General features: G+C 68.7%; 112 protein-coding genes, 1 tRNA gene and 1 riboswitch (1 of these 114 only partly in view). Of the genes, 46 read left to right on the top strand and 67 right to left on the bottom strand.

Annotated features, from left to right (window positions below; genetic code table 11):
- From FAB82_RS04135 to FAB82_RS04110, 6 genes are all read left to right on the top strand, one after another.
- On the top strand, positions 1–908 hold the 3' portion of the coding sequence (locus tag FAB82_RS04135) for an ABC transporter substrate-binding protein (protein ID WP_136533273.1). 814 nt of this gene lie to the left of the window's left edge; only the last 908 of its 1,722 coding nucleotides appear in the window; its start codon lies off the left edge, out of view; its stop codon occupies positions 906–908.
- 71 nt (positions 909–979) lie between these two features.
- The gene (locus tag FAB82_RS04130; RefSeq protein WP_136533272.1) at positions 980–1,975 is read left to right on the top strand and encodes an ABC transporter permease; all 996 of its coding nucleotides are present in this window, start codon (positions 980–982) and stop codon (positions 1,973–1,975) included.
- The gene (locus FAB82_RS04125; RefSeq protein ID WP_136533271.1) at positions 1,972–2,853 is read left to right on the top strand and encodes an ABC transporter permease; all 882 of its coding nucleotides are present in this window, start codon (positions 1,972–1,974) and stop codon (positions 2,851–2,853) included. The genes FAB82_RS04130 and FAB82_RS04125 overlap by 4 nt, the downstream gene beginning before the upstream one ends.
- 2 nt (positions 2,854–2,855) lie before the next feature.
- A complete protein-coding gene (locus FAB82_RS04120; RefSeq protein WP_136533270.1) occupies positions 2,856–3,809 on the top strand; it encodes an ABC transporter ATP-binding protein in 954 nt (317 codons plus the stop codon).
- A gap of 53 nt (positions 3,810–3,862) precedes the next feature.
- On the top strand, positions 3,863–4,750 hold the full coding sequence (locus FAB82_RS04115; RefSeq protein ID WP_136533269.1) for an ABC transporter ATP-binding protein: 888 nt from the start codon (positions 3,863–3,865) through the stop codon (positions 4,748–4,750).
- Between the two features lie 114 nt (positions 4,751–4,864).
- Positions 4,865–5,938 (top strand): LacI family DNA-binding transcriptional regulator, encoded by a 1,074-nt coding sequence (locus FAB82_RS04110; protein WP_136533268.1) that lies wholly within the window; start codon positions 4,865–4,867, stop codon positions 5,936–5,938.
- A 46-nt stretch (positions 5,939–5,984) separates the two neighbouring features.
- Here FAB82_RS04110 and FAB82_RS04105 read toward each other — a convergent pair whose 3' ends face one another.
- Complete coding sequence (locus tag FAB82_RS04105; RefSeq protein WP_136533267.1) at positions 5,985–6,983, bottom strand: aldo/keto reductase; 999 nt, start codon at positions 6,981–6,983, stop codon at positions 5,985–5,987.
- 195 nt (positions 6,984–7,178) lie between these two features.
- On the opposite strand from FAB82_RS04105, the gene FAB82_RS04100 reads away from it, so the two are divergent.
- The gene (locus FAB82_RS04100) at positions 7,179–8,231 is read left to right on the top strand and encodes a LacI family DNA-binding transcriptional regulator (RefSeq protein ID WP_342799432.1); all 1,053 of its coding nucleotides are present in this window, start codon (positions 7,179–7,181) and stop codon (positions 8,229–8,231) included.
- A 139-nt stretch (positions 8,232–8,370) separates the two neighbouring features.
- A complete protein-coding gene (locus FAB82_RS28310; RefSeq protein WP_136533265.1) occupies positions 8,371–9,687 on the top strand; it encodes a cellulase family glycosylhydrolase in 1,317 nt (438 codons plus the stop codon).
- A 90-nt stretch (positions 9,688–9,777) separates the two neighbouring features.
- On the opposite strand, the gene FAB82_RS04090 is transcribed toward FAB82_RS28310, so the two are convergent.
- Positions 9,778–9,969, bottom strand: coding sequence for a hypothetical protein (locus FAB82_RS04090; RefSeq protein WP_136533264.1), 192 nt, complete (start codon positions 9,967–9,969; stop codon positions 9,778–9,780).
- A gap of 319 nt (positions 9,970–10,288) precedes the next feature.
- Between FAB82_RS04090 and FAB82_RS04085 the strand changes: the two genes are divergently transcribed.
- Positions 10,289–11,503, top strand: coding sequence for a transglutaminase-like domain-containing protein (locus tag FAB82_RS04085; protein WP_136533263.1), 1,215 nt, complete (start codon positions 10,289–10,291; stop codon positions 11,501–11,503).
- Between the two features lie 57 nt (positions 11,504–11,560).
- Positions 11,561–12,337 (top strand): cytochrome c biogenesis CcdA family protein, encoded by a 777-nt coding sequence (locus FAB82_RS04080; RefSeq protein ID WP_136533262.1) that lies wholly within the window; start codon positions 11,561–11,563, stop codon positions 12,335–12,337.
- Between the two features lie 313 nt (positions 12,338–12,650).
- Here FAB82_RS04080 and FAB82_RS04070 read toward each other — a convergent pair whose 3' ends face one another.
- The 6 genes from FAB82_RS04070 to FAB82_RS04045 form a co-directional block, all read right to left on the bottom strand.
- A complete protein-coding gene (locus tag FAB82_RS04070; protein ID WP_136533261.1) occupies positions 12,651–13,046 on the bottom strand; it encodes a hypothetical protein in 396 nt (131 codons plus the stop codon).
- Between the two features lie 166 nt (positions 13,047–13,212).
- Positions 13,213–13,812 carry a redoxin domain-containing protein gene (locus FAB82_RS04065; RefSeq protein WP_168801404.1) on the bottom strand — a complete coding sequence of 200 codons (600 nt, stop codon included), beginning with the start codon at positions 13,810–13,812 and terminating at the stop codon, positions 13,213–13,215.
- A gap of 542 nt (positions 13,813–14,354) precedes the next feature.
- The gene (locus tag FAB82_RS04060) at positions 14,355–15,143 is read right to left on the bottom strand and encodes a phosphotransferase (RefSeq protein ID WP_136533259.1); all 789 of its coding nucleotides are present in this window, start codon (positions 15,141–15,143) and stop codon (positions 14,355–14,357) included.
- 31 nt (positions 15,144–15,174) lie between these two features.
- Complete coding sequence (gene ftsY, locus FAB82_RS04055) at positions 15,175–16,326, bottom strand: signal recognition particle-docking protein FtsY (RefSeq protein ID WP_211116358.1); 1,152 nt, start codon at positions 16,324–16,326, stop codon at positions 15,175–15,177.
- A gap of 139 nt (positions 16,327–16,465) precedes the next feature.
- Complete coding sequence (gene smc / locus FAB82_RS04050; RefSeq protein WP_136533258.1) at positions 16,466–20,011, bottom strand: chromosome segregation protein SMC; 3,546 nt, start codon at positions 20,009–20,011, stop codon at positions 16,466–16,468.
- Positions 20,012–20,179: 168 nt separating this feature from the next.
- Complete coding sequence (locus FAB82_RS04045; protein WP_136533257.1) at positions 20,180–20,368, bottom strand: hypothetical protein; 189 nt, start codon at positions 20,366–20,368, stop codon at positions 20,180–20,182.
- A gap of 320 nt (positions 20,369–20,688) precedes the next feature.
- Between FAB82_RS04045 and FAB82_RS04040 the strand changes: the two genes are divergently transcribed.
- The 3 genes from FAB82_RS04040 (at position 20,689) to mutM (ending at position 23,224) form a co-directional block, all read left to right on the top strand.
- Positions 20,689–21,417: a CAP domain-containing protein gene (locus FAB82_RS04040; protein WP_136533256.1), complete on the top strand. Its 729-nt coding sequence runs from the start codon at positions 20,689–20,691 to the stop codon at positions 21,415–21,417.
- A 345-nt stretch (positions 21,418–21,762) separates the two neighbouring features.
- Positions 21,763–22,314 (top strand): response regulator transcription factor, encoded by a 552-nt coding sequence (locus tag FAB82_RS04035; RefSeq protein ID WP_168801403.1) that lies wholly within the window; start codon positions 21,763–21,765, stop codon positions 22,312–22,314.
- Positions 22,315–22,393: 79 nt separating this feature from the next.
- The gene (mutM, locus tag FAB82_RS04030) at positions 22,394–23,224 is read left to right on the top strand and encodes a bifunctional DNA-formamidopyrimidine glycosylase/DNA-(apurinic or apyrimidinic site) lyase (RefSeq protein ID WP_136533254.1); all 831 of its coding nucleotides are present in this window, start codon (positions 22,394–22,396) and stop codon (positions 23,222–23,224) included.
- A gap of 120 nt (positions 23,225–23,344) precedes the next feature.
- Here the strand turns inward: mutM and rnc are convergent, their stop codons facing one another.
- From rnc to FAB82_RS26865, 9 genes are all read right to left on the bottom strand, one after another.
- Positions 23,345–24,061 (bottom strand): ribonuclease III, encoded by a 717-nt coding sequence (gene rnc, locus FAB82_RS04025; RefSeq protein ID WP_136533253.1) that lies wholly within the window; start codon positions 24,059–24,061, stop codon positions 23,345–23,347.
- Between the two features lie 234 nt (positions 24,062–24,295).
- Positions 24,296–24,469, bottom strand: coding sequence for a 50S ribosomal protein L32 (gene rpmF, locus FAB82_RS04020; protein WP_136533252.1), 174 nt, complete (start codon positions 24,467–24,469; stop codon positions 24,296–24,298).
- Between the two features lie 27 nt (positions 24,470–24,496).
- A complete protein-coding gene (locus FAB82_RS04015; RefSeq protein WP_136533251.1) occupies positions 24,497–25,063 on the bottom strand; it encodes a YceD family protein in 567 nt (188 codons plus the stop codon).
- Between the two features lie 276 nt (positions 25,064–25,339).
- The gene (locus FAB82_RS04010; protein WP_136533294.1) at positions 25,340–25,849 is read right to left on the bottom strand and encodes a hypothetical protein; all 510 of its coding nucleotides are present in this window, start codon (positions 25,847–25,849) and stop codon (positions 25,340–25,342) included.
- Between the two features lie 62 nt (positions 25,850–25,911).
- Positions 25,912–26,403 carry a pantetheine-phosphate adenylyltransferase gene (gene coaD / locus FAB82_RS04005; RefSeq protein WP_211116356.1) on the bottom strand — a complete coding sequence of 164 codons (492 nt, stop codon included), beginning with the start codon at positions 26,401–26,403 and terminating at the stop codon, positions 25,912–25,914.
- A complete protein-coding gene (gene rsmD / locus FAB82_RS04000) occupies positions 26,400–26,957 on the bottom strand; it encodes a 16S rRNA (guanine(966)-N(2))-methyltransferase RsmD (protein WP_136533250.1) in 558 nt (185 codons plus the stop codon). Before rsmD ends, coaD begins: the two co-directional genes overlap by 4 nt.
- A 30-nt stretch (positions 26,958–26,987) precedes the next feature.
- Positions 26,988–29,180 carry an ATP-dependent DNA helicase RecG gene (recG, locus tag FAB82_RS03995; RefSeq protein ID WP_136533249.1) on the bottom strand — a complete coding sequence of 731 codons (2,193 nt, stop codon included), beginning with the start codon at positions 29,178–29,180 and terminating at the stop codon, positions 26,988–26,990.
- Positions 29,177–30,790, bottom strand: a complete 1,614-nt coding sequence (locus FAB82_RS03990) for a DAK2 domain-containing protein (protein WP_168801402.1) — start codon at positions 30,788–30,790, stop codon at positions 29,177–29,179. The genes recG and FAB82_RS03990 overlap by 4 nt, the downstream gene beginning before the upstream one ends.
- A gap of 116 nt (positions 30,791–30,906) precedes the next feature.
- Positions 30,907–32,058, bottom strand: a complete 1,152-nt coding sequence (locus FAB82_RS26865; RefSeq protein WP_168801401.1) for a hypothetical protein — start codon at positions 32,056–32,058, stop codon at positions 30,907–30,909.
- Positions 32,059–32,354: 296 nt separating this feature from the next.
- On the opposite strand from FAB82_RS26865, the gene rpmB reads away from it, so the two are divergent.
- The gene (gene rpmB / locus FAB82_RS03985; protein WP_026922383.1) at positions 32,355–32,546 is read left to right on the top strand and encodes a 50S ribosomal protein L28; all 192 of its coding nucleotides are present in this window, start codon (positions 32,355–32,357) and stop codon (positions 32,544–32,546) included.
- Positions 32,547–32,880: 334 nt separating this feature from the next.
- Here the strand turns inward: rpmB and FAB82_RS03980 are convergent, their stop codons facing one another.
- Complete coding sequence (locus tag FAB82_RS03980; RefSeq protein WP_246039440.1) at positions 32,881–33,834, bottom strand: thiamine-phosphate kinase; 954 nt, start codon at positions 33,832–33,834, stop codon at positions 32,881–32,883.
- A 193-nt stretch (positions 33,835–34,027) separates the two neighbouring features.
- On the opposite strand from FAB82_RS03980, the gene FAB82_RS03975 reads away from it, so the two are divergent.
- Genes FAB82_RS03975 through FAB82_RS03965 form a run of 3 tightly spaced genes read left to right on the top strand, consistent with a single transcriptional unit; the run spans position 34,028 to position 35,438 of the window.
- Entirely contained in the window at positions 34,028–34,261 is a 234-nt protein-coding gene (locus tag FAB82_RS03975) for an Lrp/AsnC ligand binding domain-containing protein (protein WP_136533246.1), read from the top strand.
- Positions 34,262–34,320: 59 nt separating this feature from the next.
- The gene (locus FAB82_RS03970) at positions 34,321–34,812 is read left to right on the top strand and encodes a DUF3515 family protein (RefSeq protein WP_168801400.1); all 492 of its coding nucleotides are present in this window, start codon (positions 34,321–34,323) and stop codon (positions 34,810–34,812) included.
- Complete coding sequence (locus tag FAB82_RS03965) at positions 34,809–35,438, top strand: DNA-3-methyladenine glycosylase (protein WP_136533244.1); 630 nt, start codon at positions 34,809–34,811, stop codon at positions 35,436–35,438. Before FAB82_RS03970 ends, FAB82_RS03965 begins: the two co-directional genes overlap by 4 nt.
- Here the strand turns inward: FAB82_RS03965 and FAB82_RS03960 are convergent.
- The gene (locus FAB82_RS03960; protein WP_136533243.1) at positions 35,409–37,178 is read right to left on the bottom strand and encodes a glycoside hydrolase family 26 protein; all 1,770 of its coding nucleotides are present in this window, start codon (positions 37,176–37,178) and stop codon (positions 35,409–35,411) included. The two genes, FAB82_RS03965 and FAB82_RS03960, sit on opposite strands and share 30 nt — an antisense overlap.
- Before the next feature lie 205 nt (positions 37,179–37,383).
- On the opposite strand from FAB82_RS03960, the gene FAB82_RS03955 reads away from it, so the two are divergent.
- The 6 genes from FAB82_RS03955 to FAB82_RS03930 all read left to right on the top strand — a co-directional run bounded on the left by FAB82_RS03955 (position 37,384) and on the right by FAB82_RS03930 (position 45,045).
- Positions 37,384–39,051 (top strand): Wzz/FepE/Etk N-terminal domain-containing protein, encoded by a 1,668-nt coding sequence (locus FAB82_RS03955; RefSeq protein ID WP_136533242.1) that lies wholly within the window; start codon positions 37,384–37,386, stop codon positions 39,049–39,051.
- The gene (locus FAB82_RS03950; RefSeq protein WP_136533241.1) at positions 39,048–40,421 is read left to right on the top strand and encodes a hypothetical protein; all 1,374 of its coding nucleotides are present in this window, start codon (positions 39,048–39,050) and stop codon (positions 40,419–40,421) included. Before FAB82_RS03955 ends, FAB82_RS03950 begins: the two co-directional genes overlap by 4 nt.
- Positions 40,418–41,683: a hypothetical protein gene (locus tag FAB82_RS03945; protein WP_136533240.1), complete on the top strand. Its 1,266-nt coding sequence runs from the start codon at positions 40,418–40,420 to the stop codon at positions 41,681–41,683. The genes FAB82_RS03950 and FAB82_RS03945 overlap by 4 nt, the downstream gene beginning before the upstream one ends.
- A gap of 194 nt (positions 41,684–41,877) precedes the next feature.
- On the top strand, positions 41,878–42,786 hold the full coding sequence (locus FAB82_RS03940; protein ID WP_246039439.1) for a sulfotransferase family protein: 909 nt from the start codon (positions 41,878–41,880) through the stop codon (positions 42,784–42,786).
- The gene (locus FAB82_RS03935; RefSeq protein ID WP_136533239.1) at positions 42,783–44,291 is read left to right on the top strand and encodes a lipopolysaccharide biosynthesis protein; all 1,509 of its coding nucleotides are present in this window, start codon (positions 42,783–42,785) and stop codon (positions 44,289–44,291) included. Before FAB82_RS03940 ends, FAB82_RS03935 begins: the two co-directional genes overlap by 4 nt.
- Before the next feature lie 22 nt (positions 44,292–44,313).
- A complete protein-coding gene (locus FAB82_RS03930; protein ID WP_136533238.1) occupies positions 44,314–45,045 on the top strand; it encodes a class I SAM-dependent methyltransferase in 732 nt (243 codons plus the stop codon).
- Here the strand turns inward: FAB82_RS03930 and FAB82_RS03925 are convergent.
- On the bottom strand, positions 45,042–45,794 hold the full coding sequence (locus FAB82_RS03925; protein ID WP_246039438.1) for a WecB/TagA/CpsF family glycosyltransferase: 753 nt from the start codon (positions 45,792–45,794) through the stop codon (positions 45,042–45,044). The genes FAB82_RS03930 and FAB82_RS03925 overlap by 4 nt on opposite strands.
- 191 nt (positions 45,795–45,985) lie before the next feature.
- Between FAB82_RS03925 and FAB82_RS03920 the strand changes: the two genes are divergently transcribed.
- The 6 genes from FAB82_RS03920 (at position 45,986) to FAB82_RS03895 (ending at position 50,372) form a co-directional block, all read left to right on the top strand.
- Complete coding sequence (locus FAB82_RS03920) at positions 45,986–47,011, top strand: sulfotransferase (RefSeq protein WP_246039437.1); 1,026 nt, start codon at positions 45,986–45,988, stop codon at positions 47,009–47,011.
- Entirely contained in the window at positions 47,004–47,909 is a 906-nt protein-coding gene (locus FAB82_RS03915) for a glycosyltransferase family 2 protein (RefSeq protein WP_211116355.1), read from the top strand. Before FAB82_RS03920 ends, FAB82_RS03915 begins: the two co-directional genes overlap by 8 nt.
- 126 nt (positions 47,910–48,035) lie before the next feature.
- Positions 48,036–48,362, top strand: a complete 327-nt coding sequence (locus FAB82_RS03910; protein ID WP_136533235.1) for a type II toxin-antitoxin system Phd/YefM family antitoxin — start codon at positions 48,036–48,038, stop codon at positions 48,360–48,362.
- A gap of 1 nt (position 48,363) precedes the next feature.
- Positions 48,364–48,759 carry a type II toxin-antitoxin system VapC family toxin gene (locus tag FAB82_RS03905; protein WP_136533234.1) on the top strand — a complete coding sequence of 132 codons (396 nt, stop codon included), beginning with the start codon at positions 48,364–48,366 and terminating at the stop codon, positions 48,757–48,759.
- 249 nt (positions 48,760–49,008) lie between these two features.
- Positions 49,009–49,608 (top strand): DUF4956 domain-containing protein, encoded by a 600-nt coding sequence (locus FAB82_RS03900; protein ID WP_211116354.1) that lies wholly within the window; start codon positions 49,009–49,011, stop codon positions 49,606–49,608.
- Positions 49,605–50,372 carry a polyphosphate polymerase domain-containing protein gene (locus tag FAB82_RS03895; protein ID WP_136533232.1) on the top strand — a complete coding sequence of 256 codons (768 nt, stop codon included), beginning with the start codon at positions 49,605–49,607 and terminating at the stop codon, positions 50,370–50,372. The genes FAB82_RS03900 and FAB82_RS03895 overlap by 4 nt, the downstream gene beginning before the upstream one ends.
- On the opposite strand, the gene FAB82_RS03890 is transcribed toward FAB82_RS03895, so the two are convergent.
- Together FAB82_RS03890 and FAB82_RS03885 are read right to left on the bottom strand one after the other, a co-directional pair.
- Complete coding sequence (locus tag FAB82_RS03890) at positions 50,369–51,628, bottom strand: HAMP domain-containing sensor histidine kinase (protein ID WP_136533231.1); 1,260 nt, start codon at positions 51,626–51,628, stop codon at positions 50,369–50,371. The two genes, FAB82_RS03895 and FAB82_RS03890, sit on opposite strands and share 4 nt — an antisense overlap.
- Positions 51,625–52,329, bottom strand: coding sequence for a response regulator transcription factor (locus FAB82_RS03885; RefSeq protein ID WP_136533230.1), 705 nt, complete (start codon positions 52,327–52,329; stop codon positions 51,625–51,627). The genes FAB82_RS03890 and FAB82_RS03885 overlap by 4 nt, the downstream gene beginning before the upstream one ends.
- A gap of 130 nt (positions 52,330–52,459) precedes the next feature.
- Between FAB82_RS03885 and FAB82_RS03880 the strand changes: the two genes are divergently transcribed.
- A complete protein-coding gene (locus FAB82_RS03880) occupies positions 52,460–52,945 on the top strand; it encodes a hypothetical protein (RefSeq protein ID WP_136533229.1) in 486 nt (161 codons plus the stop codon).
- Between the two features lie 69 nt (positions 52,946–53,014).
- Here FAB82_RS03880 and atpD read toward each other — a convergent pair whose 3' ends face one another.
- The 20 genes from atpD to argS all read right to left on the bottom strand — a co-directional run bounded on the left by atpD (position 53,015) and on the right by argS (position 73,034).
- Positions 53,015–54,442 (bottom strand): F0F1 ATP synthase subunit beta, encoded by a 1,428-nt coding sequence (gene atpD, locus FAB82_RS03875; RefSeq protein WP_136533228.1) that lies wholly within the window; start codon positions 54,440–54,442, stop codon positions 53,015–53,017.
- A gap of 2 nt (positions 54,443–54,444) precedes the next feature.
- Positions 54,445–55,383, bottom strand: a complete 939-nt coding sequence (locus FAB82_RS03870; RefSeq protein ID WP_136533227.1) for a F0F1 ATP synthase subunit gamma — start codon at positions 55,381–55,383, stop codon at positions 54,445–54,447.
- 2 nt (positions 55,384–55,385) lie between these two features.
- The gene (gene atpA / locus FAB82_RS03865; protein ID WP_136533226.1) at positions 55,386–57,020 is read right to left on the bottom strand and encodes a F0F1 ATP synthase subunit alpha; all 1,635 of its coding nucleotides are present in this window, start codon (positions 57,018–57,020) and stop codon (positions 55,386–55,388) included.
- Between the two features lie 37 nt (positions 57,021–57,057).
- On the bottom strand, positions 57,058–57,879 hold the full coding sequence (locus tag FAB82_RS03860) for a F0F1 ATP synthase subunit delta (protein ID WP_136533225.1): 822 nt from the start codon (positions 57,877–57,879) through the stop codon (positions 57,058–57,060).
- A complete protein-coding gene (locus FAB82_RS03855) occupies positions 57,879–58,412 on the bottom strand; it encodes a F0F1 ATP synthase subunit B (RefSeq protein WP_136533224.1) in 534 nt (177 codons plus the stop codon). The genes FAB82_RS03860 and FAB82_RS03855 overlap by 1 nt, the downstream gene beginning before the upstream one ends.
- Positions 58,413–58,430: 18 nt before the next feature.
- Complete coding sequence (locus FAB82_RS03850) at positions 58,431–58,643, bottom strand: ATP synthase subunit c family protein (protein WP_136533223.1); 213 nt, start codon at positions 58,641–58,643, stop codon at positions 58,431–58,433.
- Between the two features lie 109 nt (positions 58,644–58,752).
- A complete protein-coding gene (atpB, locus tag FAB82_RS03845; RefSeq protein WP_136533222.1) occupies positions 58,753–59,565 on the bottom strand; it encodes a F0F1 ATP synthase subunit A in 813 nt (270 codons plus the stop codon).
- Positions 59,566–59,596: 31 nt separating this feature from the next.
- Complete coding sequence (locus tag FAB82_RS03840) at positions 59,597–59,824, bottom strand: AtpZ/AtpI family protein (protein WP_136533221.1); 228 nt, start codon at positions 59,822–59,824, stop codon at positions 59,597–59,599.
- A gap of 111 nt (positions 59,825–59,935) precedes the next feature.
- A complete protein-coding gene (locus FAB82_RS03835; protein WP_136533220.1) occupies positions 59,936–60,337 on the bottom strand; it encodes a Cg1360 family ATP-synthase-associated protein in 402 nt (133 codons plus the stop codon).
- Positions 60,334–60,885, bottom strand: a complete 552-nt coding sequence (locus FAB82_RS03830) for an arsenate reductase/protein-tyrosine-phosphatase family protein (RefSeq protein ID WP_136533219.1) — start codon at positions 60,883–60,885, stop codon at positions 60,334–60,336. Before FAB82_RS03830 ends, FAB82_RS03835 begins: the two co-directional genes overlap by 4 nt.
- Positions 60,882–61,640, bottom strand: a complete 759-nt coding sequence (locus FAB82_RS03825; protein WP_136533218.1) for an L-threonylcarbamoyladenylate synthase — start codon at positions 61,638–61,640, stop codon at positions 60,882–60,884. Before FAB82_RS03825 ends, FAB82_RS03830 begins: the two co-directional genes overlap by 4 nt.
- Entirely contained in the window at positions 61,637–62,473 is an 837-nt protein-coding gene (prmC, locus tag FAB82_RS03820; protein WP_136533217.1) for a peptide chain release factor N(5)-glutamine methyltransferase, read from the bottom strand. Before prmC ends, FAB82_RS03825 begins: the two co-directional genes overlap by 4 nt.
- The gene (gene prfA / locus FAB82_RS03815; RefSeq protein ID WP_136533216.1) at positions 62,466–63,551 is read right to left on the bottom strand and encodes a peptide chain release factor 1; all 1,086 of its coding nucleotides are present in this window, start codon (positions 63,549–63,551) and stop codon (positions 62,466–62,468) included. Before prfA ends, prmC begins: the two co-directional genes overlap by 8 nt.
- A gap of 94 nt (positions 63,552–63,645) precedes the next feature.
- Positions 63,646–63,876 (bottom strand): 50S ribosomal protein L31, encoded by a 231-nt coding sequence (gene rpmE, locus FAB82_RS03810; RefSeq protein ID WP_136533215.1) that lies wholly within the window; start codon positions 63,874–63,876, stop codon positions 63,646–63,648.
- A gap of 175 nt (positions 63,877–64,051) precedes the next feature.
- On the bottom strand, positions 64,052–65,917 hold the full coding sequence (gene rho, locus FAB82_RS03805; protein ID WP_211116361.1) for a transcription termination factor Rho: 1,866 nt from the start codon (positions 65,915–65,917) through the stop codon (positions 64,052–64,054).
- A 798-nt stretch (positions 65,918–66,715) separates the two neighbouring features.
- Positions 66,716–67,594 carry a homoserine kinase gene (gene thrB, locus FAB82_RS03800; protein ID WP_136533213.1) on the bottom strand — a complete coding sequence of 293 codons (879 nt, stop codon included), beginning with the start codon at positions 67,592–67,594 and terminating at the stop codon, positions 66,716–66,718.
- Between the two features lie 3 nt (positions 67,595–67,597).
- On the bottom strand, positions 67,598–68,653 hold the full coding sequence (gene thrC / locus FAB82_RS03795) for a threonine synthase (RefSeq protein ID WP_136533290.1): 1,056 nt from the start codon (positions 68,651–68,653) through the stop codon (positions 67,598–67,600).
- Positions 68,654–68,674: 21 nt separating this feature from the next.
- Positions 68,675–69,952 (bottom strand): homoserine dehydrogenase, encoded by a 1,278-nt coding sequence (locus FAB82_RS03790; RefSeq protein WP_136533212.1) that lies wholly within the window; start codon positions 69,950–69,952, stop codon positions 68,675–68,677.
- A 26-nt stretch (positions 69,953–69,978) separates the two neighbouring features.
- Positions 69,979–71,385 carry a diaminopimelate decarboxylase gene (gene lysA, locus FAB82_RS03785; RefSeq protein ID WP_136533211.1) on the bottom strand — a complete coding sequence of 469 codons (1,407 nt, stop codon included), beginning with the start codon at positions 71,383–71,385 and terminating at the stop codon, positions 69,979–69,981.
- A complete protein-coding gene (gene argS / locus FAB82_RS03780; protein WP_136533210.1) occupies positions 71,385–73,034 on the bottom strand; it encodes an arginine--tRNA ligase in 1,650 nt (549 codons plus the stop codon). The genes lysA and argS overlap by 1 nt, the downstream gene beginning before the upstream one ends.
- Positions 73,035–73,142: 108 nt before the next feature.
- Here argS and FAB82_RS03775 point away from each other — a divergent pair, with 108 nt between their 5' ends.
- The 5 genes from FAB82_RS03775 to FAB82_RS03755 all read left to right on the top strand — a co-directional run bounded on the left by FAB82_RS03775 (position 73,143) and on the right by FAB82_RS03755 (position 76,839).
- On the top strand, positions 73,143–73,847 hold the full coding sequence (locus FAB82_RS03775; RefSeq protein WP_136533209.1) for a thioredoxin-like domain-containing protein: 705 nt from the start codon (positions 73,143–73,145) through the stop codon (positions 73,845–73,847).
- 199 nt (positions 73,848–74,046) lie between these two features.
- Positions 74,047–74,913: a thioredoxin-like domain-containing protein gene (locus FAB82_RS03770; RefSeq protein WP_136533208.1), complete on the top strand. Its 867-nt coding sequence runs from the start codon at positions 74,047–74,049 to the stop codon at positions 74,911–74,913.
- 5 nt (positions 74,914–74,918) lie between these two features.
- A complete protein-coding gene (locus FAB82_RS03765) occupies positions 74,919–75,542 on the top strand; it encodes a DUF305 domain-containing protein (protein ID WP_136533207.1) in 624 nt (207 codons plus the stop codon).
- A 9-nt stretch (positions 75,543–75,551) separates the two neighbouring features.
- Positions 75,552–76,349, top strand: a complete 798-nt coding sequence (locus FAB82_RS03760; protein WP_136533206.1) for a chromosomal replication initiator protein DnaA — start codon at positions 75,552–75,554, stop codon at positions 76,347–76,349.
- Between the two features lie 142 nt (positions 76,350–76,491).
- The gene (locus tag FAB82_RS03755; protein WP_136533205.1) at positions 76,492–76,839 is read left to right on the top strand and encodes an MmcQ/YjbR family DNA-binding protein; all 348 of its coding nucleotides are present in this window, start codon (positions 76,492–76,494) and stop codon (positions 76,837–76,839) included.
- A 136-nt stretch (positions 76,840–76,975) separates the two neighbouring features.
- Here the strand turns inward: FAB82_RS03755 and FAB82_RS03750 are convergent, their stop codons facing one another.
- From FAB82_RS03750 to glmU, 8 genes are all read right to left on the bottom strand, one after another.
- Entirely contained in the window at positions 76,976–78,265 is a 1,290-nt protein-coding gene (locus tag FAB82_RS03750) for a sulfate adenylyltransferase subunit 1 (RefSeq protein WP_136533204.1), read from the bottom strand.
- Positions 78,265–79,167, bottom strand: coding sequence for a sulfate adenylyltransferase subunit CysD (gene cysD, locus FAB82_RS03745; RefSeq protein WP_136533203.1), 903 nt, complete (start codon positions 79,165–79,167; stop codon positions 78,265–78,267). The genes FAB82_RS03750 and cysD overlap by 1 nt, the downstream gene beginning before the upstream one ends.
- Positions 79,168–79,243: 76 nt before the next feature.
- The gene (locus tag FAB82_RS03740; RefSeq protein ID WP_136533202.1) at positions 79,244–80,068 is read right to left on the bottom strand and encodes a 3'(2'),5'-bisphosphate nucleotidase CysQ; all 825 of its coding nucleotides are present in this window, start codon (positions 80,066–80,068) and stop codon (positions 79,244–79,246) included.
- A gap of 211 nt (positions 80,069–80,279) precedes the next feature.
- Positions 80,280–81,773 (bottom strand): sugar transferase, encoded by a 1,494-nt coding sequence (locus FAB82_RS03735; protein ID WP_246039435.1) that lies wholly within the window; start codon positions 81,771–81,773, stop codon positions 80,280–80,282.
- A 156-nt stretch (positions 81,774–81,929) separates the two neighbouring features.
- Entirely contained in the window at positions 81,930–82,517 is a 588-nt protein-coding gene (gene pth, locus FAB82_RS03730; protein WP_136533201.1) for an aminoacyl-tRNA hydrolase, read from the bottom strand.
- Positions 82,518–82,534: 17 nt separating this feature from the next.
- Positions 82,535–83,140, bottom strand: a complete 606-nt coding sequence (locus FAB82_RS03725; RefSeq protein WP_136533200.1) for a 50S ribosomal protein L25/general stress protein Ctc — start codon at positions 83,138–83,140, stop codon at positions 82,535–82,537.
- A gap of 202 nt (positions 83,141–83,342) precedes the next feature.
- Positions 83,343–84,326: a ribose-phosphate diphosphokinase gene (locus FAB82_RS03720; RefSeq protein WP_136533199.1), complete on the bottom strand. Its 984-nt coding sequence runs from the start codon at positions 84,324–84,326 to the stop codon at positions 83,343–83,345.
- A 99-nt stretch (positions 84,327–84,425) separates the two neighbouring features.
- Positions 84,426–85,865: a bifunctional UDP-N-acetylglucosamine diphosphorylase/glucosamine-1-phosphate N-acetyltransferase GlmU gene (glmU, locus tag FAB82_RS03715; RefSeq protein ID WP_136533198.1), complete on the bottom strand. Its 1,440-nt coding sequence runs from the start codon at positions 85,863–85,865 to the stop codon at positions 84,426–84,428.
- A gap of 165 nt (positions 85,866–86,030) precedes the next feature.
- On the opposite strand from glmU, the gene FAB82_RS03710 reads away from it, so the two are divergent.
- From FAB82_RS03710 to FAB82_RS03695, 4 genes are all read left to right on the top strand, one after another.
- Complete coding sequence (locus FAB82_RS03710; RefSeq protein ID WP_246039433.1) at positions 86,031–87,131, top strand: sugar ABC transporter substrate-binding protein; 1,101 nt, start codon at positions 86,031–86,033, stop codon at positions 87,129–87,131.
- An 8-nt stretch (positions 87,132–87,139) separates the two neighbouring features.
- Complete coding sequence (locus FAB82_RS03705; RefSeq protein WP_211116353.1) at positions 87,140–87,904, top strand: ATP-binding cassette domain-containing protein; 765 nt, start codon at positions 87,140–87,142, stop codon at positions 87,902–87,904.
- 74 nt (positions 87,905–87,978) lie between these two features.
- Complete coding sequence (locus FAB82_RS03700; RefSeq protein ID WP_136533286.1) at positions 87,979–89,190, top strand: sugar ABC transporter permease; 1,212 nt, start codon at positions 87,979–87,981, stop codon at positions 89,188–89,190.
- Positions 89,191–89,193: 3 nt separating this feature from the next.
- A complete protein-coding gene (locus tag FAB82_RS03695; RefSeq protein ID WP_136533197.1) occupies positions 89,194–90,285 on the top strand; it encodes an ROK family protein in 1,092 nt (363 codons plus the stop codon).
- 13 nt (positions 90,286–90,298) lie between these two features.
- On the opposite strand, the gene FAB82_RS03690 is transcribed toward FAB82_RS03695, so the two are convergent.
- From FAB82_RS03690 to rplM, 7 genes are all read right to left on the bottom strand, one after another.
- Positions 90,299–90,370, bottom strand: a tRNA-Gln gene (locus FAB82_RS03690).
- A 34-nt stretch (positions 90,371–90,404) separates the two neighbouring features.
- Positions 90,405–91,067 carry a hypothetical protein gene (locus tag FAB82_RS03685; RefSeq protein ID WP_136533196.1) on the bottom strand — a complete coding sequence of 221 codons (663 nt, stop codon included), beginning with the start codon at positions 91,065–91,067 and terminating at the stop codon, positions 90,405–90,407.
- 79 nt (positions 91,068–91,146) lie between these two features.
- Positions 91,147–91,794 (bottom strand): hypothetical protein, encoded by a 648-nt coding sequence (locus FAB82_RS03680; RefSeq protein WP_136533195.1) that lies wholly within the window; start codon positions 91,792–91,794, stop codon positions 91,147–91,149.
- Between the two features lie 85 nt (positions 91,795–91,879).
- Positions 91,880–92,773, bottom strand: coding sequence for a LemA family protein (locus tag FAB82_RS27410; protein WP_211116352.1), 894 nt, complete (start codon positions 92,771–92,773; stop codon positions 91,880–91,882).
- A 148-nt stretch (positions 92,774–92,921) separates the two neighbouring features.
- Positions 92,922–94,253, bottom strand: a complete 1,332-nt coding sequence (glmM, locus tag FAB82_RS03670; protein ID WP_136533194.1) for a phosphoglucosamine mutase — start codon at positions 94,251–94,253, stop codon at positions 92,922–92,924.
- A 178-nt stretch (positions 94,254–94,431) separates the two neighbouring features.
- Positions 94,432–95,091: a 30S ribosomal protein S9 gene (gene rpsI / locus FAB82_RS28520; RefSeq protein ID WP_136533193.1), complete on the bottom strand. Its 660-nt coding sequence runs from the start codon at positions 95,089–95,091 to the stop codon at positions 94,432–94,434.
- A gap of 27 nt (positions 95,092–95,118) precedes the next feature.
- A complete protein-coding gene (rplM, locus tag FAB82_RS03660) occupies positions 95,119–95,562 on the bottom strand; it encodes a 50S ribosomal protein L13 (protein WP_136533192.1) in 444 nt (147 codons plus the stop codon).
- A gap of 331 nt (positions 95,563–95,893) precedes the next feature.
- Between rplM and FAB82_RS03655 the strand changes: the two genes are divergently transcribed.
- Positions 95,894–98,551 (top strand): CHAT domain-containing protein, encoded by a 2,658-nt coding sequence (locus FAB82_RS03655; RefSeq protein WP_168801398.1) that lies wholly within the window; start codon positions 95,894–95,896, stop codon positions 98,549–98,551.
- Between the two features lie 54 nt (positions 98,552–98,605).
- On the opposite strand, the gene thiC is transcribed toward FAB82_RS03655, so the two are convergent.
- The 9 genes from thiC to FAB82_RS03610 form a co-directional block, all read right to left on the bottom strand.
- Complete coding sequence (thiC, locus tag FAB82_RS03650; protein ID WP_136533190.1) at positions 98,606–100,201, bottom strand: phosphomethylpyrimidine synthase ThiC; 1,596 nt, start codon at positions 100,199–100,201, stop codon at positions 98,606–98,608.
- A gap of 157 nt (positions 100,202–100,358) precedes the next feature.
- Entirely contained in the window at positions 100,359–101,183 is an 825-nt protein-coding gene (gene thiD, locus FAB82_RS03645) for a bifunctional hydroxymethylpyrimidine kinase/phosphomethylpyrimidine kinase (RefSeq protein ID WP_136533189.1), read from the bottom strand.
- On the bottom strand, positions 101,180–101,998 hold the full coding sequence (locus FAB82_RS03640; RefSeq protein ID WP_136533188.1) for a thiazole synthase: 819 nt from the start codon (positions 101,996–101,998) through the stop codon (positions 101,180–101,182). The genes thiD and FAB82_RS03640 overlap by 4 nt, the downstream gene beginning before the upstream one ends.
- Positions 101,999–102,001: 3 nt before the next feature.
- Entirely contained in the window at positions 102,002–102,193 is a 192-nt protein-coding gene (gene thiS / locus FAB82_RS03635; protein WP_136533187.1) for a sulfur carrier protein ThiS, read from the bottom strand.
- Positions 102,190–103,248, bottom strand: a complete 1,059-nt coding sequence (gene thiO / locus FAB82_RS03630) for a glycine oxidase ThiO (RefSeq protein WP_211116351.1) — start codon at positions 103,246–103,248, stop codon at positions 102,190–102,192. Before thiO ends, thiS begins: the two co-directional genes overlap by 4 nt.
- Positions 103,248–103,940, bottom strand: a complete 693-nt coding sequence (thiE, locus tag FAB82_RS03625) for a thiamine phosphate synthase (protein WP_136533186.1) — start codon at positions 103,938–103,940, stop codon at positions 103,248–103,250. Before thiE ends, thiO begins: the two co-directional genes overlap by 1 nt.
- Positions 103,931–104,041: riboswitch (TPP riboswitch) on the bottom strand. It overlaps the preceding gene by 10 nt.
- A gap of 139 nt (positions 104,042–104,180) precedes the next feature.
- The gene (locus FAB82_RS03620) at positions 104,181–104,783 is read right to left on the bottom strand and encodes a class I SAM-dependent methyltransferase (protein WP_211116350.1); all 603 of its coding nucleotides are present in this window, start codon (positions 104,781–104,783) and stop codon (positions 104,181–104,183) included.
- Between the two features lie 112 nt (positions 104,784–104,895).
- Positions 104,896–105,285 carry a VOC family protein gene (locus FAB82_RS03615; protein WP_136533184.1) on the bottom strand — a complete coding sequence of 130 codons (390 nt, stop codon included), beginning with the start codon at positions 105,283–105,285 and terminating at the stop codon, positions 104,896–104,898.
- A 42-nt stretch (positions 105,286–105,327) separates the two neighbouring features.
- Positions 105,328–106,527 carry an FAD-dependent monooxygenase gene (locus FAB82_RS03610; RefSeq protein ID WP_136533183.1) on the bottom strand — a complete coding sequence of 400 codons (1,200 nt, stop codon included), beginning with the start codon at positions 106,525–106,527 and terminating at the stop codon, positions 105,328–105,330.
- Between the two features lie 315 nt (positions 106,528–106,842).
- On the opposite strand from FAB82_RS03610, the gene FAB82_RS03605 reads away from it, so the two are divergent.
- The 5 genes from FAB82_RS03605 to FAB82_RS03585 all read left to right on the top strand — a co-directional run bounded on the left by FAB82_RS03605 (position 106,843) and on the right by FAB82_RS03585 (position 111,705).
- Complete coding sequence (locus FAB82_RS03605) at positions 106,843–108,153, top strand: hypothetical protein (protein WP_136533182.1); 1,311 nt, start codon at positions 106,843–106,845, stop codon at positions 108,151–108,153.
- A 114-nt stretch (positions 108,154–108,267) separates the two neighbouring features.
- Positions 108,268–108,666, top strand: coding sequence for a hypothetical protein (locus FAB82_RS03600; RefSeq protein ID WP_136533181.1), 399 nt, complete (start codon positions 108,268–108,270; stop codon positions 108,664–108,666).
- A gap of 327 nt (positions 108,667–108,993) precedes the next feature.
- A complete protein-coding gene (locus tag FAB82_RS03595) occupies positions 108,994–110,022 on the top strand; it encodes a proprotein convertase P-domain-containing protein (protein ID WP_136533180.1) in 1,029 nt (342 codons plus the stop codon).
- A 138-nt stretch (positions 110,023–110,160) separates the two neighbouring features.
- On the top strand, positions 110,161–110,817 hold the full coding sequence (locus FAB82_RS03590; protein ID WP_136533179.1) for an HNH endonuclease family protein: 657 nt from the start codon (positions 110,161–110,163) through the stop codon (positions 110,815–110,817).
- A gap of 102 nt (positions 110,818–110,919) precedes the next feature.
- Entirely contained in the window at positions 110,920–111,705 is a 786-nt protein-coding gene (locus FAB82_RS03585; RefSeq protein ID WP_136533178.1) for a hypothetical protein, read from the top strand.
- Between the two features lie 59 nt (positions 111,706–111,764).
- Here the strand turns inward: FAB82_RS03585 and FAB82_RS03580 are convergent, their stop codons facing one another.
- On the bottom strand, positions 111,765–112,412 hold the full coding sequence (locus FAB82_RS03580) for a hypothetical protein (protein WP_136533177.1): 648 nt from the start codon (positions 112,410–112,412) through the stop codon (positions 111,765–111,767).
- 80 nt (positions 112,413–112,492) lie between these two features.
- Between FAB82_RS03580 and FAB82_RS03575 the strand changes: the two genes are divergently transcribed.
- Positions 112,493–113,350 (top strand): TetR/AcrR family transcriptional regulator, encoded by an 858-nt coding sequence (locus FAB82_RS03575; RefSeq protein ID WP_136533176.1) that lies wholly within the window; start codon positions 112,493–112,495, stop codon positions 113,348–113,350.
- Positions 113,351–113,721 lie beyond the last annotated feature (371 nt).

Below are 113,721 nucleotides of genomic sequence, written 5' to 3'. Positions count from 1 at the left end.
TCCTCGAAGGCGACCCGACCCTGAGCACCTACTACTCCGAGGCCCCGTACATGGCCTCGGCCAACACGGCGATGCTCATCCCGAACACCACGATCAAGCCCCTGGACGACCCCGAGTTCCGCCGCGCCATGGCCTTCGCCATCAGCCCTGGCGAGATCGTGGACTCGGTCTACTCCGGCATCGTCTCCGAGGCCAGCCCGACCGGTCTGCTGCCGATCTGGCAGGACTTCTACGACCAGGGCGCCATCTCGGAGGCAGGCTTCCAGTTCGAGCCGTCCGACGCCCAGACCATCCTGGCCGACGCCGGCTACGAGGACTCGGACGGCGACGGCTTCGTCGAGAACCTCGACGGCGAGGCGGTCTCCATGACCCTCAACGTGCCCAGCGGCTGGACCGACTGGGAAGAGGCCTCGCGCTCCATCGCCGAGGACCTGCGCGACGTCGGCATCAACGTCACCGAGGAGTTCATCGACGCCGGCGCCGTGGACGACGCCCGCACCACCGGCGACTTCCAGCTGATGCTGAACAACTGGAGCGGCATCACCAACTCGCCGTGGGGCCACTACCGGTACCTCTACCAGCTGCCCGTCCAGGACAACCAGGGCACCGCCAACTTCTCCCGCATCGAGAACGAGGAGGCCTGGCAGCTGACCCAGGAACTGGCGGCCACCGCCACCGACGACCCGCACTACGCCGAGATCATTGCCGAACTCGAACGCATCTCCATGGAGGAGATGCCGGCGATCCCGATCTGGTACAACGGCGTCTGGGCCCAGTCCTCGAACCAGGTGTGGACGAACTGGCCGTCCGGTGACGGCGACACCCCCGGGGTCTACCCCTCGGTGTGGAACGAGATGTTCGGCATGGGCTCGATCTACATGCTCACGCAGCTCGAGAGCGCCGGATAAGTAGCAATGCGGCCGGGGCGCCTGCGAAGGCGCCCCGGCCCGACACACCCCCCTGATCGCAAGGAGATCCGATGGGCCGCTACTTCCGGCGCAAACTCCTCATCTACGGCGTCACCTTCTTCATCGCCGTCACCATCAACTTCGCCATCCCCCGGCTCATGCCCGGAGACCCGGTGGCGCGCATGCTCACCCGCAACAAGGTCGCGAACGTCGAATCCTCCGAGGCCATGCGGGTCTACTTCACCGACCTGTTCGGACTCGACGTCCCCCTGTGGCAGCAGTACCTCAACTACTGGGCCGCCCTCTTCAAGGGAGACCTGGGGGTCAGCGTCTTCGCGTTCCCCTCGCCGGTCACCTCGATCATCCTCGACGCGCTGCCCTACACGCTCGGGCTCCTGCTGCCGTCCATCCTGCTGTCGTGGTTCGTCGGCAACAGCCTCGGCGCCGTGGCCGCCCGCTCGAAGTGGCTCGACAACACCGCCCTCCCCGCCAGCTACCTCCTGACCGCCGTGCCCTACATGTGGCTGGCGATCCTGCTGGCCTGGGTCGGCGGCGTCATCCTCGGCTGGTTCCCCGTCGCCGGCGGCTACAGCTTCGCGCTGCGGCCGTCGTTCACCTGGGTCTTCATCGTCGACCTGTTCCACCACTGGGTCCTGCCGTTCCTGTCGCTGTTCCTCGTCGCCCTCGGCGGCTGGGCGATCGGCATGCGGAACCTGGTGATCTACGAACTGGAGTCGGACTACTCCAACTACCTCCAGGCGCTGGGCGCCCCGCGGAGGCTGGTGCGGCGCTATGCCTTCCGCAACGCCATGCTCCCCCAGATCTCCGGCCTCGCCCTCCAGCTCGGCGTCGTCGTCGGCGGGGCCCTGGTCACCGAGGTCGTCTTCGCCTATCCGGGCCTCGGGTCCCTCCTGCTCAACGCCATCCAGAACCAGGACTTCTTCCTGCTCCAAGGCATCCTGCTGTTCATCGTCATCGGGGTGCTCCTGTTCAACTTCCTGGCCGACGTGGTCTACGTCCTGGTCGACCCCCGCACCCGGCTCGGACTCGAAGGAGGCGTCTCATGACCACCGACGTCATGCTCACGGCCGACACCGTCGGCCAGCGCCGCGAGAACCTGTACTTCGCGCTGCGCAATCCGAAGGTGCTCATCGGGCTCACCATCGTGGTCGGCCTGGCGCTGCTCGGCGTCATCGGCCCGTTCTTCTTGAGCGCCACGCCGAACGAGTACATCGGGCCGAAGTCGGAGGCGCCATCGGCGGACCACTGGCTCGGCACCACCTACTTCGGGCAGGACGTGTTCACGCAGTTCGTGCACGGCCTGCGTTCGTCCTATCTGGTGGGTTCGCTGGGCGGGTTGATCGCGTTCGTCATCGGCATGTCCGTGGGCTTCACCGCCGGCTACCGGGGCGGTCTGGTGGACGAGTTCCTGAACATGCTGACCAACGTGGTGCTGGTACTCCCGGCGCTGGCGGTGCTCATCGTGATCTCCTCCTATCTGGAGGTTCGCGGCGTCATTTCGCAGGCGGTCATCATCGGGTTGTTCTCGTGGCCGTGGGTGGCGAGGGCCGTTCGCGCGCAGACGTTCACGCTCCGCAATAGGGACTATGTGGACCTGGCGAAGCTGACTGGCAAGCGCCCGGGGCAGATCATCATGCGGGAGATCATGCCGAACATGGCGTCGTACCTGCTGATGTCGGTGATCCTCCTGTTCGGCGGCGCGATCCTGTTCGCCGCGATGCTCGACTTCATCGGGATGGGGCCGTCGAATTCGGTGTCGCTGGGTTCGATGATGCAGCAGGCGATGGCCTGGAGCTCCCTCCACCTGGGCCTGTGGTGGTGGTTCGTGCCGCCGGGCGCGGCGATCACCTTGATCGTCGGCGGCCTGTACATCACCAATGTCGGCCTGGACGAGGTCTTCAACCCGAAACTCAGGGAGAAGTGATCATGGCCCTTGACGTGAATGATCTGCGGGTCCACTACCGGACCACGAAGGGCGACGTGCGCGCCCTGGACGGGGTCAGCTTCTCCATCGCGGACGGCGAGATCGTCGGGCTCGCGGGCGAATCCGGGTGCGGCAAGACCACGCTCGGCAAAAGCCTGATCCGCCTCGACGGGCGCATGCGGCACGTCGGCGGGAACGTCCTGCTCGACGGGGACGAGCTGCCCATCGGCAACGACCGCGCGATGAACAAGCACCGGTTCAAGGACGTGTCGATCATCCCGCAGTACTCGATGAGCGCGATGAACCCGACCCGGCGGATCGGCAAGATGATCGCGGACCTGCTGCGCTCGCGCGGACTGTCCTATCGCAACCTCAAGGACGAACTGGTGCACCGCCTGGAGCTGGTGGGCCTGCCCGAGCGGGTGCTCGACAACTACCCGATCGAGCTGTCCGGCGGCATGAAGCAGCGGATGGTCATGGTCCTGTCGACCCTGCTGGATCCGAGCCTGCTCATCGCCGACGAGATCACCTCGGCCCTGGACGTGTCGAACCAGAAGGCCGTGGCCGAGACCCTGGTGCGCTTCCGCGACATGGAGTTCGTCAAGAGCATGATCGTGGTGACCCACGACCTGTCGCTGGTCTACCAGATCGCCGACACCATCATGATCATGTACGCCGGGCGCATTGTGGAGAAGGCCCCGGCCGAGACGATCGTCAAGGCGCCCAAGCATCCCTACACCAAGGCGCTGATCTCGGCGCTGCCCGAGGTGGGCCTGGAGTACGGGGACAAGCGCCTCAAGAGCATCCCCGGCAAGCCGCCGCAGCTGCTCAATCCGCCGACCGGATGCCGGTTCCGGGCCAGGTGCCCGCTGGCCTCGGACGAGTGCGCCGAGCAGCCGCCGATGGTCGACGTCGACGGCGGCCACCAGGCCGCCTGCTGGAAGTTGGAGGACTGACATGCTCGAACTTGAGAACCCGCAGGCCGCCGGCTGGAAGTTGGGGAACCGACATGCTCGAACTTGAGAAAGTGTGGAAGTCCTACCGGGTCGGCTCGCTCGGCTCGAAGAAGCTCACCGCGGTGCGCGATGTCAGCTTCTCGATCGCGCCGGGCGAGGTGCTTTCGGTCGTCGGCGAGTCTGGCAGCGGCAAGACGACCGTCGGGAAGATGGTGCTGCAACTGATCTCGGTCTCCAAGGGCGCCATCCGCTTGGACGGCGAGGACATCACCAAGACCGGCAAGCGGGGCCTGAAGGAGTACTACCGCAACGTCCAGGGCGTCTTCCAGGACCCGTTCAGCAGCTACAACCCGATCTTCCGGGCGGACAGGGTGCTGGAGATGGTCAAGGAGTCCTACTTCCCGCGCGTGAAGCGCTCGGAGTGGGATTCGAAGGTCGAGGATTCGCTCCAGTCGGTCGGGCTCGAGGCGGGCGCCGTCCTGGGCAAGTACCCGCACCAGCTCTCGGGCGGCCAGTTGCAGCGAATGCTCATCGCGCGGGCGCTGCTGCTGGACATCAAGGTGCTGGTGGCCGACGAGATCATCTCGATGCTCGACGCCTCCACCCGCATCGACGTGCTCAACCTGTTGGGCAGCCTGAAGGAGCGGGGCCTGGCGGTCCTGTTCGTCACGCACGACCTGTCGCTCGCGAACTACATCTCCGAGCGCGTGATCATCATGCGGCACGGCGCGATCGTGGAGACCGGGGCGACCGGGAAGGTCTTCGGCGACCCCCGGCATCCCTACTCGCGCAACCTGCTCGCCTCGGTGCCGCAGCTGCACACCAAGTGGTCGGAGAATCCGATCCCGGTCGTGGAGCTGGAACCCGACGGCGACCGCTCGCGCCCGCCCGCACCGCTGACGAAGGTCGACGAGCGCCACTGGGTGGCGTCGGTCGGCTGAACCGGCAGTTCAGATGGGTGCCCGCCGATGGTGAATCGGCGAGCACCCCTCCAGGGCCGCCGCGCACAACTCGTCGCGGCGGCCCTTCCGATGTCCCTCCCACCAGGAGCCAGCATGTCCAGACGCCCGATCCTCGCCGACATCGCCGCGGTCGCCGGCGTGTCCAAGGGTGCGGTGTCGTATGCGCTGAACGGGCGGCCCGGCGTCTCTCCGGCCACCCGGGAGCGGATCCTGGCCATCGCCGCCGAGATGGGGTACGTCCCGAACCGGGCCGCCCGCTCGCTGTCGGTGTCCTCGGCGCAGGCGGTGGGGATCGCGCTGCGCCGCTCGGCCCGCACGCTCGGCATCGAGCCGTTCTACATGGAGCTCATCAGCGGCATCGAGGCGGCGCTGTCGACCGACGCGTACGGCCTGACGCTCCAGATCGTCGATTCGGTCGAGGAGGAGCTGGAGGTGTACCGGCGCTGGTGGGGTGAGCGGCGGGTCGACGGGGTGCTGCTGTGCGACGTCGGGGTCGAGGACCGCCGCATGGCGGTGGTCGCGCAGCTGGGGCTTCCGGCGGTGACGGTGGGCGGGCCGGTGGAGGGGTCGCCGGTCCCGACGGTGTGGCACGACGACGCCGAGCCGTGCCGGGAGGTCCTGGACTACCTGTACGTCTTGGGGCACCGGCGGATCGCGCGGGTCGGCGGGATGTCGCACCTGCTGCACACGGCGGTGCGGGACGCGGCGTTCGACCGGGCCGCGGCGGCGCTGGACTTCGAGGCCGTCGCGACCGTCCACGGGGACTACACCGGCGAGCAGGGCACGCGCCTGACCAGGCGGATGCTGACCGGGCCAGAGCGCCCGACCGCGATCGTCTACGACAACGACGTCATGGCCATAGCCGGGCTCGGGGTCGTGCACGAGCTGGGCTTCGCGGTGCCTCGCGATCTGTCGGTGGTGGCGTGGGACGACTCGCTGCTGTGCCGACTGACCCACCCGGCCCTGACGGCGCTGAGCCGGGACACGCACTCGTACGGGGCGACGGCGGCCGAGGTGCTGCTGCGGGTCATCGGGGACCGGTCGGCGCAGGCTGATCCGGCCGGGCTCTCGGTGCAGTGCCCGCGGCCGCAGCTGACGCCGCGGGCATCGACCGGGGCCGCGCCCCAGCCGATGCCCGCTCGTGCCCAACCCTCTAGGCCGCGTTGAGGCGGGCGAGGGTCGATCGCCAATGCTGTCTCGCGGCCGTTGATCACTATGCCGCGTTGAGGCGGGCGAGCGTCTCCTCGTCCAGCTCGATCTCCAGGGCGGCGAGCGCCATGTCGAGCTGATCGACCGAGCTGACTCCGAGGATGGGGATCACGGTGGTGCGGTGGGACATCATCCAGGCCAGGACGAGCTGCCCTGGCTTGACCCCGAGCTCGACGGCGACCTTGCGCAGCACCGCGATCCGCTCGGTCGACCCGGGATGGTCATAGTCGACCGGCGCGGGCGGCGCGCCGCGGTCGTCGCGGTCGAAGGCGCCGCCGGACAGCGGCGAGTAGGCGAAGAGCGCCAGGTTCTCGGACTCGATGTAGTCGAACATCTCGTCGGTGGCCGGGAGCTGGATCGCCTCGGGGACCGGGACGGGGTTCGGCCGGGGGTACAGATAGGTGTGGCGCAGCTGGACGGCCCGGTAGGTCGGCAGGCCGCGCGCGGCGGCGATGGACCTGGCCCGGTCGAGCCGCCAGGTGGCGTGGTTCGAGGCAGCCAGGGTCCCCACGGTGCCGTCGGCGACGAGGGCCGCGAAGGCCTCGACCGTCTCGGCCTGGTCGGTGGAGCGGTCGTCGCAGTGGGGGTAGTACAGGTCGATGGTCTCCACGCCGAGCCGTTCGCGGCTCCGGTCGGCCTGTTCGCGGATGCGGGCGGCGGACAGTCCCTCGCGATTGCGGCCGCTGTAGGGCTCGTCGGGACGTGCCAGGTGCGCGCCGACCTTGGAGGCCACCTTCATGCGTCCGGCCTGGCCGCGGTCGGCCAGCCAGGCGCCGATGAGGGTCTCGCTCTCGTCGCCGGTGCCGCCCTCGGCCCAGAAGGCGTAGCAGTTGGCGGTGTCGAGCAGATTGCCGCCGGCCTCGGCGTAGCGGTCGAGGATCCGGTAGGACTCGTCGCGGCCGGTCTTGGTGCCGAAGTCCATCGCGCCCAGGCACAGGCGCGAGACCTCCAGCTCGGCCTCTCCGGCGGCCCGGGGGGAGGGTGTCAGGGAGTGGGTACGCATAGCGCTCCTTGTAGGACTTTGGGGGGAATTTGGGCGAGCGTATCATCTGAACCGGTTCACCAGCGGTCGCCGCGCCCACCCATGGGAGCGCAACCTATTCTTCCGCCCGAGAGCAGTCGGCGACAATCACCATGTGGCGGTCGCGGCGACCTGGCCGCCCTGCCAGCGCCGCGTCGGCACGCAGACGAGGAGCCCATCATGTCCAGACGCCCGACCATTACCGACATCGCCATCGCCGCCGGCGTGTCCAAGGGCGCTGTCTCCTACGCGCTCAATGGAAGGCCGGGCGTCTCGGCCGCCACGCGGGAGCGGATCCTGGCCATCGCCGCCGAGATGGGCTTCGTGCCCAACCGGGCGGCGCGGTCGCTGTCGGTGTCCTCGGCGCAGGCGGTGGGCCTGGCACTGTGCCGCGACGCCCGCACGCTGGGCATCGAGCCGTATTTCATGGAGCTCATCAGCGGCATCGAGGCGACGCTCTCGGCGAATTCGTTCGGCCTGACACTCCAGATCGTCGGCTCCACCGAGGAGGAACTGGACGTCTATCGGCGCTGGTGGGCTGAGCGCCGGGTGGACGGGGTGCTGCTGTGCGACATCAAGCTGAGCGATCCGAGGCCGCAGGCCGTGGCGGCGATGGGACTGCCCGCCGTCGCCATCGGCGGGCCGCTCGCGGAGCCGGTGATCCCCTTCGTGTGGCACGACGACGTCGAGCCGGTCTGGCAGGTGCTGCGGTACCTGCACACGCTGGGGCACCGGCGCATTGCCCGGGTGGCGGGCATCGAGGGCCTGCTGCACACGTCGATCCGCGACGGCGCCTTCGATGAGCCGGTGGGCGAGTTGGGCTTCGAGAACGTCGAGATCGTCCACGGGGACTACACCGGCGAGGAGGGGGCGAGGCTGACCAGGCGGCTGCTGACGTCGCGTCCGATGCCGACGGCGATCCTCTACGACAATGACGTGACGGCGGTGGCCGGCCTCAATGTCGCCCATGAGCTGGGGCTCAAGGTCCCGCACGATGTGTCCATCGTGGCCTGGGACGACTCGCCGCTGTGCCGCTTGACGCACCCGTCACTGACCACCTTGACCCGCGATATCCCTTCGTACGGTTCGAAAGTCTCCGATCTGCTGCTCTCGGTCATCGGTCAGGAGCAGAGCATGGAGAGCCGGACGTTCTCGGTGCAGTGCGAGCCGGCGCAGCTCCTCCCCCGGGGCTCGACGGGCCCCGCCCCGGCGCGCACGGCTGTCGCGTAGCGATTACCCGCGAGCCCCGTCCCTGCGTACGCACGCGGGCAAAATGTCCGTGACGCCCCAAGGTTGAGTTTGGTCCGTATTTATGATTGTCTATCCGACAGGTTGGGATTAACCGATTCACCTAACGGAAGGGATAGACATGGATATCGGCAGCGCCGATGCCACCCCGGCACGGCAGCGACGTCCGATTCGTAAGTGGCTCATGGCAGCCGCGGCGACACTCACGATCGCGATCGGCGGCGCCTGGCAATTGGCGCCCGCCGGTGCGGAGACCGAGGAACCGCAGGACGACACCGGAGATGCACAGCAAGCGGGATTCTCGATCGACGGCACCCAGCTGATCGACGGCAACGGGAACCCCTTCATCATGCGCGGCTCGACCCACCCTCACGTTTGGTACCAGGGAGAGACCGACAGCATCGGCGAGATCTCGGAGCTCGGCGCGAACACGGTCCGGGTGGTGCTCGGCTCCGGCCAGCGCGACTGGGGCCTGACCACCGCCGAGGAGGTCGAGTCGATCGTCGCCGACTGCAAGGCGAACCAGGTCATCTGCGTCCTCGAGGTGCACGACACCACCGGTTACGGCGAGGAGGAGGGCGCGGCCAGTCTCGATGAGGCGGTCGACTTCTGGGAGGGCATGTACGACGTCCTCGCTGGCGAGGAGGCCTACACCCTCATCAATATCGGCAATGAGCCGATCGGCAACACCGACTCGGCGCAGTGGACCGACGCCACCGTCGGCGCCGTCGAGCGGATGCGCGAGATCGGCTTCGAGCACACGCTCGTCGTCGACGCCCCGAACTGGGGTCAGGACTGGGAGCAGGTGATGCTCGCCAACGCCGAGACCGTCGCCGCCGCCGACCCGAACGCGAACACGCTCTTCTCGATCCACATGTACGGCGTGTACGACAGCCCCGAGAAGGTCACCGAGTACTTCGACGCGTTCGAGGCGATGGGCCTGCCGCTCATCGTCGGCGAGTACGGCGACGACTGGGAGGGCACCCCGATCGCTTGGGAGACCGTCCAATCGGAGGCCCAGGCCCGCGGACTGGGGTGGATCTCGTGGTCCTACTCCGGTAACACCGGCGGCGTCTTCGACCAGTTCCTGGACTTCGACCCGGCACAGAAGACGACCTGGGGCGAGCGGGTCTTCGACTCCGAGTTCGGCATCACGGCCACCGCGGAGCGGTGCAGCGTGTTCGAGCCGGGCGAGCCGGGCGAGCCGGGCGAGCCGGGCGAGCCGACGGAGGACCCTACGGACGCTCCCACCGATGAGCCGACGGATGGTCCCACGGACGAGCCCACTGACGCTCCGACGGATGAGCCCACCGATGGCCCGACCGACGAGCCGACGGATGGTCCCACAGACGAACCCACCGATGGTCCGACCGACGAGCCCACGGACGCTCCGACTGACGAGCCGACCGACGCGCCCACCGAGGAACCGACCGCGTGATCCGGTTCGGGTGAGCAACAGATGAAAGCGGGCGGCGGGCTGTGAAAGCCCGCCGCCCGCTTCGCCGTATGTGGTTACCGGCTAGCTGGATCAGCCGTTCTTGGTGGGAAGCTGGTGCTTGCCCACGCCGCCGCCGGGAAGCTGCGAGCGACCCTTGGACTTCTTGGCGTCCATCGGGTTCTTGACAGGCTTGCCGGCCTTCTTGCCGCGAGCCAGGGCGCGGCGCTGCTCGCGGTTGAGCGGCTCTTCTGCCTCAGGCGTTTCGGGAGTCTTGTCAGTCATGTGGATACCTTCACGGTTAGAGAATGGAAGACGCTCGTGCCGGACGGAGCAGCCGACAGGCCGTAAGTCAGCCCAGCTCAACGTCATGGAACCGATCGCTCGGCCGCGCACCGGCCCGAACGACCTCGGGTGGGGGCGCGACGGGGCCGCATTGGAAGCGGCCTCTCTCTTCTAAAGGATCATGCCGCTACTCTAGCCGGTCCCCTCGGTGGAGCACAACGAGGTTTTCGAACGCGGCCCGCCGCCGCCACGCGCCCAGGTGGGGACGGCGGGCGCTCGACACTCGCGCTGACCGCCCCGACTGGCTACCCTCAGGTGCATGACCGCGCCGCGCCCCGCCAAGCTCGCCCGCGTCCGCACCGTCGCCCAGGACGCGATGCGCGGCGGGCGCTGGTGGACCCTCCTGGACCTGGAGCCGACCCTCCGCGCCGACACCGAGTACTGGCGCGACCTATGGGCGCCGAGCCTCGCCATCGCCGCCAGCAAGGTCGGACTCCCTGACGCGCGGTCCCGCCTGGATGAGGCCATCGCGGCCGGATTCCACCAGATCGACCTCTTTGAACCCGAACTCACGGCGGCGTTCGGCACCGACCCCGCCTGGCCCGGCCTCCTGGACAGCGCCCGAGCCAACGTCCCCGGGCCCCCGCTGCGACTCACCGTATGGCCCGAACCGGGCCCGACCGCGCCCCTGCGGCTGAACCGGATCGCCGCACCCCGCGAGACCCAGCTGCGCGCCCGCCTCCCGGCGCCATCGGCCAGCGCCTGGCAGACCGCGAAGGAGCTGCTCGCCTGGACCTGCGCCCGCTGGCGCCACGCCAACGCCCGCATCAACGCCGGCGATGCCCTGGACATCCTGGAACAGGTCGCGCTCGGTGCCCGCTACTCCTGCGTCGAGTACTCGATCGTCCTCGCCCAGGGCCTCAATGCGCTGCGCATCCCCGCCAGAAAGGCGGATCTGCGCCGCGGCGACTACCACGACGGGGTCGGCAAGGGCCACGCCGTGGCCGAAGCCTGGATAGACGACCTGGACCGGTGGGTGCTGCTGGACGGGCAGCACGGCACCTACTGGGTGGACGAGGAGTCCAGGCCGCTGAGCCTCCCCGAGCTCCAGGCCCGGGAACACCCGGCCCGCCCGGTGAGTGTCGGCCCCCGCGACGGCATCAAGGACGTCGAACTGTGGGCGGCGTACTTCCAATACGCGTCGGTCACCGGTTCCGCTTGGGCACCGAAGGGTTTCGTCCCGGTCTTTCAGGGCGGGACCGTCATCGAGACCGAGCGCCTGCTGCACGATTCGGCGGAGGCGTACCCGAGGCTGTCCGACCTCGCGATAGCGATAACGCAGGTGGAGGGGGCACCGGGCATTCGCCTGGTCCCCGAGCACCCGTACGCGGCGGGCGGAGTCATGGACGGCCGACCGAGCCCCTCGGCCGCCTGGCCGCTGGACCAGACCGAGGGCGACCATCGGGCCAACCTGGCGGCGAGCACCCCGTACGGAGTCCTGACCGAACGAGAACTCCGCTGGACCGCGACTTAAGCACTCTGTAAGCGCCTGGGCCCGCACCGGATCGCTGCGGGCGGGCAGACTCGAAGCATGCAAGAACTCCCCTTCGCGATCGCGCTCGTGGCCGGTGCCGTGGCCGCCGTGAACCCGTGCGGATTCGCGCTCCTCCCGGTCTACGCCGGCTTCCTCATCACCGGTGAGGCCGACGAGGAAGTCTCCAAGTGGCGAGCGCTGGGCCGCGCCGGCCTGTTCACCCTCGCCATGACCATCGGCTTCACCGCCGTATTCGGCGCCTTCGGACTTCTCGTATCGACTGCGGCAGTGGGCGTCACGACCTTCCTGCCGTGGGTGACCATCGTGGTCGGCATTGTCGTGGTGGCCGCGGGGGTATGGCTGCTGCTGGGCCGGGAGCTGCCGACGTTCATGCCGAAGCTCGCAGGCCGCGAGGTGAAGCGCTCGTTCGGCTCGATGACGGTGTTCGGCCTGTTCTTCGCGCTGGCCTCGCTGTCGTGCACGATCGCGCCGTTCCTGGCGCTGGTGGCGCAGACATTCCGCTCGACATCGATCCTGGGCGGCACGGCCATGTTCCTGGCCTACGCGCTGGGCATGACCCTGGTGATCGGGGCGGTTTCACTGGCGATCGCGCTGGCGAGGCAGGGGCTCATCACCTGGATCAAGCGGCAGTTCCCCAAGGTGATGCGGGCGGTGGGGGTGCTGTTGCTGCTGGCGGGCCTGTACGTCGCCTACTACGGCTGGTGGGACCTGCGGGTCTTGAGCGGCGGGGACCCGTCAGACCCGATCATCGAGGGGGCACTGGAAGTGCAGCGGGCGTTGGAAGAGTTCGTAAGAACCCTCTTCGGCAACTAAGCCGCCGCCGTCAGCACAACGAACCCGCCGGCGACCAGGACGTCTGGCACCTGCACGTCCACGTGTTCCCCCGCTACGAGGGAGACGAGCTCTACAGGTCGCGGCCTCGACCCGGCTGGGCCACTCCTGCCGAGCGCCAGGTCTACGCCAAGCGACTGCAGGCGTACTTCGCCCAATAGGGTCCGACCAGGGCGAAGCCATGATGCGAAGGCGGGCCACCGCCCAGCCGAACCACCCTGCGCTACCCCTGAAGAATGCCCCGTCATTCCCGGTGATGACGCCGAGTTCGGCGACTGAACCCGAGCATGAGCCGCTAGTCAGTCAGCCTGTCGCGCACCACTTTGCGGACTTCGTCCCAGGAATCCTGCTCAAGGAGCCGTAGCGTCTCCCTCGAGGCATTCCGATGGCGCGCGACGCGCATCCGTACTGACTCGTGCGAATCGTCGGCAAGGCGACGGAGGATCCGATCCGACACCTTCCGCTTACCGGCAACGCGCAGGCGAACGATCGCATCCTCGTCCCCGGCGAGGAGGTCGAGCACCTCGAGCGGGACCGTCTTGTTGTGCGCCACCCACTTTCGATACTCCGGATGGCCATCGATCACCGCCAACCAGACAGCGAGAGGCGCCTCCTCGTGAGCGGCCCGCCGGTACTCGGCCGGATCACCGCTCGATCGAAGCGTCACGAATTCGTCGGCGGAACCGATCATGACTCGCCTCCCGGGTATCGGCACATCAGCGCGAAGGGCCCCACCCACCCTTGGGGAACCACCTAAGGTATTCCCCACCCTCCCGGCCGGGTGTGACAGTTCCCGGCCCCGCACGCGGCGCACCGCCGGAGATTCACCCGGCCGTGGGAACGTTCGCGTCGGCCCCTCACATCGCCGATTCGACTGCGGCGTTCAGGTCGTCCTCGCTGAGCGAGCCGCTTTCGAGGACCGCGCCCTCGCTGTCGAGCACCACGTACGTGCTCTGGCTGACCACCTCGAACGCCGTCCGGATGGCGTAGTCCTGGTCCTCGATGTGGACCGCGTCGCCGGTGCCGGTCTGGTCCACGAAGCCGGCGCGGTCCTCAGCACCACTGGCGGCGTACAGGCCGGCGCCCGAGACGCCGACGACGTCGATCTCGTCCCCGTACTCCTCGACCAGCGCCGCGACAGCCGGGCCCTGGCTCTGGCAGACCGGGCAGTCGTGCTCCCAGAACCACAGGACCGTCGGGTCGCCGAGCGTCGAAGCGCCCTCGAAATCTTCGCCGTCGATGGTGGTGGCGGTGAAGTCGAGGAGCTCGGGAACGGCCATGTCCTCGGAGGGGCTCTCGGCCTCGTCGCCGGTCGCCTCCTGAGTCATCGCGTCTTCGGAGGTCATCTCCTCCTCGGCGGCGGGATCGTCATCGGAGCCGCAGGCGCCCAGGGCGAACAGCGCGGCGAGCGATGCGGCGGCAATGCCGGTGGCCTTAGCGGTAACGGTGCGTTTCAACGGATCGTTCCTTTCGAGGGGCGAAGCTGTTTCCACCATCATGCGGCGAATCTCGCGTGCAATACCCGCATCGCGTCCTTACGGATCGGTGAAATCGCCGGCCCTGGGAGTCGGTCTCGCCGGACGCGGCCTCGATCCGTCCCTGACGCGTCGAAGGAGGCCTTCCCGATCGCCGCTTCCGACCCCGCCCGACTCCTTGTCCTCACGCGAATTTCGTTGAAGCGCAATCGGATCAAAGCCCGCACGATGACCCTCACATTGATGTGCAACTATGTATTGACGGGCAAGCGCTCACACGGTACATTTACCTTCAAATCCCTCAAAATCCTTCGAGTCTCGACACCACTAGAACGCTCCAGTCTATCTGGGAGCGCTCCAGTTCCCCGGGCGTTCGATACCACCCCAAAGGATTCCATTGCAGCGGTGAGGTGCCCGCCGGCTCCCGGCTTGCCGGCGACACCTCGCCGCTTCGCGTTCACTCGCGCAAAGCGGCAATCGATCAGTCAGTGCCGGAGGCAAACCGGCGCCGTCTCGAACTTCCCCTAGCGCAGCGCCTCGTCCAGGATGTAGCGCTCGGCATCCAGCAGCCGCAGGTCCCTGGCGGGCCGCCGCAGGTGGCCCTTCTGCACGATTCGTTCGAACGTCGGATCACCGGCCTGCGCCATGCGCCTGATGCCCTCGATGTGGTCGACGATGCGCTTGCGGATCACCTTGATGAAGCGCTGGCGGTCCCGGTCCGAGAGCCCATAGGCGTCGGCGAACAGCCGCAGCCGCCTCGCCCGGTCGGGTTTCTTCCAGCCCAAGGTGATCGAGTCCCGGTCGGTGAAGACCGGCACCCATGTCCAGGCCGAGTACGCCACGTCGTAAATGCGCGCGCCCGGGCTGGCCAGGTCGAAGTCGATGAGGGAGAGCGTCCCGTCCGGCCGCCACACCACGTTGTGGGGCGCGGCGTCGTGGTGGCAGATGACCTCGGTGTCGGCGGGCGGAGGCCCGAACGACCGCCACACCGCGCCCGGCGAGGGCCGAAACCCGTACTGCGCGTCATGGAACATCCGCAGCATCTTCGCCACCGCGATCATGGTCTCGTCGGTCGTCCAGTGCGGGGCGAGCGGGTATTTCCCCGGCTCGCCCTCGACGAACGACAACACCTCGCGGGAGAGTTCATCGATGCCCAACGGCCTTGGCGCACCGGAGAAACCGGCCCCGTCCAGGTGCCGCAGCAGGGCGTGAACCGCAGGTGTCCAGGGTCCGGTATTGCGCCGGACCGTGTCCCCCAGTCGGGTCACCGTGCTCGTGTTGCCGCCAATAAGCGGAATCTCGTCTTGGCTCACCGGTCTCCGCTGTGCCCTGCCCGTGTATGAATCAGCTGTCGGCGCCGCCGACAATGGCGTCGACGAACGCTCCTACCTCGAAGGGAGCCAGGTCGTCCGGGCCCTCACCGAGTCCGACCAGCTTAACCGGTACTCCCAACTGTCGCTGAACCGCGATCACGATCCCGCCCTTGGCACTGCCGTCGAGCTTGGTCAGGACGATGCCAGAGATCTGGACGACCTCGCCGAAGACCTTCGCCTGCTGGAGACCATTCTGGCCGGTGGTCGCGTCGAGTACCAGCAGTGTCTCCGCCACCGGCCCCTGCTTCTCGACCACTCGCTTGACCTTGCCGAGCTCGTCCATCAGCCCGGCCTTGTTCTGGAGGCGCCCGGCGGTGTCGATGAGGACGACGTTCGCACCGGTGTCCGCGCCGGCCTTGACGGCGTCGAATGCGACGGACGCGGGGTCGGCGCCCTCACCGCGGCGAATCACCTCGGCGCCCACCCGGCTGCCCCAGGTCTCCAGCTGCTCGGCGGCGGCCGCACGGAACGTGTCGGCCGCGCCCATGATCACGGTATTGCCGTCGGCGATGAGGACGCGGGCGATCCTGCCGCAGGTCGTGGTCTTGCCGGAGCCGTTGACGCCCACCATCATGATCGTGGCCGGGCCCTCGCCCGTCGGCGATATGGTCGCGATGGACCGGTCCATCTCGGGTTCGAGCGCGGCGGTCAGCTCCTCGGTCAGGAGCCGGCGCAGCTCACCCGGGCTGCGGGTGCCGAGGACCTGGACGTGCTCGCGCAGCCGCGCGACGATCTCGGTGGTGTCGGCGATGCCGACGTCGGCGCCGAGGAGCGTGTCCTCGATTTCCTCCCACACCTCGTCGTCCAGCTTGTCGCTCGCCAGCAGCGAGAGCAGGCCCTTGCCGAGGGCGCTATTGGAGCGGGCCAGGCGCGAACGCAACCGCACCAGGCGCCCGGCCGTCGGCTCGGGGGTCTCGATGGCCGGAGCCGCGGGGACCGCAGGCTCGACGGCGGTCTCGGATTCGGGCGCCGCAGCCCCGGACTCGGGGCTCTCCACCTGCGGTTCGGCCCGCTCGGCCGAAGGCACCGACTTCGCCTTGCCCCGCCTAGCGACGACTACGCCGACGACGACGGCCACCACCACAGCGGCCGCCACGACCAGCCAGATCCACAGGTTGTCCACGAAAAATCCTCCAACGATTCCGAATGCACAACCACTGTACTGGCGGGTTCCGAGCCGGTGCCGGGAGCGGCCCGGAGGTGCCGCGGGCCTCGCAACCTCACCCCGGACCTCAAATCCTATAGGATATATCCTATAGGATTCAGTCCTCGTCCTTCGCGAACCTCTGGCTGATCACCTGCGTCACGCCGGAGCGCATCGTTACGCCGTACAGGGCGTCGGCGATCTCCATCGTCCGCTTCTGGTGCGTGATGACCAGCAGCTGCGATTGATCCTGGAGTGTGCGCAGCAGGTCCAGCAGGCGCCCCAGGTTGACATCGTCGAGTGCGGCCTCGACCTCGTCCATGAGGTAGAACGGGCTGGGGCGGGCGCGGAAGATCGCGCACAGCAGCGCCAGCGCCGTCAGCGACCGCTCGCCACCGGACAGCAGCGAGAGCCGCTTGACCTTCTTGCCGGGCGGGCGGGCCTCGACCTCGACGCCGGTGGTGAGCAGGTTGTCCGGGTCGGTCAGGAGCAGCCGCCCCTCGCCGCCGGGGAACACCGTCTGAAAGACATGCTCGAATTCGCGGGCGGTGTCGGCGTAGGCCTCGGCGAAGACGATCTGGATGCGGTCGTCGACCTCCTTGACGACCGTCAACAGGTCTCCGCGGGTCTGCTTGACGTCTTCGAGCTGCTCGTTGAGGAACTTGTAGCGCTCTTCGAGGGCCGCGAACTCCTCGAGCGCGAGCGGGTTGACCTTGCCGAGGAGCTTGAGTTCGCGCTCCCCGCGGGAGGCGCGCTTCTCCATGGTGGCCCGGTCGAACGGGAGCGGCTCCGGTTCGGGCTTGCCCTTCTCCTCCGCCGCCGCGATCTCCTCGGCGGTCGGCGGGACGGGCTGCTCGGGACCGTACTCGCCGAGCAGGGTCTCGATGTCGACGCCGAATTCGGCCCCGGCCTTCTCTTCGAGCTGTTCGATACGCAGGCGCTGTTCGGCGCGGGCGACCTCGTCGCGGTGGGCGGCGGAGGTGATGCGGTCGAGCTCTCCGGCGGTGGCGGTGGCTCGGGTGCGCAGGTCGGCGAGCTGGGCCTCGCGGCGGGTCTGCTCGGACGCGACCGCATCGCGTTCGATCGCGGCGGCCTCCAGCGACTCGGTGAGCTGGACGCCGGCGGTCTCGGCGGCCTCGGCGACGAGCGCGGCGACGGCGGCGCCGCGGGCTCGGGCGGCGCGGCGGGCCTCGGCGCGGGCTCGGGAGGCCCGCTCGGACTGGGCCTGGCGGGCCAGGGCGTCGGCGCGGCCGGCGAGAGCGGAGGCCCGCTCCTCGGCGGTCCGCACGGACAGGCGCGTCTCCATCTCGTTCTGGCGGGCGGCATCGAGTTCCCTGGTGAGGGCGTCGCGCTCGTCGGTGGAGGGCTCTTCGATCTCCGGTTCGGCCTCGAGGAGGTCCAGCTGGGCCTCCAACTCGACCAGTCCGGTGGTGTCGGCCTCGCGGGCGGTCTCGGCCCGTTCCTTGGCCTGGGCGAGGCGGGCGACTTCGGCCTCGGCCGAGCGGGCCGCGGCGCCGAGTTCGGCGAGGCGGCGGGCGACGACAGAGTGGGCGGCCTCGGCCTGGCGCTGCGCGGCACGGACTTCCTCGGACGCGGCCTCGGCCTCGGTGAGGGCCTCGCGGGCGATGTCGAGCTGCTCGCCGAGCTGCGCGGCAAGTGATTCGGCGGCGATCTTGGAGTCGCGCGCCTCGTCCACGGCGGCCTGGATCTCGATGTAGGACTGGGCCTTGGAGGAACCGCCGTGGGCGGTGGCGGCGCCGAGGACGTCGCCGTCGCGGGTGACGGCGGTGAGTTCGGGGTGTGCGGCGATGATGGCGCGGGCGGCGTCGAGGTCGTCGGCGACGACCATGCCCGCAAGGACGGCCCGGACGGTGCCGGCCAGTTCGCTTGGGGCCGAGACGGTGTCGGCGACGGCCTTGTACTCAGCAGGAATGGCGGCGTGGGCGGCGGCTCCTGCGATGAGAAATCCTGCCTGCCCGCCGTCCTCGTCGCGGAGGATGCGAAGGGCGGCCGCGGCGCTGGAGGCGTCGGTGACGGCGACTGCGTCGGCGAGGCGGCCGAGCGCGGCCGCCAGCACGGCCTCGTACCCGGCCTCGACGGTGAGCAGTGCCGCGACGGAGCCGAGCAGGCCCGGGACGGTCTCGTCGCGGGCGAGCAGCGCGGCCGCGCCGTCCTTGCGACGCAGGCCCATCGCGAGTGCTTCTTCGCGGGCGGCCCATTGGGAGGCCTCGCGGTCGGCGGCGCGTTCGGCCTGGCCGAGTCGGTCCACTTCGGCCTTGGCTGCGGCGACGCGGGCCCGGGCGGCCTCGACTTGCTCGTCGAATTCGGTGTCGGCCTCGACCGCTTCGCCTTCGGCCTCGGCTTCGGCGACGGCCTCGGCGGCGGCTTCGGCCCGCTCGCGGGCCTCGGCCAGTGCGATGGAGGCGCGTTCGAGTTCTTCTGCGGCGGCGGCGGTTCGGCTGCGCAGGGAGTCGACGCGGCCGGTGAGCCTGGCGAGGGATTCGCGGCGTTCGGCGGCGGCCTTGACGGCGGTGACGATCTGCTGTTCCGCCTCGGCGAGCGCGGCTTCGGTCTCCTCGCGAGCCTCCACAGCGGAGGCGAGGCGTTCGGAGTCCTCTGCGATGCCTTCGCGCAGTTCGATCTCCTGCTCGCGGATGCGCTGGGCCTCGGTCTCCAGGACCTCCGGGTCGCGGCCGGAGCGGTCGTCGGCGGTGTCCTCGGCGAGGTAGCGGCGGCGTTCGGCGGCGAGCTGGGCGGTGGAGCGCAGGCGCTCGGCGACGGCCTGGAGGCGGTACCAGGTCTCCTGGAGGCGGGCCAGGCGCGGCTTGTCGGCGGCGTGCGAGGCCTCGATCTGTTCGATCTGGGCGGAGAGCCGGTCGTGTTCCTCGGCGAGGACGTCGCGGCGTTCCTTCAGGGCCGCTTCGTCGGCGAGGTCCTTGGCGATATTGCCCCGCAGGCCGGTGAGGTCGTCGGCGAGGAGGCGCAGGCGGGCCTCGCGCAGGTCCATCTGGATTGTCTGGGCGCGGCGGGCCAGCTGGGCCTGGCGTCCGAGGGGTTTGAGCTGGCGGCGCAGTTCGGTGGTGAGGTCCGAGAGCCGGTCGAGGTTGCCCTGCATGCCTTCGAGCTTGCGCAGGGCCTTCTCTTTGCGCTTGCGGTGTTTGAGGACTCCGGCGGCCTCTTCGATGAAGGAGCGGCGGTCCTCGGGTCGGGCGTGGAGGTAGGAGTCGAGTTTGCCCTGGCCGACGAGGACGTGCATTTCGCGGCCGATGCCGGCGTCGGAGAGGAGGTCCTGGACGTCGAGGAGGCGGCAGCGGTCGCCGTTGATCTCGTATTCGCCTTCGCCGGAGCGGAACATGCGGCGGGTGATCGAGACTTCGGTGTAGTCGATGGGGATGGCGCCGTCGGAGTTGTCGATGGTGAGGGTGACTTCGGCGCGGCCGAGGGCGGGACGCCCGGAGGTGCCGGCGAAGATGACGTCCTCCATCTTGCCACCGCGCAGGGATTTCGCGCCCTGTTCGCCGAGGACCCAGGCGATCGCGTCGACCACGTTGGACTTACCGGATCCGTTGGGGCCGACGACGCAGGTGATGCCCGGCTCGAAGCGCAGGGTCGTGGCCGAGGCGAAGGACTTGAATCCCTTCAGCGTGAGGCTCTTGAGGTGCAACGGTCGCTCCGGACTGGGTTGGCGCGGGGTCGGCGGGTCTTGACGGCTCCGCCCTAGACTACAAGCCGGTGCCGAGTGAACCCGGCATATCGTCCGGTGCCGGGCACAGCAATGCGCGCCGGCTGTTCTCCAGCTGGCGCGCTGATGTTTCCGTGTCGCGGGTGACGGCTATGTCAACGCGGGCTCTGACAGCCGCATCAACTCCTCAGCATCATCGAGCTGCTGCTGATGCTCCTGAGCACGGAGCTCCGCAAGCTCGGATTCGAGGTTGCGCACGCGCGCACGTAGCTGGGCCACTTCTTCGAGCAGGCGCTTGTCAGGTACCTGGCCGATGTGACCGTAGAGGGCTTTCGCCATAGTGTCTCCTTGCGATCGCGGCGCATGGTGACGGTGGTGTACGCACCATAAATACGTCGCGTCTGACTGAGTGAATTATTGTTGCCGCTGGAGCCAATTGCCCCTCGCCGGACCAGTGGAGCACGGCTCGTGAACACCGGCCGTCTAGGAACATCATCCGCCTCTACGGCGCTCCCCGTCAAGGTTTGCACATGCTTTGTCCTTGGAATTCGACGGGGGTCACACCTGTGGGACGCCGCTCACTCTATTCACCTGATAGAGTGCCCGGCAAATCGGAAGAATTGTCATGTAACTCCCAGTAATGAGGTCGCTGCACCCCCATGACCGGACCGCAGGGCGGGCGCCACCGCGATCCCGCCGAACCGAAACGCCGGATGCTTCTCGCGATCCTCCTGGCATTCGGACTAGCGGCGGCGGGGACTTCACTTTGGGCACTCGATTCGCCACTCGACGGCACCGCCATATCGTCCGAATCCGGCGAATCACCCGATTCCCCTGCGACTTCCGAGTCGAACCGGGCCCAGGCCGATGCGCAGGGCGGCGACACCTCGGTCCACTCGCAGGAGCCCGAGCCGGCCCCGACCACCGAGGCCGCCACGACCGAAGCGGAACCGACCGAGCCCGAACCTGAGCCGGAGGAGAGCTCCGCCGACGACGCCGAGTCAGGGTCCGATAACGAGGTCGAGTCGGCCGTGGTCGATCTCGTCAACACCGCCCGCGACGAGGCCGGTTGCGGCGCGTTGGAGAGCGATCCCCTCCTGGACACGGCCGCGCGGCTCCACGCCGAGGACATGGCGACGAACGACTACTTCGACCACACCGGCCTGGACGGCAGCTCCCCCACCGACCGGGCCGAGGAGCAGGGCTTCGAGGGCGGCGTCGGCGAGAACATCGCGGCCGGGTACCCCGACGCGGAGTCGGTCATGGAGGGTTGGATGAACTCCGAGGGCCACCGCGCGAACATCCTGAACTGCGGCTACAACGTCATCGGCGTCGGCTTGGCCGACCGCGACGGGACTCTGTACTGGGTCCAGAACTTCGGGTCCTGACGCCGAGCGCTCACCGGTGACCACGAACCCCCTGGGCCCGTCCCGCGGGCCAGACCGGGTCGCCATGCCTCGGAACTCGCGGACCGATCGTCCGCGAACCCAAGGCTCAGCATTATTGCAGCTGAGACGGCACCTTACCTCTTATTGTCGGCCATCTGACTCAACGCTGGACGACGCGATTACAAACAGTCATTCTGAGATAGCCGCCTGAATGGGCGCGCGACTGGGGAGGCGTGCAAAAACCTGAAGGATGAGGTGCCAACCGTGCGTATCATGCTGTACGACCCCAATCAGGTCTTCTCCGCCAGCATCCGACCTCTGCTTCATCGACGCGGGGATTTCGCAGTGGAAGCCAAGAGCGCCAAGGCGCTCGCCGCTGCGGACACGCAGATCGACTGCTGTCTGGTCGCGCTGGAGGCGGTGTCCCGGAATCGGGTCCTGATGGAGTGCAAAAGACCGGTGTTCCTCATCACCGACCGCGATGACGGGTCGGTTCTGCGCAAGGCGGTCTCGGTATCGGCGGCCGGGATCATCAACACCTACATCATGGCTGACGACCTGCTCGACGCCGTGGATCGGAGCGTGGCCTGCCCGCCGTACTACGACCCGCAGCTGCTGCGGGCGGCGCTGGAACCATCGCCGCTGCTCGGCAACGACGATGCCCACGAGCTCGCACATCACCTGACGCCGCGGGAGGACGACGTCCTGCGCCGCATCGTCAGGGGGGAACCGACCGCACAGATGGCCGACCAGATGGGGGTGTCGGTCTCGACCGTCCGCTCGCACGTGCAGAACGTCCTCGGCAAGCTCGGCGTCAACTCCAGGCTGGCCGCGATCGCCTTCGCGCTCAACTACAACATCGAGAAGGTGCGGGAGACGCACCCGCAGCTGAGCTGAGATGGATCGCGGGCCGACCGGATTCACCGGTCGGCCGCCTGCGTCCAGCCCACGGAACGTGCACGCCCATACTTGAGAGGTGCCAGAACTTCCCGAAGTCGAGACGGTCCGCCGCGGGGTCGATGCGGCCTTCACCGGCGGGCGCATCAGCGCCGCCGAGATCTTCAATCCGAGGGCGGTGCGCCGTCACGCCCCCGGCGCCGACGATTTCGCGGCGAACCTGCGAGGGCTGGAGATCACCGGCTCGGGACGGCGCGGCAAGTTCATGTGGCTCGGCCTCGACGACGGCCGGGCCCTGGTGTGCCACTTGGGAATGAGCGGCCAGCTGCACGTGGTCACGGACGGGCGGGAGCCGCACCGGCACCTGCGGGCGCGGCTGCGCTTCACCGACGACCGCGAGCTGTGGTTCATTGACCAGCGGACCTTCGGCTTCTGGGAACTCGCCGACATGGACGGCGCGGTCCCCAAAACGCTCGGGCACATCGCCCCCGACGTGTTCGAGCCTGAATTCGATGCGGCCGCGAGCGCCGCGAAGCTGCGGACGCGGCGGATCGAAGTGAAGAAGGCCCTGCTCGACCAGGGCTGGATCAGCGGGGTCGGCAATATCTACGCCGACGAGGCCCTGTGGCGGGCCAAGCTGCCGGGCAAGCGCCTCGGCGAACGGGTATCGAAGGCCAAATCCCTGGAACTGCTCGGCCACGTCAAGGACGTGCTGACCGAGTCCCTCGCGGTCGGCGGAACCTCATTCGACGAGCTGTACGTGGACGCGCGCGGCGAGGCCGGATACTTCGCAAGGGAGTTGGCGGTCTACGGTCGCGCCGGACACCCGTGCAAAAACTGCGGCACCACGATCACCAAGACAGTGATCGGAGACAGGTCCCACCACTACTGCCCGCAGTGCCAACGCTAAGAACACCGCCAACCCTGACAGCGGCCCGCAAGGCCAAAAATCGTCACACCCGCAGGGCACCGTTGGTAAAGGGGGGACCCCACGGGTCCAGTTTATTGGCAAACGCCGGATTCACCCGCGTTAGCGGTGGTCGACGCCTAGGCGTTCTGACAGCACCTTCCATGCCAGCTTCGCGGCGATCTGCTCGGCGTCCTTCTTGGAACCGCCGGTTCCCTCGCCGAACTCCTCGTTCGCCACGACCGCCCAAGCGGTGAACTGCTTGGCGTGATCGGGCCCGGTCTCGGTGATCCGGTATTCCGGCACACCCAGACCCGAATCGGCCGTCAGCTCCTGGAGACTGGTCTTCCAGTCCAGGGCCGCGCCCTGGCCGGCGGCCTCTTCCATGAGCGGGTCGAAGAAGTCGTGCACCACGCGCTTGGCGGTGTCGATCCCGTACTGGAGGTAGACCGCGCCGAGCAGCGACTCCACCGCGTCGGCCAGGATCGAGTTCTTATTGCGCCCGCCCGAGGACTCCTCGCCCTTGCCGAGCAGCAGGTGCGGACCGATCCCGCCGGCGCCCATCCGGCGCGCGACGACGGCCAGCGCCTTCATGTTCACCACCGACGCACGCAACCGCGCCAGCTGTCCCTCGGGCAGCTGGGGGTGGTTGCGGTAAAGCGCGGTGGTGATGACCACGCTGAGCACCGAGTCCCCGAGGAACTCGAGGCGCTCGTTGGTGGGAAGCCCGCCGTGCTCGTAGGCGTAGGACCGGTGGGTCAGGGCAAGACGAAGCAGTTCGGGGTCGAAATCCTTGACCCCGAACACGGCTTCGAAATGTTGTACGGCCTGGTCGCCCATGAGTCTCCTAAACGCATTGAGCAGTCCGCTCCGCGTCCCGCCTTACCGCGACCCATGGGGCCGTTTCAGGGCGAATCTGACAAGGGTCCGTGAGGAGCTAGTACCTGTGCGGAACTTGCGGAGCGTACTTGCGACGAGCGGGCCGCAACTCGGCGAAGCTTGCGAGCCGAGCATGTGCACAGCGATTCGTGCTGAGGCGGTCCGCCCGGGGGTCCTGACGGACCCCGACCCCACTTAAGCTTCGAGGACCTGGCGGCCCTTGTAGGTGCCGCAGACTTCGCAGACCTGGTGGCCGCGCTTCTGGGCGTGGCACTGCGGGCACTCGACCAGACGCACCGGCGCAGCTTTCCACTGCGAACGGCGGTGCCGGGTGTTGCTACGCGACATACGACGCTTCGGAACAGCCACTTCAGAACTCCATACTTTTACGCTGTGCTAATTCGGTTCGACGTCTTCGCCGGCGAGCCGCAACTTGTCCAATGCCGCCCAACGCGGGTCCACGGTCTCGTGACTGTGGTCGTCGGGCAGTTCGTCCCAGGGAACACCGCATTCGGTGCACAACCCGGGGCAGTCAGGTCGGCACAGCGGGGTGACCGGCATTGCCAGCACCAGCGCGTCCCGAACCGCGGGCTCCAGATCGAGCAGGTCCCCCTGAAGCCGCAGAATCTCATCGGCGTCAGTGGTCTCTTCGGTAATGGAGCCTTCGTAAGCGTACAGCTCCTGCACCTGGACCCTGAGAGTGTCCCGCACGGGTGCGAGGCACCTCCCACATTCGCCTTCGGCGGAGGCCGTGACCTCGCCGCCGACGAGGACGCCTTCGCTCACCGCGGTGAGGAGGACGTCGATGTCGATGGCCGACGACTCCGGCACTTTGAACACGTCGGTACCGAGCGCCGGGGGCGCGGGTACCTCGCGGGCGACCGCGAGGGTCGTGCCCGAGCTGCGCCCCAGCGTCGCGGTGTCAATCACCAGCGGCGCGGCGGGGTCCAGGGTGTTCGTCATGGGAGAACGGCGGTCCTTCGTTCGGGAGATGCGCCTCGAATGAGGCCGACCGACAATGTTACATCAGCCTGAATGGCGCCATCCATCGAGGTACGGCGGGTGAAACGCGGGTCGCGCCCGCCGGGCGGCGGGGATGGAACGCACGCCTCGCGGGGGTGAATCCGGCCGCGTTTCGCTCGGGCGATCGCGGCTTGGGCAGGGGCCGACGCGATACCCCGGTCCCGCACTGTCGTCCGGGACGGCGCGGGCCGGCCTCGGCCTTCCCGCGCGGCCTCGTCAGATCTGCGGGAGGGGTTTCTCGTCCTCGTGCTCTTCCTGCTGCGGGGCGAAGGTGCCGATCTCCCGGAGGGTGTGCATCTTGTCGCGGCCGCGCTCGACGCCCGAGAGGGCGCGCTGCAGGAACTGCTCGAAGTTGGCGAGGGTGGTGTCGACGTACTCGTCGACCTCGTCGCGCAGGCGCTGCGCCTCGCCGCGGGCCTCGTTGATGATGCGGTTGCCCTCGTGCTCGGCGGAGACCGTGACCTCGTGGCGCGACACCAGCCGTGCGTGCTCGGACTCGCCCTCGGTGATGATCCGCTCGGCCTCGCGCTCGCCGGCCTCGATGATCTTGTCCCGTTCCTGGAGCATCGCCTCGGCCCGGCGGATGTCGCCGGGGAGCTCGCTTTGGAGCTCTTCGAGCATGGCGATCAGCTCGGCGCGGTCCACTTTGCACGCGCGGGACATGGGGACCGCCTTCGCGGCCTCCACATAGGCAATGATCTCTTCGATCCTGTCGAGCGCACCCACCGATTTGCTCCCGTCAATGTCTGTCATGGGACTATTGTCCCGTATTGGGGTTTGAAACGTGGTCAATCCTGCCGCAAACGCTCGATCAGTCGGGATTGGACGACGGGCGGCACGTGCGGCGAGACGTCGCCGCCCCATTTCGCCACGTCCTTGACCATCGAAGAGGACAGGAAGGAGTACAGGGGGTTGGTCGGGATGAACACCGTCTCGATGCCTCCCATTCCGTAGTTCATCTGGGCCATCTGCAGTTCGTAGTCGAAGTCCGAGGCGGCGCGGACGCCCCTGACGATCACGCCGGCACCGTGCTTCTGACAGAAGTCGACGGTCAGGCCTTGGAAGGACGCGATCTTCACGTTCGTCAAGTCCGCGGTGGTCTCGCGAAGGAGCTCCACTCGTTCCTCGACGCTGAACAGCGCGTTCTTGGAAGCGTTGTGGAAGACCGCGACCCACACCTCATCGTACAGCTGGCATGCGCGGCCGAAGATGTCGAGATGACCGTAGGTCACCGGATCGAATGAACCGGGACAGACGGCATGGCGAGCTTCAGGTTTCACAGCCGGTGACCGTAGCAAAGAGCGGTGGTGCCGTATCGGCGGACGCGGTCTTCTGCGATCTTCGGCGGCCACGGCACGCTCGCGTCGCGCCCGGCGCGCTCGACCACCAGGTCGGCGTCGGGAGCGAGCCAGCCATGCTCGACCAGCGCCTCGAGGAACGCGGCGACGGCGGCGTCGGTGACGGCGTAGGGCGGGTCGGCGAAGACGATGTCGTAGGGCTCGTCCGGGGGCGTGGCGAGCGCCTTTTCGACAGGGGCGCAGATCACATCCGCGTTGTCGACGTCGAGCTCGGCGATATTGCGCCGCAAGAGCTTCGCGGTGAGGGCGTGGGACTCCACGAAGAGCGCGTGTTCGGCCCCGCGCGAGATCGCCTCCAGGCCGACCGCGCCGGAACCGGCGTAGAGGTCGGCGAAGCGGAGACCTTGGAGGTCCCCGCCGGGGGCGAGCGAGTTGAACAGCGCTTCGCGGACCCGATCGGAGGTGGGCCTGGTGCGGTCCCCCGATGGCGTGGCGAGGCGGCGGCCCTTGAGGGCGCCGGCGATGATCCTAGTCATGGGATCACCACTCTAACCCAGGGCGGCCGATTATCCCTTCTCCAAGAATTCACCTCGGTCGGCTGCGAGATCGTCGACCAAGGCCGCGAAGGCCGGTTCGCCCTTCAGGTCCGGGTCGGCGACGATCATGGCCATGGCGTCCTGCCGGGCGGCCTCGATGATGTCGACGTCGTGCAGGAGCGAGAGCAGCTTCACGTGCGATTTGGTGCCCGACTGGGCCGCGCCGAGCACGTCGCCCTCCCGGCGCTGCTCCAAGTCGAGCTCCGCCAGCGCGAAGCCGTCGGTGGTCGAGGCGACCGCGTCGAGCCGTTCCCGCGAGCTGGTGCCCTCGGCGACTTCGCTGACCAGCAGGCACAGGCCGGGGTGTTCGCCTCGTCCGACGCGGCCGCGCAGCTGGTGGAGCTGCGAGATGCCGAAGCGCTCGGCGTCGAGGACGACCATCGCGGTGGCATTGGGGACGTTGACGCCGACCTCGATGACGGTGGTGGCGACGAGGACGTCGAGCTGTCCGGCGGCGTAGGCGCGCATAACGCGGTCCTTCTCGTCGGCGTCGAGGCGGCCGTGGAGCAGGCCCAGGCGCAGCTCGCTGAGCGGCCCGTTCCGCAGCTCCTCGATGACGTCCACGACGGCGAGGGGAGGGCGCTTGTCGTCGGTCCCGGCGTCGCCGTTCTCGCCATCACCGCCATTCTCCTGGTCGGCTCCGCCGACGCGGGGACACACCACATAGGCCTGGCGGCCGGCGGCGGCCTCCTCGCGGACGCGGGCCCAGGCGCGCGACATCCACCGCTGGTCGGTGTAGGGGACGACGTGGGTGGCGATGGGCGTGCGCCCGGCGGGGAGCTCGGTGAGGCGGCTGGTCTCCAGGTCGCCGTAGACGGTCATGGCGACCGTCCTCGGGATGGGGGTGGCGGTCATGACGAGGGTGTGCGGGGGCCGCTGCGCCTTGGCGCGCAGGACGTCCCGCTGCTCGACGCCGAAGCGGTGCTGTTCGTCCACGACGACCAGGCCGAGGTCGGCGAAGTCGACGCCGTCGTAGAGGAGGGCGTGGGTGCCGATGACGATTCCCGCGACCCCGGACCGCACTTCTTCCAGGGTGGAGCGGCGCTGGGCGGCGGTGGCCGATCCGGTTAGGAGCGCAACCCGGGTCGCCTCGGGCGAGGCGCCGAGCTCGCCGCCGCTGGCGAGGTCGCCGAGCGCTTCGACGATGGAGCGGTGGTGTTGGGCGGCCAGGACTTCGGTGGGTGCCAGGAGCGCGGCCTGGCCGCCGTCGGCGACGACCTGGAGCATGGCGCGCAGCGCCACCAGGGTCTTGCCGGAGCCGACGTCGCCCTGGAGGAGCCGGTGCATCGGATGTGTGGCGGCGAGTTCGGTCGCGATCTCCTCCCCCACCTGGCGCTGCCCGCCGGTGAGTTCGAAGGGGAGGGCGGCGTCGAAGGCCGCGAGGATCGCGCCGCCCGTGGGGCGGGGCGTGGCCTGCTCCTGCGCGGATTCGGCCTTGCGGCGCACTAGCGCGGCCTGCATGACCAGGGCCTCTTGCCATTTGAGGCGTTTCTTGGCGGCGCCGAGCGATCCGAAGGATTCGGGGCGGTGGATCTGGCGCAGCGCCGTGGCGTAGTCGGTGAGGTGCTGCCGGGACCGGATGGCCGACGGGAGCGGGTCATCCGGCCTACCGACGAGGTCGAGCACGGTCCGGACGGCCTTGGCGATGTTCCAGGTCGGAAGGTCGGCGGTGGCGGGGTAGACGGGGATGAGTGCCCCGGCGAACTCCTCGACGGCGTCGGCTTCATCGACTCCGTCTCCGGCGAGCATCCGCGACTGCGGCGAGTTCAGTTGGAGGCGGCCGCGGAACTGGCCCACCCGGCCGGCGAACAGGCCCCAGCGTCCTACCTTGAGTTCCTTTGCGCGCCAAGCCTGGTTGAAGTACGTGAGGGCGAGGGTGCGCCCGGCCTCGTCGGCGACGACGACCTCCAGCAGGCTCCCGGGCCGCTTGCCCGGACGCGGCCGCGTCTGCTTGGTGAAGGCGGCCTTGACCTGCGCGAAAACAGTGACGTCCTCGCCGACCTGAAGCGCGCCCAGGTCGGTCTGCTCGCCGCGCTGGGCATAGCGGAACGGGTAGTGCCCCAGCAGGTCTCCGACCGTCTCCAGGCCGAGGCCGTCCGTCAGCGCGGCGGCGGTCTTGGCGCCCACGGCGTCGCGCAGCCGGGTCTCCAGTCCGACGGTCATTCTGCTCCAATGAGAATCAGCGGTTCGTCTTGGCCGGCGGGCAGCTGCTGGAGTTCCACCAGCGGCCACGCCCTTCGAACATGATCGCTCAGGGCTGTGACAGTTTCGGCGTCCGACCCGGAGCCGGCCAGGACGGTGACGAGTTCGGCGCCGGCCGAGCAGAGCCGGTCGACCAGGTCGAGGGCGGCCACGGCCGGGTCGGTGCCGGTGTGGATGACGTCGCCGTCGACCAGGCCCAGGACCGTGCCTCCGTCGAATCGGACCTCGCCGGTGCGGCAGGAGGCGGCCGCCTCGGCCATGGCGATGACGTCGTCGTCGAAGGGCCGCTCGGCGTCGTGGACGGCGAACGCGGCCAGGCTCTGCATGATCGAACCGGTCGGGATGACCGCGACCCGGTAGCCGTCGCGCCGGGCCGCGCCGACGGCCTCACGGACCGCGTCGAGCGCGGCCGGATCGTCCACGAGCACGACCGCGTTCGGGCCTCCCCCGGCGCGGATCGCCGCGAGCACGTCGTCGGGGCTCGCGGTGGCGGCGACCGGGCAGCCCTCGGATTCGAGCAGGCCGCGCAGCTGCGGCAGGGAGGTCACGGCGGCCACGGCCCGCTGGAGCGTGAAGGGGCCGGCCTCCTCGTGGCCAGAGGCCGGGCCGCCGTGGTGGCGCGAATAGGCGTCGTCGAAGCGGGTCACCGAGATCCGGTGGACCCGGCCCCGCTCGATCCCGGCCTCGATCGCCGCGCCGATGTCATTGACGTGCACGTGGACGTTGAACGTGGTGACGGACTTGGCCGCGCGCGAACCGATGATGACCACCGAGTCGCCCAGCTCGATCAGCCGGTGCCGCAGTTCCGAGGCCCGCTCGGCATCTGATTCGAGCAGGTACTGGACCTCGTAGTCGAACGCTTCGGAGCCGGTCTCGCGCGGCACCTCTTCGACTTGCGCCCCGGAGCGGTTGCGGTGGCGCTCCAGCAGATCCAGCGCACCGGTCGACACCGAGCCGGTCAAGGTCTCCACCAGGGCCTCCAGCAGCAGCGCCAGGGCCATGCCGCCCGCGTCCACCACCCCGGCCCGGGCCAGCGCTGGCAACTGCCCCGGCGTGGCCGCGACGGCATCGGCGGCGGCTTCGGCGGCCGCACGGGCTGCCGAGACGAGTCCGAACGGGGCGGCCTTCGCGGCGGCGCTGGCGGCGGTCTCGGCGACGGTGAGGATCGTGCCGGCGGTGGGCACGGCGACCGCGGCGGTGGCCGCGTCGGTGGCCGAGCGCAGTCCGGCGGCGAAGCCCCTGGAGTCGATCCCGGCGGCGGTCCAGGCGTCGGCGAGGCCGCGCAGCATCTGAGCGAGGATGACTCCGGAGTTCCCGCGTGCGGCGAGGAGCGCTCGCGAGGCGGCCTCATCCATGAGAGCGGGCAGGGTCAGGCCCGGCGTCGCGCCCTGGAAGGCGGCCTGGAGGGTGGCGAGCATATTGGTCGCCGTGTCGGAGTCGGCGACGGGGAAGACGTTGAGCTCGTCCACGCCGCGGCGGTGACGGGTCAGCGTCTCGATGCCGCGTGCGGCCCACTGCCGCATCGCGTCGGCGTCGAGAACTTGGCGGCCATGCTCTGGGATGTCGCTCACGGGCCCAGAGACTACGCCTGCGCGAGCGGGTCCAGCACCCCACAGTGCCGAAAAGGCCCGCCCGGCATGATGCGCCGGACAGGCCCTCGGCTTACGCGAATGGTTCGGGCGATGCTTTACAGCTCGCCGTAGCGCAGGGAGTTGCGGACCGCCTCGACCGTTTCGGCCGCGTCGCTCTGGGCGGTGCCGACGAAGCCTTCGAGGCCGCCTTCGGCCTGCACGATGGCCGCGTAGACGGTGGTGTCGCCGACGGTGAAGGTGTGGAACTGGGCCTGGCGGGCGTCGATCCAGTAGTTCTGGATATTGGCGTCGCCGTCGATCTCGCCGCCGAGTCCTTCGGCGATCGCGGCGTCGAAGGCCGCTCCCAGGTCGTCCAGTTTCGAGTCCTCGGTGGCGCCGAGCGCTTCGGCATTGAGCTGGCCGACGAAGGCGGTGGCGGTGCCGTCCTCGTTGGCGCGGCCGCTGCCGGTGGCGAACACGGGGGGAACCTCGGTCGATTCGGCCCATTCGGCGGACTCGCCGCTGAGGACGAACTTCAGTCCGGCGGAGGCGTCGTTGACCAGGACGGGTTCGGCCCCGGCCGGGGTTTCGATAGTGCCGGTCGGTGGGTCGGTCGGCTCGTCTCCCAGCGGGTTGAAGACGATGAAGCCTCCGATGCCGAGCGCGGCCGCGACGACCACGACACCGATGAGCAGGAGCCACATCGGGCCCTTGCCGCCGCCGCCCTTCTTCTTGCGCTGGATCGGCTGGGCGCCTCCCCAGGGCTGCTGGCCGCCGGCCGGGCCCGAGACGGGCGCGAGCTGGCCGCCCTGCGGGCCGAACTGGCCCTGACCGGGCGAGACGGGCATCCCGGAAGCGGGGACGGAGGACACGGGCGGCATTCCCGGGGCCGGCATTCCGGGCATCCCGGCGCCGGGCATACCCGAGACCGGCATTCCTGGCATGCCCGACACGGGCATCCCGGGGTGCTGGCCTGGAGAGTCGAAGGGGGACACCGGGACGCCGGGCGGGGGACCGAACGGCGGCGGCGACTGGTTGGGATTGCCGCCGTATTTGATGGTGCCGTCGACATCCTCGACGGGCATCGGCTGGCTCATGGGCTGCTGACTCATCGGCTGGCTCATCGGCGACTGCTGCACATGCTGGCTCTCCGGGGACCAGGGCGGCGGTTCCTCGGCAGGGGGCTGCTCGTTCGGCCGGTACACCGGCGGCTGGGACTGCGGCGGCGGCTGCCAGCCGTCGGCAGGCGGCTGCGGGGTGTTGCTCATGATCGACTCACCAACGGAAGTATGGGCATCGGCACATCACTGTATGCGGCTAGCCTACGGGATCTCGTCTCATCCTAGAGTGACCGACCGTAGCCGTCCGCGGCAGCCGCCACAGTACAGAGCGTGCGTCGAGCGTCCTTGCAGGACCGATGGACGGGCTTCTATCGAGGCCGGCGGCTCGCTGTGATGCAGGACCTCCGACCTGGATGGTCGGGTGTCTGTCAGGTCCGTTAGAATTAGCGGGTTGCCCGCCGTCGGGGCGGGCCCCTTGAACGTCAACGCAGGAGTTTTGGATTATGTCGAGCGTGTGTGAAGTCTGCGGCAAGCGCCCTGGCTTCGGCAACAACGTGCCGTGGTCCCACAAGAAGACCAAGCGTCGTTGGAACCCGAACCTGCAGACCATTCGCATCGCGACTGGCTCCGGCGATAACAAGCGCCGCGCCAAGGTCTGCACCTCGTGCCTCAAGGCCAACAAGGTGACCCGCTAGGGACCTGGCCCAAGGCCACAAAGACTTCACGCCGCCGGGCGTCGCCCGGCGGCGTTTCGTCGTATCAAAATACGGCGGCGCGTGACGGGCACGGCCTCGTCCCGATGGGCCACCGCGCCGTGATGCGTCGGCGCTCTCTTTCGTGCCAATATCCTGTGACGATCAATACATCGGCCACGAATAGGGCCGAGAACTGTCGCACCCGGAGAGCACCGTGGCAGCGGGCAGGTACTTTCTTCCCCTCCCACCCGGGAGCGGTATGCCCCGACCGCCACTGCGCTCCCTATTCGGCTCCGCCACTAAGCCCCTCTATTCAGCTCCGCTGCTGAGCCGTCTATTCGGCTCCGCCGAAGTGATCCCAGCCGGTCGGGCCGGTCCAGCGGTTGCCGTCGACCGTCACTCCCGCGCCCGCCGCGATCGTGCCGACGCGGCGCCAGCCTTCCGGCAGCAGCACATCCGACGGGAATGCCGCCGCCAGCGCGTGGTCCTCTCCCCCTGTCAGCAGCCACTTGCGTGCCTCGACGCCGAGTGCTTCGGCGGCGTTGGCCATCGGTTCGGGGATGTCGAGCGTGCCCGAGTCCACATCGATCGCGACTCCTGAGGCCTTGGCCAGGTGTCCCACGTCGGCAAGGAGCCCGTCAGAGATGTCGATCATGGCCCGCACCCCCATGAGGGCGGCGTCACGGCCTGCCGCATAGGGCGGTTGCGGGCGCCGGTACGCCCCGACCAGCGCGCCTGGAGAGCGGAAGCCGCGCGAGAGCACGTTCAGCCCAGCGGCGGACCAGCCGATCTTGCCCGCGAGCGCCAGCACGTCGCCGGGCTTGGCCCCGCCCCTGGTGACCGGGGCGCGGCCTTCGAGGTCGCCGAGGGCGGTGACGGTGACGGTGAGCTGCTCGCCGCGAGTGGTGTCACCGCCGATGACGGCCGCGCCGCAGCCGGCGGACTCGGTGGCCAGGCCGGAAGCGAGTCCTTCGAGCCATTCGGCGGGCAGGTCCTGGGGGGCCGAGACGGCGACGAGGAGCGCGGTGGGTCTGGCGCCCATCGAGGCGATGTCGGCGAGGTTCGCGGCGGCGGCCTTGTGGCCGACATCGGCCGCGGAGCACCAGTCGCGGCGGAAGTGGCGCCCGTCGACGAGCATGTCGGTGCAGGCGACGACCCTCCCGTCGGGTGCGGTGATGACGGCGGCGTCGTCGCCGGGTCCGAGCACGACGGCGTCGGTGGTGACGAAGTGCCTGGTGAAGCGCTCGATCAGTCTGAACTCGCCGACTTCGGCGACGGTTTCGCTCACGGTTGGTTCCAGTCTCGGGCAGTTGACGGTCTCCACATCACTGCGTAATCTTCGCTCAACGGCGTTCGGGAACCGGTCAGGCCCACCGGTGTCACCGTTCGCGCAACGGCGTTCGGTGCCGGTCCATATCCGCTGGTGTCGCTTTTCGTCCGCCGGTCCCTTTTCTGCCCGTTGGCGTTTGGAGGCCTGTCGCATGGTGCAGGCATACATTCTGGTCCAGACCGAGGTCGGGATGGCCCAGCAGGTGTCCGAGCATGTCGCGAAGATCGACGGCGTGGTCCGGGTGGACACCGTGACCGGACCGTATGACGTGGTAGTGCTCACCGAGGCCTCCACCATCGAGGCGCTGGGGCACGCCGTGGTCGGTAGAGTCCAGCGCGTGGCGGGTATTACCCGCACGCTGACCTGTTCGATTCTGGATCTCTGAGGAGCATCGTGGGCAAGTCGAGGCTTCCGGCGATCATTGCCACCGTGGTGGCGCTGCCTGTGGCGGTGGTGGCCGGTGTGTTCGCGTTCCAGTTCATGACGGCGACCGCCGAGGAATCCGAGCCCGAGGCCGACTTGACGCCGGTGAGCGTCGAGGTTCCCGCGCTCGAAGGCGAGGACGCCGTGATCTGTCTGGCGTTGACGGCGACGGCTCCTGACACCGCGGGCGAATTGCCCGCTCGCCCGGTCGAGGGCGGCGAGCGCGCCTCGGAGTTCGTTCTGGCCTATGGCGATCCGGCGGTGGTGGCCACGTGCGGCGCCGCGGCGGTCGAGATCGAGGACACGGCGCCGGTGTTCAAGCTGAACGGCGTCTGCTGGTTCAGCGAGGAGAACGGCGACGGCTCGTCGTGGGTGACGCTGGACCGGCAGGTGCCGGTCGCGGTGGAGTTCCCGGCGGAGTTCGAGCAACCCTCGGATGTGCTCAATGATCTGTCGACCGTCATCGCCGAGAAGGTCAAGGCGGCCGAGACCGCGCCGACCGGGTGCGCGTGACCGAGCGTGCGGCGCCGGGGACGGCGCTCGACCGTTCGTTCTTCGCGCGAGATTCGTTGGCGGTGGCGCCTGAGCTGCTCGGCTGCACGGTCTCCGCGAACGGCGTGACGATCCGCGTGACGGAGGTCGAGGCGTACCGGCAGGACGATCCGGCCTCGCATTCCTTCCGTGGGCCGACTGCTCGGACGGCGGTCATGTTCGGGCCGCCCGGGTTCCTCTATATCTATTTCACCTATGGAATGCACTTCTGCGCCAACGTGTCCTGCGGCCCGGACGGGGCGGGTGCGGCGGTGCTGCTGCGCGCCGGCGAGGTCGTCGCCGGCACGGAGGCGGCGCGGGAGCGTCGCGGCGAGCGGGTCTCGTTCCGGGACCTGGCTCGCGGGCCGGCGCGCCTGGCGCAGGCGCTGGGCTGGGACCGGTCGGACGACGGAGCGGACCTGGTCGGATCGGTCGTCGCCGGTTCGCCGGCGTTGCCGGTACTGGCCGGGCCGCGGACCGGGATCTCGAAGGCGGCCGACCTCACGTGGCGGTTCTGGATCGCCGACGACCGGTACGTCTCGCCGTACAAGCGGCACCCGAAGGCGCCGCCCGCGGCGTTACTCGAGCGTCACGGCGAAGGCCTGTGACCGCATCAGGTCTCGGTAGGCGTCCAGGGTGTCCTGGTGGAGATGGACCTCCGAGTTGCGGCCCTCGGCGTTGGGCGATTCAAAGTAGACGATCGCCTTCAGCCGTGGATAGTGCGCCAGCTGGTATTTGGCGGCCTTGAACACCGCCGCCTGGTGGCCGGGGTATTTCGATTCGTGGAAGACGCCCCATTCGGCGAGCATCATCGGTTTCGTCGGGTGGGTCTGGCCGACCCAGTGGTAGAAGCCGGGCCAGGCGGTGCCGTCGGTGGTCTGGTCGATGATCTCGGTGAAGTCCGAGTAGCCGTCGTCCGCAAGGGACTGTCCATAGCCGGAGAGTCCGATCCAGTCGACCACGTCGTCTCCGGGGTAGAGCTGGTCATGCCAGGGCTTCTCGACCCATTTCAGGTAGCCCATGTAGTTCATGACCATGACGGCATTGTCCACTCCGGCTTCGCGCAGATATTCGGTGACGTAGCGGAACATCGCGGCGTAATCGGAGGCCTCCATGCCCGATCCGGCCTTCTGGATGACGTCGTTCTCGGGTTCATGGTGGACGGTGAGGAAGAATTCGGCGTCGAAGTTCGCATTGATGTGCGCGGCAAGCTGATCGAGGTAGGCGTCGGTGTCGCCGTCCCCGGCGGCGATCTCGCCCCAGGTGGCTCCCCTGGGCTTCCAGTTGATGAACAGGGTGCGCGGGTGCACCGGGTCGGAGGCCAGCGCGATCTGCTCGGGCGTGGGGAACACTTGACCCTGTCCGCGCTGGTAGGCGTGGTAGATCTGCTGCGTGCGCTCGACGGTCTGCTCGAATTCGAGGAAGGCCTGCTCCTTCGGGCGGCTGGTGTGGGCCCCGGCGGCGGCGCCGACGAGGGCACCGCAGGTGGGGATCAGCTTGTCGCCGGTCGTGCAGGTGTTGAGGTTGTCCTGGGCCTGTCCGGCCTCGGGGATGCCGGGACCGGCGGGTCCGGCGGTGGGCTCCGAAGTGGGCCCGGAGGTGGAATCCGTGGTGGGCACCGGGGTGGGTTCGCCCGTCGGATCGGCATACGGGCTGGCGGGCGGGTCCGTGGGCGGGCTCGCCGATGGGTCCGCGGCCGGGGTGGAGATGGTGCGCAGTCTGGGGCCGGAGCCTTCCTCAGTGGTGCCCTGGAGTTCGAGGTAGGAGTCGTTGTCGGGGCTGGTGATCGCGAAGCCGTGGTAGCCGGGCGCGTCGATGGCGCCGGAGATGTCGAAGACGATCTCGGTGGTCGTGGAGTCGACGAGGACGGCGTCCCAGACCCGGCCGTAGGGCGGGGCGCTCTCGGCGGTGAGCGAGCACAGGCAGTCGACGGGGCGCACGGAGCTGACCTCCAGCATCATCCCTTCGGAATCGGGCGGGAGGGCGACGGGCATGCGCAGTTCGGCGGTGTGGTCGGGACGCACCGTGGACTCGTCCAGTCCGAATTGGAGGTGGGTGACGCTGATGCCCAGGTCGTCGGACTGTCCGACGGGGAGGACCGTGGGCGCGTCGGGGGCGGGTTCGCTCACGCTGGTGGCGGTGAAGGTGGCGGCCACGGGCGAGTGGTCGACGGTGCCCTCGCCGCCCCTCCAGGATTCGGGGACGGTCTCGGTGGTGTGGGCGCGGTCGACGCCGGTCCCGTAGCCGATGACGAATCCGGCCAGTACCAGCGGAAGTGCCGCCATGAGCGTGACGATGCCCCGGCCCGTCCGCAGTGGAAGTCCCGGTTGCCTGGTCGGTTCGTTCATGTCGCACCTCCGCGGAGCCTATGTGACACACGCTCAAATGTCGCGAATCACCATAATAGCGAATGAATTACTTTCTACTACCCCAAGACCACTTTGACAACACCCGAAGCACTGACACTTTCCGGACACGGGCCCGGGCCCGTCACCTTTCCATGCGGTGGCTCGTTACTCAACCGAGATCCCGTGAACGAGAAAGGCCTTCGCGTTGAGGACCCCTGCCGCCCGCACGCTCGCCGACTACGGCATCATCGCCCGCCGATCCTGGTGGCTCATTGTGGGATCGGTGGTCTTGGCGCTGGGTGCCGCTCTCGCTTATACCGCGATGAGCGCCAAAGTGTACGAGTCGACCTCCGCGGTCCTGGTGCTGCCCACCGCGACCGACACCGCGGTCGCCGGGGCCCGCACGGCCGGACAGGTCAATCTGGACACCGAGGCCCAACTGGTGAAGTCCACCGAGGTCGCGCAGGCCGCCGCCGACGCCCTCGGCGAATCCGATGCGACGAAACTGGCCGGGCGTGTCTCGGTGACGGTCCCGCCCAACACCTCGGTGCTGGAGATCAACTTCCGTGGCGCCGACCCTGAGTCGGCCCAGGCCGGGGCCGCGGCCTTCAGCGAGGCCTATCTGGACCATCGGCGCGACGGGGCCACGGCCTCGCTCGACAATGCGATCGCCACCGGGCGCCTCGGCCTCGACTCGCTGAACGACGACATCACCGGGCTCGAGGCCGAACTGGCCGGGCTCGACTCGGGCGACTCGCGCCGCACCGCGATCGAGACCGATCTGGACGAACTGCGGCGCCAGTCCGGTGAGCTCGAAGGCGAGATCTCCGGGCTCGAAGCCGAGCAGGAGGCCGTCACGCCCGGCCGCATCATCAACGACCCGGTCGCGCCCGAGTCCCCCACCTCCCCCAACGCGATGTTCAACCTCGCCGCCGCCCTCGGCCTCGGCCTGCCGCTCGGGCTCATGCTCGCCTGGGCGCGGCATCGCCTGGCCCGGCGGGTCTGGTATCCGACCGACCTGGTCGACCGCTGCGAGCTCGACGTGCTCGGCTCGGTCCCCAAGTCGGTGCGGTTCCAGCGCCGCGAGGTCTTCGGCGCCTACAGCCCCGGCGGCCGGGTCTTCTCCCAGCTGCGCAACGTCATCGCCTCCCAGCTCACCGACGACCAGCGCGTCGTGGTCGTCGCCGGGGTCGCACCCGGACCGGCCGCCAGCGTCGTCGCCGCCAACCTCGCCACCGCCATGGCCCGCGCGGGCGACCGCGTCACCACCGTCGCCGCCAACCCCTCCACCACCGTGGGACTCCCCGAACTGTTCGGCACCGAGTCAGTCCCCGGCCTGGCCGACGTGTGGTCGGGACGCGTGGACCTGTCCGAGACCATGCGGGCCGCGCCCCGCCAACCGAGCCTGACCGTCATCGGCCCCGGCGCGGCCGCCCGCGCCGCCGGGCCCACCAGCGAGGCCGCCGCCGAGACCTTCACCAAGCTCGCCGAGGCCGGCCGGTTCGTCGTCGTCGACGCCCCGCCGCTGTCCTGCTCGGCCGACGCCCAGCTCCTCGCCGGACACGCCGACGCGGTCATCCTCGCCGTCCAGTCCCAGCGCGACTCCATCAGCGAGACCGCCGCGGCCGCGACCGCCATGCGCCAGATCGACATCCCGCTGCTGGGGGCCGTCCTGCTCCCCTCAGTCCTCGGGCCCTTGAACAACGTCCCGCTGCCCGAGAGCCGCTCGCTCGACCTGCCCGCCGCTCGACGCTCCGGAGCCCAGGGCGAGCAGGTTTCCGCCGACGAAACTCCCACCGATTCGCTTGAGGCCGTGGAGGAATCCTGTCCGACTCAGGCGGCCGCGCCGGCGCGCGCCGCCGAACCGCGATGACCCTCACCGCTCCGCTCCACCCGCGCGTCCGGGCGGAGACCGGGCCCGACTCCGAACGCGAAGGCCGGTACCTGACGTGGCTGCTCGCGGCGTTCCCCCTGTGGTGGGCGCTCGGCATGGGCGTGCTCGTCATCCCGTTCGTCGCCGCGGTGGCCGCCGTGAAGCTGCTGCGGCGCCGCTCCATCGCAGTGCCGCCCTCGTTCGGATGGTGGCTGCTGTTCCTCCTCGCCGTCGTCCTGAGCCTGGCCAACCTCAGCGTCGACCCGCCCGGGACCATCCCCGGAAACTGGTTCTCCCAGCTGCCCGGGGCGACCTTCCGGCTCGGCTTCTACTGCTGCTGCACCTTGATCGCCCTGTGGGCCTACAACCTCGTCGTCGAGGGCCGCTATCCGAAGGAGCGGCTCATCCGGCTCCTGGCGTGGCTGTTCGCCGTCACCGTCGCCGGAGGACTGCTCGGCACCTTCGCGGGCGGCTTCGAATACACCTCACCGGTCGAGGCGCTCCTGCCCAAGGCGGTCGCCGCCGACGGCTTCGTCAAGTCCCTCGTCCACCCAGCCGCCGCCCAGACCATGGACTTCCTCGGGTACGAGACACCGCGTCCGGCCGCGCCCTGGGGCTACACCAACACGTGGGGCAACAACTTCGCCATCACCGGCGTGTGGCTCGTCGTCGCCGCGTTCTGCCTGCCGCTGCGCACCCGCTGGCGACTCGCCGCGACCGCGCTGCTGTGCGTCTCGCTCGTCCCGGCCGTGTACTCGATGAACCGCGGTCTGTGGTTGGGCCTGGCCGCCATCGCCGTCTTCGCCGCGCTGCGACTGCTGGTGTCCGGACGGCCCGGCGGGATGCTCGCGCTGGCCGGGGCGGGCGGTGCCGTCATCCTCCTGATCGCCCTGACGCCCTTGGGAACCGTCGTGCAGGCTCGCATGGACAACGGCCACTCCGACGACGGCCGCGCATTCTCCTCCGAGCGCGCCACCGAACTCGTCCTCGCCCACTCCCCCGTGCTCGGCTTCGGGTCGACCCGCAAGACCCTCGGCTCGGGTGAGTCGATCGCGGTGGGCCCCACGCCCGAATGCCCCCGCTGCGGCGGACGCACCCTCGGCGGCAATGGCCAGCTGTGGCAGGTCCTGTTCGCCCACGGCCTGGCCGGGACGATCGCCTACCTCGGATTCGGCCTGAGCGTGTTGTGGCGGTACCGCTCCGACCACTCGGCGATCGGCATCGCCGGCTCGGCGGTCATCGGACTGTCGATGGTCACCATGTTCTTCTACAACGCGCTCGTCACTCCCCTCCTGCTCACCCTGTTCAGTTACGTCCTCCTCGCCGCAAACAGAACCGCGATACCGGGAACCAACACGGAGAAGCCATGAGCAGAGCCCTGAAGACCGCCGACGACCTCAGTCGCCGCGCGACCTACCTGGCAGAGGTGATCGACCAGCTCTACCCGGGGCCGGAACGGCCGGCGCCCGGGAAGGAATCGGCGGGGCTGGTCCCGTTCACGCCGGCGTCCACCGAGACGCGGCCGTACATTGTGGTGCCCGGCCGGCGCAAGCCGCGGGTGCTCATCCCGGCCGCCGACCGGAAGGTCGCCGCCGGCGCACTGGCGAGGTATGCGCGCCCGGCCGCCCGCGGCGCCCGCGCCAAGCGGGACGCCGCCGTGTGGGCGCTGCGCCTCGGCCTCGACCGGCTCCTGCTGCCCCACCGCATCCAGGTGGCTTCCGCCGAAGGCATTGACGACCACCTCGCCTCCGTGCTCGGCCACGAGGTCCACCTGAGCATCCATATCGGACCGGCCAGGGCCAATCGGAAGCCGGTGCTCCAGATCCTCGACGGCGAGGCCCGGACGGTCGCGTTCGCGAAGCTCGGCGTCAATGCACTCACGCGAGAGCTGGTCGAGGCCGAGACGACGGCGACCCGCCGGCTCAGCGAGCTGTGCGACCTGCGTCGCCTGCGGGTGCCGACATTGCTGCACTCCGGTACCTGGCGGGGCTGCAATCTCATGGTGACGTCGGCGCTTCCGGCCTGGTCCGAACCGGTCGAGTGCGGCGAGACCCGGCGGGCCGAGGGCATGCGGGAACTGGCCGAGGCGGTCGGCACGAACCGTTCGCCGCTGGGCGAATCGGACTACGCGGCCAGGCTGCGGACGCGGTTGAAGCAGCTCGTCGAGCGGGGTGAGCCCGACGCCGAGACGCTGGTGGCGGCCGGGACGACCTTGCTGGACCGGTATGCGGCAACGGAACTGACCTTCGGGTGTTGGCACGGCGACTGGTCGCCGTGGAACACCTGCGAAGCGGCCGACGTGGTCTACCTGTGGGACCTGGAACGGTTCGAGGCGGGCGTGCCGTACGGCTTCGACGCGGTGCACTACCGGCTGCAGGACGACATCGTGACCCGCTCGGCCGACCCGACCACGGCGGTCCTGCAACTGGTGGCCAACGCTCCGGCGGTCCTCGCCCCCATGGGCGTCGCGCCCTCCGAAGCGGAGCCGACCGCGCTGCTGTACCTGGTCGACCTGGCCGCCCGCTACATGAGCGACCGGGCCGAACAGGCCGGTGCCGCCCTTGGCGCGCTTGGCAAGTGGCTGCTGCCGACCTTGTTGCGGCATATCGCGCGGCAGCGCGAGACAGAGTAGGGCGCGCGACAGCGCGAAAAAGAATAGAACGTGGCGTACGACAGCGCGAGAAGCGTGGAACGTGCAGCGCGCGGCGGCGCGAAAAAGCGCGGGACCCACGGCATCGTGGGAACAAGCCGTGCGTCCGATTGCGCGAGCTGACTTAAGGGACCAGGCGCCTTTCGACCTGGGCACTGGACTGTTAGGAGCTTCGATTGATTCAGCGAATATTGCGGGAGCGGGTTCCCGCCCCCGTCAAGGCCGCCGTCGGCCATTCAACCCGCGCCTACGGGCGCATGACGTCGGCCTCGCGGATCCTCCCGGGCCTGCTCGTCTGCGGCGGCCAGCGCTGCGGGACCACCTCCCTCTACCGCGCCCTGGCCCAGCACCCGGCCATGCTCAAACCCGTGTGCCACAAGGGCGTCCACTACTTCGACACCGCCTATGACCGGGGACTGTCGTGGTATCGGGCGCACTTCCCCACCAAGGCGGTCGCCCGCCGCGCCGCCGACCACACCGGTCTGGCTCCCATCGGCTTCGAGTCCAGCCCGTACTACCTGTACCACCCGCTGGCCGCGCAGCGCTTCGCCCGCGACCTGCCCGGCGTCAAGGTGATCGTGCTGGTCCGCGACCCCGTCGAGCGGGCCTGGTCGCACCACGCCCACGAGGTGGCGCGCGAGTTCGAGGACGTCGCCGACTTCGGCGCCGCCATCGAGGCCGAGCCCGGAAGGCTGCGCGGCACCGAGGAGCGGCTGCGCCACGACGGGCGCCACTACAGCTTCGACCATCAGCACCACGCCTACACCGCGCGCGGCCAGTACACCGATTACCTTGAGCCGCTTGCCCAGCAGGTCGGTCGCGACCGGCTCCTGGTGCTGGACTCGGGCGAGTTCTTCACCCGTCCCGATGACGCCTTCGAGCGGGTGCTGCGGTTCCTCGGCCTGCCGTGGCTCGGCGAGTTCGCGTTCGCGCGCCACAATGCGCGCGGGCGGCCCTCCCCGATGTCCCCGGCGCTGCGCGAGCACCTGACCGACCACTTTGCGCCGTATGACGACCGGCTCGCCGACTGGCTCGGGGCGGTGCCGAGCTGGCGGCAGTCGCAGACCGCTTCGGCGGTCCAGTGACCACATCGGACGCCGCTAGGGCGTCGGTCACAGAGGCCCCGGAACTGCTGGTGCCGGTCCAGGGCGGGCCCGCCGACGCCGAGCTCTCGGAGATTCGCGGGACCGCCCGCGGCGGCCTGGTCAACCTGGTCGGCGCGGGAGTCGCCGGGCTCGGCGGCCTGGTAGTCACCTGGCTTGTCGCGGTGACGCTCTCCCCGGCGGAGGCTGGGGCGTTCTTCGCGGTGACCTCGGTGTTCCTGCTGGCAGCGGCGGTCGCGCGGCTGGGGACCCCGACCGGCCTGGTGTACTGGGTGGCGCGGCTGCGGAAGTCGGGCCGCGACGCCGCCATCGGCTCGGTCCTGCGCATCGGCCTGTGGCCGGCCGCGATCGCCGCGACGGCCTGCGCCATCGCCCTGTTCGCGACCGCCGAAATGCACGCCCGCCCCGACCTGGTGCGGCTCGTCGCGATCTTCATTCCCGCGTCGGTCGCGATGGAGGCACTGCTGGCGGCCACGCGAGGGTACCGGCAGATGGGCCCCACCGTCGTCATCGACAAGTTCGGGCGCACCCTGGCCCAGCTCGTCGCGCTCGGTGCGATCGCCATGGCCGGCAGCGCATCGGCGCTGACGGTGACGCTGGCCTGGTCGCTGCCGTACATTCCGGCCGCGATCGCGGCCGGTTGGTACCTGCGCCGGGGCCACCGCGCCACGGTGAGCGACCCGGGCTTCCCCGACCGGGTGAGCGCGCGGGCGTACTGGGGTTTCACCGCGCCGCGCGCCTTCGCGGGCGTGGCGCAGCTCGGCCTCCAGCGCCTGGACATCATCCTGGTGGCCGCGCTCGCCGGACTCGGACCGGCCGCCGTGTACACGGTGGCCACTCGTTTCGTCATCGTGGGGCAGTTGGCGTCCGGGGCGGTCGGCCAGGCCGTCCAGCCGCGCGCGGCGGCCGCGATGGCCGCCGGGGAGTCGGCCTCGGCGAAGCGGCTCTACCAGGAGTCGACGGCCTGGATCGCGGCCTTGACCTGGCCGGTATACCTCGCGGTCGGCATCGGCGCCGACTGGTACCTGCGGGTGTTCGGCGCCGAATACGCCACCGAGGCGGCCCGAACCGTGGTGTGGATCCTGGTGCCGGCAATGATGTGCAGCTCCGCGTGCGGAGTGGTCGACTCGATCCTGGCGATGGCCGGACGCACCTCGTGGCAGCTGATCGACGTGTCCGTTTCACTCGCCATTAACGTCGCCTTGAACCTGACGTTGATTCCCTTGCTCGGCGTCGTCGGCGCGGCGATCGCATGGTCGGCCGCGGTTCTGGTGAATAATCTGATTCCACTCGCGCAGCTGTGGCGGACCTTCGGACTCCATCCGTTCGGGGCGTTGACCAGGCGGGTGCTCGTGGTGACCGGCCTCGGATTCGGGGCGTTGCCGCTGGCTGCCGGCCTGCTCGGCGACGTCTGGACGATCGCCGCGCTGGCGGCGGCGGGCATCGCGTGGGCGGTGGCGCTGCTGCGCTACCGACGCAGGATCTGACACTCCAACCTAGGGGAAATTCGTGGCCAGCAACTACACCGAGGTGTTCCAAGACCCGACCGCGGTCGAGAAGTACGCCGAGCGCACCTACGCGCCCGGGACGTTCTCGTCCATCGTCTCCGGACGGCAGACCGGATGGCTGCGCGGGTTCGTGCCGAGCGCCTTCCAGACCCCGCCGGTGCACCACGACTTCGCCTGCGGCACCGGTCGGGTCTCGCGCATGCTGGCGGGACTGGTGGCGGCCTCGCACGGCTACGACACATCAGAGGCGATGCTGGCCAAGGGCCGCGAGCTCGGGACGCCCGGCCACGCGCACCTGGTCGGCCCCGGCTCCGCGATCCCGCAGACCGTCCCGGGCCGCCCGGCGCTGGTGACCGCGTTCCGCTTCGTCCTCAACGTGGACGCGGGACTGCGGGACCAGCTTATGGATTTCGCCTCGATGGCCCTGCCCGACGCGGACGCCGGATTCCTGCTGGTGGAGAACCACGGCAACGCGTCCTCACTGCGCCACCTGCGCAAGACGTTCGGCCGCCTCGACACCAGCACCTGGTTCCAGGAGCTCTCGCACCAGGAGATGACCGACCTGTTCGACCGGCACGGCTACGAACTGGCCGGCATGCAGGGCTTCACCCTGTTCACCCAGGGGTGCTACCGCAAGCCCTGGACGGGCGCCGCGAAGGCGGTCGACGGCGCGCTCGCCAGCCCGTTCTCGAAGTGGGCCACCGACGTCGTCTACATCGCCAGGCGGCGTTAGCCGCGCCGCTGCCCGGCGGCGCCCGCCAGAAGCTTGACGGCCTCGGGGATGTCGTTGAGCAGGTACCGGCCGGCCAGGCGCCGCGGCTCGGACAACAGACGGAACAGCCACTCGGTACCGCTGCGGCGCATCCACTTCGGGGCGCGGCGGCGGTAACCGGCAATGAAGTCGATACTGGCGCCGCAACCGAGGAACCACGACTGCGGCGCGGTCGCCCGCAGCCGCACCATCACGTGCTCCTGCTTGGGGAAGCCGAGTCCGACGTAGACCAGGTCCGGTGCGGCGGCGTCGAAGCGGTCGGTCAGGGCCCGCCACTGCGACTCGTCGCGGTCGAACCCCATTGGGGGGCACCAGGCCCCGACGACCTTCAGACCCGGATAGCGGCGCTCCAAGCGGTCGGCGGCCCGCTCGGTGGGACGCGCCGCGCCGTCGGGCGTGCCGCCCAGCAGGGCGACCTTCAGGCCACGTCCGGCCGCCGCCTCCGAAAGGCTCCACACCAGATCCGAGCCCGCGACGCGCTCGGGCAGCGGCGTCCCGGCCAGCTTCGAGGCCCACACCAGGGGCGCGCCATCGGCCACCACCAGGTCCGAGGCCTCGATGATGGTGCGAAGTTCCCTGCTGCACCTGGCCGCCGCCATGATGTCCACATTCGGGGTGACGATCTGTCCGCCGCGCCCCGAATCGATCGCGTCCAGGACGCGAGCCACCGCCTGCTGTTCGGTGACTTGGTCGATGCCTATGCCGCTCAAACGAATTCGACGGCGGGCGTCGCCATGCGGCTGGTGGTGCCGCGAAGGGCCAAAGCGCTCCATGCCAACTGACGGTAGACACCCGTGCGGCTTTTTCCGGGATTTTTCATTCCAGGGCGTGTCCTCAACCCCACCCAGAGTCGTTATAGGTGCATAGCCAAGCCGAACGAGCAGAGTTGGGAGAGGGTTCAGTGAGCGTCAAGATCGCCGACACGGCCGAGCAGTCCGAGGACCGCGTGAAGGTGGTCTTCATCGGAGGACTTGGCCGCAGCGGCACGACGCTCCTGGAGCGCCTGCTGGGACAGCTGCCGGGGGTGATGCCGCTGGGCGAGATCACCCACCTGTGGGAACGCGACCTGCGCGGCAACGAGATGTGCGCCTGCGGGGCGACGTTCTCGCACTGCGAGTTCTGGGAGCGGGTCGGCAACTCCGCCTTCGGCTCCTGGGAGGCGGTCGACGTCGAACGGATCAACGCGCTCAAGGCCACCATCGACCGGACCCGCCACATCCCGGCGCTGGCCTCGAAGAAGCTGGCTCCCGCCCAGCACCAGCTGGTGAGTGAGTACGCCGGCTACTTCGAGAAGATCTACACCGCCGCCGCCAAGGACACCAACGCGCGACTCATCGTCGACTCCTCCAAGCACGCCTCCCTCGCGTACTGCCTGCGCTGGTCCCCCAATATCGACCTGCGGGTCATGCACGTGGTGCGGGACGCCCGCGGCGTCGCCTACTCCTGGACCAAGCAGGTTCGCCGCCCCGAATCGCCCACGGGCGACCAGATGACCCGCTACTCCCCCGCCAAGGCCGCGATCCTGTGGAACGCGCAGAACGCCGCGTTCAGCCTGCTGGCCCGGCGCGGAGTGCCGGTGCGCCGGGTCCGCTACGAGCGGATCATCCAGCGCCCCAGGAAGGTCATCGCCTCGCTGGCGCGCTTCTGCGATCTCGACCTGGTCGAGACGGACCTGAACTTCATCGGCGACGGCTGGGCCGACCTGGGCCCGAGCCACTCCGCGGCCGGGAACCCGATGCGGTTCACCGTGGGGCGCATTCCGATCAGGTCCGACGAGGCCTGGACCGAGGACATGCCCGACGGCACCCGCCGCATGGTCTCGACGCTGACGCGGCCGCTGCTGGGCCGCTACGGCTACCTCAATGAGGACGAAATACTCCCCGAGGAGCAGCCGCTCCAGACCGGAAGGACGGCCGGCGGTGAGTGATTGGCCCTCGGTCGGGGTGGTCATCCCGACCCACGACCGGCCCGAGCAGATGCGCGAGGCGCTCCGCTCGGTGCTCACCCAGTTCTACCCCGGCGACCTCGAGGTCGTCGTGGTCTACGACCGGGCCAAGCCGGACGAGACCGTCGCGGCAGGCGGCGAACGGCCGGTGCGGGTGATGAAGAACCAGCGCACCCCCGGCCTGTCCGGGGCCCGCAATACCGGGATCACCGCGCTGGACACCGAACTGGTGGCGTTCCTCGACGATGACGACGAATGGCTGCCGGGCAAACTCACCGCGCAGGTCCAGGCGCTCGGCACCGCCGCCGAGATGTGCACGACCGCGATCGAGGTGGACTACCGGGGCCGCCGCAACGCGCGCCTGGCGCAGCGCACCACGGTGCGCCACGTCGACCTGCTTCGCTCGCGCATGATGATGCTCCACTCCTCGACATTCCTGTTCCGCCGCTCCGCGCTGCTGGGCGGCCTGGGCATGGTTTCCGAGGACGCGCCCGGCAGCCAGAACGAGGACTGGGACATGCTGCTGCGGGCGGCCCGGCGCCGCCCCATCGCGCACGTCGACACCCCTTACGCGCTCATCAACTGGGCGGGCTCGCACTTCGAGACCCGTTGGGACACCAAGATCTCCTCGCTGCGCTGGATCCTCGAACGGCACCCCGAGATCCACGGCAGCCCCGAGGGCGCGTCCCGGGTCTACGGCCAGATCGCCTGCTGGCACGCCGCCATCGGCGACCGCCGCCAGGCCATGAAATGGGCCGTGCGGGCGACCAAGGCCAACCCGGGCGAGCCCAGAGCGGCCGTGGCGGCTGTGGCGTCGGCGGGCCTCATCAGCGTCCCCACGGTCATGGCGGCCCTCCACCGCAGCGGCCGAGGCATCTGACCAGGGCATCAATACCGAACATGCCGGCCCCGGAGCGCAAAGCGCTCCGGGGCCGGTTCCATCTCGCCGATTCGAAAGGGCAACGTGGTACTATCTGTAAGTACATACAACCCTGGGGAGGGCACAATGCGCGAAGTGACCGTACGGGAGTTCTCACACAACCCAAGCGCTTTCTTCGCGCTCGCAGAGAAAGGCAACTCAGTGACGGTGACCAAACGTGGGAGACCGATTGCGATACTGCTCCCCGCCTCCGACCGACTGGGGAAGTACACCGAACTCGTGAAGAGCGGCCAGCTCCAGCTGGCGTCTTTCACGACCGACGACATCGACCGGCGGCCGCTCCATCAGACCGACCAGCCCGACAGCCCGATTCAGACGATCCTCGACATGCGGGACGCCGATGCGGAACGGGAGACGGAGATGCTCCGCATGCTGACGGGTGATGAGGACTGACGTGATTTATCTCGATTCCTGCGCCCTCATCGCCTTGACGATCGAGCGAGACCCAGTGGAAGACCTGATCGAATTCCTGAAGGACCATTCAGGGACTCCGATGGCCACTAGCTCTATCGGATTCGTCGAGACCGTTCGCGGCGCAAGCCACTACGGGCAGTATCCGACGCTCATGGCAGAACTGTCGACGATGTACGGCGAACTGACCATGACTCAGGAGGTTCGTGACATTGCCTCCACGCTGCCCCGGAGCCTGCGGACATTGGACGCCCTGCATGTTGCCACGGCATTGAGCATCGAAGACTATCTGACCTCGCTGGTCAGTTACGATCGCCGCCTGCTCAAGGCCGCTCGCGAGCAGGGGCTCCCCGTAGCCTCTCCTGGCATGGACGACTAACTGAGAACTAGACGGTGGCCCCGAAGCGCTTCGCGCTTCGGGGCCACCGTCTTGCCGAGTTCGCGGCATCTCAACCAGCGCAACGACCCCGGTCCGACACACCGGTGGTCGGCCACCGTCCGTTCATCGCTTGTCCGGTCTTTATTCACGACTTATCGGTGCCTTAACCTCTGCGCGCCTACGGTTCTCCTCATGCCGCGGGGCCCCGGGTCCGGCGGTGCCGCATCCGCTTCCATCGAGGAGGACCCGTTGAGTCTCGCACTCGCGCTCGCCCTGCCAGTCGACCTGTTCGCCATCACCGTTCTCGCCTGCGCGATCTACTACCGGCGCCACCACCGCACCGACCTCGCGCTCGCCTACGTGGCGCTCAATGTCGGCGTCTTCGCCGTGTCGGCGCTCATGCTCTCTCAGCAGGTGAGCCTCGGCCTCGCGTTCGGCCTGTTCGGCGTCCTGTCGATCCTGCGGCTGCGTTCCGACCAGATCTCCCAGCGGGACGTCGGCTACTACTTCACCGCCCTCGCCCTCGGCCTCATCAACGGGATCGGCTCCTCCCGCCCGGCCATCGCGATCGGCTTGAGCGCCCTGCTCGTCGCGGTCATGTACGTCGCCGACCATCCGCGCCTCGCAGGCCGGTCCCGGCACCGCCTGGTCATCCTCGACACCGTCCACCGCGACGAGGCCCGCCTCCGCGAGGATCTACAGCATCGGCTCGACGCGAGGATCCGCAAGTTCGAGGTCATCGACACCGACTACGTGCGCGAGACGATGACCGTCGACGTACGCTTCCAGCCGTTCCCGGCCCCGGTGGCCCAGGCCGAGCGCACCGTCCCGCTGGCGAGGAACCGATGAGCGGCCTGGACGCCTTCCGCGGCATCGGACTCGACGCGGTCATCGCCGCCGCCGACCTCCAGACCCGCGTCGACACCAAGTACCTGCTGGCCCCGGAGCAGTACCGGCGGTTCCGAGACGCCTTGGCGGCCACGGGGACCTGGGCCTGCCTGGACATCGACGGCAGGCGACGATTCGCCTACGAATCGGTCTACTTCGACACCCCGGACCTGTTGACCTACCGGCAGCACCGCCAGGGCCGCCGGCGCCGCTTCAAGGTCCGCACCCGAACCTACGTCGACTCCGGGGACTGCGCCTTCGAGGTCAAACTCAAGGGCGCCCGCCAGGACACCGTCAAGGAACGGCTGCCCTACCGAGCCGCCGACGCCGGGCGGATCGCCCCCGACGCGGCCGAGCACCTGGCCCGGACCCTGTGGGAGGCCTACGGCATGGCCGTCCCGGCCGGGATGGCCCCGCGGCTTCGCACCGACTACCGGCGGCACACGCTCGTGAACCTCGCCGAGGACACCCGCGTCACCTGCGACGAGGACCTGCGCTGCGTCGCTAGCGAGGCGACGGTGGCGTCGCGACCCATGCACCTGGTCGAGGTGAAGGCGGCCCGGCCCGGAGGCACGGCCGACCGCATCCTGTGGGCGATGGGGGCCCGCCCGGAATCGATCAGCAAGTACTGCCTGGCCGTCTCGGTGCTCTCGCCCGGAGTGCGGGCGAATCCGTGGGCGCGGGCCCGACGCGAATGCTTCGGGCCCAACCTGGCTCTGATCTAACCGAGTTCGAGTCTGATGAGAGCGCCGACGCCTCCCGTGCCCTGGCCGAACACGAGCCGGCCGCCCGAGGCGTCGGCGGCGCGCCGGGCGATGTCGAGTCCGAGCCCGGTCGAACCGCCCTCGCTGGCGCCCCGATTGAACACCGCCAGGTTCGGCAGGCCCGGACCCTCGTCGGCCACGTCCACGGTGGCGCCGCCCTCGTAGCGCGGCGTCAACCGCACCTCGAACGCGGTCCCGTCGGGGGTGTGCGCGAAGACGTTGGCCAGCAGCGAATCCATGGCGGCGGCGAGCTCGGCGGCCGACAGCGACACCGGCAGCGGGCCGGGGGCGAGCCGCACCCGGCACTCGCGGGCGGTGTCCTCGGCCAGGGCCGACCAGAACTCGACGCGCTCGGCCACCACCGCCGCCGCGTCGCACGTCCCGGCCTCGGCCGGATTGCGGGCATCCTCGATGGCCGCGTTGACGGCCCGCTCGACCTCGCCCACCGCCTGCTCGATCGTCTCGCGCTCGGCCCGATCGCGCAACGCCTCGGTCTCCAGGCGCAGCACCGTGAGCGGGGTGCGAAGCCGATGGGAGAGGTCGGCGACGCGCTCGCGCTCGCCCTCGAGCAGCTCCTTGATCTGCTCCGCAAGGGTGTTCAACGCCGTGCCGACATTGCGCAGCTCCGCCGGACCCGACGCGTCCGCCCGCGCATCCAGATCCCCGCCCGCGAGGCGGTGCGAGACGGCCGCCAGATCGTTCAGCGGCACCAGCAGCAACCGCGCGAACCGCGAGGCCAGCAGCAGCCCGAAAGCCAAGAGCGCCACCGCGATCGCCCCGAGCAGCAGCCAAGACCGACCGACTCCGGCTGTCAACTGGTCATCGCTGACATAGATGCGCACGACGGCTGAACCGTCGGCCAGACCGATGCCGTACAGGATCTCGCGGCCGCCGGCGGTCTCGGCGGTGAACGACTGTCCGCGCGCGGCCAACTCCACCGCGTTCGACCGGGGCACCTGCTCACCCGTGACGGTGCCGTCCGGCCAGAACACGGTGACCGGGTACGCCCCGGACGCGTTGTAGGTCTGCACGACGTTCTCGACGCGGCCCACATCGCCGGTGCTCACGATCGGGGTCAGCAGCTGACCCTCCTGTTCGGCACTCGCGATGGCCTCCTGTGCGGCGCTGTTCTTCAGCAGGATCGCCATGGGGATCGCGAAGGCCAGCAGGATCAGGGTCGCGGTGGCGCCGACCAGGAGCGTCAGCCGGGCCCTCATTGCGCACTCCCCTCGGCCGGATCCACGATCTTGACGCCGACGCCGCGCACCGTGTGCAGGAAGCGCGGGGCCTGCGCGGTCTCGCCGAGCTTGCGGCGCAGCCACGCCAGATGCACGTCGACGGTCTTGTCCGCGCCGCCGAACGGCAGGTCCCACACGTCCGTGAGCAACTGCCTCTTCGCGACCACCTCACCGGCCCGGGCCGCCAGGTAATACAGCAGGTCGAACTCCTTGGGGCTCAACTCCAGTGCCCGCCCGTCCAGGTATGCCGAGCGCCCGCGCGGATCGATCCGCAAGGGCCCCACCGACACCGTCGGATCCACCGACGCGGCTGATCCGCCCCCGACCCGACGCAGCACCGCCTGAATCCGGGCGTCGAGCTGCTTCGCGGTGAACGGCTTGACCACGTAGTCGTCGGCGCCCGAACCGAGGACCCGCACGATCTCCTCCTCGTCGTCCCGGGCGGTCGCCACGATCACCGGCACGTCCGAGACGCCACGGAGCATCCGAAGCATCTGGGCCCCATCGAGATCGGGCAGCCCGAGATCGAGCACGACCAGGTCGGGCCGGTGGTCGATCGCAGCCCGCAGACCGGTCATCGCATCGGGTGCGGAGGCGACCTGATGGTTCAGGTCGCGCAGGCTCCGCAGCAGCGCGGTGCGGACCCGTTCATCGTCCTCGATCAGCAGCAATTGGGCCATGGCCGGAACTCTATGCGGCGAACGCCCTCCGAATCCACCCCGCCGACGTGAACTGAGAAGGCTTAGAGCCGCCTTATCGCCGTCTTAACCGTGTCCCGGGCAAGCTGGTTCCATGCAGAGGAAATGGGTAGTGACCGGATGGATGGCGGCCGCCGCCGTGGCAGTGGTGGCGGGGATCGGCGCGGTCGCGCTGGCCCAGGGAGGCACCCTCGATCCGCCGACCGAGCCGATGTCCGAGGAGAGCGTCCAGCAGGCACTCGATGACAGCGAGTCGAACCAGCCGAGCGACGATGCCTCGGCGAGCGAGTCGCCCTCCCCCACCCCGTCCGACGAGCCGGACGCGACGCCGAGTCCCGGTGCCGGAGAACAGGTCTTCGGCGGCGCGGGCGGCACCTTCCTCGCCAGCTGCGACGGCACCCAGGTGACCATCGAATCGTGGACCCCGTCCCAGGGCTGGCAGGTCAGCAATGTCGAGTCCGTACCGGCCGCGGACGCGGAGATCGAGTTCGAGAGCGAGTCCGACGAGGAGGAGTACTCGGTGCGCTGCGTCGACGGTGTCCCACAGCTGGGTTCGGCAGACGACGACACTGGTGACGACAGCGGCGACGACGGCTGAGCACCGAAAAGAGAGCGGCCCCGGAACCGAAGTTCCGGGGCCGCTCTCTCGGTGCGCCATTAAGAAGGACTAGCCCTTCTTGCGGAGCTCCTCTTCGTTCTTGTGAAGGTCTTCCAGGCCACCGCACATGAAGAAGGCCTGCTCGGGGAAGTGGTCGTACTCCCCTTCGGCGATCTTCTTGAAGGCCTCGACGGTCTCCTTGACGGGGACGAACGAGCCGTCCACGCCGGTGAACTGCTTCGCCGCGAACGTGTTCTGCGACAGGAAGCGCTCGATACGGCGGGCGCGACCCACGACCAGCTTGTCCTCTTCGGAAAGCTCGTCCATACCGAGGATGGCGATGATGTCCTGCAGCTCGTTGTACTTCTGCAGGATCTGCTTCACCTGGCCGGCGACGGCGTAGTGCTCCGAACCGACGACCTCGGGCTCCAGAATTCGGGAGTTCGAGGCCAGCGGGTCGATCGCCGGGTAGATGCCCTTGTCGGAGATCTTCCGCTCCAGGTTCGTCGTCGCGTCCAGGTGGGTGAACGCGGTGAACGGCGCCGGGTCGGTGTAGTCGTCCGCGGGAACGTAGACGGCCTGCATCGAGGTGATGGCCTTGCCTCGCAGCGAGGTGATGCGCTCCTGGAGCTCACCCATCTCGTCCGCCAGGGTCGGCTGGTAACCCACGGCCGAGGGCATGCGGCCCAGCAGGGCCGAGACCTCGGAGCCGGCCTGGGTGAACCGGAAGATGTTGTCGATGAAGAGCAGCACCTCCTGGTTCTTGACGTCACGGAAGTACTCCGCCATCGTCAGGGCCGACAGGGCGACGCGAAGACGCACGCCCGGCGGCTCGTCCATCTGGCCGTAGACCAGGGAGGTCTTCTCCAGCACGCCCGCCTCGCCCATTTCGGCGATGAGGTCGTTGCCCTCACGGGTGCGCTCGCCGACACCGGCGAACACGGAGGACCCGCCGAAGTTCTGAGCCACACGGATGATCATCTCCTGGATGAGCACCGTCTTGCCCACGCCGGCGCCGCCGAACAGGCCGATCTTGCCGCCCTTGACGTACGGGGCGAGCAGGTCGATGGCCTTGATGCCAGTCTCCAGCATCTCGGTCTTCGGTTCCAGCTGCGCGAACGCCGGGGCGTGGCGGTGGATGTTCCAGTAGTCGTCGACCTGGAGCTCTTCGCCCTCTTCGAGGTTGAGGCACTCGCCGATCGCGTTGAAGACCTTGCCCTTGATGCCGTCACCGACGGGCACCTTGATCTGGTCTCCGGTGTCGGTCACCTTGGCGCCGCGGACGAGGCCGTCGGTCGGGGCCATGCAGATCGCACGGACTCGGTTGTCGCCGAGGTGCTGCGCGACCTCCATCGTGAGCCGATTCGCTTCGCCGGTGTAGTCAATATTGACGTGCAGCGCGTTGAAGATCTTCGGGATGGCGTTGCGCGGGAACTCGACGTCGACGACCGGCCCGATGACCCGTACGACGCGTCCCACTCCATCAGTGTCAGTCATCGTTACTCTCTTCCTGCGGCGGAAAGGGCACTGGCCCCACCCACGATTTCGCTGATCTCCTGCGTGATCGCCGCCTGCCGCGCCGCGTTCGCGCTCCGCCGCAGGGTCTTGATCATCTCATCGGCATTGTCGGTCGCGGCCTTCATGGCTCGACGCCTCGACGCTGACTCGCTGGCCGCGGCGTCGATCAATGCCGCGTAGATGCGAGTCGTGAGGTATTTCGGCAGCAGCGCGTCGAGCAGTGCTTCCGGGTTCGGTTCGAAGTCGTAGTCCGGCAGCAGCACATGCTCATCGAGCTCGTGCTCCTCCACCTCTTCGACTTCGAGCGGCGCCATCTGCCGCGGTTCGGGGACCTGCGTCAGCAGTGACACGAACCTGGTGTGAACAATGTGAAGTTCGTCCACACCGAGGATACCGTCCTCGCCCGGGCCCTCGCCATCATCGTCCGCGCCGGCCATGAAGGCGGCCAGCAGCGTCCTGGTGATCTCCTGCGCATCCGAAACCTTCGGCTGCTCGGAGAACCCGGTCCACGACGCCTCGATCGGGCGGTCGCGGAACTGGTAGTAGGCCACGCCGCGGCGGCCGGCCACGTATAGCACCGGCACCTTGCCCTCTTCGGACAGGCGCGTGATCAACGACTCCGCGGTCTTGAGGGCGTTGGCGTTGTACGCGCCGCACATCCCCTTGTCCGCGGTCACTACCAGGACGCCGGCCCGTTTGGGGATGCGGCGCTGCTGGAGCAGCGGGTGGTTGATCGAGGCGTTGGACGCCAGCGACGTCATCACGGAGGTCATGGCCCGGGAATACGGCAGCGAGGCCGCCACCCGTTCCTGTGCCTTGGCGATGCGGCTCGTGGCCACCAGTTCCATCGCCTTGGTGATCTTCTTGATGGACTGGGTGGACTTGAGCCGCTGCCGCAGCACTCGAAGCTGCGCTGACATGGCTAACCCTTCTTGACGCGCTTGACGGTCTCGACGTCGACTTCGCCCTCGAGTGCGTCCTCGGGCTCGTCGCTGACGTTCAGGTTGTCGGCCGAGGACTTGAACATCCGCTTGAACTTGGCGACGGCGTTCTTGAGGCTCTCCTCAATGTCGCCGGTGACCTTGACCTTGCCCTCGTTGAGGGTGGCGACGACGTCCGCGTGGTTCGCGCGCATGTAGGTGAGGAACTCGGACTCGAAACGAGCGACCTCTCCGACCGGGATGTCGTCGAGCTGACCGGCGGTGCCGGCCCAGATCGAGATGGTCTCCTCGCCCATCGGGAGCGGCGCCGCCACACCCTGCTTGAGCAGTTCGACCATCCGCAGACCGCGCTCGAGCTGCGCCTTGGAGGCCGCGTCGAGGTCGGAGGCGAAGGCCGCGAAGGCCTCCAGCTCGCGGTACTGAGCCAGGTCCAGACGCAGGCTACCGGCGACGGAGCGCATGCCCTTGGTCTGGGCCGCGCCACCGACACGGGAGACGGACGTACCGACGTTGATGGCCGGACGCACACCCGAGTTGAACAGGCCCTCTTCGAGGTAGACCTGGCCGTCGGTGATCGAGATGACGTTGGTCGGGATGAACTGCGAGATGTCGCCGGCCTTGGTCTCGATGATCGGCAGACCGGTCATCGAACCCGCGCCGAGCTCGTCGGACAGCTTCGCGCAACGCTCCAGCAGACGGGAGTGCAAGTAGAAGACGTCGCCGGGGAAGGCCTCGCGGCCCGGGGGACGACGCAGCAGCAGCGACACGGTGCGGTAGGCCTCGGCCTGCTTCGACAGGTCGTCGAAGACGATGAGGACGTGCTTGCCGCCGTACATCCAGTGCTGTCCGATGGACGAACCGGTGTAGGGCGCCAAGTACTTCAGACCGGCCGGCTCGTCCGCGTTCGCGGTGACGATGGTGGTGTACTCCATCGCGCCGTGCGCTTCGAGCATGCCCTTGATGCCGGCGACCGTCGAGCCCTTCTGGCCGATGGCGACGTAGATGCAGCGCAGCTGCTTCTTCGGGTCACCGGACTCCCAGTTGGCCTTCTGGTTGATGATCGTGTCGATGCAGACCTGGGTCTTACCGGTCTTGCGGTCGCCGATGATCAGCTGACGCTGGCCGCGGCCGATCGGGGTCATCGCGTCGATGGCCTTGATGCCGGTCTCGACCGGCTCGGACACCGACTGGCGGTTGATGACGTTGGGAGCCTGGAGTTCGAGCTCGCGCTCGCCCTCGGCCTCGATCTCGCCCAGGTCGTCGATGGGGTTGCCCAGGGCGTCGACGACGCGGCCCAGGAACTTGTCGCCGACCGGGACGGACAGGACCTTGCCGGTCCGCTTCACGGACTGGCCCTCGGCGACCTTGACCGGGTCGCCCAGGAGGACGGCGCCGATCTCGCGGACGTCGAGGTTCAGGGCCAGGCCCATCACGCCGCCCTCGAATTCGAGGAGCTCGTTGGCCATCGCCGAGGGAAGTCCCTCAACGATCGCGATGCCGTCGCCTGCGCTGGTGACGGTACCGACCTCTTCGCGCGAGACCTCCGGCCGGTACGACGAGACGTAGTCGTCAAGCGCACTACGAATCTCGTCGGAGGAGATGGTCAATTCAGCCATCTGAACGTTATCCCTTTCAATAGTTACCGGCTGGATCTCAGCGTCCGGCCAAGGCTTGGCGGGCTTCGTCGAGGCGCCGCGAGACGGTTCCGTCCCACAGCTCCGAGCCGACTTGCACTCGGATGCCCCCGACGATCTCGGGGTCGACGGTGAGCTTCAAAGCCACCGGACGACCGTAGACGAGGCTGAGCTTGGCGGCGAGTTTCCGCTCGCCCGACTCGTCGATCGGCGTGGCCACGGTTACGTAGGCCACGGCCTCATCGCGGGCCGCAGCGGCGGCCTCGATCAGGTAGGCGAGCGAGGCGTGGAAGCCCCGGCCGCCGATGCCGTAGCAGGCGGCGGCCGCGAGCTTCACCGTCTCCGGTTCGGCCTTGCCGTCGAGCAGTTGTACGACCAGGCGGGACCGACCCTCAGGGTCGGTGCCGCTCGAGTCCAATACTGACGACAGTTCCAGGTCACCGTCAACCAGCCGCCCGAAGCGGAACAGCTGGTCTTCGATGTTGGCGAGGGTGCCGCTCTGCTTGCCGGCGTCCAGCAGGGCGCTGATTGCGAGCGTCTCGCAACCGTCGACCAGCTCGGACGGACTACCCCAGCGGCCCTTCACCAGCGTCGCCACGACATCGATCGCGGCGGTGCCGACCTGGTCCGCGAGGAGCCGGCGAACCAGCCCCTCCCGGTCGTCCGCCTCGCGGGCGGGGTCGGACAGGGCGCGACGCAGCCGAGGCTGGTCGACGAGGAACCGTGTCACGTTCAGCAGCTGTTCGCCGCATTCGGTGACCTGCTCGGCCGTGGCCCCGGAGGCGAACGCCTCCAGGGTCTCGCGTCCGGCCTCAGTGCTTTCGCGTCCAGTCGTCGACATCAGCGCGCCCCGCTCGATTCAGTTTCCATCTGTGCGAGGAACTGGTCGACGGTCTCCGTGGTGGAGGCGTCGTCGGCCAGACGCTGGCCGATGATCTTCCCGGCCAGGTCCACGGCCAGGTTGCCGACCTCACTTCGCAGCTCGCGGACGAGCTGCTGGCGCGAGGCCTCGATCTGGGCGTGGCCGGCCGCGATGATGCGGTTGGCCTCCTCGCGGGCGGAGACGAGGATCTCCTCCTTGGCGGCGACGGCGTCGGCACGGGCCTCGTCGCGGATGGCGGCGGCCTCGGATTGGGCCCCCTCCAACTTGCGGCGGTATTCCTCAAGGGTCTGATTGGCCTCTTCTTGCGCCGTCTCAGCCCTTTCGATACCGCCTTCGATCGCATCTACTCGTGCTTCGAAGGTCTTCTCCATACGGGGGAAGACGAACTTCATGAGCACGAAGCACAGCAGACCGAAGGCGATGGCGCCGACGAGCATCTCTTGCCAAATCGGGAAGAGAATCGCCGCGCCTCCTTCTTCTGCCAGAATCATGATCGCTCCGTAAAAGTGTTAGGCCCCGCCGAGGGCGAAGGCGAGAACGAGGCCGAACAGCGCCAGAACCTCGACGAGGGCAAAGCCCATGAACAGCATCGGGCGGGTGATACCGGCCGACTCGGGTTGGCGGGCGGTGGCGGTGATCCACGCGGCGAAGATCAGGGCGACACCGATACCGGGGCCGATCGCAGCGAGGCCGTAACCGATGACGTTGAGGCTGCCTTCCATGGCGTTTTTCTCCTAGGTGTCAGCGTGGCGTGTCCGTCACGCGCACGATGTTGTTCGTTCTTGTAAAACTTCGGAAATCTATGCGGGGTGAAGAGAGAGCGAGTGCTCTCTAGTGCTCGTCCGCAAGGGACCCCTGGATGTACATACCGGTCAGGAGTGTGAAGACATATGCCTGCAGCAGGATGACGATGAGCTCGAAGCCCGTCATGGCGATCCCCATGGCGAAGGAGAGGACGGACATGCCCTGGATGAAGACGTTGCCCGAGTTCAGCAGTTCGAATCCGCCGAGGATGAAGACCAGCAGGATGAGGTGGCCGGCGAACATGTTCGCGAACAGCCGCAGTGCCAGGGTGACCGGCCGCAGGATGATGTTCTGCAGGAACTCGATCGGGATCAGCAGGGGGTAGATGAACCAGGGCGCCCCGGGGGGCACGCAGGTGAGCTGCATGAACTTGATGAAGCCGTGCTTCTTGACGCCGACCCACATGTAGATGGCCCACGACAGGATCGCGAGCGTCGCCGGGAATGCGATGTGCGCCATCGGCGAGATCTGGATACCCGGGACGATTGCCCAGAAGTTCATAACCAGGATGAAGAGGAAAAGGGTGGCGAGATAAGGGGCGAACCTGACGCCGTCCTTCTTGCCCATCAGATCGATCGAAACGGTGTTGCGGATGAATCCGTAAGCGGACTCCGCCAGCCACTGCTTCTTGGTGGGGACGATCTGGGGTTTGCGATAGGCCCACAGGAAGAACACGATGAGAATTGCGATGGTCAGCCATACCCCGAGGGTGATGGTCGTGAACATGTGCGCGAGAGCGGTCTCGCTGAGTCCGGTGAACCAGTCCCGGAAGTCAAAGCTGTGAATGCCGGGTGGGAAGTGGGATTCCTCTGCGGCCAGCACATTGGCTGAGTCGGTCACCGAGTCACGCCTCTCAGTCAGTGTCGGTCAATTACGGCGACATCTGCTTGATCAGCAGGTACATACCTGCTGCAGCACCGACAAGCATCCCTACCAGGAGCCCGACTTTGGGTAGTTCGAGCCATAGGTCGACGAGATATCCGAGTCCACCCCAGAAGATGATCCCGGACAAGAGATACCCCAGAGCGCGCCAGCCCGCTTCCGAACCATCGGGTCCGGGTTTGTCGGGCTTGCCGTCGGGGGTTTTCGGGTCGGCCATGTCGAGGTGAACTCTAACAGGAACTACACAGGATCTCACCAGCGGGCTAGCTGAGACGAGAGTCATCCGTGCGGATTTGTCAACCGTCACGAAACACGCTACAGCCGCCGGTCAGGGCCGTTTTTCGAGCTCGATATAAGGGATTTTCGCACGGAACGTCCAGACGACCTGCACGGTGAGCCAGGTCAGGGCCCCTCCAATGATCCCGAATGCGCTGGGGCGCAATGCGTCCGGAGTGAACTGATCGATCGCCCACAGTGCTGTCCCGAACAGCACCAACTTGATCATGTATGTGAGCAACGCCACCGGCAGAGTGAGACGCACATCAATGTTTTCGGCTGCCGCGATGGCCCAGACGGAACCGGCGAAGCCCAACGCGGCCAATGCCACTCCCCCGCCCGCGCCCGCCGCGCCAACGGCGCCGCCGAAGGCCCAGCCGAGCCCGACGGCGACCAGCAGCGCCAGCCCGGAGGCGATGAAACAGGGTTTGAGGAAACCTCGGGAGGCCCTCATTCGGTGGACTCCAAGGCTTGTGCGACGGGTTTGAGCGCGGCTTCGAGCTGGTCGGCGATCTGGCCGTAGACGCCGCGGTCCATGCCCCACGGGTCGAGCAGGTCGGACTCGGGGTAGTCGCCCTGCCGTTTGGCGGCCTCCGCCACCAGGGCCTTGCCGCGCACGGCGGCGTCGCCCTCGGGCAGTTCGGCCAAGACGTCGGCGGTGATCAAGCCGAACTGGCGTACAAGGAAGGTCCTCTCCCGAGCCTCGGGGAAATGGTCGGCGAGGATCTCCAGGTGGCCCGCGGTGGCGACCAGGATGAGGTCCGAGGACTCGACGTGGGCGCGTTCGATGCGCCTGGCGTGGTGGCCCTGCGAGTCGTAGCCCCGGTCTTCGAGTTCGAAGCGGGAATTGACCTGCATGTCCTCGCCCTCGTGCCAGTTCCCGGTGCCGGCGCCGTGGTTGAACACGTCGTCGCCGGTGAGACCGTCGAGGATGCGCTCGGACATCGGCGACCGGCAGATATTGCCGGTGCACACGTGCAGGACCGAGAACACCGCGGTCACGACTCGGCCGTTTCGGGCTTCTCCGCCTCGGTCGGATCCTCCGGCGGCGCCGATTCCTCGGAAACCTCAGCCTCGGGCTCGGAGTCCTCGGGGCGCTCGCCGGGGCCGTAGCCGTCGGCGTCGAGCACGCCGGGCACGACCTTGCGGAGCTGCTCGACGGTCAAGACGCCCTCGCGCAGGACCTGCGGGGGCTCGGAGACGCAGTCGACGATGGTGGAGGGCAGGTTGTCCTCGCTGGCGCCGGCCTCCAGGTACACCGAGACGTCCGAACCCAATTGGGCCTTGGCGTCGGCGGCGGTCTCGGCGGGCGGCTGCCCGGACTTGTTGGCCGAGGAGACGGCCATCGGGCCGGTCTCCTTGAGCAGTTCGAGCGCCAGCGGGTGCAGCGGCATGCGCACCGCGACGGTGCCGTCGGTGTCGCCCAGGTCCCAGGTCAGGGTCGGCGTGTAGGGCACGACGACGGTGAGCGGTCCCGGCCAGAACGCGTCGATGAGGTCCTTGGCGGACTTCGACATGTCCGAGGCGATCCCGTCGAGGGCGCGCTTGGAGCCGATGAGCACCGGTGGCGCCATGTCCCGGCCGCGGCCCTTCGCCGCCAGCAGCGCACGCACCGCCGTGTGGGAGAAGGCATCGCAGCCGATTCCGTACACGGTGTCGGTCGGGATCACCACTAGCTTGCCGCCACCGACCGCGCGAGCAGCCGACTTGAGACCGGTGGCCCGGTCCTTGATCTTCTTGCAGTTGAACAGCCTCACGGCGACAAGCCTAGCTTTCCCGTCGCGAAGCGCGAGCGGCCCGCCAGGTCCTCGTGATCGGCGACGTCGGTGAAACCGCTGACGCGCAGGATCTCGGGGGCGGCCCGGCCGTGCGTGTCGTCGTGTTCGAAGCCGAACCAGCCGCCCGGACGCAGCCAGCGGCGCGCCCGCGAGGCGAGCGGCTGGATGACCGCGAGCCCGGCCGCGTCCGCGTAGACCGCGCCCGACGGATCGAAGTCGACCTCGGGGGCGACCTCCATGTCCATCGGCACATACGGCGGATTGGCGACGACCAGATCGATGGTCCCGTCGAGTTCGGCGAGCGTCCCCTCGGCGACGGCGTCGGCGAGGACCGGCACGGCCGTGGTGGGGCGCAGATTCGCCTCCATCCACTCGAACGCGTCGGGGTCGACCTCCACGGCCCACACACTGCAGTCGGGCCGCTCGGTGGAGATCGCGTGGGCAATGGCACCCGATCCGGAGCACGCGTCGATGACGGTCCCGCCCTCCGGCAGGTGCTCCAAGGCCCAGTCGACGAGCAGCTCGGTCTCGGGGCGCGGCACGAACACGCCCGGTCCGACCGCGATCTCGCCGTAGCGGAACGGGGCCGAACCGGTCAGGTGCTGGAGCGGCTCGCGCTTGGTGCGCCGCCCCACCAGGTGGTCGAACGACGCGCGCTGCGACTCGGTCGGATCGGGCGCGGTGATGAGCTGCCCGCGCCGGATGCCGGCCACGTGCGCGGCCAGCAGCTCGGCGTCGACCCGGGCCGGGAACACGCCCGACTCGGCCAGCCGCTCGGCCGCCGAGCGGAGGAGCTCGCCCCAATCAGGCATCGGTGCCGGCCATGCGCTCGGCCCGGTCGGCGGCCTGAAGGGCCTCGAACATCTCGGTGAGCTCCCCGTTCATGACGTGGTCGAGGTTGTAGGCGGTGTAGCCGATGCGGTGGTCGGTGAGCCGGTTCTGCGGGAAGTTGTAGGTGCGGATCCGCTCGGAGCGGTCGGCGGTGCGCACCTGCGAACGGCGGGCCTCTCCGGCTGCCGCGGCGGCCTCCTCCTGCTGCTTGGCGAGCAGGCGGGCGCGCAGCACGCGGAGCGCGGCCTCCTTGTTCTGCAGCTGGCTCTTCTGGTCCTGCGAGGTGACCACGACGCCGGTGGGCTCGTGCGTGAGGCGCACGGCCGAGTCGGTGGTGTTGACGGACTGGCCGCCGGGACCGGACGAGCGGTAGACGTCGACCCGGATGTCGTTCATATTGAGTTCGAGGTCGACCTCCTCGGCCTCGGGCATCACCACGACGGCGGCGGCGGAGGTGTGGACGCGGCCCTGAGACTCGGTCGCGGGCACCCGCTGCACGCGGTGGACCCCGCCCTCGAACTTCATGACCGACCAGACGCCATTGCCGCCCTCGGGAGTTCCCTTGGTGCGCACGGCGATCGACGCGTCCTTGATGCCGCCCAGGTCGGTCTCCGCGCGGCCGATGACCTCGACCGCGTAGCCGGCCTGCTCGAAATAGCGCAGGTACATGCGCAGCAGGTCCCCGGCGAACAGGCCGGACTCCTCGCCGCCGGCGCCCGCCTTGATCTCCATGATCACGTCCTTGGAGTCATCGGGGTCGCGCGGGATCATCAGCTCCGCCAGCTTCGACTCCAGACCCGGCAGGTTCGCCTTGATGCGCTCGGCCTCCTCGGCGAACTCGGCGTCCTCGCTCGCCAGCTCAGTGGCCGTCTCCAGGTCCTCTTTAGCCTGCGAAATGTCCGCGGCGGTCTTGGCGATCGGAGTGAGCTCGGCGTAGCGGCGGCCGACGCGCTTGGCCTGGGCGGGGTCGGCGTGCAGGGCGGGGTCGCCCATCTGCGCCTCGAGATCGGAGAACTCGGCGAGGAGCGAGGCCAGGCGGTTGTCGGCGGCGGTAGACATGGTGTGTCCCTTCGGTGGAAAGACCGGGCGAGCAGAAGTAAGAGACGAAAAAACGCAGCGCCCGTGCCAATGACACGAGCGCTGCGCAACAAAGCTACTTGCCGGACTGAGCCTTTTCCTGCGACTTGGCGTAGCGGGCCTTGAACTTGGCCACGCGACCGCCGGTGTCGAGGATGCGCTGCTTGCCCGTGTAGAACGGGTGGCACTTGTTGCAGGTCGCGGCCTGGATCTTGCCGGAGGCCACCGTCGACCGGGTCGTGAAGCTGTTCCCACAGGAACAGGTCACGTCGGTGACGAAGTATTCAGGGTGAATGCCCTGTTTCATTGCTTCCCTTTCTCTCGGTCGCCGGGTCTGCCGTCGCTTCCGCTCGGGCAGTGAACCGGTACCGCATCGTGCCCCGCACCGGGGGCTCTTAGCTTGCAAGTGCGCGACCTGCGCACCGATACTCAATATTAAGCCGTGAGGCCGCTCTCAACCAGAGCGGCCTCACGTCTCACACTTATTCGCTCGGCGTCGTCCGCACGATCGACATCAAGAATTCCGCGTTCGTCTGCGACTTCTTGAGCCGGTCGATGAGCGTGTCGATCGCCTGCTGCGGCTCCAGCGCGGACAGGACCCGGCGGAGCTTCAGCAGCACCGCCTGCTCCTCGGGGCTCATCATGAGCTCGTCCTTGCGGGTGCTCGACTGGTGGACGTCGATGGCCGGGTAGGTGCGCTTCTCGGCGATCTTGCGGTCGAGCTTGAGCTCGGCGTTGCCGGTGCCCTTGAACTCTTCGAAGATGACCGTGTCACCCATGGAGCCGGTCTCGACCAGCGCCGTGGCGATGATCGTCAGCGAACCGCCGTGCTCGATGTTCCGCGCCGCGCCCAGGAATCGCTTCGGCGGGTAGAGCGCCGTCGAGTCGATACCACCGGACAGGATGCGACCCGAGGCGGGCGACGCGTTGTTGTACGCGCGGCCCAGTCTGGTGATCGAGTCGAGCAGCACGACCACGTCGTGGCCGAGTTCGACCAGGCGCTTGGCCCGCTCGATCGCCAGCTCCGCGACGGTGGTGTGGTCCGACGGCGGGCGGTCGAAGGTCGAGGCGATGACCTCGCCCTTCACCGAACGCTGCATGTCGGTGACCTCTTCGGGCCGCTCGTCCGCGAGGACCACCATCAGGTGGCACTCGGGGTTGTTCGTGGTGATCGCGTTCGCGATCGCCTGCAGCACCATCGTCTTACCCGCCTTGGGCGGGGAGACGATGAGGGCGCGCTGGCCCTTGCCGATCGGCGCCACTAGGTCTATAACCCTCGTGGTGAGCGCGTTCGGCTCGGTCTCCAGACGCAGGCGCTCCTGCGGGTAGAGCGGCGTGAGCTTGTAGAACTCGTCGCGCTGCTTGGCGTCGTCAGGGCTCATGCCGTTGACGGTGTCCAGGCGCACGAGCGGGTTGTACTTCTCGCGGCGCTGCTGCTGCTTGCCGCCGCCACCGCCGCTGTTGCCGTTCTCTTCGCCGCCACGGCTGGGCTTGACTGCGCCGGTGATGGCGTCGCCGCGGCGCAGCCGGTGCTTGCGCACCTGCGACATCGAGACGTAGACGTCGTCGGGACCGGCGAGGTACCCGGTGGTGCGGATGAACGCGTAGTTGTCGAGGATGTCGAGGATCCCGGCGACCGGAACGAGCTGTTCGTCGTTCTGGGTGCCACCGGTACGCGGCTCGACGTCTTCGCGACCGTTGCCGCGCTGGCGTCGGTCGGAGCGGTCGCGGCGCTTGCGGCGACGGCCGCCCTCGCCCTGATCGTCACGGTCGCGCTGGTCGCGCGGCTCGCGCGGCTCACGGCGGTCGTCGCGGTCGCGACGCTCGCCCTGTCGCTCGCGCTGCTCGGTGCGGCTCTCGACCTCGACGGTCTCGGCCTCGGCGCGGTTGTCGGTCTGCTCATTGCGGACGCGACGCTCGCGGCGGCGAGTCGGTCGCTCCTCACGGTCCTCATCGGACGACTCGGACTCGGCAGCGGCCGGCGATGCGTCCCTTTCGGTCCGCTCGGCGCGGTCTTCGCGGCGCCGAGGCTGCGGAGGTCCGGCCGGACGAGTGGCGCGGCGGGCAGCCGAGCTGGATTTCTCTTCGGCCTCTTCAGCGCTGGTTCCAGCTGAGCTCGAAGCGGTTTCGGCTTCGGAAGTGTCGACTGTGGTCGACTCGACCTCTGCGATCGGTGATTGTTCGGAGTCAGGCACTGGCGGGGCCTCCTGTTCTGCGCTGGCACCGCCGGTCTCCGAGCCGTCAGCCTGCCGTTCTTGGATGGCGGCGATGAGCTCGCTCTTGCGCATCCGGCCAACGCCGGTGATGCCGAGCGATTGCGCCATCTGCTGGAGCTCGGGCATCAGCATAGAGGCCAAACCGGTTCCTGCCCGGCGGCGCTTCTTGGTCTCCGGGAGAGTTCCCGGAGCCGACGCCGCACTGCTATTCCGGTCCGACGTCGTGCCGGTGGTGTCGCTCAATGGATTCCTTCCCTGGCGGAGAACTTCGAAGGTGAATTCGAGGAGTTTCCGCGTCTTTCAAATAGCCGCAATGCCGATGTTCTGGTTTGCGTCCGGCCATCGCGTCGCACACCGTGCGCTCATAGATTGGTCACGGTGAATCGGTGCAACAGCTGGTACTGGGTACACCCTGGGGCCGCCAGATGGAGGTCCCGGTTGAGGCTTCGCCTCTGGGTCTGTGATTTGCCAGCCGGCGAAGATGATCGACGCGCACGGTGCGACACGTGGTGCTTCGCAGAAGCGAAGTCAGAACTGTGCCATGTCACGCTAGAGCTATGCAAAGTCACAAATCCATGATTGAGGGTGATGACCCAAACAAGAGATCAGGCGTGCGCTGGATGCGCCGCAGCTGTTGTGACCACAAGCATAAGCAAGGCTTCGAGCAGTCACGACACCGGGTGGTCGTCTAGAAGGAATACTAGCGCACCCTTCCCAATCTCACCAACGGACCCGAAGATCACTCATCATCGAGGTCAGAGAGACGCCTAGCGGGTGCATGGTGGTACCGGGTGAGGCTGGATCCGAGTCCGTTTGTTCGCTCGCAAGGCGGAAGGGCTTCCAGATCCCGGTGTTGGATCTGGGAGCCCGACAACGCAGCGAGCGGGCAAACGGGCCGGAGCCAGACCTTCCGGTACCACCACGCACCCGCTAGCTCGGGCCGGCGACGATCACGGCGCCGTCCGCTACGTCCAGGCGCAGGGCCCGGAAACCGGACGATTCCTCCGGGATCGGCGACTCGGCGGTCGCCAGGGCGATGACCGTCGGTCCCGCTCCCGATACCGCCGCCGCAATCCCGGCTGAACGCAATTCCCTCAACAAGTGCATGCTCTGCGGCATTCCCTTGGCCCGATACGACTGGTGAAGTCGGTCATCGGTCGCCTCGAACAGGCGGGAGGGCTTGCGCGTGATCGCGTCGACCAGCAGCGCGGCCCGGGAGAGGTTGAACACCGCGTCGGCGTACGGCACCTTCTCCGGCAGCGCGGCCCGGGCCGCGGCCGTCAGGCCCTTGACCTCGGGCACGAACACCCAAGGGCGCACGCGGGGAGAGACTTCGAGACTGACCGCCGACGCGCCGTCCTCTGTGGTGTAGGCGATGGTGAAGCCGCCCAGGAGGCACGGGGCCACATTGTCCGGATGCCCCTCGATCTCGCTGGCCAGCGCCAGTTTCTCGCCGCGGCTCATGCGGCTTTCGGCGAGATCGTCGGCGAGCATGATGCCGGCCACGATCGCGGCCGAGGAGGAGCCGAGTCCGCGGGCGTGCGGGATGCGGTTGCGGCACTTCAGGTGCAGGCCGGGGGCGGGCACGCCGAGGTGGTCGAAGGTGCGCAGCATGGTGGCGGCGACGAGGTGCCGTTCGTCGGTGGCGACGGTCTCGGCGCCTTCGCCGTCCACTTCGACGCTGACGCCGGAGGGGGTCCTGGCGGCGGTGACCTCGTCGTACAGGTCGAGGGCGAGGCCGAGCGAGTCGAAGCCGGGTCCGAGATTCGCGGAGGTCGCGGGAACCCGAACGGTGGCGCTGGTTCCCATCGCCTAGAGACCCAGGGCGGTCGCGGTCTGGACCACGTCCACGGGGACGGTCTGCGGCTGCGGGGCGGTCGAGACGGCCCAGTCGGGGTCCTTGAGGCCGTTGCCGGTCACGGTGCAGACGATCGTCTGTCCCTTGTCGACCCATCCGGCCTCGGCCTGCTTGAGCAGTCCGGCGACCGAGGCGGCGGAGGCGAGTTCGACGAACACGCCCTCGTGGCGGGCCAGGAGCATGTAGGCGGAGTGGATCTCGCGGTCGGTGGCGGCGATGATGTCGCCGTTCGACTCCTGCTTGGCGTCGAGGGCCTTGGTCCAGGAGGCGGGATTGCCGATGCGGATGGCGGTGGCGATGGTCTGCGGGTGCTCCACGACGTGGCCGTTGACGATCGGCGCGGCCCCGGCGGCCTGGACGCCGAGCATGCGGGGCAGCTTGGTGATGTTGCCGGCCTTGTGGTCCTCGTTGTAGCCGAGCCAGTAGGCGGTGATGTTGCCGGCGTTGCCGACGGGCAGGACGTGGATGTCGGGGGCGTCGCCGAGGACGGCGGCGACCTCGAACGCGGCGGTCTTCTGGCCCTGGATCCGGTTGGGGTTGATGTGGTTGACCAGCGTGACCGGGTAGTCCTGGGAGAGCTTGTCCGCGATGGTGAGGCAGTCGTCGAAGTTGCCGTCGAGCTGGAGGAGTTTGGCGCCGTGGACGAGGGCCTGGGCGAGTTTGCCGAGCGCGATCTTCCCCGCGGGGACGAGCACGGCGCAGGTGATGCCGGCCCGGGCGGCGTAGGCGGCGGCCGAGGCCGACGTATTGCCGGTGGAGGCGCAGATGACGGCCTTGGAACCGGCCTCGACGGCCTTGGAGACGGCCATGGTCATGCCGCGGTCCTTGAAGGAGCCGGTCGGGTTGAGGCCCTCGATCTTGAGGTAGACGTCGCAGCCGGTCTTCTCAGACAGGATGGGAGCCGGGAGCAGCGGCGTGCCGCCCTCCTGGAGGGTGACGACCGGGGTGGCATCGGTGACCGGAAGCCGGTCTCTGAACTCTTCAATCAGACCGCGCCACCCCGGGCGCATTGCGCTTTCGGACATGTCGTCCTATTCTCCTTCGACTCGCATGACGCTGGCGACTTGGTGCACCGACGTCAGTTGCGACAGTTCCTCTACGGTGTCCGACAATTGCTGATCCGCCGCGATGTGGGTGACCAGGACGAGCTTGGCCTCATCACCCTGCCCGGACTGATGCACGGTGGCGAGGCTGACGCCGTGGTGGGCGAAGGTGGCCGCCACTCGGGCGAGCACGCCCGGCTCGTCGACCACGTCGAGGCTGACGTGGTAGCGGGTGCGGGCCTCGCCGATGGGTTTCACCGGCAGGTCCGAGTAGGCGGCCTCGGGCGGGAAGGCAGTGATGCCGCCGCGCTTGTTGCGGGCCACGGCGACGATGTCGCCGAGCACGGCGGAGGCGGTCTCGGTGCCGCCGGCGCCGGCGCCGTAGAACATGAGGCGCCCGGCGGACTCGGCCTCGACGAATACGGCGTTGTAGGCGCCGTCGACGTTGGCGAGCGGGTGGGTCGCGGGGATCATCGCGGGGTGGACGCGCACGGAGACGCCGTCCTCTTCGCGGGTGGCGATGCACAGCAGCTTGACGACGCGGCCCTCGGAGGCGGCGGAGGCGATGTCCGAGGCCTTGAGGTCGCGGATGCCTTCGCGGTAGACCTCACCCAGGTCCACGTGGGTGTGGAAGGCGAGGGAGGCGATGAGCGCGGCCTTGGCGGCGGCGTCGAAGCCGTCGATGTCGGCGGTCGGATCGGCCTCGGCATAGCCCAGGTCGGTGGCCTCGGCGAGCGCCTCGGAGAAGGACGCGCCGGTGCGCGACATCTGCGAGCAGATGTAGTTGGTGGTGCCGTTGACGATGCCGAGGACGCGGTTGATCTTGTCGCCGTGCAGCGATTCGCGCAGCGGACGCATGAGCGGGATGGCCGCCGCGGCGGCGGCCTCGTAGTACAGGTCGGCGCCGCCGGCCTTCGCGGCGGCGGACAGGGCGGGCCCGTCCTCGGCCAGGAGGGCCTTGTTGGCGGTGACCACGGACTTGCCCTCGGCGAGGGCGGTGGCGATCCAGGTGCGGGCGGGCTCGATGCCGCCGGCGACCTCCACGACGAGGTCGACGTCGTCGCGTTTGATCAGTCCGAGCGCATCGGTGGTGAACAGCGACGGGTCGACCGGCAGGTGCGAGCGGTCGCGGTCGAGGCGCCGCACCGCGATCCCGGCGATCTCGATCGGTTCACCTACTCGGGCGGCCAGGTCGTCCCCGCGCATTCGCATGAGGCGCACGACTTCACTGCCGACGGTGCCGCATCCGAGTAGCGCGAGTTTCATCGCTGGTTACCTTCCGAGAGTTGGTGTTAGCCGACGTCGAGACGCAGGAGGTCATCGACCGTTTCACGGGCCAGGATCACCCGCGCCTCGCCGTTCCTGACGGCGACGACCGGCGGGCGGGGCACGTGGTTGTAGTTCGAGCCCATTGACCGGCAGTAGGCGCCGGTTCCCGGCACCGCGAGCAGGTCGCCGGGGGCGACGTCGGCTGGTAGGAACTCATCTTTAACAACAATGTCGCCCGCTTCGCAATGCTTTCCCACTACTCGGGCCAGTGCCGGTGCGGCCGCGGAGGAACGCGAGGCGATCGTGGCCGAGTAGGTGGCGTCGTAGAGCGCGGAGCGGATGTTGTCGCTCATGCCCCCGTCGACCGACACGTACAGGCGCGAGGCGCCCACCGAGGAGAGGGTGACGGGCTTGACGGTGCCGACCTCGTAGAGGGTGAACACGGCCGGGCCGATGAGGGTGCGGCCGGGTTCGATGGACAACCGCGGGGTGTCGATGCCGGCGGCGGCGCATTCCTCGGCGACGATCTTGCCCAGCGAGGCGGCGATGTCGGCGGGCGGCTGCGGGTCGTCCTGGCTGGTGTAGGCCATGCCGAAGCCGCCGCCGAGGTCCATCTCGGGGATGGAGACGCCCAGGTCGGTCTGGAGCTTCGCGTGCAGGCGGACGACGCGGGCGGCGGAGACCTCGAACGCGGCGGTGTCGAAGATCTGGGAGCCGATGTGCGAGTGCAGCCCGATCAGTTCGAGGTGCTCGGCGGCGATGACGCGGCGGGCGGCCTCGTAGGCGTGGCCGCCGGTGAGGGAGAAGCCGAACTTCTGGTCCTCGTGGGCGGTGGCGATGTACTCGTGGGTGTGGGCCTCGACGCCGACATTGACGCGGACCATCACCTTGGCCCGCTTGCCCAGGGCCGCGCTGATCTCTTCGAGCCGCGCGATCTCGGTGTAGGAGTCGGCGACGATGCGACCCAGGTCGAGTTCGACGGCCTGGCGCAGTTCGGCGACGGACTTGTTGTTGCCGTGGAGGCCGAGCCGGGCCGGCTCCACCCCGGCGGCCAGCGCGACGGCGAGTTCCCCGGCGGAGCAGACGTCGACGTTCAGGCCCTCCTCCACGGCGGCCCGCAGGACCGCTTTGGAGCAGAAGGCCTTGGCGGCGTAGTAGACGTCGGCGCCGTCGAAGGCCTCGGTCCAGGCCCGGCAGCGGGCGCGGAAGTCGTCCTCGTCGAGCACGTAGGCGGGGGTGCCGAACTCGGCGGCGAGTCTCTCGACCGAGATGCCGCCGATGTGGAGGACCCCGTCGTCGGATCGTTCGACATTGCTCGCCCACAGCTCCGGGTGCAGGGCGTTGACGTCGTCGGGCACGCCGAGCCAGCCGGGGCGCAGCGTGTAGAAGTCGAAGTCGCCGTGCAGTGCGCCGGCTTCGTGGATCCGCATTACATCCGCTCCGGGGCTGAGACGCCGAGCATGGCGAGCGAGTTGGCGATGACGACGCGGGTCGCGTCGGCCAGCCACAGCCGGGCCCGGCCCGTCTCGGTGAACTCCTCGTCCGGATAGGGCAGGATGCGGCAGTCGTGCTGGAAGCGGTGGTAGGCCGCGGCCAGGTCCTCGGCGTAGCGGGCGACGCGGTGCGGCTCGCGGAGGTCGGCGGCGGCGGCGACCACGGCCGGGAACTCCGCCAACGCCAGCGCCAGATCGACCTCCCTGGGGTGGGTCAACAGCGACGCGTCGTAGGCGCCGCCGCGTTCGGCGCTCCGCTCGGCGGCGTTGCGCAGCACTCCGGAGATGCGGGCGTGCGCGTACTGCACGTAATAGACCGGGTTGTCGCTGGAATGCTTCGTCCACAGGTCGATGTCGAGGTCGATCGTGGAGTCCGCGGAGTAGCGGGTGAGGGCGTAGCGGGTGGCGTCGATGCCGACCGCGTCGACGATGTCGTTGAGCGTCACGACGTTTCCGGCCCGTTTGGACAGCCGGATCGGCTCGCCGTCGCGCAGGAGGTTGACGAACTGGCCGATGAGGATCTCCATGGTGCCCGGTTCGTCGCCGAATGCCTGGCTGATCGCCTGCATCCGGCCGACGTAGCCGTGGTGGTCGGCGCCGAGCATGAACACGAGCTTGCCGAATCCGCGCTCGCGCTTGTCGAGGTAGTAGGCACAGTCCGAGGCGAAGTAGGTCCAGGCGCCCTTGGAGTTCTTGAGGACGCGGTCCTTGTCGTCGCCGAAGGTGGTGGTGCGCAGCCAGGTCGCCCCGTCGGCCTCGTAGACGTGGCCGAGCTTGGCGAGCCGGTCCACCGCCACTTCGAGCTCGCCCTTGTCGTGGAGGCTCTTCTCGGAGAAGAACACGTCGAAGTGGGTGCCGAAGTCGGCCAGGGTGGCTTTGATGTCGTCGAGCATCAGCTCCAGGCCGACGGTGCGGAAGATGTCGAGCGCATCGTCTGCTTCGAGCGCTTCGGGCCGGCGCTTCAGCACGTCGGCGGCGATCTCGTCGATGTAGGCGCCGACGTAGCCGTTCTCGGGAGTCGGCTCGTCTTTGGCGCGGGCCAGCAGCGAGGCGGCGAAGTGGTCGATCTGGGCGCCGGCGTCGTTGACGTAGTACTCAGAGGTCACTTTCGCGCCGGAAGCGCGCATGACACGGGCGAGCGCATCGCCCATGGCCGCCCAACGGGTGCCGCCGGCGTGGATCGGCCCGGTGGGGTTCGCCGACACGAACTCCAGGTTCGCGTTGACGCCCTCCATCGAGGTGTTGTACCCGTAAGCGGTCCCGGCGGCGATGACCCGTCCGGCGATCTCGCCGGCGGCGGCCGCGTCGAGGGTGATGTTCAGGAAGCCGGGGCCGGCGATGTCGGCCTTGGAGACGCCGTCGGTCTCGGCGAGCTTCGCGGCGATGCCCGCGGCGAGCTCGCGCGGGTTCGCGCCGGCCTTCTTCGCCACCTGCAGAGCGATATTGGAGGCGTAGTCCCCGTGCTCGGGGTTTCGGGGTCGCTCCACGGCCGTCTTATCGGGCAGCACAGCGGTGTCGAGGCCGAGGTCGGCGAACACCGTGCGCGTTGCGGACAGCACTTTCTCTGCGAGCGTCTCAGGAGTCACCCCGCAATCCTAGACGTAGCTCCGAGACACTCGCGACCGATAAAGCCCTGTGTGACCAGCCTGAAGTAGAGTCACTGGCGACCCGGCCCCGACTGGAAGGGCAGTGCCATGCACCCGCTTCGTCACCGTCTCACCGCACTCGCCTCCGTCGCCGCGCTCGCGACGCTCGGCTTCGGATGCAGCCAGCCCGATCCCGAACCCGAGAACGGCGAAGCCGCCGAGGAGTCGACGGCCGCCCAGAGCACACCGGGCGAGACCGTCGAGATCGACGGGGTCGAGAACTTCTACGGCGAGCACGGCGACTACGTGACCGCGATCGCGGCGATCAATGCGGGCGACATCACCGCCGAAGACCTCGAATACCCGTTCGTGGTGCAGCAGGACCACGTCGACGCCTCCGGCAGCACCGAGCCGCCGACGTACGAGATGAGCCCCCCGGCCGGCGGGAACCACCTGAGCGTCTGGCAGACCTGCACCGGCTCGGTGTACGACGGCCCGGTCGCGGACGGCAATGCCGTGCACTCGATGGAGCACGGCGCGGTGTGGCTGACCTACGACCCGGAACTGGTCGACGCCGCCGGAGTTGCGGCGCTGGCGGAGCAGATCGGGGACCGCGACTACAGCCTCATGAGCCCCTACCCCGGCCAGGGCGTGGCGGTGTCGCTCCAGTCGTGGGGCAACCGGTACCAGACCGAGGACGTCGCCGATCCGAACATCGAGGCCTACCTGGACGCGTACATCCTCAACCCGGCCTTCAACCCCGAGCCGAACGCGACGTGCGAGGGCGGGCTCGTCACCACCGTCGAGGCTTAGATGGGCGCACGCTCCTGGGCGGGCCCGCGACCGGCGGGTCCGTCCGATTCGGCCCCGCGCGCACAGTGATGTGGACCGCTCTCATAATTCCCGACAAGTCGACCCGGTATGGTGGCGTACGCGAGAGGAATTCGCTCGACGGTGTCGGACCTTCCTCCCGTAACCATCCCGAAGTCGACGAATAAGGCTCCCAGCGAACATGGCACCCAAGAAGAAGCAGTCTCCTTCCAAGGGCTCGGCCTTCAATGGCTCGGCCTCCGGCGCTGGCCGCAAGGGCCGCGCCGTCCAGGTCAAGCAGCCCAAGCCGTGGGGCCTGATCCTCACCTTCTCCGGCGTCGGCGTCGTGGCACTCGGCCTCATCGCCGCCGCCGTGTTCGTCGTGTGGGACCGCAGCCAGCCCCCAGAGGGCGTCACGGACTTCTACGGCGAATACGGCAGCTACCAGGAGGCCCAGCAGGCGATCGATGACGGCGACGTCACCGCCGAGGACCTGAAGAACCCCTGGGTCATGCAGCAGAACCACGTCGACGCCGACGAGGCCTGGGACGGCACTCCTCCGACTTACGAGATCGCCCCGCCCGCCGGCGGCAACCACCTCAGCCAGTGGCAGACCTGCACCGGCTCGGTCTACGCCGGGGCCATCGTCGACGGCAACGCCGTCCACTCGCTGGAGCACGGCGCGGTGTGGCTGACCTACGACCCCGCGCTGGTGGACGGCGACGGGATCGAGCAGCTGACCGGCCTGATCGAGGGCCGCGACTACAGCTTCATGAGCCCCTACCCCGAGCAGGGCAAGGCCGTTTCAGTGCAGGCGTGGGGCGTCCAGTACCAGACCGACGACCTGAACGACCCCAAGATCGAGGAGTTCCTCAACTTCTACGTCCAGAACGGCGACAACCTCGCCGAGATGAACGCGACCTGCGAGGGCGGCGTCACCACGACGGCCGAGGAAGCCGCTGCGGCAGCGCAGCAGCAGGGCGGCGGAATGGACCCCTCGCAGATGAGCGAGGAAGAGCTTGCTGAGATGATGGAGCAGATGGAAGGCCAGTCCGGCAGCGGGGAGTAGCTCTGATGAATCGCCTGTGGCGCAGTCCGGCGCTGCTCGTGGCCGTGGCGGCCGTGCTCATGCTCGGCGCCGGCCTCGTGGTCGGCTGGGTGGCGGGCACGGCGAGTCCGGGGAACGACTCGGCCGAGGCCGGCTTCGCCCGCGACATGCAGACCCACCATCAGCAGGCCGTCGCGATGGCCATGCACGAGTGGGAGGTCGGCGAGGACGAGGCGATGCGCGCCATCGCCTACGACATCGCCACCGCCCAGAGCGCCGAGATCGGGATGATGCGCTCCTGGCTGAACGAGTGGGACGTGCAGATGAGCGCCAGCGAGCCGATGGCCTGGGCGGGCGACGAGCACGTCCACGACCTGGAGCAGTCGGGCCAGATGGCCGGGATGGCCACCGATGAGGAGATGACCGAGTTCAGATCCCTCACCGGGCGCGAGGCCGACATCATGTTCGGCGAACTCATGATCGCCCACCACATTGGCGGGATCGACATGGCCGAGACGCTGATCGACTTGAGCGACAACGACACCGTGGTCGGCGCGGCCCAGAACATGGTGACCGTCCAAAAGGCCGATATCACCAATATGGAGGGCCATCTCGCCCGGATCGAATCCGAATCCGGCGGCGAGGAATAGAGGCCTTCGATGAGCCACGGGTGGGGCCCGAGCTACGGCCATCCTTCTCACCCGACCACGGGTGAACTGCCCGAGGTCGGTGACGGCGTCCGCGGCACCGGCGAACGCCGGACCGTCCAAGTCGACGCCGATGCCAATGCGAACCTGCGCAGAGCCCCGGCCGATCCGGATCGGGTCTGGAGCCCCTCGACCTCGCAGCGCACCCACAGCGAACCCCGACCGGCCTGGGGGCCGAGCGCGCCCTCGAACGGCTGGGAAAATCCCAACCCGGCTGCCCCGCAAGCCGACCCGTACAGCGGCGCGCAGCAGCCCCCGTACGGCGGACAGCCGAGTGACCAATACGGCGCACCGCAGAACCCATACGCCGCACCGAAGAGCGAACCGTATAGCGGCCCGCAAACTGGTCCGCTCGGCGACCCGCAAAGCGAACCGAACGGCGGACCGAACGCGGGCCGCCGGTCCCGCGGCGACGACACGGCTCAATTCGCCCGCGTGGGCGACGGCATGCGCGGCTCGGTCGGCCCGATCACGGTCCAGATCGACCAGGTGAACGTCAACGGCCTCACCGGCGAGACGCAGCTACTCCCCCGCACCGCGCCTCCGGTGGAGGAGAAGGCGGATCTGCCCCCGGCGGTCGAATCACGCCAGAGCGAACTGTCGCGGAACATGCCCGCGCGGCGCAAGCAGATGGGACCGGACTGGACCCACATGCCGTTGCGGTTGCTGGCGGCCACGGTGGTGGCGCTGGCGGTGCTCGGCGCCTCGGCGGCCAGCCTCATCTCGATCGCGGAGTGGATCAACCCGTAATCCCCCGGGCGCGGTGCCCGCGCCTCGCGACGACGCGGCCCGCGGCCGCGCCGCTGACCGGATCTTCGAACCTCGGAGTGGTCGTAGCGATCCCAGTGTCGGTCCCGTGCCCCACCATGAAGTGGAGCGAAGGGAGCATCGAATGCCGACATGGGATGACGTCGTGGCGATCGCGCAGCGGTTTCCGCAGGTCGAGGAGGGCACTCACTGGAACACGCCGTCGCTGCGGGTGGGGGGCAAGTTCTTCGCGCGCCTGCGGTCCGAGGCGGAGGGCGGGCTGGCGATCGCCTGCGATCCGAGTGAGAAAGAGGCCCTGCTCGCGGAGGGCGACCCGGCGTTCTACACGACGCCGCACTACGACGGCTACGCGATGATCCTGATCGACCTGGACAAGATCAAGGTCCGGCGCCTGGAAGAGATCGTGGAGGACGCCTGGTTCCTCAAGGCCCCGGCCAGAGTCCGCAAGGCCTACGAGGCCGCCGGCGAATGACCGGCAAAGGCGACGAATCCCGTTATTTCGTAAAATATCCGGCCCAAGGGACCCCTGGACGCAAGTGTATGCCGATGGTGTGACAAGTTCGGGGGGCCGGAGCGATGCTCCGGCCCCCCGAAAATGCAAGCTTCTCTCAGACGATGATGCCGGCGCCCACGGTGCGGTTGTCGGATTCATCGATGATGATGAACCCGCCGGTCTCGCGGTTGCGACGGTAGTCGTCGCACAGCAGCGGCTTGGTCGTCCGCAGCGTCACGCGCCCGATCTCGTTGAGCTTCAACTCGTTCGCCGACTCGTCACGGTGCAGCGTGTTCACGTCGAGCTGGTACTGGACGTCCTTCACGACCGCTCGCACGTCGGCCGTGGTGTGCTTGATTGCGTACTTGCCGCGCAGCCGCAGCGGCCGCGCCTCATCCATCCAGCAGACCATCGCCTCGATGTCCTGCGACACGCGTGGCTGGTTGCCCGGGCGGCACAGCATGTCGCCGCGCGACACGTCGAGCTCGTCCTCGAGACGCACGGTGACGCTGAGCGGCGGGAAGGCCTCGTCAAGCGGGCCGTCGGCGGTCTCGATCGAGGCGATCCGCGAGGTGAAACCGCTCGGCAGCACCATGACCTCGTCGCCGGGCTTCATGACGCCCGAGGCGATCTGGCCGGCGTAGCCGCGGTAGTCGTGCAGGTCGGACGAGTGCGGCCGGATCACGTGCTGGACCGGGAAACGCACGTCCACCAGGTTGCGGTCCGAAGCGATGTGGACCTTCTCCAGGTGGTGGAGCAGGCTCGGGCCCTGATACCAGTCCATGTGCTCGGAGCGGTTGACGACGTTGTCGCCCTTGAGCGCCGAGATCGGGATGACCGTCAGGTCGGGGACTTCGAGCTTGGTCGCGAAGGAGCAGAACTCCTTCTCGATCTGCTTGAAGACCTCCTCGTCGTAGTCGACTAGGTCCATCTTGTTGACGCACAGCACCACGTGCGGGACCCGCAGCAGCGAGCACAGGAACGCGTGGCGCCGGGACTGCTCGACCAGGCCCTTGCGGGCGTCGACCAGGATCAGCGCCAGGTCGGCGGTCGAAGCGCCGGTGACCATGTTGCGGGTGTACTGGATGTGCCCGGGGGTGTCGGCGATGATGAACTTGCGGTGTGGCGTCGCGAAGTAGCGGTAGGCCACGTCGATCGTGATGCCCTGCTCGCGCTCGGAACGCAGTCCGTCGGTGAGCAGCGCCAGGTCGGTGTACTCGTCACCGCGTCCGGCGCTGACGGCCTCGACGGCGTCCCACTGGTCCTCGAACAGCGTCTTCGTGTCGTACAGCAGGCGCCCGATGAGGGTGGACTTGCCGTCGTCGACGCTGCCGGCGGTGGCGAAGCGCAGCAGCTCGGTGGCTTCCTCGTCGGCCTCGGGAGTCAAGGTGGCGGCGTCCGTCATTAGAAGTAGCCTTCCCGTTTGCGGTCTTCCATCGCGGCCTCGGAGGTCTTGTCGTCGCCCCGGGTCGCGCCGCGCTCGGTGATGCGGGTCGCGGCGACCTCGACGATGATCTGGTCGACGGTGGTCGCGTCGGAGCGGACCCCGGCGGTCAGGTTCGCGTCGCCGACGGTGCGGTAGCGGACCTTCTCGGTGAAGACCTGCTCGCCGTCCCTCGGGGTGATGAACTCGTTGACGGCGTAGAGCATGCCGTCGCGCTCGACGACCTCGCGCTCGGCGGCGAAGTACACGTCGGGGAGCTCGATGTCCTGCTCGCCGATGTAGCGCCACACGTCCAGCTCGGTCCAGTTCGACAGCGGGAACACGCGGATCTGCTCGCCCGGGTGGACCCGGCCGTTGTACAGGTTCCACAGTTCGGGGCGCTGGTTCTTGGGGTCCCACTGGCCGAAGTCGTCGCGGAAGGAGAACACGCGCTCCTTGGCGCGGGCCTTCTCTTCGTCGCGGCGGGCGCCGCCGAAGAGCGCGTCGAACTGGTACTTCTCGGCGGCCTCGAGCAGCACCGGGGTCTGGATCCGGTTGCGGGTCCCGTCCGGCGGCTCGGTGACCATGCCGCGGTCGATCGCGTCCTGCACGGAGGCGACCAGGAGCTGGACGCCTGTCTCGGCGACTCTTCGGTCGCGGTAGTCGATGACCTCGGCGAAGTTCTGCCCGGTGTCGACGTGCATGACCGGGAAGGGCACCGGCGCGGGCGCGAACGCCTTCTGCGCCAGGTGGAGCATGACGATGGAGTCCTTGCCCCCGGAGAAGAGCAGTACTGGGCGCTGACAGGTGGCTGCGACCTCACGGAAGATGAAGATCGCCTCGGCCTCCAGCGCGGCGAGATGGCTGATGCGGTAGTCGCTCACCGGCGCAGTACTCCTCTCAGCTCGACCCCGTTCGGGGTGGGTTCGTTTCTCATCGGGTCCGGTCGGAACCGGTCGGTCAGTGCGTTTCGGCGATGGCCTTTAGCGCGGGCCCGGCCAGGTCGGGGCGGCAGACCAGGAGGTCCGGCAGGTACGGGTCGGCGTTGTTGTACCGCAGCGGAGCGCCGTCGATCCGCGAGGCGTGCCAGTCCGAGGCGAGGGCCACCGCCACTGGTGCGGCGGAGTCCCACTCGAACTGCCCGCCGGAGTGCACATAAGCATCCACTGTACCGGCGACGACGGCCATGACCTTGGCGCCGGCGGAGCCCATCGGGACGAGTTCGGCGCCGATGGCCGCCGCGACGGCCTCGGCCTCGGCCGGGGGCCTGGTGCGGGACACGGCGATCCGGGGCTTCCCGGCGCGGGCTTCGGGGACCTCGTAAAGCGCGTCGGTGCGCAACGTCACACCCTCTGCGGGGAGGGCGACGGCCGCGGCGGTGAGGCCGAGGCCCCGCTGCCACAGGGCGACGTGCACGGCCCAGTCGTCGCGTCCTGCTTCGGAGTACTCGCGGGTGCCGTCGAGCGGGTCGATGATCCAGACCCGGTCGGCGTCGAGGCGGGCGGTGCCGACGCGGCCCTGCTCGCCCTTGCCCTCCTCGGAGAGCACGGCGTCGCCGGGGCGCTCGGCCGCGAGGCGGCCGAGCAGGTAGTCGTCGGCCCGGCGGTCCCCGGCGGCCTTGAGCGCCTTGGGGTCGTCGAAGCCGAGTTCGTCCCTGAGCTCGAGGAGCAGTTCCCCCGCACCGTGGGCCAGTTCGGCGGCGAACCCCACGTCGTAGGCGTCGGCGGCCTGGGGCGTGGCGGTGGGGGCTCCGGTCGCGGATGCGGAGCCAGGGGCGTCATGCATGCCGGTCAGTCTACGCTGCGTCCCAATTGCGTCCAAATGCTGGGCCAGAAAATCCCGCGAAATGGGAGCAACTCGCGGGTTCGTCACGGTGCTCCTCCCTCACGCTGTCGGACCCTCGAGTCACTGTCGCACCGCCAATTCATGGCTCGCGAGCTTCGCCAGGAGCGGGGGCGCTTGGTCGCCGACACACCCGGCCCCGTGGGACAGCGCGTCAGTACGCCCCCTGCGGGCGCAGGATCGCGCTCACGGTGCGCAGCAGGATCACGAAGTCCAACGACAGCGTCCAGTGCTCGACGTAGCGCAGGTCCAGACGGACCGCTTCCTCCCACGGGAGGTCGGAGCGGCCGGAGACCTGCCACAGCCCGGTCATGCCGGGCTTGACGACCAGGCGGCGGCGCATGTCCGCCTCGTAGGCGGCGACCTCCACGGCCAGCGGCGGGCGCGGCCCGACCAGGCTCATGTCGCCTCGCAGCACGTTCACCAGCTGCGGGAACTCATCGATGGAGAAGCGGCGCAGGTACTTCCCGATCGGGGTGATCCGCGGGTCGTCCTTCATCTTGAACAGCACGCCGTCGGTCTCGTTGAGGTGCTGGAGGTGCGAGAGCCGCCGCTCCGCATCGGTGTACATCGTGCGGAACTTCCAGATGGTGAACGGCTGGCCGTTCTTGCCGATCCGTTCCTGCTTGAACACCGCCGGGCCGGGCGAGGTGCAGCGAATGAGGAACGCCGCGGTCAGCAGCAGCGGCGAGAGCGCCAGCAGGAGCGCGGCGGCGCCGATGCGGTCGACGGTCTCCTTCGCGAAGCGGCGCACGCCGGTCAGGTTGGCGTGGTCGAGGTGCAGCATCGGAAGGCCGTCGACCGGGCGGACGGTGGTGCGGTCCCCGGCGACGTCGACCAGTGCCGAGGCGACGATGAGGTCGACCTCGCTGCGCTCCAGTTTCCAGGCGAGGCGCCGCAGTGCGGTACCGTCGATCTCGGGGCAGGACAGGACGATCACGGTGTCGGCCCGCTCGACGGCGACGGCCTCGGCGATCCGGTCGAAGCTCCCCCGCACCCGGGTGTTGAACTCCAGCAATGCACCTTGGGGGCGCTCGGTCGGAAGACAGGCGGCGACCACCTTCATGCCGTGGTAGTGCTCGCGCCGCAACTGCACGATCAGCGCCGCCACGGTGGACTCGTGGCCGACTAGGACCACGCGCTTCATGCACCTGCCGCGCTTGCGCATCCGGTGCAGCCACTTGCGCCAGACGAAACGCCCGGCGATGGAGATTGATGCGGCCGTGGGAATGGCGATGAGGACGAATACCCGCGAAGTGGGCAGTTCAAGGCCGTAGGAGACGAGTGCGACGGCCGCGGTGAGGGCGATCGCGGCGTTGACCACGCGCTGGTATTCCTCGGTGCCGACGAACAGGTAGCGGCTTTCGAAGGCCCGCGAGAGGCCGAGCACGGCGATCCATACGGCGGGCAGGGCGATCAGGCTGAGGGCGTAGACCCGGCTGTGGTCGTCGAGGTGTCCGAAGCGGGCGAAGAACGCCACGGCCGCACCGAAGAACGCGGCGAAGACATCGCCCGCGATGATCCCGGCGAAGTATTTGCGCTGCCAGGCGGGCGGGGCGCTGTACTTGCGCCCCAAGGGATTGATCGAGTAGACGTGCCCTAGCCGATCGGACTGCCGGACGTCCTCTTGTGCCTCAACAACTGTCACAATCGATCTAACGAACGAGGAAACGAAGAGTGACGGCCAGATTACTGTGTGACGTCGACCATGCTGGGGACCGTGGAGGCGGTGACCCCCGACCGCATTGGGCGCTACATCCGAGGAGGGTTGGGCCCCTTGCCGAAAGGGGGCTCGACGCCGGTCCTATTTGACGTTGAAGGTGTTCTGCGCGGCCTCGACGCCTTTTTCGATGACGGCCTCGACCGCGTCCGCCGCCAGTTCGATATTGAGGTCGAGATCGGCGCGCTCGGCCTTGGCGAAGTCCTTGAGGACGAAGTCGGCGGCGTCCTGGCGGCCGGGCGGACGCCCGACCCCGAAGCGCACGCGCGCGTAGTCCTTGGTGCCCAGCACCTTCGACAGCGAGCGCAGGCCGTTGTGGCCGCCCTCGCCGCCGCCGCGCTTGATGCGCAGCTGCCCGTAGGGGATGTCGAGCTCGTCGTGGACGGCGATGACCGACTCGGGTTCGATCCCGAAGTACTGGGCCAGGGGCCCGACGGCCTCGCCCGAGAGGTTCATGAACGTCAGGGGCTTGACGAGGAGCAGGCGAGGCCCGCCTACCCCCAAGCGAGCCTCGCAGACTTCGGCGCGGACCTTGCGGGCCACGGCGAAACGGCCGCCGACGCGCCGGGCAAGCGCGTCGACGACCATGAATCCGACATTGTGACGGTTCGCGGCGTACTTCGGCCCGGGGTTGCCCAGGCCGGCGACCAGCGTCGTCGAGTCGTCGGTCATGTCAATATGTTCCGCTGTTACTCGGCAGCGGGGGTTTCGCCCTCGGCCGCTTCGGCCTCGGTTTCGGCGGCGGCTTCGGCGCGCGGCACGGTCACGGAGGCCAGGACGGTCTCCGGGTCGGTGACCAGCACGGTGCCCTCGGGGAGGACGACTTCGCCGGCGGTGCGCTGGGCGCCCACGGCCAGTCCTTCGAGGGAGACCTCGAGGGATTCGGGTATCGCGGTGGCTTCAGCCTCGACGGTCAGCGAGTCGTGCTCGTGGACGACCAGGCCGCCCTTCTCGACTTCGCCGGTCCAGCTGATGTAGACATCGGTGGTGATCTTCTCGCCGCGACGCACGATGATGAGGTCGGCGTGGACGATGTGATCCTTGAGCGCGTCGCGCTGGATGTCCTTGGGGATGACCAGCTCGCGGCTCCCGTCGGTTACTTGGACCTCGATGAGCTGGTTCAGGCCGCCCTTGCGGAGGACTGCGGCGAGCTCAAGCCCGGGAAGGGAGATGTGGCGCGGCTTCTCACCGTGGCCATAGACCACTGCCGGGACCTTTCCGGCCCGGCGAGTACGGCGCGCGCCGCCCTTCCCGAAGTCAGTGCGTGGCTCTGCGCTGATACGAACTTCGGACACGGAAATACTCCCCTGGTTCTCAAGAATAATTTCTAGCGGCGCTCGACGCTCACGTCGGCATTCAGAAGGGCACGCAGCCCTGAAAAAGACCTACGCCTCTGCGTCGATTACGGCGTCCGTTCGAGGACGCCCTCGCCGTCGGCAACCCCACCAGCCTACTACGGCTGGGGCGGGCCGATCGACACGGGCGTCGATGTGTGATTTAGGAGAGGCCGCCGAAGAGCGTGGTGACGGAGCCGTCGTTGAAGACTTCCCAGATGGCCTTGGCGACCAGCGGTGCGATCGACAGTACGGTGATCTTGTCGAGCTCGGCGACCTGCTTCGGCAGCGGCAGCGTATTGGTGACGATGACCTCGGAGACCGGGGCGGCGGCGAGCCGCTCGGCGGCCGGGTCGGACATGATCCCGTGCGTCGTGGCGATGACGATGTCGTCGACGCCCGCCTGCTTGAGCATCTCCGCGGCCGAGACGATCGTCCCGGCCGTGTCGATCATGTCGTCGATGAGCAGGCAGGTGCGGCCCTCGACGTCGCCGACCACCTTGTGCGCGACCACCTGGTTGGGCTTGAGCGGGTCGCGGGTCTTGTGCACGAACGCGATCGGGCAGCCGCCGAGGCGGTCGGACCAGCGCTCGGCCAGGCGGACCCGGCCGGTGTCGGGAGAGACGATCGCCATCTGGCGGTCGGCGTACTTCTCCTCGACGTAGCGGGCCAGGGTGCCCATCGCGAACAGGTGGTCCACCGGTCCGTCGAAGAAGCCCTGGATCTGCGCGGTGTGCAGGTCGACAGTGAGGATGCGGTCGGCGCCGGCGGTCTTGAGCATGTCGGCCATGAGACGGGCCGAAATGGGCTCGCGGCCGCGGTGCTTCTTGTCCTGACGCGCGTAAGGGTAGAACGGGAGCACCACGGTGATGCGCTTCGCGGAGCCGCGCTTGAGCGCGTCGATCATGATGAGGGTCTCCATGACCCACTCGTTGATCGGCGCGGGCATCGATTGGACGACGAAGGCGTCGCAGCCGCGCACGGACTCTTGATATCGGACGAAGAGCTCGCCGTTGGCGAAGGAGTAAGCGCTCATCGGTGTCGGTGCGACCCCGAGGTGCTTGCCGATCTCCTCGGCCAGTTCCGGGTAACCGCGCCCGGAGAACAGCATGAGCATCTTGGAGTTGACAGCGGACATGCTCGCCATGGCGATGGATCCCCCATAGGTCGTCACCGGAACCTCGACGCTCCCAGTCTCCCCTGTGCGAACAGCCGGTGCGCACCGACGGGGGTATTAAATGTGCGGTTACTCTCCCGCAACGCTGTCCTCAACCGTTGCTCGCCTCGCGGCCTCGTCGGTGAACGTACCGGGGCGATTCGCCGCAACCCAGCCGTCCTTGTTCGCCTGGCGCCCTCGCGCGATGGCGAGCTGGCCGGGAGCCACGTCCTCGGTGATGGTCGATCCGGCGGCGACGTAGGTGCCGTCGCCCACGTTCACGGGCGCGACGAGGGTCGAATTGCAGCCGATGAAGACGCCCTCGCCGATGTCGGTGTGGTGCTTGGACACGCCGTCATAGTTGGCGACGACGACGCCGCAGCCGATATTGGCCTTCGCGCCGACGGTGACGTCACCGAGGTAGGCGAGGTGGTTGGCCTTCGCGCCGGGACCAACTTCGACGTTCTTGGTCTCCACGAACGCCCCGATCTTGGAGCCCTCGGCGAGCTTGGAGGCCGGGCGCAGGTGGGCGAACGGGCCGACCGTCGCGCCATTGCCGATGGTGGCCTGGTCGGCGTGGCTGCGGATGACGCGGGCGCCGGCCTCGACGATGGTGTCGGTCAGGGTCGTGTCGGGGCCGATCTCGGCGCCCGAGTCCACGGCGGTGGCGCCCTTGAGCTGGCATCCGGGGTGGATGAGCACGTCGGGGGCGACCTGGACGGTGGCGTCGATCCAGGTGGTCTCGGGGTCCTCGAGGGTGACGCCGGACTTCATCAGTTCGGTGTTGATGCGGCCCTGGAGGATGCGACGGAGCCCGGCGAGCTGGGCCCGGTCGTTGCAGCCGAGGGTCTCGGTGGGGTCGTCCACGACGACGGCGCCGATCTGGTGCCCGGCGTTGCGGGCGAGTTCGAGGACGTCGGTGAGGTACTCCTCGCCCTGGTCGTTGGCGGTGGTGAGCTTGGTCAGCTGCTCGCGCAGGACCGCCACGTCGAAGGCGTAGATGCTGGAGTTGACCTCGTGGATCGCCAGTTCGTCGGGATCCGCGTCGCGGTGCTCGACATTGCGCAGGACCGATCCGTCATGGTCGCGCACGATTCGGCCTAGGCCCTGGGGGTCGTCGACGACGGCGGTGAGGACGGTGGCGGAGTTGCCGGCCTTCTCGTGGACCTCGAACAGCTCATTGAGGGTGTCGGGGCGCAGCAGCGGCGTGTCCCCCGCCGCCACCAGCACGGTCCCGACCAGGCTGGGAGTGGCCTCGAGCGCGATGCGCACCGCGTGGCCGGTGCCGAGCTGCTCGGCCTGGAAGACCGTCTCGGCATCGGGGGCGTACTCGTCCAGGTAGGCGGTGACCTGGTCGGCCGCCGCACCGATGACGACAATGCGCCGGTCGGGGCGGATCGCCTTGGTGGCCTTGAGGACGTGTCCCAGAAGCGGCCTGCCCAACAGCTCGTGGAGCATCTTGGGTTTGGTGGATTTCATGCGAGTGCCTAGGCCCGCAGCCAGGATGATCGCCGAACGCTCACTGCTCATGATGGGCAATGCTAGTCCGTGACGAGAGGGTGAACGAGGACGGCCCGGGCCGGTTCATTACCGAATCGTTACGAGGTAAGCGCTGTACTCATCACTCCGATACTTGTGCGACGTACATCACTTGTCATATGTTGCTGACAGCAACAAATATCGGAGGTACCTCTCGTGCTCTACCCCAGAACGACACGCATCCTCAGAACCGCTTTCGCGGCGGCCGGCGCCGCCGCCCTCACCTTCACCCTCGTCGCCTGCGGCGACGACGACAGCGGCGGCGGAGGCGAGACCCCGAAGATCGGGGTCATCCTCCCCGACTCCGCCTCCTCGGACCGGTGGGAGACCGCCGACCGCGTCTACCTGCAAGCCGCCTTCGAGGCCGCCGGCGTCGACTACGACATCCAGAACGCCCAGGGCAGCAAGGAAGACTTCCAGACGATCGCCGACCAGATGCTCACCGGCGGCATCGACGTCCTCCTGACCGTCAACCTCGACTCCGGAACCGGCGCCGCCGTCATCGAGAGCGCCAAGTCCCAGGGCGTGGCCACCATCGACTACGACCGCCTCACCGAAGGCGGCGGGGCCGACTACTACGTCAGCTTCGACAACGAGGCCGTCGGCCGCCTCCAGGGCGAGACCCTCGTCTCGTGCCTCGAAGGCGTCGACAACCCGCTCGTTGCCGAGCTCAACGGTTCCCCCACCGACAACAACGCCACCCTGTTCAAGACCGGCTACGACTCGGTCCTCGACCCGCTCTACGAATCCGGCGACTTCACCAAGAGCGCCGACGAATGGGTGCCCGACTGGGACAACGCCCAGGGCGGCACCATCTTCGACCAGATGCTCACCGACTCCGGCGCCGAGATCGACGGCGTCCTCGCCGCCAACGACGGCCTCGCCCACGCGGTCATCACCGTCCTCGAACGCAACGGCCTCAACGGGACCGTCCAGGTCACCGGCCAGGACGCCACCCTCCAGGGCCTGCAGAACATCCTCGCCGGCGACCAGTGCATGACCGTCTACAAGGCCATCGAGGAGGAGGCCAACGCCGCCGCCGACCTCGCCGTCGCGCTCACCAGCGGCGACAAGCCCACCACCGACGCCACCGTCACCGACCCGGTCACCGAGGCCGACGTGCCCGCCGTCCTCCTCGACCCCGTCGCCATCACCATCGACAACATCCAGGACGTCGTCGACGACGGCTTCGTCGACCCGGTCGAGCTGTGCGCCGGCGACTACGCCGCCGCCTGCGAAGAGCACGGCATCGGGTAGGGCCGACCGTGCTGCTCGAACTCACAGGCGTCTCGAAGCGCTTCGGCCCCGTCGAAGTCCTCTCCGAGGTCGACCTCTCCATTGACGCCGGCGAGGTCTGTGCCCTCGTCGGCGACAACGGGGCCGGCAAGTCCACCCTCGTCAAATGCGTCGCGGGCATCCACGCCATCGACGGCGGCTCCATCGCCGTCGAAGGCGAAGTCCGCGACATCTCCGGCCCCCGCGACGCCGCCGCCCTCGGCATCGAGATCGTCTACCAGGACCTGGCCCTGTGCGACAACCTCGACATCGTCGAGAACCTCTTCCTCGGACGCGAGCGGCGCCGCGGCATCGTCCTCGACGACGACAGCATGGAACAGCTCGCCGCCGAAACCCTCGACTCGCTCGCCGTGCGCACCATCCGCAACCTCCGCCAGAACGTCGCCAGCCTCTCCGGCGGACAGCGCCAGACCGTCGCCATCGCCAAGGCGGTGCTGTGGAACTCACGGCTGGTCATCCTGGACGAGCCGACCGCGGCGCTCGGGGTCGCCCAGACCCGGCAGGTCCTCGAACTCATCCGCCGCCTCGCCGATCAGGGCCTGGCCGTCCTCTACATCAGCCACAACCTCAACGACGTCTTCGCCGTCGCCGACCGGATCGCCGCCCTCTACCTGGGGCGCATGGCGGCCGTGCTCGACGCGGCCGACACCACCCAGTCGCAGGTGGTCGAGCTCATTACCAGCGGCCGGTCCGGCTCGCTGGGGCTCACCGACACGAACGGAGCCCGGACGTGAGCGAGAACCTCGAAACACTCCACGACGCGTCAGAACCGGCCGATGCGACCGCCGCCCCCGGCGCTCCCGATCCGATGGGCGCCGTGGTCGCCCATGTCCGCGGCTATCTCGCGAACGTGCGGTCCGGAGAGGTCGGGGCGCTCCCGGCCGTGGCCGGGATCGTGGCGCTGTGCCTGTTCTTCGGCATGGCCAAGCCTGTGTTCTTCTCGGTGGGGAACCTCGCCAACCTGTTCGGGCAGGGCGCGGCGGTCGTCTGCATCGCGATGGGGCTGGTGTTCGTCCTGATCATCGGCGAGATCGACCTGTCGGCCGGATTCGCCTCCGGGGTGTGCGCGGCGATCATGGCGGTGATCCTGACCGACCTGGGCCTGTCGTGGCCGCTGGCCATCGGGGCGGCCCTGGTCACCGGCACGATCATCGGCCTGACGCTGGGCGCGCTGGTGGTGAAGCTCGGGATTCCCTCGTTCGTGGTGACGCTCGCGGCGTTCCTGGCCTTCCAGGGAATCGCACTCATCATCCTCAAGGAGGGCACCAACATCACCATCCACGACGCGACCGTCAAGGCGATCGCGGGCGGGAACCTGGAGCGCTGGCAGGGGTGGACGCTGCTAGCGATCACCATCGCCGGGTACGGGGCGGTGCAGGTGTCGCGGTGGAGGCGCCGAATCGGCCGTGCACTGGTCCACGAGCCCCTGGCGGTGGTGGTGGCGCGGATCGCGGCGCTCGCCGCACTGCTGAGCGGGACGGTGTTCCTGCTGAACCTAGAGCGGTCGGCCAACCCGCAGATCATCTCGCTCACCGGGGTGCCGGTGGTCGTGGTGATCCTGGGCGTGCTGTTCACGATCTGGTCGTTCATCTTGCACCGCACCAGGTTCGGACGCCACCTCTATGCGGTGGGCGGAAACCGGGAGGCGGCCGTGCGGGCGGGCGTGAACGTGGACCGGGTGCGCATCGCCGCGTTCGTCATCTGCTCCGGAATGGCGGCGGTCGGCGGCGTGGTCGCGGCCTCGCGGGCGGCCTCGGTCGATCCGAACACCGGCGGATCCAATGTGCTCCTGCTTTCGGTCGGAGCCGCCGTCATCGGCGGTGCTAGCCTCTTCGGAGGCAAGGGGACCGTGAGGGCGGCGCTGCTTGGAGGTGCGGTAGTGGCGATCATCAACAACGGCATGGGCCTGATGGGCCTGAGCGCAGGCGTCCGTTTCGGCGTGACGGGGGCCGTGCTGCTGCTCGCGGCCGGCGTCGACGCCGCCTCCCGCGGCCGGGGCGCGATCTTCGGCAGGCACTGACCGGTGGCCCGGCCGGCGACCGAGGAGTTGCGGCGGCGCAATCGCGCCGCTCTGCTCGAACAGCTGCACCGCCACGGGCCCCAGACGCGGGCCGAACTGACCGAAGCCCTGGGCCTCAACCGGTCGACGATCGGGGGCCTGGCGGCGGACCTGTCGGAGTCGGGTCACCTCCAGGAGACGACGGGACGGTCGACCGGTTCGGCCGGCCGTCCCTCGACCCTCGTGGAGTGTGTCGCGAAATCGGTGTCGGTCGCGGCCGTGGAGCTGCGATTCGATCGGGTGCGGTTCGCGCTGACCGGACTCGGTGGTGAGGTCTTGGACCGCGGCGAGCTGCCACTGGAGGCGAGTGCCGGCGCGGACGCGGCCGCCGCCGCGACGGCGTCACTGCTGGACGGCGCGGAGGTCGCCGAGGCGGTGGCGGCAGTGCCGGGCCTGGTCTCGGGCGGGGTCGTCGGGCATTCGAGCGAACTCGGATGGGACGGCACCGACCTCGGTGCGGCGCTGGCGGAGGCGACGGGCCGGAAGTGGCGGGTGACCGATGCGGCCACCGCGGGAGCGGTCGGCGAATGGTCGCGCGGCGACGCTGGCGAGGCCCGCAATCTCATGTACCTGCACGGCGGGCGGGGCCTGACGGCCGGCATAGCGGTCGAGGGCCGGGCCCGGCCAGGCAGTTCGATCCAGTTGGGGCACATCGTGGTCGAACCGGGCGGGCGGGAATGCCGGTGCGGAATGCGCGGGTGCCTGGAGGCGGAGATGGGCGCGTTCGGCTTCACGGAGGCGATCGAGACGACGACCGTCGCGGCCGACCTGGGCGATACGAAGGCACGCGAGGCGCTGCGGCGTTCGGGCCAGTACCTGGGAAGGGCCCTGGGCGCGGTGGTGACGGCGGTGGGCCCGGACGAGATCCTGTTCGGCGGTTGGCTGCGCGAGCTGTACCTGTCGTCGGCGGCGGCGGTGCGCTCGGCGCTGGCGGAGACGACGCTCCCGCAACTGCGATCGGGATTGCGCCTGCGAACACCGGCACTGGGAGCGGAGGGCCCGCTGATCGGCGCGGCCGAAACGGGCTTCGAAGCGATCATCGACGAGATGCGCTGAACCTGAGTAAACGCTGGCCCGCCAGGACTCGAACCTGGAATAACTGAACCAAAATCAGTAGTGTTGCCGATTACACCACGGGCCAATGGCCGCACTCGGCGGCCGGAACAAGGATAGCGCTAGGAGTCCGACCACACGTGCGGGGGCACCTGGGCCCGGATCTTGCGGAGAACGTCCACGCGCGCCAACCGCTCGTCGTGGTCCGCCTCGCCTTCGCGGAAGGTCATGAGCCACGACTCTGCGAACCGCCACCCGAGCTCCCGAACGCGCGGGTCGGTGAGCATCCACTCCATCGTGCGGGCATGCACCACGTCGAATGCGAAGCGGCGGTCGGTCGAGCGAATCCGGAACCGGTCGTTGAAGGCCTGGTTCTCGAACTCGATGTCCTTCACCAGCGCCCGCGTCGCCTTCGTCTCCTCGGCGACGTCGAGCATCGGAACGGGCTTCGGCAGGGGCACCGCGACCACCTGCCAGCGGCGGTACTTCCGCTTCTCGTTCCCCTGGCCTTCCTCGTACTCGAAGATCAGCACGGGTTCTCCACGGTGCTCGCCGCGCAAGACGTTCTGGACCCGCCGGCCCCTGTTCTTGTCGAACGGGTCGAAGCTCACCAGCTCCAGCAGGCCGCCGTCGAACTCGCGATAGGCGAAACCGTGCCGCTCCGCCCAGGCGCGGGCCTTGGCGGCGCGTCTCGCCTTGCGGCGGAAGGTGATGTAGATCAGGGTGCCGCCGATGACGAACGGCAGCAGCAGGCACAGCGGTGCGAAGTCGGAGAGTTCCACCATTCCTCCTATGTTGTGTGTGATATGCCGAAGGCCCGACCCTCCTACGGAGCGCCGGGCCGGTTCAAACCGGGTTATTCGCCTACTGGTTCGACCACACGTGCTGCGGCACCTGCGCGTGGATGTCGATGAGGAAGTCCGCGTAGAAGAAGACCTCTTCGAGCTTGAGGCCCCCGGACCGGAACGTCATCAGCCACGGTCCCTCGAAGCGCCAGCGGTAGGACTGGGCGCGCTGATCGGAGAGCATCCACTCCATCGTCCTGGCGTGGACCACGTCGAATGCGAAGCGTCGGTTCGGCCCCTTGACGCGGAAGATGTCGTTGAACCGCTGGTTCTCGAACTCGATGTCCTTGGAGAACCGCTTGGTCAGGAAGTTCTCCTGGCTGATGTCCAGCAGCGGCCGGGCCGTCGGCAGGCCGATCGCGACGACCTGGTTGTGGAACGTCTTGCGCTCCTTGCCCGAGCCGGTCGTGTAGCTGTACTGGAAGAACACGATGTGGAGGTTCTTGTACATGCCCCGGAAGACGTCGATGCCCTTGCGGGAGTGGCCGACGTTGAACGGCTCCTCGGTGGACAGTCCTACGACCGAGTTGTCGCTCGGTTCGTAGTGGAAGCCGTACTGGGCGGCCCAGGCGCGGTACTCGGCGATCTTCTTCTGGCGGTGGCGCCAGGCGAAATAGGCGATCGCGGCTGCGGCCAGGCCGCACAGAATCCAGATCAGAATTTCCACTGGGGTGTTCCTTCAAGGGTGGGCAGTTTTGTCGGGGGGAACGGAGAAGGGCAGGACAGGTCAAAGGCTCCGAGCTGGCGCCTTCCTACCGGCCGTAGGGCTGCTGGCCGTAGCCCGGCTGCTGCCCGTATCCGGGCTGCTGGGGCTGTTGCGGCTGCTGCGGCGGCTGGCCGTAACCGGGCTGCTGGGGTGCGTAGCCGGGATGTTGCTGCGGCTGCTGCTGGCCGTAACCGGGTTGGGGGGCAGGCTGGCCGTAACCGGGCTGCTGAGGCGCGTAACCGGGATGTTGCTGCGGCGGCGCGGCGGGGGGCAGCTGGCCGGGGGCCGGCTGCGGGGGAAGCTGCTGCTGCGGTTGACCGTAACCGGGCTGCGGCTGCGCGGGGGCCGGACCGCCTCCCATGTTGCGCAGCTTCGGCGCGACGCGGGCCTCGGGGGTGTCGAGCTCGAAGTACTCCTCGGGCTGGAACCCGTTCGCCTTGGCGGACATGCTCGTGGGGAACACCTGCAACGCGGTGTTGTACTCGCGCACGTTGGCGTTGTAGAACCGGCGCGGAGCCGCGATGCGGTTCTCCGTCTCGGTGATCTCGGCCTGGAGTTGCAGGAAGTTCTGGTTGGTCTTCAGCGTCGGGTACTGCTCCTGCATGTGGATCACACCGCGGACGGCGCTTCCGAGCTGGCCTTCGGCCGCGCCCTGGGCGGCGTGGCCTGCGTTGGGGTCCTGACGGACCTGCATCGCGCCGGCGCGAGCGGCGGCCACCTGCTGGAGGGCGGCGCTCTCGGAACCGGCGGCCTGCTGCACCACGTACATCAGGTTGTCGAGGAGGTCGTAGCGGCGCTGGAGTTCGACGTCGATCTGCGCCCACGACTCCTGGGTGATGTTGCGCAGCCGCACGAGCTTGTTCTTCCCGCTCATCATCCAGATCACGAAGATGAGGGCGATCAGCACCAGGACGACAAGGGTCACGATAAGTCCGGTCATGAAACGAGAGCTTAGTGCATCTACGCCACAACGAGGGCACCGCACAGAGCCCGTCACGCGAAGCGGATAGGCGCGGCAACGGCACCGTTCCGGAATTTGAGAATGCCCCCGCGCGAATATCGCGCGGGGGCATTTCCAATGGTTCAGATCAGACGATCAGTGCGTTCTCCACGACCGAGGCCAGTTCGGCCGCAACCGAATTCGCGACCGGTTCCTCGGGGGCCTCGACCATGACCCGCACCAGCGGTTCGGTGCCGGACGGACGCAGCAGGATGCGGCCGTCGGCGCCGAGCTTGCGCTGCCATTCGGCGACGGCGGACTTGACCGACTCGGCGTGAATGACGGACTTGTCGGCGACGCGGACATTGATGAGGACCTGCGGGGCCGGGGTGAACACCGAGGCCAGTTCGGCCAGGCTCTTCCCGGTCGCGGCCATGCGGGACAGCAGCATGATCGCCGTCAGCGAGCCGTCGCCGGTGGTGCCGTGGTCGGACATGATGATGTGCCCGGACTGCTCGCCGCCGAGCGAGAAGTCGCCCTCGGCGAGGCGTTCGAGGACGTAGCGGTCGCCGACCTTGGTGGTCTCCAGCTTGATGCCGGCCCTGCCCATCGCCTGGTGCAGACCGAGATTGCTCATGACGGTGGTGACGAGAGTCTCACTGCGGAGCTGTCCGGCGTCGCGCATCGCCAGCGCGAGGATCGCCATGATGGCGTCGCCGTCCACGATGTTTCCCTTGGCGTCGACGGCGAGGCAGCGGTCGGCGTCGCCGTCGAGGGCGATGCCGGCGTCGGCTCCGTGTTCGACGACGGCGGCGCGCAGGCCGTCCATGTGGGTAGAGCCGCAGTTGTCGTTGATATTGAGGCCGTCGGGGTCGTTGTTGATGGCGATGACCTCGGCGCCGGCCCGGCGCAGGGCCTCGGGGGCGGCGTTGGCGGCGGCCCCGTTGGCGGGGTCGACCACGACTTTCAGGCCGTTGATCGGGCTGGGGCACACCGCGACCAGGTGTTGGATGTAGGTCTCGACGGGGTCGACGGAGTGGATGATGCGTCCGACGTCGGCGCCTTGCGGCAGGGGCCGGGGTTCGTCCATGGCGCGCTCGATCGCGTCCTCGACCTCGTCGGGGAGCTTGCGGCCGCCGCCGGAGAAGAATTTGATGCCGTTGTCGGGCATGGGGTTGTGGGAGGCCGAGATCATGACGCCGAAGTCGGCGCCGGTCACGGCGGTCAGGTGCGCGACGGCGGGGGTGGGTAGGACGCCCAGGTCGATGACCTCGACTCCGGCGGCGGCGAGTCCGGCGGCGGAGGCGGCCTGGAGCATTTCGCCGGAGGCGCGCGGGTCGCGGCCGACGACGGCGACGGCGCGCCTGTCGATGGGGCCGAGCACGCGTGCGGCCGCGATATTGAGCTTGAGCGCCAGCTCGGGCGTGAGATCGGCGTTGGCCCTCCCGCGAACGCCGTCGGTACCGAACAGTCGTGACACGGTGTATCCCCTCTTGACGAAGCTCTCCGGCCTGGCGGCGGGCCCGGCCCTGCGGAGCTCGTGGGCCAACGGCTGGCCCGGCGCGATCGGTGGCAGAGAAAAGGGGCTGCCGAGGATGTCCTCGGCAGCCCCGTCGCTTGTGCAGACTAGCGCGTCCCTCTGAAGGAGGGAACCGGTGCTAGCGCTTCGAGTACTGCGGCGCCTTGCGGGCCTTCTTGAGGCCGTACTTCTTGCTTTCCTTCTCGCGGGCGTCGCGGGTCAGGAAGCCGGCGGCCTTGAGGGCCGGGCGCATGTTCGGGTCGACTTCGAGCAGGGCCCGGGCGATGCCCAGACGCAGCGCGCCGGCCTGGCCGGTGGCGCCGCCGCCGTGGATGTTGACCAGGACGTCGAAGTTGTCACCGGCTTCGACGGTCACGAAGGGCTCCGCGACGGTCTGCTGGTGGACCTTGCTGGGGAAGTAGTCCTCGAGGCTCTTGCCGTTGACGACGTACTTGCCGGTGCCCGGGACCAGGCGGACGCGGGCGATGGCGCGCTTGCGGCGGCCCACGGTCTGGATCGGGCGGTCGGACGGGATGGTCGGGATGCTGGGCACGGACGGGGCCGCGGCCACGTCGGCCGGAACCTCGGGCACCTCGACGGGGACGTCGACAGGCGCCTCGGCCGGGGTCTCGACGGCTTCAGCGGCGGGGGTCTCGACGGCCTCGGGGGCTTCGTCGACGACCTCAGCGGCGGCCTCGACTTCGGCCTCGGGGGCTTCGACGGCCTCCGGGGCTTCGGCTTCCACAGCCTCGACGGCTTCGGTCTCGGTGGTCTCGGGGACCTGGTTTTCTTCGCTCATGAGTGGTTGCTCCTATTCCGCCCGCGCCTACTGCGCGATCTTCGTGATCTCGTACGGCTTCGGCTGCTGGGCGGCGTGCGGGTGGCCAGGACCCACGTAGACCTTCAGCTTCTTGTAGACGGCGCGACCGAGCTTGTTCTTCGGCAGCATGCCGAGGACGGCCTTCTCGACGACCTTGTGCGGGGCCTTTTCCATGAGCTCCGCGTATGTCTTCTCCTTGAGACCGCCCGGGTAACCGGAGTGCCGGTAGGCCTTCTTGGTCTGGAGCTTGTCCCGGGTCAGCACGACCTTCTCGGCGTTGATGACGATGACGTAGTCGCCATTGTCGGTGTTCGGCGCGAAGGTGGGCTTGTGCTTGCCTCGGAGCAATTGGGCCGCGTGCGTCGCGAGCCGACCCAACACCACGTCGGACGCGTCGATCACGAGCCACTGCGGGTCGATGTCACCCGGCTTAGGGCTGTACGTGCGCACAGTCTTTACCTAGCTTTCGTTGTCGGTGTGGAACGAACCCCGCAGATGTTTCGCGGAGCCGCCTGAATCCCTCCGGGCCGCGGAGCGGCCGTGCGGGCGGGATTCGTTGGACAGCGCCTCGTGATGAGAGCACTCGAACAACAGGCACTAACTTTACGCGGTCGTGGCGGAGGCACCGAAGGCGGCCGCCGTGACCTCGGATACAGCCCCGGTCCGGGGTCGCAGGCCACGCCGGCGGCGATGCGGTTCACGGAGACTCGCGGGGCGGCGCGAGTCGGCTGCGCATGGGATGATTGTCGCTGAATGCCCGTTCCGCCCCCTAGGAGCATCCATGGCACGGAACGACCCCGCAGATCCGCTCGCCGCGCTCGAACACGTTCTCAGCGCGCAGCAGCACGATTCGATCATGCGCCTGATCCAGGTGCACGAGGCGACCGGCGACATGGCCGCGCTCGTCTCGGCCGAAGCCCAATCGGCCGTGTACCTGGATCAGGCGGGCCCCGCCGTACTGCCTGATGCCCTCGCCGCGCGCGCCATGGTGCTGTGGACCCGCTACGAACGACTCGCCGTGCCAGGCGACCTGGACGAGGCCGCCGACTGCCTCGAACGCAGCCTCGCGCTGCACGAGCGCGGCGCCGGCGACAAGTCCCGGATCCCCATGATCCGGTCGGACCTGGCCGGGATCCACCTCCTGCGCTGGCAGTCCCTGCGGTCCGGCGACGACCTCGACACCGCGCTGCGCCACCTCCGCAAGGCGCTCGACGTCACCGGCGAATCGGACCCGCACTACCTCGACCGGATCGACCGCCTCGGCGGCATCCTCGAAGCCCGGTTCCGCCAGTACGGCGACTACGAGTCGCTCCAGGAGGCGCTGAAGCGGTACCGCGAAGCACTCGGGGCGACCGAGCAGGGGACGGCCCAGTTCGCCGGCCGGGCCTCGAACCTCGGGCTGGCGTACGTACTGACCGGCTACGACGCGGACAAGGCGGTCGAGCTGACCCGGCACGCCGTCGACCTCACCCGGCCGGCCTACCCGCTGCACGCGCGGTTCCAGTCGAACCTGAGCGTGGCGCTGGTCGCCCGGCACCGACAGCGGGGGTGGGCGGTCGACCTCGACGCCGCCCGCAAGGCCTCCCGCGCCGCCGTCGCCTTCACCCCGAAGCGCGACTCCGCCCGCGCCATGCGAATGCTCCAACTGGCCGAGGTCGCCATCGAGCAGTACCGCATCGATCCGCAGCCGAAGCACCTCAAGGAGGTGATCCGCACCGCCCGTCAGGTGGCGCTCGTGGGGCGAGGCACCGCGTTCGGCTCTGTGGCGCTCGGCCTCGAGGGGTGGGCGGACAGCGTGTTGGCGCTCAACCATCGCAGGAGCCCGATGCGTCTGCGCCGCGCCGAGCGCAATCGCGCCGAGGCCTGGCGCAGCCCGAACCTTCCGACCAGCCAACGCATCCACTACGGCAAGCAGTGGGCCGCCCATGCGGTGGTGCGGTCGCCGCAGGAGGCGCTGGAGCGTTTCGAGGAAGTGAGCGAGCTGCTCCCCCGGCTCGCCTCCCAGCGGATCTCACGGGCCGACCAGGAACGCGCGCTCGGCGAGATCAACGGGTTCGTCTCCGACGCCGCCGCGTGCGCGGTCGCCGCCGGACGCCCCGAGCGGGCGGTCGAGCTGCTCGAAGGCGGTCGCGGGACCCTGCTGTCGCGGGTCTTCAACCTCCGCAGCGACCTCGACGTGCTCCGTGGGGCGCATCCGCGGATGGCCGACGAGCTCGAAGCGGCAAGAGAGGCATTGGACTCGCCGAATCCTCGTCCGGGAACCGACCGCCACCGCCTGTCGCGGCGCTGGGACGAGCTGGTGGAGGAGGTCCGCGCACTCGTCGGGTTCGAGGACTTCCTGCGGACGCCGGGGTGGTCCTCGCTCGCCCGGGAGCTGCGGGGGCTGGGTCCGGTGGTGTGGATCAATGTCAGTTTGCTCGGCAGCCATGCCCTGTGCCTCGTGGCGGGCGAGTTGAAGGTGGTGGATCTGCCCGGTCTGGGGCCCAACGAGGTGCAGCGGAGGGCGAACGCGTTCCGCCGGGAAGTCGTGTCGCCGATGCGGGACGCGGCGCTGGCGGTGGCGGACACGCGCCGGTGGCTGTGGGAGGAGTTGGCGGAACCGGTCCTGGCCGAGCTGGGTCTGCTGGAGGCGCGGGAAGCGCCTGGAGATCGGGGCGGCGGGGGCGGTTCGGACTCGGACGAGTCTTATGACGACTGGCCGACGGTGCATTGGATTCCGACCAGGGGTTTGGCGTTCCTGCCGATTCACGCGGCCGGCGGGCCCGTCGCGGTGCTGGACCGGGTCGTCTCCTCGTACGCCCCGACCGCCCGCAGCCTCACCGTCCACGCTGGTGGAACGAATCGCGGCGGCAGGGCGCCGAAGGCGCTGCTGGTGGCCGCCGAGAACGCCGCCCCGCTCCCGCTGCTGCCCGGGGTGGTCAAGGAGGTGCGGTCGCTGGGCAAGATCCTTCCGGGCTCGCTGACCCTCACCGGGGAGCGGGCCGTCCGCCGGGAGGTCCTGGCCGCACTGCCGAGCCACGACTGGGCTCACTTCGCGTGCCACGCGGTCTATCCGCACGGCGGCTCCAGCACCGGCGGCCTGATGCTGCACGATGCGAACGGGCGGCCGCTGTCCATCGGCGACATCGCGGCCAAGTGGTCCCAGGGCGCCGAACTGGCGTTCCTGTCGGCCTGTGACACCGCGCAGTCGGCCCCGGAACTGGCCGACGAGGCGGTCCACCTCGCCGGCGCGTTCCAGCTCGCGGGCTACCGCCAGGTGGTGGGGACGCTGTGGCCGGTCCAGGACCAGGCCGCGCGCTCGATCGCCGAGCGGTTCTATAAGCGCGCGGTCCAAGGCGAGTCCAGCGCGGTCGCACTGCACGGCGCGTTGCGCCAGATGCGCGACGAGCGGCCGGGCGAGCCGGCGGTGTGGGCCTCCCACGTCCTCTTCGGCAGGTGAGCGGCAGGCCGGCGCACGGTCCGGAACCGGCGGCCCAGTCCGCCCGTCGGTCGACTACCCCTTGGTCTCGACCACTGGGAGGTAGACCTTCCCTCCCGACTGCATGAACTCCTCGCTCTTGTCGAACATGCCCTGCGCGGCGTAGTCCTTCAGCTCCTGGCTGATCTTCATGCTGCAGAACTTGGGGCCGCACATCGAGCAGAAGTGCGCGGTCTTCGCCGGCTCGGCCGGGAGGGTCTCGTCGTGGTACTCGCGGGCCCGGTCGGGGTCGAGCGAGAGGTTGAACTGGTCTTCCCAGCGGAATTCGAATCGCGCCTTGGAGAGCGCGTCGTCCCACTGCTGCGCCCCCGGGTGGCCCTTGGCGAGGTCGGCGGCGTGGGCGGCGATCTTGTAGGCGATCACCCCTTCCTTGACGTCTTCGCGGTTCGGAAGTCCAAGGTGCTCCTTGGGTGTGACATAACAGAGCATCGCGGTGCCGAACCAGCCGATCATGGCCGCGCCGATCGCGGAGGTGATGTGGTCGTAGGCGGGGGCGACGTCGGTGGTGAGCGGCCCGAGCGTGTAGAACGGGGCCTCGCCGCACAGCTCCTGCTGGAGGTCGACGTTCTCCTTGATCTTGTGCATCGGCACGTGGCCGGGGCCCTCGCACATGACCTGGACGTCGTACTCCCAGGCGATGTGGGTGAGCTCGCCGAGGGTGCGCAGCTCGGCGAACTGGGCGTCGTCATTGGCGTCGGCGATGGAGCCGGGACGCAGGCCGTCGCCGAGGGAGAAGGCGATGTCGTACTTCGCGAAGATCTCGCACAGCTCGCGGTAGTGCGTGTAGAGGAAGTTCTCCTCGTGGTGGGCGAGGCACCAGGCGGCCATGATGGATCCGCCGCGCGAGACGATCCCGGTGACGCGGTTCGCGGCGAGCGGCACGTAGCGCAGGAGCACGCCGGCGTGCACGGTCATGTAGTCGACGCCCTGCTCGGCCTGCTCGATGATGGTCTCGCGGTAGACCTCCCAGTTGAGTTTCACCGGGTCGCCATTGACCTTTTCGAGGGCCTGGTAGAGCGGGACAGTGCCGATCGGGACGGCGGAGTTGCGGACGATGTGCTCGCGGGTCTCGTGGATGTGCTTGCCGGTCGAGAGGTCCATGACCGTGTCGGCGCCCCACTTGGTCGCCCAGGTCAGCTTCTCGACCTCGGCGGCGATGGAGTCGGAGACGGCCGAGGTCCCGATGTTCGCGTTGATCTTGGTGAGGAAGTTCTTGCCGATGATCATCGGCTCGGTCTCGGGGTGGTTGATGTTGTTGGGGAGGATGGCGCGGCCGGCGGCGATCTCGTCTCGCACGAACTCGGGGGCGAGCCCTTCGCGGAGGGCGACGAACGACATCTCGGGCGTCACGATGCCCTGCTTGGCGTAGTGGAGCTGGGTGTTGCACTCCAGTTCGACGCCGTCGTGTTCGATCTTCGCGACGGGGGTGCCGCGATGCTCGGCGATCCAGGTCTCTCGCAGCTTCGGAAGCCCGACCTCGGGATCGGAACCGGGACCGGACGTGTCGTAGAGGCGAACGGGAGCCTCGCCTCCGGCGAGCTCGACCTGGGTGAACGGGACCTGGATGTCGGGCCGGTCGCCCTCCACATAGACCTTGGTTCTAGCGTTCATGATTGCTCCTAACAACTCTCGATGAATAGACCCGCGTCGGCCGCCAGCGGCCGCGCGGAAATGTCAGACCTTGCGGGCACACTCGGTACCGGGGGACGTGGCGACTGGCCATGGCGCCTTCGGCGACCCCACGGCTCACTGCCACCCAAAATGCGGCTCACAGTGCGGCGCTCTTTCGGCCGTGATGGTGGTGCACCGGACCGGGCCCCGAACCGAGCCGCCAGCCGGCCGCGGCCTTCAGCGCCTCGGTCACATACGTCTTCGCCCCCGCGACCGCCTGCGGCAGCGGGTGCCCCAGCGCGAGCCGCGCGGCGATCGCCGACGCCAGCGTGCATCCGGTGCCGTGGTCATTGCGCGTGTCCACCCGGGGCGCGGCCAGATCCAGCATCTGGCCGTCGCACCACAGCACGTCCACGCTCCGCTCCTCGTCGGCGGCGTGTCCGCCTTTGACCAGGACCGCCCTCGGCCCGTATGTCGCCAGCGCGCGGGCGGCCTCGCGCATCTCCGCGGCGCTCCCGATCTCGCGCCCGAGCAGTTGACCGGTCTCGATCAGGTTGGGAGTCAATATGGTCGCGAAGGGCCCCAGCCGTCCCAGGTAGGCCGCCGGGTCGCCCGCGAAGAGCGCGTCGCCGGTGGTCGTGACCATGACCGGATCGATCACGAGGTTCGGCAGCCGGTCCTCTTGTCCGTATTCGGCCACCACCGCCAGCAGCTCGTCACCGCCGAGCATGCCGGTCTTGACGGCGGCGACGTCGAAGTCGCCGAGCACCGCGTCGAGCTGGGCCCGCACCAGTGGCTCGGCGATCGTCTCGGCGGCACTCACGCCCCGGGTGTTCTGCGCGGTGACCGCGGTGACGACGCTCGTGCCGTGAACCCCGTGAGCCGCGAAGGTGTGCAGGTCGGCCTGGATGCCCGCGCCGCCGCCGGAGTCGGAGCCGGCGATGGTGAGCGCGACCGGCGGCTGCGGGAAGCTCCGGTTCACAGGTCGGCCATCCCGTCGAACGTGGTCGAGGCCTTCGCCAACTGGCGCTTGGGGATCCGCCCGGCGAGGCGGGCGGCGCGGCCGGCGGTCACCGCATCGCGCATGGCGGCGGCCATGAGTTCCGGATCGGCCGCGCGGGTGACGGCGGTGGCGAGCAGGACCGCGGCGCAGCCGAGTTCCATGGCCTGGGCGGCATCGGACGCGGTGCCGATGCCGGCGTCGCAGATGACGGGGACATTGGCGCCTTCGCAGATGAGCGCCAGGTTGTGGGGGTTGCGAATGCCGAGTCCGGTGCCGATCGGGGCCGCGAGCGGCATGACCGCGGCGCAGCCTGCGGCTTCGAGATGGCGCGCCAGGATCGGGTCGTCGTTGGTGTACGGCAGGACCGTGAAGCCCTCCGCGACCAGGGTTTCGGCGGCGTCGAGGAGCTCGACCGGGTCGGGCAGGAGCGTGTCCTCGTCGCCGATCACCTCGAGTTTGATCCAGTTGGTGCCGAAGGCCTCCCGGGCGAGGCGGGCGGTGCGGACGGCCTGCTCGGCGGTGAAGCATCCGGCGGTGTTGGGAAGGACGTCGACGCCGCAGCTCTCGATGACATCCACGATGGATCCTTCGGTGCCGGGGCTCACGCGGCGGAGGGCGACGGTGACCAGTTCGGTGCCGGAGGCCGCGATGGCGGCCGCGAGCTGGGCGTGGTTGGCGGCGCCTCCGGTCCCGAGGATGAGTCGGGAGTCGAACGTCTTGTCCGCGATCGTGAGCCCGGTGTGGATGCCGGGCCCGGACGCGATACCGGGGGTGACGGTTGCGGGGTCGGGCATGGGTCAGCCTCCTTGGGTTGCGGTGAGGACTTCGACGGTGTCGCCGTCGGCGAGCGGCAGGTCCCATTCGGACCGCGGAACGACCTCGCCATTGACGGCGACGGCAATACCGCGCCGCGCTTCGGTGACGGCCGCGACGGCAGCGGCGGCGGTCTTGACGTCGCCTCGCGCTTCGCCATTGAGTTCGATCTTCATTCGCTCTCCTTGAATCGCAGCGGGTCGAACGCCTTCGGGAAGCCGTCGCCCTGACCGGTCGCAAGATCGGCGACGCACGCCGCGGTGGCCGGGATCAGGGCGATCCCGTGGCGGTAGTGCCCGGTCGCGGCGATGGTCCGGTCATCGACGGGGCCGATGAGCGGCAGATTGTCGGGGGCGGTCGGGCGGAATCCGACCGTGACCTCTTCGAGGTGGTATTCGGCGATCTCGGGGATCAGTTCGATCGACCAGCGCAGCAGGTCATGGACGGCCCCGGCGGTTCCTATCGTCCGATCGAAACCCCGTTCGTCGCTGGTCGCGCCGATGACGATCTCGCCGGAGTCGCGGGTGACGATGTAGACCGGGTGTCCCTGCACGTATCCGCGCACGGTCGCGGCCGGCACCGGCTGCCCGTCGCCGGCCCTCAGTCGCAGGACCGTGCCGCGCACGGGCCGGATCGGCAGTCCGAAGCGCGCGGATCCGCAGCCGGTGGCGAGCACGATCTTGTCGGCGTCCAGCGCACCGAGATCGTCGACATGCTCGGTCCGAATTCGGGCACCGGCCTTCTCGGCGGCGGCCAGCAGGGCGGCATGGACGGCGCGGGGGTCGACGGCGCGGTCGTCGGGAACCAGGACGCCTCCCCTGGTGCGGTGGCTGAGCAGCGGCTCGATCTTGCGGGAGGCGCGACCACCCAGCGGCTGCACGTTTCTATCGGTCGACCGATAGAGGGCGGCCTGCCGGTCGATCTCGGCCCGGTCGGCGTCTTCAAGCCCGACCAGCAGCGTGGGGGCGTCCCGGAAGCCGACGTGGTGGCCGGAGGCCTGTTCGAGTTCGCGGGCGAATCCGGGCCAGGCGTCGGCGGATTCGGCCATGAACGGAAGCAGGGCCTCCTCGCCGAACTGGGCTTCGGTGACGGCGGCGAGCATCCCGGCGGCCACGCGCGAAGCACCCGAGCCGGGGGCGGGGTCGTAGACGACGACCTCGGCCCCGAACCGGGCGATCCGCCACGCGATCGCCAGGCCAATGGACCCGGCGCCGACGATGGCGATGCGCATTAGCGCTCCCCCACCAGTTGCTCCGGGACGTCGCCCCGGTTCGGCCGCACCAATCCGGGAGGGTCCGCTTCGCCTACTGCCGCAAGCAGTTCGGCGGTCGCGCCCTGCGGGTCTGCGGCGCCCGAGATCGCCCCGACGACGGCCACACCGTGGGCACCGGCCGCGCGGCACTCGGCCGCGCGTTCGGCCGTGATGCCGCCGATGGCGATCACCGGCAGCTCGACCGCCTCGCAGACGGCGGCGAGTCCTGGGAGTCCGATGGCGCCGGGCAGACCGTGCTTGGTGGTCGTCGACCACACCGGGCCGACCCCGAGGTACGTGGCCCCGGCGCGGCGCGCGGCGCGCGCCGCCTCGGGTTCGCGGCAGGTTCCGCCGATGATCGCGTCGGAGGGAAGAATCCTCCGGGCGGCGTCGAGCGGAAGGTCTTCGGCCCCAAGGTGAACGCCGTGGGCGCCGACGGCCTGTGCGATGTGGACACGATCATTGATCAGGCACGTGGCGCCGTACTCGCCGCACAGCGCGGCGACGGCGGCGGCGAAGTCGAACGCGGAGCGGTCGTTGTGGTGGTCCTCGGGGCGGACCTGAATGAGCCGCGCGCCGGCGGCGAGGGAGGCGGCGACGACGCTGAGCGGCGAAGCGCCCGCGCGGGTGTCGGTGATGACGTGAAGTCGAGGTAGACGAGTAGCCTGCATAGCTCCTTCTCCCTGCGCCAGCATGATCTGGATCAGGTTCGACGGTCGGGACTACCAAGTCCCCTCTCAGCCCGATGCATCGGACTCCCGTGGGTTGTTATTCGTTTACGGCCGCTACGTTACGTCATCGATCCGTGCGCTGACAACCCCCGTGTCAGCTACTGGACTCGACGCGTTCGGGTCAGTCCGCGCGCCGCCGGTTCGGCTCGTCGGCGTGATCCCCCGACCTGTCGGGACGCCCTATTCGGCCCGATCGACGCGCAGAACCCGGTATCCGTTGGCGCTGGCGTGCTTGTCCACGACCCAACCGGCCTCGGTCAGCCAGCGCGCCAGCGAATCCGCCCCGAGGTGCTTGGAGACGACCAGCCAGGCGACGCCCCCGGGCTTCAGTCGCGGCAGCCAGGTCTCCAGGAGTTCGTGGAGGGCGTCCTTGCCGACCTTGATCGGCGGGTTCGACCAGATCTCGTCGAACTTCACGTCGGCGGGCACCTCGTCAGGAGTTCCGATGTGGACTGTTCCAGGCGCCTTCTCGGTATTGCGGCGGGCGAGGTCGAGGGCGCGACGGTTGATGTCGACGGCCCAGACCTCGGCGTCCCCTCGTTGGGCGAGGACGGCGGCGATGGGGCCGTATCCGCAGCCGAGGTCGAGGAACGTCCCCGCGGTGTCGGGCAGGACGACCTTGTTGAGCAGCACGCTGGTGCCGGGGTCGAGGCGGCTGCCGGAGAAGACGCCGCTGGAGGTGGTCAGCTCGTAGCCGACCCCGTCAAGGTCGAAGGTGACGGTGCGCTCGCGGTCATCGACGGCGGGACGCTCGGAGAAATAGTGTTCTGGCTGCTCGGACACCCGGCTATTGTCTCTCGGTCGCCGCCGCGATCCTCGCCGGTGTGACGCTTTCGTCCCAGGCCAGACGGGTGAGGCCGATGCGAGGCCCGCCCGCCCGGCCCGATTCACCGGATCAGAGCGGGACCTCGGCCAGGGTGACCTGCTGTCCGTCGGGGTCGGTGAAGGTGCAGAAGTCGCCGTACGGCGCCGAGACCCGGTCGCTTAGTTCGACGCCGCGTGCGGCCAGCTCTTTCATGGATACGGTCAGATCCGTGGTGTGCAGCGTCATCCAGTTGGTCCGCGCCGGCTGGTCGGGCCAGGCGTCCGCGGCGAGGATGGCGAGGTTGGCGTGCTGGCCGGGGAGCCCGACCTCGATCCAGCGGATGCCGGGATGGACCTCGGAGTCGAAGCGCAGCTCCATGCCAACTTTTTCGGTGTAGAACTCCAGGAAGAGATCCTGATCGGACGCGTAGACGGGGACTACGCCGATACTGCTGACGATTCGGGGCGTGGTGTTCGGCATGTCAATCCTTCGGTCGGTGGGTTTCGGGTCGAGCTCGGCGGCTCAGTAGTCCTTGAGAGTGATGGCCGTGGCGGCCTGGTGAATCGTCTCCACGATCTTCGCGGTCATGCGGTCCTTGCCGGGCATGCGCGACATCAGCGACATGAACGTCATCGCCATCCGGACCTGCATCTTGCTGCGCAGGACCATCTGCTTGATATTGGAGGGCCCGAGCTTCTGGTTCACGGACACGAAGTGGCCGAGCTGACGCTCATAGGCCTCGAAACCGCTGGTGTCGCCGCCGGCGGCGGCGATTTCTCCGGCCAGGACGTAGGCGCCGACGAGGGCGAGGCTGGTGCCCTGGCCCGATGCCGGGGAGGCGCAGTACGCGGCGTCGCCGACCAGGGCGACACGTCCGTTCGACCACTTGTCCATGCGGATCTGGCTGATCGAGTCGAAGTAGAAGTCGGGTGCGTCGGCCATCGCCTCGAGGAACTTGGGCACCTCCCAGCCCTCGCCCGCGTAGGCCTCGGAGAGGAGCCGCTGCTGCCGATTGCGGTCGCGGTGGTCGTATTCGAGCGGGTCGGAGGCGAACATGAACATCGCCTTCGCGCCGGTGTCGCCCGCGGTGCTGTAGGTCAGCGCGGTGCGGCCGGGACCGACGTAGGTCAGTTCCTCGCGGTCGAGACCGAGGTGGTTGGGGACGCTGAAGATGGCGACGTAGTAGCCGAGATCGTGGAGGTAGTCCGTCTCGGGGCCGAAGGCGAGGGAGCGCGTATTGGAGTGGGCGCCGTCGGCGCCGATGACGAGGTCGAACTCCTCGGCCGATCCGCTCTCGAAGTCGACCTTGACGGAGTCGTCACCGACCTCTATCGCACTGATCGATTCCTCGAAGCGGTACTCGACGTCGGCCTTGGTCGCTTCATAGATGATGCGGTTGAGGTCGCCGCGCATGATCTCGGCGTCTTCGATCTCGCGCCCGCCGGCACCGTCGGCGTCCAGGCTGGCCACCTTACGACCTCTGGCATCCACAATGGTCGCGTTCTTGACCTCGGTGGGATGCCTTCGGACCTCCTCCAGCAGATCCATACGGGACACGACGTCGAGTGCCGCACCGCGAATGTCGATCTTGTACCCGCCTTCGCGGATCGCCGGAGCGCGCTCGATGACTGTCGGCGTGAAGCCGTGCCGGTGCAGCCAATAGGCCGCGGTGGTCCCGGCGATGCTGGCGCCCGAGATGAGGACGCGACGATTGTCGGACATGGGGGAGGTTCCTATCGCTTGCCGGACAAGGGGTGTGGGCTCCGGCGCCTTGGTCGCACCGCTCGCGCGTTCGACCGTCCGAAACTCATTTAGCGTATGACATACGCACAACTTGCGCAAGACCCTTGATGGCAACCTGCCGCATCTGTGCCGCAACTCGTCGCCGGATCGCACTGGACTCGCAGAACCTGAGCCGGTTCGGCCCGGGCCTCGCGGCGCGGCGCGGTTGGCGCTAGCTAGGGCGCGACGCGAAGCGCTCCCTCTCCCGGGGGAACAATCCCGGTTTTGGCCCGCGGCGGGTTTATGCTCCGATCTATGGCACATGGCCCGTCCCCCTTCGGCATCCCGCAGCGAGAGCAGGGGCGTCCTTCCCACTCCGGCGCGGATATCAATTCCGATGACCGCAGTCCGGCGACCGCCGCGGCGGCACCGCACGAGCCCGCCGCGCGGGCGACCGCGCGCGGGCTCTCCGACCTCGGCTCCGATCCGATTCCGGTCGAGTGGACCCGAGCCGGCGAGTCTCCCAAGGGCCGCTCGAACGAGCAGTTCCCGCTCGACACGCCGCTGGCCGCCGACCCGGCGGCCACCGTTCGCAACGAGAACGCCGCCGGACACGGCTACTTCGCACCGACCGACACGGAACGGGACGGCGCCCGACGGCCCGGCCGGACCCGTGCCGCTTCGCAGGTCGATCCCGGTTCCTCCACGACGCGCGGCCGCACCGGCGCGCCGGTCGCCAAGAGCGGGGCCGACTTGGCCAACGCGCCCACCGCTCGTCTCAGCGCCGAGGAGATGTCACTGCCGTCCTCGGGTACTCAGCGCTCCCCCGAAGAGGAGATGGAGCAGCACCTTGAGCGCATCCACGCTTCCCGGCCCCTCCGCCGCGCCGCGCGGCGCGCCCGCAAGCGCACCCGGTGGTGGCTCATCGCCCTGTCGGTCGTGAGTGGACTCGCGGTCGTGGCCGCCTGCGGCGCAGGGGCATTCATCGTGCTCCGCGAGGGCGAGCCGGATCCCGTCCAGAGCTCGCAGCCCCAAGCCGACCCGGCCCAGGCTTCCGAAGAGGACGAGGCCGCCGACGCCCCCCAGGTGGTCGACCCGATCGAGAACCGCGACACCGACCCCGAGCCGATCACCGCCGCGGAGCTCTTCGGTGCGGGCACCATCGCCCCGGAGGGCGCGGCCGGCGCATACGAGGTCCTTGACACCGAAGAGCTTTCGAACTGCGCCGACGCCGCGCTGGACGAGCTGGCCGAACTGCTCGCCGACACCGACTGCACCCAGACCGTCCGTTCCACACTGGTCAGTCTGGACGGCGCCTACGTGGCGACCGCCGGCGTCCTCAACCTGGCCGACGCCGCCGAGGCCGAGGAGCTGCGCACCGCGATCGACGAGGGACTGGAGGGCGGCTTCGCCGCATTCCGGACCGGCGGCGCAGGTGAGGAGCTGGGTCGGTCGGCGACCATGGTCGGCTACAACACCTACGGCCACTACCTGATGTACGCCGTCATCGGCCGCACCGACGGCGAGCACCTGGAGAGCGAGAACGAGGCCGTCCGCACGATCGTCAATGACGTCGTGGACGTGTGGCTCGTGGACCAGCTCAATCCGCGACGCGAGGTCGAATAACGCCGACGCCTCGGCGGCTTTGCCGCGTCGGCCAATCGAGTGCGGGATTCCCGTTAAGATGTAACTTTCTCGCGACCCTCTGTCATGGGCGAGTCCACTCGAAGGGGAGACAATATGTCCACGCGACTGCGCCGCACCGTAATCGCAGCGATCGCCGCCGCCAGCATGGCCATGCTCGTACTGACGACCGGCACTCCCGCCAGCGCGGGCGAGACCTGGAGGGGATGCGAGTCGGGCAATGTCTGCCTCTACAACGGCGACATCACACCCCGATATCTGTCCTACCAGACACCCGGGTACGTCCCCGATGGCGAGCACTTCTGGGTCGTTGTGAACAACGGGAATCAGCAGGCCGGCGCCGATCACGTCTACTTCGAGTACAAGTACTACGGCGGCAGCGAATGGTACGACACTTGCCTGCACTTCCGCCCGGGCGACGGTTACAAGCTCGACCTGCGCGATGGGGCCGTCAATGCCACCATCCGCAACATGTACTGGGGTGGTGAGTGTTAGCGCCACAACCACATTCGCTGCACCGCTTGAGGTCTCGCCGTCCAAACGATGAGGCCGCAATCAGGCCGGGCGGCGTGGTCAGCCGGCTCCCTCCGGCTGGCCGCGCCGCCCGTTCTGTTCCCCACCGGCGCCCCGAACTTCCGCTTCGTCGATTGGGGCGAATTGGGTGACGTTGCCGCTCATTGCGCGTGTCGCGGCGGTTAACACTTCTTGCGGGGGATTGACCGGGCCAATGATCCCATGTTTCTATGAATATGAGCCGGCTTCACATCCCCACCGGCTCGCCCCCGCTGGCCCGGTCCCCCTCAGTCCCTTCAGGAGCTCACTATGCACACCTGGAAACGCATGGTGCACCGCGCCGTCGCCGTCCTCACGGCGGCCTCGCTCGGCACCCTTGCCCTCGTCGCCCTCTCCTCCGCCCCCGCCGAGGCCGTCCGGCCCCCCGGCATTCCTTCGGCCGCAACGGCTCAAACCGAGCTGAACGCGCTCACCGTCCGGACCGAACAGAACAACAACACCTACGACCGCGACCTGTTCCCCCACTGGTCCAGCGTCGGCGGCGGCTGCACCGCCCGCCAGTACGTCCTGGGCCGCGACGGCAGCAACGTGGAGACCGGGTCGGACTGCCAACCCGACTCGGGCTCTTGGCAGTCCGACTACGACAATGTCTGGACTTCGACGGTCTCCAACGCCACCATCGACCACGTCGTAGCGCTCGGCGAGGCCTGGGGCTCCGGCGCCTGGGCGTGGACCACGGCGCAGCGCCAGGCCTTCGCCAACGACATCGACTCGCCGCAACTGTGGATCGCGACCACCTCGGTCAACTCCTCCAAGGGCGCCGACGACCCCGCCGAGTGGATGCCGCCCAACACCGCCGTGCGCTGTGACTACGTCAAGGCCTGGACCCACGTCAAGTACCTCTACAACCTGACCGTGGACTCCGCCGAGAAGAGCGCGATCCAGTCGCACCTGAACACCTACTGCGGCACCTCCGGCGGCGACCCGGGCACCGGCGACTGCACCGGTTCCTCCAACTCCGCCAGGACCATCACCGAGGGCAGCACCGTCAGTTCCACGATCGCATTGAGCTGCAGCGGATCGGCCTCCTCCTCAAGCTCGGTCACCGTGAACATCACCCACGCGTACTACGGCGACATCCAGGTCGACCTCAGGGCCCCGGACGGTTCGGTCTACCGGGTCCAGTCCTCCAGCTCCAATTCGGGCAACTTCGGCTCGCGCTCGTACACCGTGAACCTCTCCAGTGAGGCCGCCTCGGGCACCTGGACCCTCCAGGTGCGGGACACCTACAGCGGCGGCTCCACCGGCACCCTGAACGGCTGGTCGCTCAGCGTCTGACGCAGGCCCCTCCGGGCACCGACGTACGACCCGCGCTCGCCCGCTTCGGCGATCCTCGAAGCGGGCGAACGCAACCCGACTCCACTCGATCCATGACCTCCCTCGATCCGCCTTTCCCTCGTTCTCTGGAGCATCTCCATGCACACCTGGAAGCGCCTTGCCCGCAACCTGTCCGTCGCGATCACGGCCGCCGTGCTGGCCGTCCTCGTCTTCGACGTCGCCCCGGCGGCGGCCCATCTCCCGCCGGGAATCCCCGCCTCCTCGACGGCCCTCTCCCAGCTCAACTCCCTGACCGTCGCGTCGGAATCCCACGACAGCACCTACAACCGCGACCTGTTCCCGCACTGGGTGACCGTCAGCGGCACCTGCAGCGCGCGTGAATACGTCCTGAGGCGCGACGGCGAGAACGTCACCGTCGGCTCCAACTGCTACCCGACCTCCGGCCGCTGGCACTCCGACTTCGACAACGTCTGGACGTCCACGCCGTCCAGCGCCACCATCGACCACGTGGTGGCCCTGAAGGAGGCGTGGACGTCCGGAGCCTGGTCCTGGACCACGGCCCGGCGCCAGAGCTTCGCCAACGACATCAGCTCGCCGCAGCTGTGGATCGCCTCCACCTCCGTCAACTCCTCCAAGGGCGACAGGGACCCGGCCGAGTGGGTCCCTCCGGTCACTTCGGTCCGCTGCAACTACGCCAAGGCCTGGATCAATGTGAAGTACCGCTACGGCCTCTCGGTGAACTCGGCGGAGAAGACCGCCCTGCGTTCGCAGTTGAGCACCTACTGCGGCGTCTGATCTCCTCCTGAAACCGCGAGGCCCGGGTCGAAGTCTCACAAGGACTTCGGCGCGGGCCTTGCGGTTTCGCGGGCACTTGAGATCCGCGGGTAGCGTGACGGCATGAGCGGACCCGCGAATACCTCGGCGCACCTGATCCAACGAGTCGAGGCGTCGCTCATGCACAAGACGGAGCTGGATTTCGCCGCCGCATCCGGGCGATTCCCCGGGACCGAGGTGCGGCACCTCGAGGACGTGACGGCCACAGCGCTCTCCGAGCTGGCTCACCTCGTGCCGTACAACAAGGCCCGGCCTTTCCGCTTGGAGCACCGCCACCTGCTGGACGACCTGCTGGCGTTCTACACCGGGCGCGGACTACGGCCCGCCATCGAGGTCCGGTCGCCGGACGCGGGCGACGAACTGCACGAGCTGCTTCGAGCGGCCGACCTGGCTCCCATGCCACCCACTGTCGCCTTGCACGTTCGGCCTGATCAGGTCAATGTGCCCGCTGCGGTGCTGGTCGAGGAGGTCGGTTCGGACGACGATCGGTACCTCGACACCCTGTTCCGCGGCTATGGGATCGGCGCGGACGAGACGGCGTTCCGGGACATGCTCTCCATCGAGCACAGCGCGGCGGGCTTTCGCCGCTATCTAGCCTTTGTGGATGGTCAGCCCGCCGCGGCCGCCGGGTTGTTCGCACACGACGGAACCGGCATCCTCGCCGGCGCCGCGACCGTCCCCCGGTTCCGAAGGCACGGATACCAAACCGCGCTGATCGCACGACGCCTGCGCGACGCCGCCACCAGTTGCGATCTCGCCGTGGTCACCGCCGCGCTCGACTCACCGAGCCATGCCAACCTCACCCGACTGGGCTGCCAGCTCACGCACACCCGAACTGTGTGGCGCTGAGGCCGGCGCGGCAAGGCGAAGAGGGCCGGGCGATGCCCGGCCCCCTTTCTGTTCCCTGCTTACGCGCGCTTGGCGCGGATCAGCAGCCAGACGCCGCCGCCGAGGCCGATCAGCCCGAGGATCACCAGGCCGGCGGTGGCCCACGGCAGCATCGGGATCTCGTATTCGACGACGACCTCGCCGCCGACTCCCGCGGTGCCGTCGGCGTTCATGACGACCGGGACGTACTCCCCCTCGAGTTCGGCGCCGCCGAGGTCGAGCGTCTGCACGCCCGTGCCCTCGATCTGCGCCGCCCAGACGTCGGAATCGCCCGGCAGTCCGGCGGGCGCGTCGCCCGCGACGTCCTCGGTGGTGGGGCCGTGCTCGGCGGTCCCGCGGTGGAGGAGGGTGCGACCGATGCCGCCGAGGAAGGCGTCGGCCTCGTCGGCCGGGATCAGGCCCGCGAAGACTGGGGCGTCGCCCGAGGGCGTGATCTCGATGCTGGCGGACTCGATGAGACCGTCACCGCCGTAAGACGACTCGTCCCAGCTGTCGCCGACGACCGCGTAGGCGTCGCTCTCGTACGGGGCGGTCTCCGCGGTGAAGTCGGAGAGGAACGGGGCGGTCGCCAGGAACAGGAATCCGACGACGATGAGGACGATGCCGCCGGTGATCTTGCCGGCGCGACGGGTGCGTTTCGGCCTCGAGGCGGGCTCGGTGGTGTTCACGTGATGCTCCTAGGTGGTGTCAGGGCTGGTAGCCTGCTCTCGACTCCAGCCAGAGTTCAGGATACCAAACTTGGGATATCATGTCTCAACTGATCGAGGAGGCCGCTGTGTCGGGACCGACCAGACGCCGAACCCGCCTGTCCGACAAGGAAACCGAGGAGCGAATGCTCGCCGCCGCCGTCGAGATGGTGGGCGAGACCGGCCTGACGGTGAGCCTGGAACATCTCAGCCTCGAAGATGTCATCCGCAGCGCCGGGGTCGCCCGCAGCGCCGTCTACCGGCGCTGGCCCTACAAGGACCTGTTCTTCTCAGACCTGCTGCGCGAGTTGGCAAAGGGCGCGACCCCGGCCGAATTCGGCTCCGAGGAGTCGCAGAGCGGCGTCGCCGCGGCCGTCCTCGAACGGATCGAGCTCCTGCGCACCCCCGCGGGCCGCGGCCAGATCATCAGCGAGGTCATTCGGGCCAATCGCGACTTCGAATCCGTGCGCCACTCCAAGGTCTGGCGCTCCTACCTCGCCCTGCACGCCACCTTCCTGAGCCTGGACGACGGCCCGCTGCGCGAGGACGTCCGTGCAGCACTCGCCGAGGCCGAACGCAGTTTCGTCACCCGCATCGCCACCGCCCACCAGGAGATCGCCCGCCTGCTGGGCTATCGACTCCGCCCCGAGCTCGGCGCCGGCTACGAGACGATGGCGATGCTCCTCAACGCCACGCTGCGCGGCATACTCCTCATGGATCCGACCGTCCCGAACCTCGCCGACGATCGCGTGCAAGGCAAGGCCTTCGGCGGCGAAGCACCCGCCGAGTGGAGCCTGTCGGCCCTGGCGATCGGTGCGATCGAATGGACGTTCCTGGAACCCGACCCGGACGTGGAGTGGAACGACGAGCACGTCGCGGAGGTCCGCGACACGCTCGAACGAATGGCCGGCGAGTCCTGACCGGACGCGATTCGGGGTGCCACTCCCCCGCACCCGCCGAGGCCGTAGGGCGCATGCACCGATGTCCTTGCCGGGCAACAGGTTCGGTGTAGAACATGAGGGTTTTATCCCCGATCGGGTGATGCGGCCGGGCCTGAAAAGGGGGATCATTGAGGTACGCACAGGGATATGGAATTAGTACAGGTGTCGAGTAGGTGCAAGCAGACTACGCCAAGCCTCTGGCCGACTCGCCGTCCTGACCGATTCCGAGAACCGCCGCCCCCATGTACGGGGGTCGGAGTGTTCTCGCCCCCGAGTGCTATCGGGTCCCGCAGCTGTTCGGCCTCTTACGGGCCGGCCGGGTGGGAGACGGCCTTGTCGGGATCACCTCG

The organism is Glycomyces buryatensis (assembly GCF_004912275.1).
Taxonomy (GTDB): Bacteria; Actinomycetota; Actinomycetes; order Mycobacteriales; family Micromonosporaceae; genus Glycomyces; species Glycomyces buryatensis.
This window is presented reverse-complemented; position numbering and strand designations above follow the sequence as displayed.

Coding starts and splice junctions, on each gene's coding strand:
- FAB82_RS04130 (WP_136533272.1), top strand. CDS start 980: ATGGGCCGCTACTTCCGGCGCAAACTCCTCATCTACGGCGTCACCTTC.
- FAB82_RS04125 (WP_136533271.1), top strand. CDS start 1,972: ATGACCACCGACGTCATGCTCACGGCCGACACCGTCGGCCAGCGCCGC.
- FAB82_RS04120 (WP_136533270.1), top strand. CDS start 2,856: ATGGCCCTTGACGTGAATGATCTGCGGGTCCACTACCGGACCACGAAG.
- FAB82_RS04115 (WP_136533269.1), top strand. CDS start 3,863: ATGCTCGAACTTGAGAAAGTGTGGAAGTCCTACCGGGTCGGCTCGCTC.
- FAB82_RS04110 (WP_136533268.1), top strand. CDS start 4,865: ATGTCCAGACGCCCGATCCTCGCCGACATCGCCGCGGTCGCCGGCGTG.
- FAB82_RS04105 (WP_136533267.1), bottom strand. CDS start 6,983: ATGCGTACCCACTCCCTGACACCCTCCCCCCGGGCCGCCGGAGAGGCC.
- FAB82_RS28310 (WP_136533265.1), top strand. CDS start 8,371: ATGGATATCGGCAGCGCCGATGCCACCCCGGCACGGCAGCGACGTCCG.
- FAB82_RS04090 (WP_136533264.1), bottom strand. CDS start 9,969: ATGACTGACAAGACTCCCGAAACGCCTGAGGCAGAAGAGCCGCTCAAC.
- FAB82_RS04085 (WP_136533263.1), top strand. CDS start 10,289: ATGACCGCGCCGCGCCCCGCCAAGCTCGCCCGCGTCCGCACCGTCGCC.
- FAB82_RS04080 (WP_136533262.1), top strand. CDS start 11,561: ATGCAAGAACTCCCCTTCGCGATCGCGCTCGTGGCCGGTGCCGTGGCC.
- FAB82_RS04070 (WP_136533261.1), bottom strand. CDS start 13,046: ATGATCGGTTCCGCCGACGAATTCGTGACGCTTCGATCGAGCGGTGAT.
- FAB82_RS04045 (WP_136533257.1), bottom strand. CDS start 20,368: ATGGCGAAAGCCCTCTACGGTCACATCGGCCAGGTACCTGACAAGCGC.
- FAB82_RS04040 (WP_136533256.1), top strand. CDS start 20,689: ATGACCGGACCGCAGGGCGGGCGCCACCGCGATCCCGCCGAACCGAAA.
- rnc (WP_136533253.1), bottom strand. CDS start 24,061: ATGGGCGACCAGGCCGTACAACATTTCGAAGCCGTGTTCGGGGTCAAG.
- FAB82_RS04015 (WP_136533251.1), bottom strand. CDS start 25,063: ATGACGAACACCCTGGACCCCGCCGCGCCGCTGGTGATTGACACCGCG.
- rsmD (WP_136533250.1), bottom strand. CDS start 26,957: ATGACTAGGATCATCGCCGGCGCCCTCAAGGGCCGCCGCCTCGCCACG.
- recG (WP_136533249.1), bottom strand. CDS start 29,180: ATGACCGTCGGACTGGAGACCCGGCTGCGCGACGCCGTGGGCGCCAAG.
- FAB82_RS26865 (WP_168801401.1), bottom strand. CDS start 32,058: ATGAGCAACACCCCGCAGCCGCCTGCCGACGGCTGGCAGCCGCCGCCG.
- rpmB (WP_026922383.1), top strand. CDS start 32,355: ATGTCGAGCGTGTGTGAAGTCTGCGGCAAGCGCCCTGGCTTCGGCAAC.
- FAB82_RS03975 (WP_136533246.1), top strand. CDS start 34,028: ATGGTGCAGGCATACATTCTGGTCCAGACCGAGGTCGGGATGGCCCAG.
- FAB82_RS03960 (WP_136533243.1), bottom strand. CDS start 37,178: ATGAACGAACCGACCAGGCAACCGGGACTTCCACTGCGGACGGGCCGG.
- FAB82_RS03950 (WP_136533241.1), top strand. CDS start 39,048: ATGACCCTCACCGCTCCGCTCCACCCGCGCGTCCGGGCGGAGACCGGG.
- FAB82_RS03945 (WP_136533240.1), top strand. CDS start 40,418: ATGAGCAGAGCCCTGAAGACCGCCGACGACCTCAGTCGCCGCGCGACC.
- FAB82_RS03910 (WP_136533235.1), top strand. CDS start 48,036: ATGCGCGAAGTGACCGTACGGGAGTTCTCACACAACCCAAGCGCTTTC.
- FAB82_RS03895 (WP_136533232.1), top strand. CDS start 49,605: ATGAGCGGCCTGGACGCCTTCCGCGGCATCGGACTCGACGCGGTCATC.
- FAB82_RS03890 (WP_136533231.1), bottom strand. CDS start 51,628: ATGAGGGCCCGGCTGACGCTCCTGGTCGGCGCCACCGCGACCCTGATC.
- FAB82_RS03885 (WP_136533230.1), bottom strand. CDS start 52,329: ATGGCCCAATTGCTGCTGATCGAGGACGATGAACGGGTCCGCACCGCG.
- atpD (WP_136533228.1), bottom strand. CDS start 54,442: ATGACTGACACTGATGGAGTGGGACGCGTCGTACGGGTCATCGGGCCG.
- FAB82_RS03870 (WP_136533227.1), bottom strand. CDS start 55,383: ATGTCAGCGCAGCTTCGAGTGCTGCGGCAGCGGCTCAAGTCCACCCAG.
- atpA (WP_136533226.1), bottom strand. CDS start 57,020: ATGGCTGAATTGACCATCTCCTCCGACGAGATTCGTAGTGCGCTTGAC.
- FAB82_RS03860 (WP_136533225.1), bottom strand. CDS start 57,879: ATGTCGACGACTGGACGCGAAAGCACTGAGGCCGGACGCGAGACCCTG.
- FAB82_RS03855 (WP_136533224.1), bottom strand. CDS start 58,412: ATGATTCTGGCAGAAGAAGGAGGCGCGGCGATTCTCTTCCCGATTTGG.
- FAB82_RS03850 (WP_136533223.1), bottom strand. CDS start 58,643: ATGGAAGGCAGCCTCAACGTCATCGGTTACGGCCTCGCTGCGATCGGC.
- FAB82_RS03840 (WP_136533221.1), bottom strand. CDS start 59,824: ATGGCCGACCCGAAAACCCCCGACGGCAAGCCCGACAAACCCGGACCC.
- FAB82_RS03835 (WP_136533220.1), bottom strand. CDS start 60,337: ATGAGGGCCTCCCGAGGTTTCCTCAAACCCTGTTTCATCGCCTCCGGG.
- prmC (WP_136533217.1), bottom strand. CDS start 62,473: ATGCCTGATTGGGGCGAGCTCCTCCGCTCGGCGGCCGAGCGGCTGGCC.
- prfA (WP_136533216.1), bottom strand. CDS start 63,551: ATGTCTACCGCCGCCGACAACCGCCTGGCCTCGCTCCTCGCCGAGTTC.
- rpmE (WP_136533215.1), bottom strand. CDS start 63,876: ATGAAACAGGGCATTCACCCTGAATACTTCGTCACCGACGTGACCTGT.
- rho (WP_211116361.1), bottom strand. CDS start 65,917: ATGCTGATGCCCGAGCTCCAGCAGATGGCGCAATCGCTCGGCATCACC.
- thrB (WP_136533213.1), bottom strand. CDS start 67,594: ATGGGAACCAGCGCCACCGTTCGGGTTCCCGCGACCTCCGCGAATCTC.
- thrC (WP_136533290.1), bottom strand. CDS start 68,653: ATGCGCCCGGGGTGGCGCGGTCTGATTGAAGAGTTCAGAGACCGGCTT.
- FAB82_RS03790 (WP_136533212.1), bottom strand. CDS start 69,952: ATGAAACTCGCGCTACTCGGATGCGGCACCGTCGGCAGTGAAGTCGTG.
- lysA (WP_136533211.1), bottom strand. CDS start 71,385: ATGCGGATCCACGAAGCCGGCGCACTGCACGGCGACTTCGACTTCTAC.
- FAB82_RS03775 (WP_136533209.1), top strand. CDS start 73,143: ATGCACCCGCTTCGTCACCGTCTCACCGCACTCGCCTCCGTCGCCGCG.
- FAB82_RS03770 (WP_136533208.1), top strand. CDS start 74,047: ATGGCACCCAAGAAGAAGCAGTCTCCTTCCAAGGGCTCGGCCTTCAAT.
- FAB82_RS03765 (WP_136533207.1), top strand. CDS start 74,919: ATGAATCGCCTGTGGCGCAGTCCGGCGCTGCTCGTGGCCGTGGCGGCC.
- FAB82_RS03760 (WP_136533206.1), top strand. CDS start 75,552: ATGAGCCACGGGTGGGGCCCGAGCTACGGCCATCCTTCTCACCCGACC.
- FAB82_RS03755 (WP_136533205.1), top strand. CDS start 76,492: ATGCCGACATGGGATGACGTCGTGGCGATCGCGCAGCGGTTTCCGCAG.
- FAB82_RS03750 (WP_136533204.1), bottom strand. CDS start 78,265: ATGACGGACGCCGCCACCTTGACTCCCGAGGCCGACGAGGAAGCCACC.
- FAB82_RS03740 (WP_136533202.1), bottom strand. CDS start 80,068: ATGCATGACGCCCCTGGCTCCGCATCCGCGACCGGAGCCCCCACCGCC.
- pth (WP_136533201.1), bottom strand. CDS start 82,517: ATGACCGACGACTCGACGACGCTGGTCGCCGGCCTGGGCAACCCCGGG.
- FAB82_RS03720 (WP_136533199.1), bottom strand. CDS start 84,326: ATGGCGAGCATGTCCGCTGTCAACTCCAAGATGCTCATGCTGTTCTCC.
- glmU (WP_136533198.1), bottom strand. CDS start 85,865: ATGAGCAGTGAGCGTTCGGCGATCATCCTGGCTGCGGGCCTAGGCACT.
- FAB82_RS03700 (WP_136533286.1), top strand. CDS start 87,979: ATGGGCGCCGTGGTCGCCCATGTCCGCGGCTATCTCGCGAACGTGCGG.
- FAB82_RS03685 (WP_136533196.1), bottom strand. CDS start 91,067: ATGGTGGAACTCTCCGACTTCGCACCGCTGTGCCTGCTGCTGCCGTTC.
- FAB82_RS27410 (WP_211116352.1), bottom strand. CDS start 92,773: ATGACCGGACTTATCGTGACCCTTGTCGTCCTGGTGCTGATCGCCCTC.
- rpsI (WP_136533193.1), bottom strand. CDS start 95,091: ATGAGCGAAGAAAACCAGGTCCCCGAGACCACCGAGACCGAAGCCGTC.
- FAB82_RS03655 (WP_168801398.1), top strand. CDS start 95,894: ATGGCACGGAACGACCCCGCAGATCCGCTCGCCGCGCTCGAACACGTT.
- thiC (WP_136533190.1), bottom strand. CDS start 100,201: ATGAACGCTAGAACCAAGGTCTATGTGGAGGGCGACCGGCCCGACATC.
- FAB82_RS03640 (WP_136533188.1), bottom strand. CDS start 101,998: ATGCCCGACCCCGCAACCGTCACCCCCGGTATCGCGTCCGGGCCCGGC.
- thiS (WP_136533187.1), bottom strand. CDS start 102,193: ATGAAGATCGAACTCAATGGCGAAGCGCGAGGCGACGTCAAGACCGCC.
- thiO (WP_211116351.1), bottom strand. CDS start 103,248: ATGCGCATCGCCATCGTCGGCGCCGGGTCCATTGGCCTGGCGATCGCG.
- thiE (WP_136533186.1), bottom strand. CDS start 103,940: ATGCAGGCTACTCGTCTACCTCGACTTCACGTCATCACCGACACCCGC.
- FAB82_RS03615 (WP_136533184.1), bottom strand. CDS start 105,285: ATGCCGAACACCACGCCCCGAATCGTCAGCAGTATCGGCGTAGTCCCC.
- FAB82_RS03610 (WP_136533183.1), bottom strand. CDS start 106,527: ATGTCCGACAATCGTCGCGTCCTCATCTCGGGCGCCAGCATCGCCGGG.
- FAB82_RS03605 (WP_136533182.1), top strand. CDS start 106,843: ATGGCACATGGCCCGTCCCCCTTCGGCATCCCGCAGCGAGAGCAGGGG.
- FAB82_RS03600 (WP_136533181.1), top strand. CDS start 108,268: ATGTCCACGCGACTGCGCCGCACCGTAATCGCAGCGATCGCCGCCGCC.
- FAB82_RS03595 (WP_136533180.1), top strand. CDS start 108,994: ATGCACACCTGGAAACGCATGGTGCACCGCGCCGTCGCCGTCCTCACG.
- FAB82_RS03590 (WP_136533179.1), top strand. CDS start 110,161: ATGCACACCTGGAAGCGCCTTGCCCGCAACCTGTCCGTCGCGATCACG.
- FAB82_RS03585 (WP_136533178.1), top strand. CDS start 110,920: ATGAGCGGACCCGCGAATACCTCGGCGCACCTGATCCAACGAGTCGAG.
- FAB82_RS03575 (WP_136533176.1), top strand. CDS start 112,493: ATGTCTCAACTGATCGAGGAGGCCGCTGTGTCGGGACCGACCAGACGC.